Annotated in this window: 105 protein-coding genes, 1 tRNA gene and 1 pseudogene (1 of these 107 running past the window's edge); 77 read left to right on the forward strand and 30 right to left on the reverse strand. The window is 39.6% G+C overall.

Annotation, left to right across the window (positions count from 1 at the left end; all coding sequences use genetic code 11):
* A pseudogene (locus tag GR160_RS14945) lies at positions 1-1,008 on the reverse strand (hypothetical protein); the annotation flags it as partial.
* Positions 1,009-1,612: 604 nt separating this feature from the next.
* Between GR160_RS14945 and dusB the strand changes: the two are divergent.
* Entirely contained in the window at positions 1,613-2,614 is a 1,002-nt protein-coding gene (gene dusB, locus GR160_RS14950; RefSeq protein ID WP_160750879.1) for a tRNA dihydrouridine synthase DusB, read from the forward strand.
* 186 nt (positions 2,615-2,800) lie between these two features.
* Here the strand turns inward: dusB and GR160_RS14955 are convergent, their stop codons facing one another.
* Positions 2,801-6,583 carry an immunoglobulin domain-containing protein gene (locus GR160_RS14955; RefSeq protein ID WP_160750699.1) on the reverse strand — a complete coding sequence of 1,261 codons (3,783 nt, stop codon included), beginning with the start codon at positions 6,581-6,583 and terminating at the stop codon, positions 2,801-2,803.
* Positions 6,584-7,144: 561 nt separating this feature from the next.
* On the opposite strand from GR160_RS14955, the gene GR160_RS14960 reads away from it, so the two are divergent.
* Complete coding sequence (locus GR160_RS14960; protein WP_160750700.1) at positions 7,145-8,437, forward strand: aminopeptidase P family protein; 1,293 nt, start codon at positions 7,145-7,147, stop codon at positions 8,435-8,437.
* A gap of 123 nt (positions 8,438-8,560) precedes the next feature.
* On the opposite strand, the gene GR160_RS14965 is transcribed toward GR160_RS14960, so the two are convergent.
* From GR160_RS14965 to GR160_RS14990, 6 genes are all read right to left on the reverse strand, one after another.
* Positions 8,561-9,556 (reverse strand): aldo/keto reductase, encoded by a 996-nt coding sequence (locus GR160_RS14965; protein ID WP_160750701.1) that lies wholly within the window; start codon positions 9,554-9,556, stop codon positions 8,561-8,563.
* Between the two features lie 120 nt (positions 9,557-9,676).
* Positions 9,677-10,897, reverse strand: a complete 1,221-nt coding sequence (locus tag GR160_RS14970) for an MFS transporter (RefSeq protein ID WP_160750702.1) — start codon at positions 10,895-10,897, stop codon at positions 9,677-9,679.
* A 158-nt stretch (positions 10,898-11,055) separates the two neighbouring features.
* Positions 11,056-12,033: a D-glycerate dehydrogenase gene (locus tag GR160_RS14975; protein ID WP_160750703.1), complete on the reverse strand. Its 978-nt coding sequence runs from the start codon at positions 12,031-12,033 to the stop codon at positions 11,056-11,058.
* A gap of 98 nt (positions 12,034-12,131) precedes the next feature.
* The gene (locus GR160_RS14980) at positions 12,132-13,082 is read right to left on the reverse strand and encodes an aldo/keto reductase (RefSeq protein WP_160750704.1); all 951 of its coding nucleotides are present in this window, start codon (positions 13,080-13,082) and stop codon (positions 12,132-12,134) included.
* 16 nt (positions 13,083-13,098) lie between these two features.
* Positions 13,099-14,142: a Gfo/Idh/MocA family oxidoreductase gene (locus GR160_RS14985; RefSeq protein WP_160750705.1), complete on the reverse strand. Its 1,044-nt coding sequence runs from the start codon at positions 14,140-14,142 to the stop codon at positions 13,099-13,101.
* A gap of 167 nt (positions 14,143-14,309) precedes the next feature.
* Positions 14,310-15,386 carry an NADH:flavin oxidoreductase/NADH oxidase gene (locus GR160_RS14990; protein WP_160750706.1) on the reverse strand — a complete coding sequence of 359 codons (1,077 nt, stop codon included), beginning with the start codon at positions 15,384-15,386 and terminating at the stop codon, positions 14,310-14,312.
* A gap of 239 nt (positions 15,387-15,625) precedes the next feature.
* On the opposite strand from GR160_RS14990, the gene rseP reads away from it, so the two are divergent.
* The 5 genes from rseP to GR160_RS15015 all read left to right on the forward strand — a co-directional run bounded on the left by rseP (position 15,626) and on the right by GR160_RS15015 (position 18,803).
* On the forward strand, positions 15,626-16,951 hold the full coding sequence (gene rseP, locus GR160_RS14995; RefSeq protein WP_160750707.1) for an RIP metalloprotease RseP: 1,326 nt from the start codon (positions 15,626-15,628) through the stop codon (positions 16,949-16,951).
* 167 nt (positions 16,952-17,118) lie between these two features.
* A tRNA-Asn gene (locus GR160_RS15000) sits at positions 17,119-17,192 on the forward strand.
* 46 nt (positions 17,193-17,238) lie between these two features.
* Entirely contained in the window at positions 17,239-17,535 is a 297-nt protein-coding gene (locus GR160_RS15005; protein WP_160750708.1) for a GIY-YIG nuclease family protein, read from the forward strand.
* 109 nt (positions 17,536-17,644) lie between these two features.
* Positions 17,645-17,941 carry a GIY-YIG nuclease family protein gene (locus tag GR160_RS15010; protein WP_160750709.1) on the forward strand — a complete coding sequence of 99 codons (297 nt, stop codon included), beginning with the start codon at positions 17,645-17,647 and terminating at the stop codon, positions 17,939-17,941.
* Between the two features lie 223 nt (positions 17,942-18,164).
* On the forward strand, positions 18,165-18,803 hold the full coding sequence (locus GR160_RS15015) for a hypothetical protein (protein ID WP_160750710.1): 639 nt from the start codon (positions 18,165-18,167) through the stop codon (positions 18,801-18,803).
* 22 nt (positions 18,804-18,825) lie between these two features.
* Here the strand turns inward: GR160_RS15015 and GR160_RS15020 are convergent, their stop codons facing one another.
* From GR160_RS15020 to GR160_RS15035, 4 genes are all read right to left on the reverse strand, one after another.
* Positions 18,826-19,200, reverse strand: a complete 375-nt coding sequence (locus tag GR160_RS15020; protein ID WP_160750711.1) for a septal ring lytic transglycosylase RlpA family protein — start codon at positions 19,198-19,200, stop codon at positions 18,826-18,828.
* Positions 19,201-19,203: 3 nt separating this feature from the next.
* Positions 19,204-19,563, reverse strand: coding sequence for a septal ring lytic transglycosylase RlpA family protein (locus tag GR160_RS15025; protein ID WP_237421238.1), 360 nt, complete (start codon positions 19,561-19,563; stop codon positions 19,204-19,206).
* 166 nt (positions 19,564-19,729) lie between these two features.
* A complete protein-coding gene (locus tag GR160_RS15030; RefSeq protein WP_160750713.1) occupies positions 19,730-20,170 on the reverse strand; it encodes a hypothetical protein in 441 nt (146 codons plus the stop codon).
* Positions 20,171-20,392: 222 nt separating this feature from the next.
* On the reverse strand, positions 20,393-21,523 hold the full coding sequence (locus GR160_RS15035; RefSeq protein WP_370519227.1) for an endonuclease/exonuclease/phosphatase family protein: 1,131 nt from the start codon (positions 21,521-21,523) through the stop codon (positions 20,393-20,395).
* Between the two features lie 137 nt (positions 21,524-21,660).
* On the opposite strand from GR160_RS15035, the gene GR160_RS15040 reads away from it, so the two are divergent.
* The 11 genes from GR160_RS15040 (at position 21,661) to GR160_RS15085 (ending at position 35,111) form a co-directional block, all read left to right on the forward strand.
* Entirely contained in the window at positions 21,661-24,456 is a 2,796-nt protein-coding gene (locus tag GR160_RS15040; RefSeq protein ID WP_160750715.1) for a carboxypeptidase-like regulatory domain-containing protein, read from the forward strand.
* 9 nt (positions 24,457-24,465) lie between these two features.
* Positions 24,466-25,089 carry a choice-of-anchor J domain-containing protein gene (locus tag GR160_RS15045; protein ID WP_160750716.1) on the forward strand — a complete coding sequence of 208 codons (624 nt, stop codon included), beginning with the start codon at positions 24,466-24,468 and terminating at the stop codon, positions 25,087-25,089.
* Between the two features lie 17 nt (positions 25,090-25,106).
* Positions 25,107-26,510 carry a DUF5689 domain-containing protein gene (locus GR160_RS15050; RefSeq protein ID WP_160750717.1) on the forward strand — a complete coding sequence of 468 codons (1,404 nt, stop codon included), beginning with the start codon at positions 25,107-25,109 and terminating at the stop codon, positions 26,508-26,510.
* Positions 26,511-27,098: 588 nt separating this feature from the next.
* Positions 27,099-28,523 carry a PcfJ domain-containing protein gene (locus GR160_RS15055; RefSeq protein WP_160750718.1) on the forward strand — a complete coding sequence of 475 codons (1,425 nt, stop codon included), beginning with the start codon at positions 27,099-27,101 and terminating at the stop codon, positions 28,521-28,523.
* 41 nt (positions 28,524-28,564) lie between these two features.
* Positions 28,565-29,962 (forward strand): RtcB family protein, encoded by a 1,398-nt coding sequence (locus GR160_RS15060; RefSeq protein ID WP_160750719.1) that lies wholly within the window; start codon positions 28,565-28,567, stop codon positions 29,960-29,962.
* Between the two features lie 120 nt (positions 29,963-30,082).
* On the forward strand, positions 30,083-30,613 hold the full coding sequence (locus tag GR160_RS15065) for a hypothetical protein (RefSeq protein WP_160750720.1): 531 nt from the start codon (positions 30,083-30,085) through the stop codon (positions 30,611-30,613).
* A 146-nt stretch (positions 30,614-30,759) separates the two neighbouring features.
* A complete protein-coding gene (gene pheS / locus GR160_RS15070; protein ID WP_160750721.1) occupies positions 30,760-31,779 on the forward strand; it encodes a phenylalanine--tRNA ligase subunit alpha in 1,020 nt (339 codons plus the stop codon).
* A gap of 327 nt (positions 31,780-32,106) precedes the next feature.
* Entirely contained in the window at positions 32,107-33,102 is a 996-nt protein-coding gene (locus GR160_RS15075; protein WP_160750722.1) for an NAD(P)H-dependent glycerol-3-phosphate dehydrogenase, read from the forward strand.
* Positions 33,103-33,111: 9 nt separating this feature from the next.
* Entirely contained in the window at positions 33,112-34,095 is a 984-nt protein-coding gene (locus GR160_RS15080) for a TerC/Alx family metal homeostasis membrane protein (RefSeq protein WP_160750723.1), read from the forward strand.
* 38 nt (positions 34,096-34,133) lie between these two features.
* The gene (locus GR160_RS19510) at positions 34,134-34,262 is read left to right on the forward strand and encodes a hypothetical protein (protein ID WP_255478527.1); all 129 of its coding nucleotides are present in this window, start codon (positions 34,134-34,136) and stop codon (positions 34,260-34,262) included.
* Positions 34,263-34,289: 27 nt separating this feature from the next.
* Positions 34,290-35,111, forward strand: a complete 822-nt coding sequence (locus GR160_RS15085) for a phosphotransferase (RefSeq protein WP_370519228.1) — start codon at positions 34,290-34,292, stop codon at positions 35,109-35,111.
* A gap of 51 nt (positions 35,112-35,162) precedes the next feature.
* On the opposite strand, the gene GR160_RS15090 is transcribed toward GR160_RS15085, so the two are convergent.
* On the reverse strand, positions 35,163-35,519 hold the full coding sequence (locus tag GR160_RS15090; protein ID WP_160750724.1) for a hypothetical protein: 357 nt from the start codon (positions 35,517-35,519) through the stop codon (positions 35,163-35,165).
* Positions 35,520-35,581: 62 nt separating this feature from the next.
* Complete coding sequence (locus GR160_RS15095; protein ID WP_160750725.1) at positions 35,582-36,214, reverse strand: NAD(P)-dependent oxidoreductase; 633 nt, start codon at positions 36,212-36,214, stop codon at positions 35,582-35,584.
* A 185-nt stretch (positions 36,215-36,399) separates the two neighbouring features.
* Between GR160_RS15095 and GR160_RS15100 the strand changes: the two genes are divergently transcribed.
* Positions 36,400-36,921: a CvpA family protein gene (locus GR160_RS15100; RefSeq protein ID WP_160750726.1), complete on the forward strand. Its 522-nt coding sequence runs from the start codon at positions 36,400-36,402 to the stop codon at positions 36,919-36,921.
* Between the two features lie 39 nt (positions 36,922-36,960).
* Here GR160_RS15100 and GR160_RS15105 read toward each other — a convergent pair whose 3' ends face one another.
* Positions 36,961-37,146: a twin-arginine translocase TatA/TatE family subunit gene (locus GR160_RS15105; protein WP_160750727.1), complete on the reverse strand. Its 186-nt coding sequence runs from the start codon at positions 37,144-37,146 to the stop codon at positions 36,961-36,963.
* Positions 37,147-37,343: 197 nt separating this feature from the next.
* Between GR160_RS15105 and GR160_RS15110 the strand changes: the two genes are divergently transcribed.
* The 22 genes from GR160_RS15110 to purD all read left to right on the forward strand — a co-directional run bounded on the left by GR160_RS15110 (position 37,344) and on the right by purD (position 62,752).
* Positions 37,344-38,210: a M23 family metallopeptidase gene (locus GR160_RS15110; protein ID WP_160750728.1), complete on the forward strand. Its 867-nt coding sequence runs from the start codon at positions 37,344-37,346 to the stop codon at positions 38,208-38,210.
* Complete coding sequence (locus tag GR160_RS15115) at positions 38,210-38,563, forward strand: SdpI family protein (RefSeq protein ID WP_160750729.1); 354 nt, start codon at positions 38,210-38,212, stop codon at positions 38,561-38,563. The genes GR160_RS15110 and GR160_RS15115 overlap by 1 nt, the downstream gene beginning before the upstream one ends.
* A 9-nt stretch (positions 38,564-38,572) precedes the next feature.
* Positions 38,573-40,063, forward strand: a complete 1,491-nt coding sequence (locus GR160_RS15120) for a GH3 auxin-responsive promoter family protein (RefSeq protein ID WP_160750730.1) — start codon at positions 38,573-38,575, stop codon at positions 40,061-40,063.
* Positions 40,064-40,200: 137 nt separating this feature from the next.
* Positions 40,201-41,889: a hypothetical protein gene (locus GR160_RS15125; protein WP_160750731.1), complete on the forward strand. Its 1,689-nt coding sequence runs from the start codon at positions 40,201-40,203 to the stop codon at positions 41,887-41,889.
* A 6-nt stretch (positions 41,890-41,895) separates the two neighbouring features.
* On the forward strand, positions 41,896-42,876 hold the full coding sequence (locus GR160_RS15130; protein ID WP_160750732.1) for a hypothetical protein: 981 nt from the start codon (positions 41,896-41,898) through the stop codon (positions 42,874-42,876).
* Positions 42,877-42,883: 7 nt separating this feature from the next.
* Entirely contained in the window at positions 42,884-43,435 is a 552-nt protein-coding gene (gene rfbC / locus GR160_RS15135) for a dTDP-4-dehydrorhamnose 3,5-epimerase (protein WP_160750733.1), read from the forward strand.
* On the forward strand, positions 43,429-44,283 hold the full coding sequence (rfbD, locus tag GR160_RS15140; RefSeq protein ID WP_160750734.1) for a dTDP-4-dehydrorhamnose reductase: 855 nt from the start codon (positions 43,429-43,431) through the stop codon (positions 44,281-44,283). The genes rfbC and rfbD overlap by 7 nt, the downstream gene beginning before the upstream one ends.
* The gene (locus tag GR160_RS15145; protein ID WP_160750735.1) at positions 44,283-45,242 is read left to right on the forward strand and encodes a glycosyltransferase family 2 protein; all 960 of its coding nucleotides are present in this window, start codon (positions 44,283-44,285) and stop codon (positions 45,240-45,242) included. The genes rfbD and GR160_RS15145 overlap by 1 nt, the downstream gene beginning before the upstream one ends.
* Before the next feature lie 58 nt (positions 45,243-45,300).
* The gene (locus GR160_RS15150; protein ID WP_160750736.1) at positions 45,301-47,148 is read left to right on the forward strand and encodes a glycosyltransferase family 39 protein; all 1,848 of its coding nucleotides are present in this window, start codon (positions 45,301-45,303) and stop codon (positions 47,146-47,148) included.
* Positions 47,149-47,160: 12 nt separating this feature from the next.
* Entirely contained in the window at positions 47,161-47,685 is a 525-nt protein-coding gene (locus GR160_RS15155; protein WP_160750737.1) for a hypothetical protein, read from the forward strand.
* A gap of 194 nt (positions 47,686-47,879) precedes the next feature.
* On the forward strand, positions 47,880-48,611 hold the full coding sequence (locus GR160_RS15160; RefSeq protein ID WP_160750738.1) for a glycosyltransferase: 732 nt from the start codon (positions 47,880-47,882) through the stop codon (positions 48,609-48,611).
* 16 nt (positions 48,612-48,627) lie between these two features.
* Positions 48,628-50,475, forward strand: a complete 1,848-nt coding sequence (locus GR160_RS15165; protein WP_160750739.1) for a glycosyltransferase family 39 protein — start codon at positions 48,628-48,630, stop codon at positions 50,473-50,475.
* Between the two features lie 36 nt (positions 50,476-50,511).
* Positions 50,512-52,362: a glycosyltransferase family 39 protein gene (locus GR160_RS15170; protein WP_160750740.1), complete on the forward strand. Its 1,851-nt coding sequence runs from the start codon at positions 50,512-50,514 to the stop codon at positions 52,360-52,362.
* Positions 52,363-52,544: 182 nt separating this feature from the next.
* The gene (locus GR160_RS15175; protein ID WP_160750741.1) at positions 52,545-53,093 is read left to right on the forward strand and encodes a hypothetical protein; all 549 of its coding nucleotides are present in this window, start codon (positions 52,545-52,547) and stop codon (positions 53,091-53,093) included.
* Between the two features lie 92 nt (positions 53,094-53,185).
* The gene (locus tag GR160_RS15180; protein WP_160750742.1) at positions 53,186-54,457 is read left to right on the forward strand and encodes an oligosaccharide flippase family protein; all 1,272 of its coding nucleotides are present in this window, start codon (positions 53,186-53,188) and stop codon (positions 54,455-54,457) included.
* 38 nt (positions 54,458-54,495) lie between these two features.
* Positions 54,496-55,173 carry an acyltransferase gene (locus tag GR160_RS15185; protein ID WP_160750743.1) on the forward strand — a complete coding sequence of 226 codons (678 nt, stop codon included), beginning with the start codon at positions 54,496-54,498 and terminating at the stop codon, positions 55,171-55,173.
* On the forward strand, positions 55,173-56,423 hold the full coding sequence (locus GR160_RS15190) for a hypothetical protein (RefSeq protein ID WP_160750744.1): 1,251 nt from the start codon (positions 55,173-55,175) through the stop codon (positions 56,421-56,423). Before GR160_RS15185 ends, GR160_RS15190 begins: the two co-directional genes overlap by 1 nt.
* Positions 56,420-57,574: a glycosyltransferase family 4 protein gene (locus GR160_RS15195; protein WP_160750745.1), complete on the forward strand. Its 1,155-nt coding sequence runs from the start codon at positions 56,420-56,422 to the stop codon at positions 57,572-57,574. Before GR160_RS15190 ends, GR160_RS15195 begins: the two co-directional genes overlap by 4 nt.
* 38 nt (positions 57,575-57,612) lie before the next feature.
* On the forward strand, positions 57,613-58,725 hold the full coding sequence (locus GR160_RS15200) for a DUF1972 domain-containing protein (protein WP_160750746.1): 1,113 nt from the start codon (positions 57,613-57,615) through the stop codon (positions 58,723-58,725).
* Entirely contained in the window at positions 58,661-60,010 is a 1,350-nt protein-coding gene (locus tag GR160_RS15205; RefSeq protein ID WP_160750747.1) for an O-antigen ligase, read from the forward strand. Before GR160_RS15200 ends, GR160_RS15205 begins: the two co-directional genes overlap by 65 nt.
* Positions 60,011-60,077: 67 nt before the next feature.
* Positions 60,078-61,448 (forward strand): undecaprenyl-phosphate glucose phosphotransferase, encoded by a 1,371-nt coding sequence (locus tag GR160_RS15210; protein ID WP_237421235.1) that lies wholly within the window; start codon positions 60,078-60,080, stop codon positions 61,446-61,448.
* Between the two features lie 32 nt (positions 61,449-61,480).
* Positions 61,481-62,752 carry a phosphoribosylamine--glycine ligase gene (gene purD / locus GR160_RS15215; RefSeq protein ID WP_160750748.1) on the forward strand — a complete coding sequence of 424 codons (1,272 nt, stop codon included), beginning with the start codon at positions 61,481-61,483 and terminating at the stop codon, positions 62,750-62,752.
* Here purD and GR160_RS15220 read toward each other — a convergent pair.
* The gene (locus tag GR160_RS15220) at positions 62,747-62,977 is read right to left on the reverse strand and encodes a uracil phosphoribosyltransferase (protein ID WP_160750749.1); all 231 of its coding nucleotides are present in this window, start codon (positions 62,975-62,977) and stop codon (positions 62,747-62,749) included. The genes purD and GR160_RS15220 overlap by 6 nt on opposite strands.
* A 46-nt stretch (positions 62,978-63,023) precedes the next feature.
* Between GR160_RS15220 and GR160_RS15225 the strand changes: the two genes are divergently transcribed.
* Positions 63,024-63,953, forward strand: coding sequence for a DUF6427 family protein (locus GR160_RS15225; protein ID WP_160750750.1), 930 nt, complete (start codon positions 63,024-63,026; stop codon positions 63,951-63,953).
* On the opposite strand, the gene upp is transcribed toward GR160_RS15225, so the two are convergent.
* Positions 63,948-64,601, reverse strand: coding sequence for a uracil phosphoribosyltransferase (upp, locus tag GR160_RS15230; protein WP_160750751.1), 654 nt, complete (start codon positions 64,599-64,601; stop codon positions 63,948-63,950). The genes GR160_RS15225 and upp overlap by 6 nt on opposite strands.
* Before the next feature lie 66 nt (positions 64,602-64,667).
* On the opposite strand from upp, the gene GR160_RS15235 reads away from it, so the two are divergent.
* Genes GR160_RS15235 through GR160_RS15245 form a run of 3 tightly spaced genes read left to right on the forward strand, consistent with a single transcriptional unit; the run spans position 64,668 to position 66,788 of the window.
* Complete coding sequence (locus tag GR160_RS15235) at positions 64,668-65,273, forward strand: DUF4254 domain-containing protein (RefSeq protein ID WP_160750752.1); 606 nt, start codon at positions 64,668-64,670, stop codon at positions 65,271-65,273.
* A gap of 6 nt (positions 65,274-65,279) precedes the next feature.
* Positions 65,280-66,332, forward strand: a complete 1,053-nt coding sequence (locus GR160_RS15240) for a glycosyltransferase family 9 protein (RefSeq protein WP_160750753.1) — start codon at positions 65,280-65,282, stop codon at positions 66,330-66,332.
* Between the two features lie 18 nt (positions 66,333-66,350).
* A complete protein-coding gene (locus tag GR160_RS15245; RefSeq protein WP_160750754.1) occupies positions 66,351-66,788 on the forward strand; it encodes a hypothetical protein in 438 nt (145 codons plus the stop codon).
* 23 nt (positions 66,789-66,811) lie between these two features.
* Here the strand turns inward: GR160_RS15245 and GR160_RS15250 are convergent, their stop codons facing one another.
* The 4 genes from GR160_RS15250 to GR160_RS15265 form a co-directional block, all read right to left on the reverse strand.
* Positions 66,812-67,525, reverse strand: a complete 714-nt coding sequence (locus GR160_RS15250; protein ID WP_160750755.1) for a 3'-5' exonuclease — start codon at positions 67,523-67,525, stop codon at positions 66,812-66,814.
* A gap of 42 nt (positions 67,526-67,567) precedes the next feature.
* A complete protein-coding gene (locus GR160_RS15255; protein WP_160750756.1) occupies positions 67,568-68,776 on the reverse strand; it encodes a serine hydrolase in 1,209 nt (402 codons plus the stop codon).
* A 226-nt stretch (positions 68,777-69,002) separates the two neighbouring features.
* Positions 69,003-69,476, reverse strand: a complete 474-nt coding sequence (locus GR160_RS15260; RefSeq protein ID WP_160750757.1) for a methylated-DNA--[protein]-cysteine S-methyltransferase — start codon at positions 69,474-69,476, stop codon at positions 69,003-69,005.
* A gap of 139 nt (positions 69,477-69,615) precedes the next feature.
* The gene (locus tag GR160_RS15265) at positions 69,616-70,134 is read right to left on the reverse strand and encodes a DUF1573 domain-containing protein (protein ID WP_160750758.1); all 519 of its coding nucleotides are present in this window, start codon (positions 70,132-70,134) and stop codon (positions 69,616-69,618) included.
* Between the two features lie 197 nt (positions 70,135-70,331).
* Between GR160_RS15265 and GR160_RS15270 the strand changes: the two genes are divergently transcribed.
* Both GR160_RS15270 and GR160_RS15275 read left to right on the forward strand, forming a co-directional pair.
* Entirely contained in the window at positions 70,332-71,606 is a 1,275-nt protein-coding gene (locus tag GR160_RS15270) for a sensor histidine kinase KdpD (RefSeq protein WP_160750759.1), read from the forward strand.
* The gene (locus GR160_RS15275) at positions 71,603-72,286 is read left to right on the forward strand and encodes a response regulator transcription factor (protein ID WP_160750760.1); all 684 of its coding nucleotides are present in this window, start codon (positions 71,603-71,605) and stop codon (positions 72,284-72,286) included. The genes GR160_RS15270 and GR160_RS15275 overlap by 4 nt, the downstream gene beginning before the upstream one ends.
* 71 nt (positions 72,287-72,357) lie before the next feature.
* Here GR160_RS15275 and GR160_RS15280 read toward each other — a convergent pair whose 3' ends face one another.
* On the reverse strand, positions 72,358-73,410 hold the full coding sequence (locus GR160_RS15280) for a ferredoxin--NADP reductase (protein WP_160750761.1): 1,053 nt from the start codon (positions 73,408-73,410) through the stop codon (positions 72,358-72,360).
* Positions 73,411-73,539: 129 nt separating this feature from the next.
* Between GR160_RS15280 and GR160_RS15285 the strand changes: the two genes are divergently transcribed.
* The 18 genes from GR160_RS15285 (at position 73,540) to GR160_RS15370 (ending at position 92,171) form a co-directional block, all read left to right on the forward strand.
* Positions 73,540-73,884 carry a PadR family transcriptional regulator gene (locus tag GR160_RS15285; RefSeq protein WP_160750762.1) on the forward strand — a complete coding sequence of 115 codons (345 nt, stop codon included), beginning with the start codon at positions 73,540-73,542 and terminating at the stop codon, positions 73,882-73,884.
* Positions 73,885-73,889: 5 nt separating this feature from the next.
* Complete coding sequence (locus tag GR160_RS15290) at positions 73,890-74,498, forward strand: hypothetical protein (RefSeq protein ID WP_160750763.1); 609 nt, start codon at positions 73,890-73,892, stop codon at positions 74,496-74,498.
* Positions 74,488-75,183 carry a hypothetical protein gene (locus tag GR160_RS15295; RefSeq protein ID WP_160750764.1) on the forward strand — a complete coding sequence of 232 codons (696 nt, stop codon included), beginning with the start codon at positions 74,488-74,490 and terminating at the stop codon, positions 75,181-75,183. The genes GR160_RS15290 and GR160_RS15295 overlap by 11 nt, the downstream gene beginning before the upstream one ends.
* A 62-nt stretch (positions 75,184-75,245) precedes the next feature.
* The gene (locus tag GR160_RS15300) at positions 75,246-76,718 is read left to right on the forward strand and encodes a DUF5687 family protein (protein WP_160750765.1); all 1,473 of its coding nucleotides are present in this window, start codon (positions 75,246-75,248) and stop codon (positions 76,716-76,718) included.
* Between the two features lie 26 nt (positions 76,719-76,744).
* On the forward strand, positions 76,745-77,440 hold the full coding sequence (locus GR160_RS15305; RefSeq protein ID WP_160750766.1) for an ABC transporter ATP-binding protein: 696 nt from the start codon (positions 76,745-76,747) through the stop codon (positions 77,438-77,440).
* A gap of 260 nt (positions 77,441-77,700) precedes the next feature.
* Positions 77,701-80,712, forward strand: coding sequence for a TonB-dependent receptor (locus GR160_RS15310; RefSeq protein WP_160750767.1), 3,012 nt, complete (start codon positions 77,701-77,703; stop codon positions 80,710-80,712).
* Positions 80,713-80,727: 15 nt separating this feature from the next.
* A complete protein-coding gene (locus GR160_RS15315; protein ID WP_160750768.1) occupies positions 80,728-82,398 on the forward strand; it encodes a RagB/SusD family nutrient uptake outer membrane protein in 1,671 nt (556 codons plus the stop codon).
* Between the two features lie 252 nt (positions 82,399-82,650).
* The gene (locus GR160_RS15320) at positions 82,651-85,401 is read left to right on the forward strand and encodes a tetratricopeptide repeat protein (RefSeq protein ID WP_160750769.1); all 2,751 of its coding nucleotides are present in this window, start codon (positions 82,651-82,653) and stop codon (positions 85,399-85,401) included.
* Positions 85,402-85,406: 5 nt separating this feature from the next.
* On the forward strand, positions 85,407-85,805 hold the full coding sequence (locus GR160_RS15325) for a polymer-forming cytoskeletal protein (RefSeq protein WP_160750881.1): 399 nt from the start codon (positions 85,407-85,409) through the stop codon (positions 85,803-85,805).
* Positions 85,786-86,004 (forward strand): AtpZ/AtpI family protein, encoded by a 219-nt coding sequence (locus tag GR160_RS15330; protein WP_160750770.1) that lies wholly within the window; start codon positions 85,786-85,788, stop codon positions 86,002-86,004. The genes GR160_RS15325 and GR160_RS15330 overlap by 20 nt, the downstream gene beginning before the upstream one ends.
* Positions 86,005-86,400: a hypothetical protein gene (locus tag GR160_RS15335; protein WP_160750771.1), complete on the forward strand. Its 396-nt coding sequence runs from the start codon at positions 86,005-86,007 to the stop codon at positions 86,398-86,400.
* Positions 86,401-86,515: 115 nt separating this feature from the next.
* A complete protein-coding gene (gene atpB, locus GR160_RS15340; protein WP_160750772.1) occupies positions 86,516-87,724 on the forward strand; it encodes a F0F1 ATP synthase subunit A in 1,209 nt (402 codons plus the stop codon).
* 42 nt (positions 87,725-87,766) lie between these two features.
* A complete protein-coding gene (locus tag GR160_RS15345) occupies positions 87,767-87,961 on the forward strand; it encodes an ATP synthase F0 subunit C (protein WP_054408754.1) in 195 nt (64 codons plus the stop codon).
* An 81-nt stretch (positions 87,962-88,042) separates the two neighbouring features.
* On the forward strand, positions 88,043-88,543 hold the full coding sequence (locus tag GR160_RS15350; RefSeq protein WP_160750773.1) for a F0F1 ATP synthase subunit B: 501 nt from the start codon (positions 88,043-88,045) through the stop codon (positions 88,541-88,543).
* Positions 88,544-88,553: 10 nt separating this feature from the next.
* On the forward strand, positions 88,554-89,087 hold the full coding sequence (gene atpH / locus GR160_RS15355; RefSeq protein ID WP_160750774.1) for an ATP synthase F1 subunit delta: 534 nt from the start codon (positions 88,554-88,556) through the stop codon (positions 89,085-89,087).
* Positions 89,088-89,124: 37 nt separating this feature from the next.
* Entirely contained in the window at positions 89,125-90,699 is a 1,575-nt protein-coding gene (gene atpA, locus GR160_RS15360) for a F0F1 ATP synthase subunit alpha (protein ID WP_160750775.1), read from the forward strand.
* 141 nt (positions 90,700-90,840) lie between these two features.
* Positions 90,841-91,704 (forward strand): ATP synthase F1 subunit gamma, encoded by an 864-nt coding sequence (atpG, locus tag GR160_RS15365; protein ID WP_160750776.1) that lies wholly within the window; start codon positions 90,841-90,843, stop codon positions 91,702-91,704.
* 257 nt (positions 91,705-91,961) lie between these two features.
* Positions 91,962-92,171, forward strand: coding sequence for a hypothetical protein (locus GR160_RS15370; RefSeq protein WP_160750777.1), 210 nt, complete (start codon positions 91,962-91,964; stop codon positions 92,169-92,171).
* A 60-nt stretch (positions 92,172-92,231) separates the two neighbouring features.
* Here GR160_RS15370 and GR160_RS15375 read toward each other — a convergent pair whose 3' ends face one another.
* Positions 92,232-94,325: a prolyl oligopeptidase family serine peptidase gene (locus GR160_RS15375; protein WP_160750778.1), complete on the reverse strand. Its 2,094-nt coding sequence runs from the start codon at positions 94,323-94,325 to the stop codon at positions 92,232-92,234.
* A 138-nt stretch (positions 94,326-94,463) separates the two neighbouring features.
* Here GR160_RS15375 and GR160_RS15380 point away from each other — a divergent pair, with 138 nt between their 5' ends.
* The 6 genes from GR160_RS15380 to GR160_RS15405 are packed head-to-tail and all read left to right on the forward strand — an operon-like array spanning position 94,464 to position 100,819.
* Positions 94,464-95,918, forward strand: coding sequence for a lipopolysaccharide biosynthesis protein (locus GR160_RS15380; RefSeq protein WP_160750779.1), 1,455 nt, complete (start codon positions 94,464-94,466; stop codon positions 95,916-95,918).
* A gap of 17 nt (positions 95,919-95,935) precedes the next feature.
* Positions 95,936-96,370 carry a dUTP diphosphatase gene (gene dut / locus GR160_RS15385; RefSeq protein WP_160750780.1) on the forward strand — a complete coding sequence of 145 codons (435 nt, stop codon included), beginning with the start codon at positions 95,936-95,938 and terminating at the stop codon, positions 96,368-96,370.
* Between the two features lie 29 nt (positions 96,371-96,399).
* Positions 96,400-97,410, forward strand: a complete 1,011-nt coding sequence (locus GR160_RS15390; RefSeq protein WP_160750781.1) for a sugar phosphate nucleotidyltransferase — start codon at positions 96,400-96,402, stop codon at positions 97,408-97,410.
* A 7-nt stretch (positions 97,411-97,417) separates the two neighbouring features.
* Positions 97,418-98,776 carry a lipopolysaccharide assembly protein LapB gene (locus GR160_RS15395; protein ID WP_160750782.1) on the forward strand — a complete coding sequence of 453 codons (1,359 nt, stop codon included), beginning with the start codon at positions 97,418-97,420 and terminating at the stop codon, positions 98,774-98,776.
* Positions 98,777-99,550: a DUF4292 domain-containing protein gene (locus GR160_RS15400; RefSeq protein WP_160750783.1), complete on the forward strand. Its 774-nt coding sequence runs from the start codon at positions 98,777-98,779 to the stop codon at positions 99,548-99,550. It abuts the gene before it with no gap.
* 15 nt (positions 99,551-99,565) lie between these two features.
* Positions 99,566-100,819 (forward strand): murein hydrolase activator EnvC, encoded by a 1,254-nt coding sequence (locus GR160_RS15405; RefSeq protein WP_160750784.1) that lies wholly within the window; start codon positions 99,566-99,568, stop codon positions 100,817-100,819.
* Between the two features lie 59 nt (positions 100,820-100,878).
* On the opposite strand, the gene GR160_RS15410 is transcribed toward GR160_RS15405, so the two are convergent.
* The 4 genes from GR160_RS15410 to GR160_RS15425 form a co-directional block, all read right to left on the reverse strand.
* Entirely contained in the window at positions 100,879-102,765 is a 1,887-nt protein-coding gene (locus tag GR160_RS15410) for a T9SS type A sorting domain-containing protein (RefSeq protein WP_160750785.1), read from the reverse strand.
* A gap of 204 nt (positions 102,766-102,969) precedes the next feature.
* Positions 102,970-103,758 carry a T9SS type A sorting domain-containing protein gene (locus GR160_RS15415; protein ID WP_160750786.1) on the reverse strand — a complete coding sequence of 263 codons (789 nt, stop codon included), beginning with the start codon at positions 103,756-103,758 and terminating at the stop codon, positions 102,970-102,972.
* A 115-nt stretch (positions 103,759-103,873) separates the two neighbouring features.
* Positions 103,874-104,383 carry an acyl-CoA thioesterase gene (locus tag GR160_RS15420; RefSeq protein WP_160750787.1) on the reverse strand — a complete coding sequence of 170 codons (510 nt, stop codon included), beginning with the start codon at positions 104,381-104,383 and terminating at the stop codon, positions 103,874-103,876.
* Between the two features lie 154 nt (positions 104,384-104,537).
* The gene (locus tag GR160_RS15425) at positions 104,538-105,485 is read right to left on the reverse strand and encodes an SPOR domain-containing protein (RefSeq protein ID WP_202390800.1); all 948 of its coding nucleotides are present in this window, start codon (positions 105,483-105,485) and stop codon (positions 104,538-104,540) included.
* Between the two features lie 97 nt (positions 105,486-105,582).
* On the opposite strand from GR160_RS15425, the gene dprA reads away from it, so the two are divergent.
* Complete coding sequence (gene dprA, locus GR160_RS15430; protein ID WP_160750788.1) at positions 105,583-106,686, forward strand: DNA-processing protein DprA; 1,104 nt, start codon at positions 105,583-105,585, stop codon at positions 106,684-106,686.
* Positions 106,687-106,723: 37 nt separating this feature from the next.
* Positions 106,724-107,110 (forward strand): hypothetical protein, encoded by a 387-nt coding sequence (locus GR160_RS15435; protein ID WP_160750789.1) that lies wholly within the window; start codon positions 106,724-106,726, stop codon positions 107,108-107,110.
* A gap of 381 nt (positions 107,111-107,491) precedes the next feature.
* Here GR160_RS15435 and GR160_RS15440 read toward each other — a convergent pair whose 3' ends face one another.
* Positions 107,492-109,615, reverse strand: coding sequence for a Tex family protein (locus GR160_RS15440; RefSeq protein ID WP_160750790.1), 2,124 nt, complete (start codon positions 109,613-109,615; stop codon positions 107,492-107,494).
* A 180-nt stretch (positions 109,616-109,795) separates the two neighbouring features.
* Here GR160_RS15440 and GR160_RS15445 point away from each other — a divergent pair, with 180 nt between their 5' ends.
* The 3 genes from GR160_RS15445 to GR160_RS15450 all read left to right on the forward strand — a co-directional run bounded on the left by GR160_RS15445 (position 109,796) and on the right by GR160_RS15450 (position 112,460).
* Positions 109,796-110,701 carry a hypothetical protein gene (locus GR160_RS15445; RefSeq protein ID WP_160750791.1) on the forward strand — a complete coding sequence of 302 codons (906 nt, stop codon included), beginning with the start codon at positions 109,796-109,798 and terminating at the stop codon, positions 110,699-110,701.
* An 81-nt stretch (positions 110,702-110,782) separates the two neighbouring features.
* Positions 110,783-110,911 carry a hypothetical protein gene (locus GR160_RS19515; RefSeq protein ID WP_255478533.1) on the forward strand — a complete coding sequence of 43 codons (129 nt, stop codon included), beginning with the start codon at positions 110,783-110,785 and terminating at the stop codon, positions 110,909-110,911.
* Between the two features lie 142 nt (positions 110,912-111,053).
* Complete coding sequence (locus GR160_RS15450; RefSeq protein ID WP_160750792.1) at positions 111,054-112,460, forward strand: serine hydrolase; 1,407 nt, start codon at positions 111,054-111,056, stop codon at positions 112,458-112,460.
* Positions 112,461-112,571: 111 nt separating this feature from the next.
* On the opposite strand, the gene rpiB is transcribed toward GR160_RS15450, so the two are convergent.
* Positions 112,572-113,003 carry a ribose 5-phosphate isomerase B gene (gene rpiB, locus GR160_RS15455; protein ID WP_160750793.1) on the reverse strand — a complete coding sequence of 144 codons (432 nt, stop codon included), beginning with the start codon at positions 113,001-113,003 and terminating at the stop codon, positions 112,572-112,574.
* Between the two features lie 621 nt (positions 113,004-113,624).
* Positions 113,625-113,864 carry a DUF2007 domain-containing protein gene (locus GR160_RS15460; protein ID WP_160750794.1) on the reverse strand — a complete coding sequence of 80 codons (240 nt, stop codon included), beginning with the start codon at positions 113,862-113,864 and terminating at the stop codon, positions 113,625-113,627.
* A gap of 119 nt (positions 113,865-113,983) precedes the next feature.
* Between GR160_RS15460 and rnr the strand changes: the two genes are divergently transcribed.
* Positions 113,984-115,343: the 5' portion of a ribonuclease R gene (gene rnr / locus GR160_RS15465; protein WP_160750795.1), read on the forward strand. 827 nt of this gene lie beyond the right edge of the window; the window shows 1,360 of its 2,187 coding nt (coding positions 1-1,360); the start codon lies at positions 113,984-113,986; its stop codon lies beyond the right edge, outside the window.

The raw sequence follows: 115,343 nt of genomic DNA on the forward strand, positions 1-115,343 counted from the left end.
AAGGTTACTACCTGTAGCATTCAGATCTGAAACTTGTGCCGGAGAACATAAAGCCTGAGAAGACGAAACTGGAGCATTTGGCGCAGTAGTTACCGTTACTGTTACCGGAGCCGAAGTCGTAGTACAGCTATATCCATTGTATCCGTTTATAAATAGTGTAAATGTACCCGACTCTGTTACAGTTATACTGGCATTATCAGGTAAAACATTCGCATAAAACTGACCGTTGCGAAGCCACGTGCTGTTTGCATCGATTTGACCGCCAGACTGAAGCACTACGCTTCCGCCTTCGCAAAATGCTGTAGCTCCCTGTGGTGCTATAGAAGCCGTTGGCGCAGCTACAGATGTTAAAATATATGGACTACTCGTTACACTAGTCTGTGTAGTACAGGCACCCGGTGTTACAGTAACCCTGCAACGCACATTAGTAAGGTTTGTAATAGTACGTGTAAAAGTACTGCCTGTTTCGCCCGGCTGTACTGTATTAGCAATAAGCCACTCATAAGTAGGGTTTGCACCTGCATTGCTTACCGTAGCAGTAAAAGTTACGCTACTTCCTGCACACACATAATTATTATTGTTGATGTTATTATGCTGTACATCGGTACTGCTTACCGTTACTGTTGGTGCAACAGCAGTATTTACCGTTACACTTACCGCAGTTCTTGGACCTTCGCAGCCATCAAGGGTTTGTGAAACATAATAAGTTCCCGTAGCCAAAGCCGTCTCAGGGCTAAGAGCCGTGCCGCCTGTTTCTGCGCTATACCATTGCAGGGATGTACCTGTAGCAGTTAAATTTGCTACAGTACCAGCACCACAAAATGTTTGTGCCGAAGCTGTTGGGGCCGGGGTTGTACACTGCACCCATACAACGGGTGCAAATGAACCACTTGGGGGCTTGTATGCCTTAACTTTAGTGGCAGACATGCCCGGTGTAATCGCATGTACCGTTATGCAAAGCAGCATGCAAAGCCATAACAGGGCGTGTTGTGTTTTCGTAGTTTTCACTCTCATACTTTTTGTGTTATTTTATTATCTGGTATTAAAAGCGTTATAAACTTAAAAGTTTACAGTATGGGGTTCATTAATTTGTAGCCGGGCACATTTTACAATCTCACGTCAAAACCGTAAGACCGTAACAGTATGTTTAAACTATCCGGCGATAATATTTCTGCGAAGGCAAAAAACAGGTTCTCTCCTACCGGTTTTTTATTTTCAGCCTTTGAGTCTGCCGGATGAGTAAGACCGACAGCCTCAACGCGTCGCGATGAGTAATGTAGTATTTGTTCCATATAGTATGTAGTTGATTTTAAATGGTAAAAATATTACTAATAAAATCAAAAAAAAATACCTGTAATCAGGTATTTTAGTAAGAACTAATGTTTATGCACAATTATTTGTAGTTGCCTTAAATATGTTGGTTATAAACTGTTAATTGTTCTATGTTTTAACATCAACAAGGTTAATTATTAACATTTTGATAAGCAAAAAATAACAAGTCTTTACTTCCTAAATAGCACTTACAGAGTAAAATAAGTAAGCTTTTGCCTACTAATATATAAATGAAAATATTATTGCAGTAAAAACCGTAATTTTGCACAAAATGAAGAAGATGGTTAAGATAGGCAATATTGAGCTTCCGGAGTTTCCGTTACTGCTCGCCCCGATGGAAGATGTTAGCGACCCGCCATTCAGGAGGCTTTGCAAAACCCATGGTGCCGACCTGATGTTTAGCGAATTTATATCGAGCGAAGGCCTTATACGTGATGCTATGAAAAGCCGCATGAAACTTGATATTTTTGATTATGAACGCCCTGTAGGCATTCAAATCTTTGGAGGAGATGAAGAGGCTATGGCACTATCGGCAAAAATTGTTGAGGCAGTAAACCCCGACCTTGTAGATATAAATTTTGGCTGCCCCGTAAAAAAAGTGGTTTGTAAAGGTGCCGGTGCCGCAGTACTTAAAGATATAGACCTTATGGTGCGCCTTACCAAAGCAGTGGTAGACAGTACCCATTTGCCTGTTACAGTAAAAACCCGTTTGGGTTGGGATGAAAACTCTATAAATATATATGAAGTGGCCGAGCGGCTACAGGATGTTGGCATTAAGGCCCTGAGCATTCATGGAAGGACGCGTGCGCAAATGTATAAAGGTGAAGCGGACTGGACAGAAATTGCACGTGTTAAAAATAATCCGCGCATTACTATTCCTATTTTTGGAAATGGCGATATAGACAGCCCCGAAAAAGCACTTGATTATAAAAACAGGTATGATGTAGACGGTGTAATGATTGGACGCGCTGCCATTGGGTATCCCTGGATATTTAATGAAATAAAACATTTTGTTGCTACCGGAGAGCACAAAGCACTCCCAACTCTTGCCGACCGTGTAGAAGCCGCCAGGAATCATCTTACCTGGGCTATAGAATGGAAAGGAGAACGCGTAGGCGTTTTTGAAACCCGCAGGCATTATACAAATTACTTTAAAGGCATTGCTAATTTTAAAGAATACAGGCAAAAACTGGTTACCGGAGATGGAGCACAGGATGTGTACAACACCCTCGATGATATCCTTCAGCATTTTGGGGAAGGGCTTCCGTTAATGCAGGGTTGATCTAATCCTACAGAACAGGAAATATAAAGACACTAATTTCTCAAATTCGTATTTATCTATTGATGATAGTTTGAGAAATTAGTGTCTGTTTTTTTATAGTTAATATGCGAAAAAAAAACGTGTAAAACTTAAAAATCCCTGCCGCATTACGCTGACAGGGATTCAAGTAAATCGGGGACCTGATTTTTAGAACACTATTTTTTTGCTTACTTTGCCTTTAACAGTGTCAATTTCTACAATAAGCACCTGTTGCTGAACCTGTAGTCCATTAACAACTGTTTCTGTAGCATTAATGCCATTTTTAGTATAAAGTTCTCTTCCATGTATGTCAAGAACCCTTACACCATTCATTAAAGCTGTACCTGAGTTTATATTTATAGCCGTACCTTCTTTGAAAACTATTATACTGTTAGCGTTTAGCTCAGGGTTGTTATTACCAAGAACTTCGCGTGCATATACAATTTCAAACCTGTCTTCAATCGTACCAGCATTTGTTGTAAAGCTGTATGCGTTTGCAAGAGATGTAACAGTGCCCAAAAGATTATCTTTTATAAACACTTCCTGGCCTTCTTCAAAAACACCGTCTTTATGATCTATACTTATAGTGTATGTACCTGCATCGGTAGCAGAGTATCCCATTGGCACAATATCACCTGAAGTAAAGGCAGGCCTTGCCTGTATGCCGAGTTTTTTATCTGCTGCAAGAGAATATAAAGAAACTAATCCGCCACTGTTTATCGCTGCTGCATCATAACCATAATCAACACCTGTAGTAGCCCCTTCAACATAACCTATAGCCGTTTGGCTGAAACTGTTGTTAACACCACTAAGGTTTAACCAAACTCGCGACATAGGGTTTTGTGCTGTCCTGAAAAAGCCCTGATTTCCGCTGGCAGGAGCTTCTTTACGCATAGCATTATTATACGTTATAACCGGATTGGATTGGTTTTCAGCAGTTCTCACTAAGAAGCCCTGACCCTGAGCTAACCTCCAGTTTGCATTACTGCCCTGATAGTAAACTGCCTGGTCCTGGCCGCCTGCTGTGTAGTTTGCTGGAGGGTTTCCTCCACCAAACGGAGTAGCAGTGTTTGCTATCAAACCTAATAATGTTAACGTAGCATAAGAAGATACCTGATAGTCGTTTCTTTTTCTCCAAAGGTAAATACCAGAATCAGCATCTATAACACCGCTATTGGCCGCGAAGAACTCTACCAGACCAATCGGCGACGGGTAAGGATTACCGGTAGCTGTATAACGGCTGCCCTGTGTAGAAAGCGGATAAGTTATTGTTCCGTTATGAGGCACACCTGTAAATGTACCAGGATATCTTATTGAAGCACTGCCTGCATTATATCCGGTAGTACTGTTGCTGTTTGGCATACGGATAAGGTAACCTTTAGCTGTTTCAAAATTTGTTGTCGATGGATTTACAAGGAAATATTGCTCTACATTGGCCTGTATTGAACTTTCATAAGCATACTTATATTCGTAAAAACGACCTGTGTTAGTTAGCGGAGAGAATGCCAATAGCTGCTGCCCACTTACCGGAGAAGACCACATAGTATAATCCAGTCTGTATAATGGGTTGGTATTTTTTATAACAGTAATATTACCTGTATTGCCAACAGCATTGTCCTGTATTAACGATCCGTTATTATTTACAGTAAACGAACCGCCTGTTACAACATTTACTTCGTTAACAACCTGTAAAGATCCTGATGTAGCCACAATAAGACTTGCACCGTTTGATATGGTTATGCTTTTAGCATGGCCTGTTAAACCTACAACCGTAGGCTGGTTTACCGGAGCCGAAGGAATACTTACAATTGTATACTGTGTTGGGATACTACCGCAAGCCCAGTTGGCAGAATTGTTCCAGTAAATATCGCTTGCACCCGTCCAAACGTTAGTGTCGTTAACAGTAACAGTAACCGGATCTGATGCCGATGTACACACTACAGATGTTCCGCTGCTTGTTACAGCCCTATAACGTGTAGTAGTTGTTAAAATACCTGTTGTGTATGATGCAGTTGTTGCGCCTGTTCCGGTGGTAACATTTGTCCAAGTTGATCCGTCTGTAGATTGTTGCCATTGTATAGAACCGGCAGAACCTGATATAGATACAACTGCATTATTACCGGCACAAACAGTTTGGTTTCCTGTAATTGTACCAGCATTGGCATAGTTAACCGTAAAGGCAACCGCACTGCTTCGTGTAGCAGCACAAGCAAAACCCTGTGGATATACCTCAGCATAGTAGTATGTTGTTCCTGCTGTAGTTACAGAAGGCGAATAAGTTCTTGACGTTGCCCCACCTATAAGAGTACCGCCAGTGTTACTGTTAGTAGTATTGCTGTACCATTGATATTGCGGAGTGTTGCCTTGTGCACCTACCTCAACAAAAGCAGGAGTTCCCTGGCAAGTCTCTGCGCCTGTAGCAGAAAGTACTACAGTATTTAAATAAGCCGGATTAGAAAAAGCGGCACCTGATGGATTGGTTACCAAACACCTGTAAACCGCAGCACTGCTTGCCAGTACGGGGTTGATGGTTAGGGTTGCAGTTGTAGCACCACTAACACCATTGCCGTTAGTTAACGCCACGCCGTTTCTTTCCCACTGATACGATATCTCTGTACCTGTAGCAGTAACCGAAACCGAAAACTGGGCCGATCCGTTAGGACATACAGCCTGAGAAACCGGATGTGCAGAAATTTCCGGAGCAGGTATTTGAAATGAATTCCTGTTGTAAGCCATAAAAGCAGGGTCGCTGGTGCCGCTTGGCATTACTTTAAAGCCAACCGCCTGAGTTCTGTTAGTACTTGTTATACCAAAGTCTGACAGTTTATAACCAACAAGTCTTATATCTCGTGTATTGGCTCCAATTGTTCTTGTACCGTTAATTACGGCAGTATTTAAAGGCTCATTTACAGGGAGCGTAAAGAAATCTGTTTTATAAGTTCCAACCGGAGTTACAGCACTAAGGTCTATCTGTACAGGGTTTCCAACAATATTGCCATTAACATCTACAAAACAGTACACTGAGAAAGAATCACTACTTGGTTGAGCTACCTGAGAAACAAGTATATCCGGAATGGCATCATCGATTACCGTATTATTAAAAATAGTACCCGACTGGAAATTTAATACTGATGTAGACGGAAGGTTTGTTACTCCCGAACCAAGGTTAAGACCACGAATACCATCAATAAGGACATCACGTACAGAAAGACCTGCAACACTTGGTGCGGTTGGCACTCCACGGGTGCTGCTTCCATCTACCATACTTCCTAAAACAATAAGGTTAGGGTTATCTGTAGCCGATGGAACAGTTCCACTTATGTTGTTAACAGGCAATGCCCTAAAGTTACTTTGAGTATAAGCACCTGTTGTAGCAGAGTTACTGTTTAAGACATCTACTACAGCCGCCTCAGTACCTGTACTGTATAGTACACCGTTATACCTGAAAGCCATAAGACTATGACCTGTATCAGGCTGATTGGCAGCAACACCACTTGCGGCCGAAGAGCTCCAATAGCCGTTCCAGTTTGTAATTACACGGGTAATTCCTGAACCTGCCGGTGTGGCAGCAGGTGCAATGTAAGCAAGCGTGGTTGCTCCGTTAACAACAGTACTACCCCTAACAACAGTTACAGTAAGCTGAGCTTCCGTTCCTGAAGTTACACCTGTAACAAGCGGTAAAATAGCCGTAATTGTTGTGTTGTTTACAACCTGAAAAGATGTAGCTGCAGTTGCAGTACCTCCCGGCCTTGTAAACCTTACAGCGGTAATGTTAGTTGGGTTGGTAAAGTTTGTACCTGTAATAGTTACAGTAGTTCTTTGAGTAACCCTCGTGGGGCTATAACTTGTAATGGTAGGCGTTGTTGTTTGCGCAAAAGCCCCTACCCCGATTAAAAGCAGCCATAGCAGTAGCTGCCTTTTTACAAAGGAAGTAATTTTTCGAACCCTCATGTTAGTCAAATTTTAAATTTATTACAAAGAAAAAAAAATATTAATATTTAATAAGTTTAACAATAGTTAAAGTATCGTTAGAGAAATAGTATTGTAAGAAATTTTAACCTTTCTGTAAATAGATCTTAACCCTAATTTAACCTCCTTAAAAGTATTGCGCATTCCAGCATACAAAAGCTTTTTAGGCAAATACAATTATTTATTAATCAGTATCTTGAACACAAAACTAATACCTGGTTCTTCTATTTCCAAACAATTTTAACCGCAACTAAAAAAATGTGTATTTCACACTAATTTACAAATAGTATTACAAAATCGACATTATTAGAATCGACAAAGTATCAATTTAATCGATTAACAACGCAATTCCAACCACCTAAATTCATAATCCATATTTTCAAAGTATTCAAAATATAGATGCCAGCAATAAAAATATTCTTACAATGCCATCTGCCCCCTGTTTTAAATTATTAAAATATTCATTTCGTTGTCATTTCTTAAATTATAGTATGGTTTAGAATATTCTCACTAATTTTGATGTTCTCATTAAAATCACTTATAATGAAATACCATCAGATAGACAGCAGCCTCTTTGTAAAAAACCGCGCAAAGTTTGCCGCGCAGATGAAACCTAAAAGTGTTGCCGTATTTAACTCTAACGACATATACCCCGTAAGTGCAGACAGCACCCTGCCTTTCGCCCAGCACCGAGACATTTTTTACCTAAGTGGTGCCGATCAGGAAGAATCGATACTTCTGCTTTGCCCAGACGCTCCTTATGAACACTTGCGCGAAATATTATTTCTTCGCGAGACCAACGAGCATATTGCCGTTTGGGAAGGCGAAAAACTAACTAAAGAGCGTGCAACTGCCGTTAGCGGCATTAAAAATATTGTGTGGCTTAAAGATTTCGAAAAAACACTTTTTGAGATCATGACCTACTGCGATACTATTTATGTAAACACGAACGAACATTATCGCAGCAGCGTGGAGACAGAAACCCGCGAAGCTCGTTTTATAAAATGGTGGAAAGACAAATATCCGGCACATCAGGTGGCTAAAAGCAACCCTATACTGCAACGCCTTCGCTCGGTTAAAGAACAGGAAGAGTTAGACCTTATGCAGCATGCCTGCAACATTACCGAGAAGGGTTTTAGGCGTGTGCTTGGTTTTACAAAACCGGGCGTATGGGAATATGAGCTTGAGGCCGAATTTATTCACGAATTTTTGCGCAACCGTTCTAAAGGGTTTGCCTATACTCCTATTATAGCATCGGGCAATAATGCCAACGTACTTCACTACATAGAAAACAACCAGCAATGCAAAGACGGCGACCTTATTTTATTTGACGTTGCTGCCGAATATGCCAATTACAGCAGCGACCTTAGCCGAACCATTCCGGTAAACGGTCGTTTTACCGAAAGGCAAAAAGCAGTCTACAATGCAGTGCTCAATGTAAAGAACGAAGCAACAAAAATGCTTGTCCCAGGCACATTATGGAAACAGTATCATATTGAAGTAGGTAAACTAATGACATCTGAACTTCTTGGGCTTGGGCTTTTAGATAAAGCCGATGTACAGAACGAAAACCCGGACTGGCCTGCCTACAAAAAATATTTTATGCACGGCACGTCTCACCATCTGGGTCTGGACACACACGATTATGGCTTGCTTTATGAGCCAATGCAGGCAAATATGGTGTTTACCGTAGAACCGGGCATTTATATTCCTGCCGAAGGTTTTGGTGTTCGTCTTGAAGACAATGTGGTTATCCAACCAAGTGGCGAACCTTTTAACCTTATGAAGAACATTCCTATCGAAGCTGAAGAGATAGAAGAAATTATGAATGCGTAATTAGTTATAACGTTGAAAGTTGTAAAGTCGTTTTGAGGTTTCTTCCGATTTACTTACATACATATAAAATAAAAGCAGGCCTCAAACGAGTAGCCTGCTTTTTGTTTTTCAATATATTCTCTACTATTTTACAAGTACAAGTTCATTAAGCAAAGTGGTTATAAAACCAACCTCTTCTTTGTTTAACTTTACATTTATTGCTTTGGCATTTTGCACTGATTGCTCTGCATTACGCGCACCTGCAAGAGCAACAGTAATAGCCGGCTGTTCAATAGTCCAGCGCAGTACCAGTTGAGACAGTGTTGCATTTTTCTCGGCAGCAAGCGGTCGAAGCTTATCCAAAAACCCGTTAACCCTCTTTAGGTTTTCGTCTTTATAAAAATAAACATTTGCACGATGGTCTCCGGTTTCAAAAGTGTATCCCGGTTTCATTTTTCCGGTTAACAAACCGCGCTCCAACGGACTGTATGCAATAATAGATTTTACGTTCTCTAAAGCATAAGGCACAAGCTCTGTTTCAATATCCCTCTTCACCATACTGTAGGGCACCTGATCGCTAATAATATTTACATATTTATCGGCTTCTGCAACCTGTTCGGCAGTATAGTTACACACACCCGCATAGCGCACTTTGCCTTGTTTTATAAGTTCGGCAACCGTTTCCATAGTTTCCTGTATAGGTGTGGTTACATCATGCCAGTGAATTTGGTAAAGGTCTATATAATCTGTTTTCAGCCTGCGCAGGCTGTCTTCGCACTCCTTAATAATGCTCTCGCGGCCTGAATATTTATAAATATCAATATCCTTACCGCTGTTGTCCTGGCTTTTCATAGCAAGGGTTCCTTTCGCCAAATCCCAGCGCATGCCATATTTTGTAATGATCTGAACTTTATCGCGCGATATGCCTTCTAAAGCTTCAGCTACAATTTCCTCGCTATCGCCCTGCCCGTAAATGGGTGCAGTATCTATAGAGGTTACACCCTCATCATACGATTTGCGGATAGCCTCTATAGAGCCGTTACGCTCTGTACCTCCCCACATCCAGCCTCCGGCAGCCCAGGCACCAAAGGTTATTGCTGATAGTTCAAGATCTGAATTTCCTATTTTTCTGTATTCCATATTTTTTAGTTTAAAGTCTCAATCAGCGTTAGCAATAGCTACCCAAACTGAGACATTTATTTTTTATTTATTAATTTGAGTAAGACTACCGTAAACTGAGACTGGGACTGAAACTGTAAACTACTCAATAGCCTTAACCCTGTTTACCAGCAATGCAATGCCAACCCCAAATATACCTATTAAGGCAAAAGACATTTTTAAACCCACGGCATGAGCAATATATCCTATTACAGGCGGACCAATTAAAAAACCTAAAAAACTAATGCTCGATACTGCCGTTAGTGCTTTACTGGGTTCTATACCCGGCGTCTTTCCGGCAATGCTGTACACGCCCGGCACAACAGTACTTACGCCTAAGCCTACAAGCATAAAACCAATTGCCGCCGGAACTATATAAGGTAAAAACACCGCCAGGTACATACCGCCCGATATGAGGACACCGCTAACCTGCAATACTCTTTTACGGCCAAAACGTTGCGTAACTTTATCGCCTATAAAACGACCCGAAGCCATCATTACCATAAACGAAGTATAGCCCAAAACCACAAGAGATTCTGGTGCTCTTACTACATCTTTAAAATACACACCGCTCCAGTCGAACATTATACCCTCGCTCACCATACTGCAAAAACCTATAACACCCAACCATGTAAGTGCCGGGTTTAGCTTAGGCAACAGGCTTTTTTTCTTGTGTTTTTCTATTGCTTCCGGTTTAGCAGGCTTTGTTTTTACCAAATAACGATAGTTAAATGCAATAACAATATATAGCAATACTGCTACAACAGCAAAATGTATGCGGGGAGGCAGGCTAAAGTTCATCATTAGTAAACCTATAAGTGCCCCCGTAAAACCGGCAAGGCTCCATGCGCCATGAAAAGACGACATTATAGGCCTGCGGAAGATACCCTCTGTAAGCAGTCCCTGTGTGTTTACAGATATATTGGTAAAATTGCTCGAGATGCCAAAGCAGAATAATGACAGCATGAGATGCCAACGCTCTGTGCCCAACCCCAGTGTAACCATAGAAGCTATATACAGGATAATGCCTACTACCACGGTTTTACTGCTACCGTACTTGACTACAATTCGTGCCGAAAAAGGCATCATTAGCAATTGCCCACACGGAATAGAAAAGAGTACCGTACCCAGATCGGCCTCACTAAGATTAAGAGCCTGTTTAATATCGGGTATTCGGCTTGCCCACGTGGCAAAGGTTAACCCCATAGAAAAATAAAACAACGATACGGCAAGGCGCATGCGGTTCAGGTAACTTTGTTTGGCCTCTTTATACGCTTTAAGCGGTTTTCGGACCTTTCTCGAGAGGTTTATTTCGGTATCCATACCTACAAATATACAACACTATTCTTTCAAAAGATCTTTGGACTGTGCAATGAATTTTTATATGCTTCTATATGAGGCATAATAAAATAATTCGCTTTCCCTACTTCCATATATATTATCCGTTCATCCTCATAAACCCAATCCTGTAAATATGAAGTCTACAGGGTGTACACCTCAGGGTTTACACAGGCCTTAAGCTCTTCGCTCTTTAAACCTGCAATTATATTTTGAGCCACAAGTGTTGCCATAGCGTTGCGCGTTTCTTTTACCGTCGAGCCTATGTGCGGCAGTACCGAAACATTTTCCATATCCAGTAGTGCATTGTTTCTATCCATTGGCTCGGGATTGGTAACGTCAAGACCTGCACCCCAAATTGTTCCGTTCTCTAAGGCTTCTTTAAGGTCGGCTTCGTTATGAACACCGCCACGGGCAGTATTTATAAAGAGTGCATTAGGTTTCATTTTAGCAAAGGCCTCTTTATTAAAAATACCTTTAAGCTGCTCGCTCAAATTAGCATGGACTGATATTACATCGCTTTGCGCCAGCAGTTCATCAAATGATACTTTCTTTGCATCAAGTTCTTGCTCAGCCTGCTCGTTGTTGCTTCTGTTATGGTAAATAATGTTCATGCCATAAGCACCTTTGCTCATCTTAGCCATCTCGAAACCAATATTGCCCAAGCCTAATATGCCAAGGGTTTTACCAAACAGGTTTATTCCCAGACCGGCAGTAGGTTCAAAAAAATTCCATTCGCCTTTGGCAATCCTTTTATGGTGGTAAAATGCCTTGCGTGCTGTGGATATCATCAGTAAAAAAGCGGCCTCGGCTGTTGCCTGGCTCAGTACATCGGGTGTATTGCCAATGGGAATTTTGTATTTTGTAGCAGCCTTAACATCTACATTATCATAGCCCACCGAAAAAAGTGCTATTACCTTTAAGTGACTGCACTCTTTAAAAAATTCTTCGCCAATCTTTCTTCCGCCGGCAAGCACAAGAGCATCAGCCTTCTTGCAATTTTCAATAAACTCGGCATCAGTAAGTTCGCGTTTTTCCTGCCATTGGCTCAGTTCAAAACCTTCGCCTTCAATAAGATCTATAGCGGCTTGTGGCAGTATCCGTGTTGCAAATATTTTCATAATTTATAGTTCCTGCAAGGTTTTAAAAACCTTGTAGGTATTTATTAGAATGATTATTGTTTAAACCTACAAGGTCTCAAAGACCTTGCAGGTTAAGCTTACCACGCACTTGCCTGCGTTAGCAACTCTATGTCCTGGGCAGTAATGTCAAGGTTTGGAGCATCTATAAGACTTTGGAGCTGATTAAGACTTGTGGCACTAACAATAGGTGCCGTAACCGACGGGCGGTGTATGAGCCACGCCAATGCAACGGCAGCCTGGGTAGTATTCAGTTTTGCAGAAACTTCGTCTAATGCAGCAAGTATTTTAAATCCGCGGTCGTTAAAATTCTTGTCCATATCGCCACCACGGGCACTTTTGCCAAGATCGTCTTTAGTGCGGTATTTCCCGGTAAGGAATCCGCTGGCAAGCGAAAAATAAGTTATTACACCCAGATTGTTACCAAGACAAATAGGTTCAATGCCGTTTTCATATTTCTGCCTTTCTAAAAGACTATATTCCGGTTGAAATGTTTGATACAATGGGAGTCCGTGTTTCTGAGCAACTTGCAAAGATTCCTTGAGCCTTTCGGGCGAGAGGTTGCTTGCCCCAATATAGCGCACTTTACCCTCTTTTATAAGCTGGGCATAGGCATCAAGGGTTTCTTCTATAGGGGTTTCGGGGTCGTCCCAATGGCTTTGGTACAGGTCTATATAATCCGTTTGCAATCTTTTTAAAGAAGCATCTACTGCCTCTAAAATATACTTTTTAGACAGGCCTTTTTTACCATTTCCCATATCGCTGGCCACTTTGGTAGCAATAATAAGGTCGTTGCGTTTTTTACTCTTTTTAAGCCAGTTACCAATAATAGTTTCGCTCTCTCCGCCCTCATTGCCCGGTGCCCAGCGTGAATATACGTCGGCGGTATCTATAAAATTAAAACCTGCACCGGTAAAACCGTCCAGTATTTCAAATGATTTTTTTTCGTCAATTGTCCATCCAAAAACATTGCCTCCAAAACTTATCGGATACACTTGCAAATCAGAGTTCCCTAATTGTCTTTTTTCCATGGTAGTAAATCTTGTATTATAAATTGATTACGCATTTTTGTTCGCTGCTCGCGATTGCAGCATCTATAATTTTCATTATCCTAACACCATCTTCGGCAGTAACCGGCTCGGGCGCATCTTCGGTTATGGCTTTATACACCCCATCGAAAATGTCGTAATAATTGCCCTGTAGTGTAGGTATTGTTTTCCTGACAACTTCGCCATTTATTTCGGTATGCAATAGTCCTGACAAACTTTCGGGCTCAGTACCCCAATCGGCCAGGTTAGGCTTAGCCCCAGTTTTAAGCGTATCTTCCTGTAAATCTCCGCGAAGTTTAAAGAAGCTACCCTTGCGTCCCTGAATAATATAAGCGGGCAGCTGCTCGCGGTTAAAGAAGCCCGCATGGAGTTTTACTCTTTTATCAGCATAAAATAAAATAATGTCTATGTTGTCGTCTACAAGCGAATTCTCCCTTATAGTACGAACATCTGCCGAAACAGCTTCAGGATAACCAAACAAATAAAGCGCCTGATCTATAATGTGAGGCCCAAGGTCTTTAAGCACTCCGGCGCCTGCATTAGCACTTTCTTTCCACGCCTTGGGGCTAAGTATTGGGTTGTATCGGTCAAAACGAATTTCGGCCTCCACAATTTCTCCCAGCAGGCTTTTATCAAGTACATCTTTTACTGTTTTAAGGTCGCTGTCCCACCTGCGGTTTTGGTAAACGGTAAGCTTGAGTCCTTTACTTTTTGCAAGATCTCTAAGCTCTTCTGCCTCGGCAGCGGTGGTGGTAAAGGCTTTCTCTACCAACGCATGTTTACCTGCCCCTAATACTTTTTTGGTAAACTCATAATGGGTGTCTACCGGGGTGTTTACTATTACAAGATCGGCATCACTAGCCAAAACCTCTTCTAAAGACGCGTAGCTCTTTACCTGCGGATAGTCCTGCTGTATAAGGTGTTTGCTGCGCTCCCAGCTGCCTAAAAGTTCGAAACCGGGGTGCAGTTCTAAAAATGGGGCATGAAATACTTTGCCCGACATGCCGTATGATAAAAGGGCTGTTTTGATTGTTTTTTGCATAATTTACTACCCAAAAGGGCATTGGAATTTCACAAAGCGCACAATACTTTATGAATTATTATTACTGATAATATAATTTGTACTGTTTAAAGATATAAGGCTAAGGTTTAACCTCAATAAATTAGAAACGAATAGGTACATCTGAAAACTGCGACTGAGACCTGCCACTAATGCTTCCTCAACTTAGCACGTTCATATTGTTTAGGCCACATTACTTCAGCATCAAGCTCATGGGCAAAGTTTAGGGCAAGGTTAGGGTTACGCAACGACTCCCGGGCAAACAACACCAGGTCGGCTTCACCGTTCTTAACAATGGCATCGGCCTGTTGGGCTGTTGTAATCAATCCCACGGCACCTGTACAAAGACCAGATTCTTTTTTAACCCTTGCAGCGATTGGCACCTGATAGTTAGGACCCACCGGTATTTTTTGATGCGCCACTGCCCCGCCCGACGAACAGTCTATCAAATCGACACCTTTATGTTTTAATATTTTAGCCAGTTCTACCGATTCTTCTTCATTCCAGCCCCCCTCTGCCCAGTCAGTACCGCTAATGCGCACTAAAATCGGCAAATTTACAGGCCATTCGCTTTGTACTGCTTCGAGTATTTCGAGCAATAACCTAATACGATTTTCAAAACTGCCTCCATACTCATCCGAACGATGATTTATAAGCGGCGAAAGAAACTGGTGTATAAGGTAGCCATGTGCAGCGTGTATCTCTACCACTTTATAACAGGCCTCATGGGCGCGTTTGGCTGCAGACTTAAAATCGGCAACAACTTTGGCTATGCCTTCTTTATCCAGCTCTAAAGGAGGTAGCTCCTCTTCCTCGCTAAAGCGCACAGGGCTTGGGGCTACAGTGCGCCAGCCGTTTTCTTCCAATGTAAGCTTGCGGTTGCCCTGCCACGGTGCCGATGTGCTTGCTTTGCGCCCGGCATGTGCAAGCTGTATGCCCGGCACAGCATTTTGCGCCTGTATAAAAGCGGTTATCTGTTTATATTTTTCAATATGCGCATCGCTCCAAATACCTAAATCCTCAGGAGATATACGTCCTTCGGGCGAAACGGCTGTAGCCTCCTGTATAATAAGTCCGGCACCGCCAATGGCCCGCGCTCCAAGGTGCACCAAATGCCAGTCGTTTGCAAAACCGTCTTCAGCACTATACTGGCACATGGGCGATATGGCTATGCGGTTTTTTAAAATAATACTTTTGAGTTGCAATACAGAAAATAATGATGCCATAATGTGGTGATTGTGTTAGGTAGTGTCATCTTAACAGATAATACACACAATAATTATTGTCGAATTATCTTACGTAATAAAATTAAGAATTGTAAAGTTACCTTACAATGATTAATTATGAATTGCATTTGTCATTATTAACAAACATTTAAATGGACTGCCAAAAAATTAAATTTAAGTGCAGGTAAATCAGAAAACACTATTTTTGTACGTTTATTTGTAGATTTTAAAACATAAAAATGGATACACTCATTCAGGTTGCCCAATTGGTATTAATGCTCTCTATACTTGTAATACTGCACGAATTTGGGCACTACATAACTGCTAAAATGTTTAAGGTAAGAGTAGAAAAATTTTACCTTTTTATGGATGCAGGCTTCTCTTTACTTAAGAAAAAAATTGGTGAAACAGAATGGGGTATCGGGTGGTTACCATTAGGAGGTTATGTAAAGCTAAGCGGTATGATAGACGAAAGTATGGATACCGAAGCAATGAAAAGCGAACCACAACCGTGGGAGTTTCGCTCTAAACCGGCCTGGCAACGCCTTGTAATAATGATGGGCGGTATTATTGTAAACATACTTTTAGCCTGGGTTATATTTACTGCGGTGTACAGCACGTATGGCAAACGCTATGTGAGCACTGAGGTAACCCAGCAAAATGGACTTGCTTTTGGTGAGACCGGAAAAAAAGTGGGCTTTAAAGACGGCGATAAAATTCTTGAAGCCGATGGCAAATACCAGCCACGCTTCGACCGTATGGTACTTGACGTATTGCTTGGCGACGAAGTATTGCTACAACGCGATGGCAAGCCTTTTACACTAAAGCTTACTGATGCCGACAAAAAACTGATACTGGAAACCGAAGGCCGCAACTTTATGCACCCTATGGTTAGCAGCGTTACTTTAGATTCTGTAGTGCCAAACTCTAACGCTCAAAAAGCCGGGCTTAAAATTGGCGACCAAATTGTAGGCGTTAACGGCAAAGAGCATTTGTTTTTTGGACAGCTAAACGAGCAGGCATACAAGAACAGGAATAAGCAAATTGTACTTAATGTTGTGCGCAATGGTCAAAAGCTTGCAATCACAAGCGCTGTAGATAGCTTGGGGAGCATTGGTATTGTGCAGGAACCAACTGTAGAGAAAGATTATATTATACGCGAAAATTATAACTTCTTCTCTGCAATACCGGTTGCCATGAGAGAGTCATACGACCTGATTGTTTACAACATTAAACAGTTTAAGCTAATATTGCGCCCAAGCACCGGAGCCTACAAGCAGGTAACAAGCGTAGTGGGCATCGCTTCTAAACTGCCAACAACATGGAACTGGGAGTTCTTTTGGAATTTTACAGCGCTGTTTTCGATAGGCCTTGCCTTTATGAACATACTGCCAATACCGGGATTAGACGGCGGACATGCCATTTTTACCATTGCTGAGATGATTACCGGAAAAAAACTTAGCGATAAAGCGGCAGGTGTTGTACAAACAGTGGGTATGGTTATCTTACTAAGCCTTATGGCTTTAGTTTTCGGAAAAGACATTTATCAGCTAATTGTAAATTAGAGATTAAAAAAAAGTTCAATTTTTTTGACTTTTTTGTTTGCAGAAATTAAAAATCGTTCTATATTTGCACCGCAATAAAGGCAACACATCAGCCTTTAAGAATGAGAAAAACACCAGGTAATTTAAAGCTTTAAAAAAGCCGGAAGATTACGAAACAATATACAGTTTCCTCCTTAGCTCAGCTGGTTAGAGCATCTGACTGTTAATCAGAGGGTCCTTGGTTCGAGCCCAAGAGGGGGAGCAAAATCCTAATCAGAAATGGTTAGGATTTTTTGTTTTTACACCCTATGGAAAATAATATTGTTTATATACTATTCTCTAAAAAGCTCAATAGATATTACATTGGATATACTTCTAATATTGACATGAGAATAAGTTTTCACCAAAATGCCCAGCCTAATAAATTCACCGCAAAAGCCAACGATTGGGAATTAATCTTACAATTGGAATGTCAAAGTAAAACACAGGCTTTAGCGGTAGAGAAACATATCAAAACAATGAAAAGCAAGGTTTACATTCAAAACCTCATTAGATATCCTGAAATGCAGGAAAAACTATGCGCAAAATATTTCTCAGCTGATTAGAGCATCTGACTGTAATAAGAGCCCCGATAGCTATCGGGGTTGGTTCGAGCCCAAGAGGGGGAGCAAAATCCTAATCAGAAATGGTTAGGATTTTTTGTTTTTACACACTATGCAAAATAATATTGTTTATATACTATTCTCTAAAAAACTCAATAGATATTATATCGGATATACTTCCGATATGGATGTCCGAATAAGTTTCCACCAAAATGCCCAGCCTAATAAATTCACCGCAAAAGCCAACGATTGGGAATTGATCTTACAATTGGAATGTCAAAGTAAAGCACAGGCTTTAGCGGTAGAGAAACATATCAAAACAATGAAAAGCAAGGTTTACATTCAAAACCTCATTAAATATCCTGAAATGCAGGAAAAACTACGCACAAAATATTTCTCAGCTGGTTAGAGCATCTGACTGTAATCAGAGCCCCGATAGCTATCGGGGTTGGTTCGAGCCCAAGAGGGGGAGCAAAATCCTAATCAGAAATAGTTAGGTTTTTTTGTATTACAGAAAACAACATTAGGGTTCTTAATTTCACACTCCCCATCATTGTCAAAATAGTTCAGTGTTGCTTAGCATTCTATAGTTTATCTAACTACCTTAGGACAACTTAATCAATCACAAAACAATGATAAACCTGCTACTTCTATTATTGATTGTTATTGCCTACTGCTATTACTGGGGATTTATAATACGCAATGAGCAGCGCAGACTATCGCAAAGTGTAGCAAACAATATAAAGCAGCTTCATTATGCTCTTTTAGCCATTACGATAGCACTATGGATTGTTTACAGGAATTTTGACGTAGTATTGAGAGGTTCATGGACAAACAGGGTATTCATACTTCCTTTCTTCCTGTCAGGGCTTCTGCTGTATCTTTATGCACCTAAAAAGTGGAATAACCGCTTAGAAAAGCTTTATTTTAAAACATTCTGCTATTTACCGTTTGTTTTACTTTTAGCTTTATTTTATCCTTTTGCAGGTATTGTCCTGGTTGCCTCGGTTTTAGGAAAGATCTCTCCCGGAAAAGAAGTATATAGCGATAATATATTATTAATGCAAACGAACAGCAAAAGCTCATTAAATCAACCACATTTAGAAATATGGCAAAAAAAGCCCCTTATAAACATACTTAAAGAAGAAGCTTTTACAGAAGCAGATTCTGTCTCAACAAAATATGAGGGCAACAAAGCCCACGTAATATTTTATAATTTAATGGAAGATAAAACAGAAGTTAACGACAGCATTACTGTAAAACTTGATTGAGCAATGCCTACTTGGAGTATATTTATTTAGATACCTCGATGGTAACCTTTAGCTCTCCGTGATTTTTGTTGTCGGTAATTTGCATAAAGGCTTTTTTTGAGAGGTCTATATCACGTCCACCTCCAAAAGGCCCACGGTCATTAACCACAACTACAACCGATTTTCCGTTGGCTTTATTGGTAACTTTTACTTTAGTGCCAAAAGGCAGTTTTTTGTGGGCAGCCGTAAGCTTGCTGTTGCTGAATTTTTCTCCGCTTGCGGTCTTCCTGCCGTTAAACTTATCGGCATAATAGCTTGCCACTGCCGATTTATCATAAGAATTATAAGCTCCTTTTTTACTTGAACATGCAACAAGCAATGTTGCAAACATTAAAAATACTGCTATACGTTTTGCCATGCCTTATTTTTTTTCCTCCAGAATTTCGATCTTTACCTTAAAATAACCACTGCTTTTTTTAGTGGCTATTTCCATAAAAGCTTTTTTAGTAAGGTCTATTTCCAGTTTTTTACTGTAGGGTCCGCGGTCGTTTACCTTTACATCTACAAACTTTCCGTTTGCTTCATTGGTCACCCTAACCATGGTGCCAAAAGGCAGTTTCATATGGGCAGCAGTATATTTTGCATTATTAAAACGTTCGCCGCTGCTCGTTTTCCTGCCATTAAACTTGTCGGCATAATAGGTGGCAAGAACATCTTTTTTATAGGGAGTAAGTGTTGGTTCTGCCGCAGTTGTAATGGTTGCCTTTATATCCTGGGGCATATATTTTACAGCCGGCGCAAAACCGTAGCTTATAAATAGTGCTAAAACTGTACTGAAAATAATAATACTATTCTTCATAATAATTATAATTTTTTTGTCCGTTCCTTTTTCCCAACAACTATGCCATTAAGAAAACAAAAGCCCTTAACAGGGCTTTAAAATTTGGTTAGTTTAACCATGCACTCCACGGTATCCTGCTCAATAACAGCACTAAACCTATAGAATATAATACAGCTATACTTTTAAATTTTTTGTCAGATTCTTCTGCTCTTTTATGCTTAGACCATCCTATCGTTATGAGAGTAAGCGCTATTATATTGATAAGCGGGTGTTCTACCACATACAGCCTAATAGTACTGTCTTTCATAGCACCACCCATACCAAGCTCCTTAACAGCTGCAAACCATGGCGATGTAAATAGTAGAATTAATCCTAAAACTAACTGCACATGGCTAAAAATAAGGGCTATCATAGCTATGCGCCTGTCCTGAAGATTAAAAGGCCTTTTCGCTTTAAGACCTACAAACGAGTTTAAAATGGCAATGAGCAGGAATACCAATACTCCGAAAGCCCAGTAAGAATGCAGATCTAATACAGATGAATACATAATTTTTTTGTAATGTTAGGAGGGCAAATATAAACAATACAGCAAAAAAAAGCCTTACTAAACTCTGTCTAAAATTGTTTTGAGGCGTTGTTTAGAACGGTTCTAAAAATAAACAATGTAGTTTTAGATATTACTATTGTACTGATTAACAACTTTAAAGACTAGGAATATAAAAAAAGGCCAACCTAATGGTTAGCCTTTACTATAATTTTTGAGCAATATCTACATCTGCTTTATCAGATACACGTAAACAGGAAAGTGGTCGCTGTAACCCACATTCCCATTACTGTTTCTTAGCGGATAGCCTTTAAATGCCCCAGATGGCTGCGTCATGAACGTTTTGTTGTAAACGCCTGCCTTCCAAAAACGGAAAGAAGTATAATCTTTTTGTATAAGTGGCTCGGTCATTATCATTTGATCAAATAAATCCCACGCATCCCTGTAAGCAAGTGTGCCTATACCTTTGTTAGACATCTCTTCCATTGGGTTATATAAACCTCCTTTTTTAGTGTCTTCTTTCTTGGCTTTGGCTCCAAGCACACCTTTAACACTGTTGTTGTAAGGACCATCGTTAAGGTCGCCCATGGTTATAACCTTTGCATTAGGATTTACTTTATACAAAGAGTCAATAATTTTTTTGTTCAGAGCAGCAGCAGCCTCCCTAAACGGAGCCGATACTTTTTCGCCACCTGAGCGCGAAGGCCAGTGGTTTATAATAAAACTCATTTCTTCACCATCAAGATAGCCCGTAACCAATAACTGGTCGCGCGTGTAACGTCTTCCTTCAAGGTCTACGTTTATCACTACTCCTTCTTCATCGTCATCAGTAGTTTTTCCGGCTGCCTTATCTTCCTCCAGCTTTTTCTTTAGCTTAAGTGCGTTCTTATCATATATAAGTAAAGGGAAATTTTTATAACTTGTAGGCTTAAAGTATTTCTTTTGGTAAAGAAAGCCCACATCGATACCCCTTTTATCAGGCGAGTCTATGTGCACTATGCCATAATCTTTACCTGCAAGCAATGGTTCTTTGATAAGATCTTCCAGTACACCACGGTTCTCTACTTCGGCTACACCTATAACTACAGGGGAGTTTCCGGGGTTCTCCGTAGTACCTATCTGAGAGATAACTTTGGCTAAATTAGACAGTTTCTTTTTATATTTTTCTTCTGTCCAGTGCTGGCGTCCGTCCGGCAACCACTCCTCATCATTAATTTTAGGGTCGTTGTGTGTATCAAACAGGTTTTCAACATTATAAAAAGCTACGGTATGTACTTTAAACTTTTTATCCTGAGCATTACACAACACACCAATCAACACAATAAACAGGAACGAACTAAATGATTTTATCATTATTTAACATATATTAATTTAACATCAAGTTTTATAACAAACTGGATGCCAAAAGTAAATAATATTTTTAAATGATGTACATTTGCGCCCGTTAAGAAATATTTAACTTAACAACGAACAGGAATAATTTAATTTTATCTATGAAAAAACTAATTCTCAGTCTTTTATTTGTAATGCAGGCTGTAGTTGCGTGGGCGCAGCAAACCGGCTCTGTACAGGGTAAGGTGGTTGAATCTAAATCGCAAAAACCCATGCAAAATGTTGTGGCAACGCTCGATGCTACCGGTAAAACAGCTTTGACCAATTCTGAAGGTGTTTTTGTATTTACCGATGTATTGGCAGGCAGCCACGTGGTGGTAGTTGCTACTACAGGCTTTACAAGTCAAACTTTTACTGTAGAGGTGGCAGCAGGCCAGCCGCTGGATCTTGGCGTAGTATCTTTAGAAGAAGATATAACATCTGAACAGCAATTGAGCCTTATTACTATTACAGATAATGACCTGGGCGATGATAACTCCGGATCTGAAAATACAGCCGGGCTTCTACAGGCTTCAAGAGATGTGTTCCAGCAGGCAGCAGCCTTTAACTGGGGTATGGCACGTTTCAGGATCCGTGGTCTTGATAACGAATATGGTATTACTATGATAAACGGTATTACTATGAACAAGCTTTATGACGGACGCCCGCAGTGGAGCAACTGGGGTGGCCTTAATGATGCTACACGTAATCAGGAATTTACAATGGGTTCTGCCCCTTCTGACTATACTTTTGGTAATATTCTTGGTACTCAGGAAATCAACACACGTGCATCTATATACAGACCGGGCGGAAGGATATCATTCTCCGGTACAAACACTAACTATAGCTGGAGGGCTATGGCTACTTATGCATCGGGTATGGATAAAGACGGCTGGGCTTATGTAATATCTGCTTCAAGAAGGTTTGCCCAGGAAGGCTACTTTGAAGGTACCGATTATAGTGCAAACTCATTCTTTGCAAGTGTAGAGAAAAAAATAAACGACAAACACAGCCTTAACCTTACCAGTATTTATGCTCAAAACAGCAGGGGTAAAAACTCTCCTAATACTGCGGAAGTTAACAATATTGCAGGCGAAAAATATAACTCTTACTGGGGATACCAGGATGGCGAAAAGCGCAACTCTCGCGATAAAGATGTAGAAGAGCCGGTTATAATGCTAACCCACTACTGGAACATGACCGAAAGGACATCGTTAACCACTACTGCGGCTTACCAGTTTGGACACATAGGAAACAGCAGGCTTGACTATCAAAACGCAAGCAACCCGGATCCAACATATTACAGAAACCTTCCAAGCTATTATAACAACCTTGGCGGAGATAATGCTGCAAACCAGAACACACTGGCTACTTTTAACACTAACAGGCAGCTAAACTGGGATTTTCTATACCAAACCAACCAAAATACACAAAACGGCCGTAGTGCTTATGTGTTGTATGAAGACAGGACAGACGACGATATTTTTACTGCAAACAGTATATTACGCTCTCAGTTGTCAGACAACATAGTGGTAAATGGTGGTGTAACTTTTAAAAATGTAAAATCGCACAACTTCCAAAACCTGCTAGACCTTTTAGGCGGTCAGTTCTTTGAAGATATAGACAACTACTATACAGGTGATTTTTCTCAAAGCGACCTTAACAACCCTAACAGGCGTGTTGTAGAAGGCGATACTTATGGCTACAACTACTACCTGCACGCAAACAATGTTGACGGTTTTGCACAGTTTAAATTTTCTTACAGCAAGGTAGATTTTTACCTTGCGGGTAACTACTCAAGATCAGACTATCAGCGCGAAGGTCTTTACAGAAACGGTCTTTATGCCAACAACTCTTATGGCAAAGGCGAGAAAATTACTTTTGACAACTACGGTGCTAAAGGTGGTATTACATACAAGCTTGACGGAAGAAACTCAATTGTATTTAACGGTGTACACATGACCAAAGCACCAACGCTTAGAAATACATTCCCTAACGCAAGGCTAAACAATAATGTTGTAAACGGCCTTACCAGCGAAACAATTAACAGTGGCGACATTAGCTATGTAATAAGAACTCCTAAGCTTAAAGGTCGTATTACAGGTTTCTACTCTACTATAGAAGATGCTACTGAAACTTCATTCTTTTATGGTGAAGGTATATTTGAAGGAGATGATGCAGATGCTTTTGTTGCCGAAACAGTTACAGGCGTAAACAAAAGAATGTTTGGCGGTGAGCTTGGTTTAGAATACAACCTTACCTCAACAATTAAAATAAATGCTGCTGCATCTTATGGCCAATACACTTACAGTAACAACCCTAATGTAAGCATTAATAACGATGCACTTGCAGCCGTAACAATTAACGACAGCGGTACAGGCACCGTAAACCTTAACCCAGCTACAAGCGTAGATTTTGGTAAATCGTCGCTTAAAAACTACAGGCTTGCAGGTATGCCACAACAGGCTTACTCTTTAGGTCTTGAATACAGAGACCCACACTACTGGTGGATTGGTGGTAACGCCAACTATCTTGCCGATAACTATATTGATGTTTCTGCATTGCTAAGAACCGAGAACTTCTTCCAGGATCCGGCACAGAGCGGAGGCTTGCCTTTCAGCCCAATAGACGATGCAAAGGCAAAACAACTTTTACGTCAGGAAAAATTTGATAACTTCTTCTTGTTTAACCTTCAGGGTGGTAAATCATGGAAAATAGGCAATCAAACATTTGGTTTCTTTGCAAGTGTAAACAACGTATTAGACAAGACCTACAAAACAGGCGGATTTGAACAATCTCGCGCGGCTAACTACCAAAATCTTCTTGTAGATAATAAAAACGGTACACCATCTTTTGGTTCTAAATATTTTTACGGTTACGGAAGGACTTACTTTGTAAACCTTTACTTAAACTTTTAATTAATTGCTATGAAAAATAATTTTAAACTGCTTTTAGTAACTGCCCTTACATCTGTACTGTTTACAGGATGTGTGGGAGATGATGATACAGTACTGCCACACTACGATGCTCTTCCGCTATCGCAAACTTTTAATACAACGCCGGATTTTACACCAATTTTAGATAATACTATCCTTGATATAGACGGATGGCAGAATATCGCTCAAACCGGTTCTGCTTTATGGAGGGTACAGGTTTACCAAAGTAATGGTTATGCCGAACTTAGCTGCTACCAAACCGGAGATCCGGTAAATGTTAGCTGGCTGGTATCTCCGGAATTTATTCCGACAGAGAAGCACAAAACTTTGTCTTTTGAGGTTGCCCAAAGTTATGTAACCAATGTTGCCAATAAACTTGAAGTGTTCGTTTCTGAAGATTTCAACGGCACTGATGTGGCTACAGCAACATGGGTACCTTTAACTGTTAATATTCCGGGAACATCTGCTGTTTATTTTGAATTTATGGACAGCGGCAATGTAGATCTTACACAATATGTAGATAAACAGCTGCACCTTGCATTTAAGGTTACTGGGTCTGGTACAAATACCAACCTTGACGGTTCGTACCAAATTGATAACGTGAATGTAAAATAACCGTTTAAAGAATTATTATGAAAAATTATATAAAAACTATAGCAATTACTGCACTTGTATCTGCAGCTATTGCAGGTTGTAACAACAACGACGATTATGGTATACCAAACAAGGTTACTACATGTACAGAGCCTGTTGTTACTGTAAATAAAACTGTTGCCGAAGTTATTGCAGCAACAAACTCTCAGGTTAGGCAATATCCTGATAATGATGATACAATGGAAGCCTATGTAACATCAAGCGATGAGCGTGGAAACTTCTTTAAAATTGTTTCTTTACAAACCCTTCCTACAGATGGATCTGCTCCGCTTGGATTTAGCGTTGCCATAGATGCTAATACTCTTTTTGGTCATGGTTTTTACCCGGGCAAAAAAGTATATATCAAACTTAAAGACCTTTACTATGCAACAGTAGAAGGTTCTGCTATATATGGTGCTGCTTACCGTGGTTCATCGGGAACTGAGGCAATTACAGTAGGCAGGATCCCTGAGTCTGCTTTCAAAAAAAGTATCCTTCCTTCATGTTCTGAAATAAGCGAAGAGCAATTGGCAAGGCCATTAACTTTAACTCAGGCAATGACTAACCGTAACATCAATACTCTTATAGACCTTCAGGGTGTAGAGTTTGGCGATGAGTTTGTGGGTGGCACTTATTTTGATGCAAACGATGAGGCAAACACTGCCGGTGGTGCTACAAACAGAACGCTTGTAGACAGAACCGGAGCAAGCATTGTTTTCAGGACAAGCAGCTTTGCAAACTTTTCAGGTAATAAGATCAGTGGTAAGAGTGGTGTTGTAAGAGGTATTCTTACTAAATATGCCGGTGTTTTCCAGTTTGTTGCCCGCTATGAGTCAGACATCAGACTTACCGAAGACAGGTTTGATAACTCTCCGCCAATTACAGGTGCTAACATTACTTATGGCCTTTACAATGAAAATTTTACAAGCTATGCTGCAAATAACAGAATATTCCCTAACGCTATAAACGACCCTGCAATAGGCTCTAGATACTGGGATGTTAGAATCTTCAACAATAATAAGTACATCCAAATGACATCGTTTGGCGGTGTGGCAGAAACTAACAGAACATTATTTATTGTTCCTGTAGACATGACCTTAGCAACTACTTTTTCATTCAAGACAGCATCTGGATATGATAACGGCTCTGTATTAAAAGTTTATTACAGCCTTAACTATGTTCCGGGTGGCAACATTACAGATGCTACACTTGTAGACATTACCTCTAACTTTAATATACCTGCAGGCCCTCCTGCTGCTTATGCTTCAGGTTTTACACCAAGTGGCAACTACAGTATTCCGGCAGAGCTTACAGGTAATGGATACTTTATATTTGAGTATAGAGGTAAAGGCGGCTCTGGCCCAACAACAACTATGCAATTAGACGATATTGTGGTTAACTAATCATACCACGTTATACAATACTTAAAAGGGGCTTTATGCCCCTTTTGCTTTTAGTACCAATATAAGATCAATGCAGACTAATTATAAATAGCTGTAAATGTTTGGTTTATTAAGAATTTACTTTACATTTGCAGCACAATAATAAAAAACAAAAAGAACAATGCGTTTAACAGCACCTACATACAAGCTACAAAGTTCAGAGATTGATTTCTCTGTACAGGCGCCGGGGTATTGCTGCGCAGCGATTTTTAGATAGTAAATAATCTAACAATATATACAGCCCCACTGCCTTACCGCTTTGGGGCTTTTTTTATGCTTATGCAAAACCATAACATACATACAAACCTATGTGAACACTTCGGTAAGCCGATGTTGTACACCTATGGACATGAACCGCATATTCCCTTGTGAAAGGAGGAGTAATGCTCAGACGCGCTGCCTGAGCAACCAAGCCCGGTTCTGTAAAGAGCCGGGCTTTTTTATTATAGCTCAAAACACAGGACATTAAAAATAGAAACAAAAAGAATGATCAAAAGAACAACAACAGGCATCACTTAGCAACAGGTATTTGCCACAACACTAAAGGCAATGAAAACACTAAACACAGCAGCAACCTACCCTACAGGCTTTACAGCCATGGTAGAGCGTTTGTATAACAGCAGCCATCCTGCCACAATAATGGGCAACCGCGGCACTATAGAGAGTGTATTAGCAACTCATTTTGCACAAATGAGCACGCAAAACCACATTTGGAAACGGGATTCGTTCAAAACGCTTTTGCTTGTAATGCATGCAAAAAAATGCTATGCTGTGCTTAGAAATCCTGCTTTTATAGAAGTATTGGCAAACATGAGTGCCTTTGGCAATAAAACGGTTAGGCCAATAGATGGCTGGGTAAAAGACAGCCTTACGCCACATGGCCAACTGGCTTCTTTAATAAGGCATTGCTTTGCAGCTTATGATGTGCCGGAATTTTTAGAATATGCCTTTGCCGATGGTAATAAAATACACATGCTGTGGTACATTCAATTAGGACGGGGCGAAAGCATACAAAAGTTAAGTGCGTTTCCGGTGGTGTTTACAAAGGCAATGGCACACGCTTTTAGGCAAACGCCAAAGCATTTTACCGTAGCACAGGCCATAAGGAGGGCACAGGCTATAGGGTTAGGGGCAACAGCTCAAACTGCCGAGGTAGTGGCATGGTGCAACGCATTAGAAGACATTACTAATGTAGATTTCAGGACGGCTGTAATTCGGTTTGCTGCAAAGGCAAAAGAGCCTGTAACCCTTGATGTTTTACAAAAGGTAACAGAGTATTTTGCCGAAATGTACCGCCTTGACACTAACTACAGTCTTAAGGGCAGAACATGGGTATCGGTTACAAGGCAGGCTGAAGCCTATCATGCTGAACTTGCAAAAAGGCGTGCCGCTGAAGACTACAATGGCTGGGAAGCCTGTGGAATAGCCAACTTTGAAGTTGTTGTAAAACACGAAACGTTTAGGATAGTACAGCTTACAAACTCAGAAGAATTGTATGATGAGGGTTATGACATGTCCCACTGTGTGGCAGACTATGCAGATGATTGTGCTGAGGGCGGTTCGGCTATATTCTCTCTCAGAAAATTCGTTAGAGGAAAAGATGGATACCAAACGCTTGCTACACTTGAGGTTTTGTTGCCGGAGTGCAATATAGTACAGGCAAAAGCAAGGTTTAATGGCAATATAGATGCACAGGCACATAAAATAGTGGTACAATGGGCAGTTAAAGAAAAATTGGGTGTTGATTATGATTATTATGACGAGGCACAGCCTCCTGCAGCAATACAGCCTCCCCCAGCACCCAATCCTGTAGCACGGGTGCGACCTTTGGCCCGACCATTGGCAAACGCCGCATTACAAAGGCCAGCATACAGACCTGCCCAACATGCCAATGATGACATGGATGTGGCCACTATTGCAAGGATCGTATTTATAGTAATAAAAATACTGTTTATCCTTTCAAAATTGAGGTAAGGCAGTAAAGTGCTGCCTTACTATTTTTAAAATTTAAAATTATGGCAAAATTAAAATTAAGGGGCAACGACCTCACAGATATAGGGTTTCCGCAAAATAAATCGGTAAGCATTGCACTTGCTTCCATGCAAAAACATTACAAGCGTGAAACCAAAGAAAAAGTACTCCTGCTTTTAAAAGAAGTACTTAAAGACCCACAAAAATATATGGGCAATGGTGTGTTTGGCAAAATTGCCGAAGCTTTGGTTACCAACAAAAAAACCGAAGCGCAAAAGCTGTTAACTACGCGTGTGCCTTTTACAATTTTTGGTGAAAATGATATCGAGCCCACTGCCAAAGACCAGCTTTACACGGCACTTAAACTACCAGTTAGCCGGGCTGGTGCACTTATGCCTGACGGGCATAGCGGCTATGGTTTGCCCATAGGCGGTGTATTGGCTACGCAAAATGCTGTAATACCCTATGGCGTGGGTGTAGATATTGGCTGCCGCATGTGTCTTAGTGTATATGATATTAACCCATCTTTTATAGATGGGCATAAAGACAAATATACTGGCATACTACAAACGCATACCAAATTCGGGATGAGTGAAGTACACAAAAGCCCTAACGACCACGAGGTTTTAGACCGCAGTGTCTTTAACGAAATACCACTATTAAAACGCCTTAAAGATAAGGCTTATAAACAGTTTGGCAGTTCGGGAGGCGGTAACCACTTTGTAGAGTTTGGCATTGTGGAAATTACAGCAAAGGACGATGTTCTAAAACTACCACCCGGCAGGTATGTGGGGGTACTTTCGCACAGTGGATCCCGTGGTTTGGGAGCCAACATTGCCAAAGAATACACCTACCTGGCTACTAAACAAACACCCCTGCCTAAAGAAGCAAGGCATTTGGCGTGGCTGGACCTTGACACTCACGACGGACAAGAATACTGGATAGCCATGAACCTTGCCGGAGATTATGCATCGGCATGCCATCATGATATTCATAAACGCATAGCAAAGGCATTGGGCGAACGCCCTCTTGCAATGGTAGAGAACCATCACAATTTTGCATGGAAAGAAATGGTAAATGGCGAAGAGCTTATTGTGCACCGCAAAGGGGCCACACCTGCTCAAACCAATGTGTTGGGCATTATACCGGGCAGCATGACCGCGCCAGGCTATATTGTAAAAGGAAAAGGCAATCCTTTATCGTTAAGTTCGGCATCGCATGGTGCCGGCAGAGTAATGTCGAGGTCGGCAGCAAAACAGCAAATTACGCAGAGCGAACTCAAAAAAGTGCTAAAAGACCATGGTGTAATACTACTGGGCGCAGGGATTGACGAAGCTCCTATGGCTTACAAAAACATCCATACAGTAATGTCCAATCAAACAGAACTTGTAGATGTTGTGGGTACATTTCTGCCCAAAATAGTCCGAATGGATAGGGGTTAGAATAAAATTCCGCGTAGCTTCGGGTCATATGCCTCCTTTGGAGGTGAGCGTGAACGGGAATGGTTGATTGATCATTCTTAAAAACAATTAAATGCCCTAAAGGGCTTAAATAACAAAACAATGGGAATTAATACATATGAAGTGATGTACATCCAGGCTATAGATAACTATCCTTATAATGTGGAAGAGTGTATAGAAAAACTGCAGTATGTTATTGCTGCAGACGATGAGCATGCCGGAGCGCATTTTTTGATGGGACGTATTTATGAAGAGCAGCTGGAAGATTATAAGCAGGCCGAATATTATTACAGGATGACGCTGTACTTAAACCGCGAGCACCTGCCGGTATATTACCAGTATGCCGCTATGCTGATAAACAGAAACAGGCTTGATGAGGCACTGACCATAATTAATGCAGGCCTTAAAGCACCCGGCATTGACGTGGCAAGAATAACGTATTTGCATGGATTGCTTTATGAGCGTTATGAAATGCTTAACACCGCTATAGAGTACTATACCAATGCGAAGAAATATTGCTTAAACTCCGGTTTTATGAGCACTATGGACGATCATATAAAAAGGGTAAAGGAAAAAATCAGCCTGAATAAAAAATCGAAGAAAAAGGAGGAAAAAAAACAAAAGACCTCCTGACACACTGAAAGCCGCTATGATGCGGCTTTCTTTAGTTTATTCTCCCGGCAGCAAACTTGCCACATTACTCCGTATAACTTTACAATTTAAAAAATGGCATGTCAATTTTAAAATACCTAAATTTGCATCACTTTGATTAATGAGCAATGATAGACAAGATTAAAGAATACATAGCCGAAGCTCAGGCTTTTTCTGCACAGAATAAAGAAGAGCTTGAGGCATTCAGGATAAAATTCTTAGGAAAAAAAGGAATCTTAAACGACTTTTTTGCCGAGTTTAAAACCGTGCCAAACGAGCAGAAAAAAGAGTTTGGACAGGTTGTTAACACGCTAAAGAAAACGGCTGAAGAAAAAGTTGCAACAATTACCGAAGCCCTTGAAAATAATGAAGAGGCTAAAGGTATTTATGGCGACCTTACACGCCCCGGCGAACCTTTTGCCGTAGGATCGCGCCACCCTATATCTATTGTAAAAAACCAAATAATAGACATCTTTAATACCATAGGCTTCAATGTATCTGAAGGGCCGGAAATTGAAGATGACTGGCATAACTTTACTGCACTTAACCTGCCGGAATATCATCCGGCGCGCGATATGCAGGACACGTTTTTTATACAAACCAATCCTGATGTATTGCTTCGCACGCACACATCATCGGTACAGGTTAGGTATATGGAAGAGAACAAACCGCCTATCCGTACTATTTCTCCGGGAAGGGTTTTCCGTAACGAAGCAATATCGTCTCGTTCACATTGTATCTTCCACCAAATTGAAGGTTTGTATGTAGACAAAGACGTATCGTTTGCCGATCTTAAACAAACGTTATTATACTTTACAAAAGAAATGTTTGGCAAAAGCAAAATACGCCTTCGCCCGTCATACTTTCCGTTTACAGAACCAAGTGCCGAGATCGATATTTACTGGGGACTTAAAACCGAAACCGACTATCGTATTACAAAAGGTACAGGATGGCTAGAAATTGGCGGCTGCGGTATGGTAGACCCTAACGTACTTAAAAATTGTGGTATAGATCCTGCAAAATATAATGGCTTTGCCTTTGGTATGGGTGTAGAGCGCATTGCCATGCTGCTGTATGGCATTGGCGACATACGTATGTTCTATGAAAACGACGTTCGCTTCCTTGAGCAATTTAAAGCAAGTATATAATATAGAAAATGGTCCGTTATTAACGGACCATTTTTTTACTGTTGCAATAAGTCTTTGGATACCTCTATTAACTATAAAAGGCATACCTGCTATAACAGGAATGCCTTTTAAAAAACACCAAAAACAAAAAATTTACTAACCTTGTTGCTAATCTCTCACTGATCCTGAACAAAATTCTCATATAATAACGCGCTACAGGATGCATAATTGCATTTATTTTCATAATAAAATGTTAATGTTTAAAAAGGTAAAACAGGGGTAATATAACAGTTTGCGACAGTTATATTAAATTTAAGTACTTTTGACCTTTATAACAAGACCTTAAAAATGAGTAACACTCCTAAGTTCGCAGTAATAGGCGGCGGCAGCTGGGCAACGGCAATAGCCAAAATGCTGTGTTCTAATGTAGATAAAATTGCGTGGTATATGCGCAATACATCGGCAATAGAGCATATTAAGCTGCAAAAACACAACCCAAATTACCTGAGTTCTGTAGAATTTGACACCAACAAGCTGCTGCTTACCAACGATATTAATGAAGCTGTGGCCTATGCCGATTATGTAATATTTGCTATACCATCGGCATTTTTGAGTGGAGAACTGGAAAAACTTACCGTGAGCCTTCAGGATAAAATTATATTTAGTGCCATAAAAGGTATAGTGCCGGAAACAAGCCTTATTGTTGGCGAGCATTTTCATGACACTTACAATCTTGATTACGATAATATTGGTGTTATAACCGGACCATGCCATGCCGAGGAAGTGGCTTTGGAAAGACTATCATATCTTACTATTGCCTGTGGGAGCGAAAAGAAGGCAAAAACAATGGCTACAAACCTCAACAGCCATTATATTAAAACTAAAATATCTGACGATATTATAGGTACAGAATATGCTGCCATGCTAAAAAACATTTATGCCATTGCAGCCGGTATTGCACACGGGCTTGGTTATGGCGATAACTTTCAGGCACTGTTAATGAGCAATGCCGTGAGGGAGATGAAAAAGTTTATCCGTAAGGTTCATAAAATGAAGCGAAATATTAACGATTCGGCCTATTTGGGAGACCTTTTGGTAACAGGATATTCTGTATTTTCGCGAAACCGTATGTTTGGGAATATGATAGGTAAAGGCTATACCGTAAAAAGTGCCATGATGGAAATGAGTATGGTGGCCGAAGGTTATTATGCCGCTAAAAGTGCTTACAACCTTAATAAAGATTATAAGGCAAAAACCCCGATTATAGATGCTGTTTACAACATACTCTATGAAGGTAAAGATGCCAAACAGGTATTTAAAAAACTAACCGATAAACTGGATTAATACATTTTTATGAACGATCATCTTATAAATCACCCTGCAATTCTTGCTATTTTTGGGGTTACAATAGTTATTATGCTTTTGTTAGACCTTGGTGTTTTTAATAAAAACAGCCATACGGTTAGTAATAAAGAAGCCATTACATGGTCAGTAGTATGGATATCGCTATCCATGATATTCAGTGGCATCATTTATTATGTAATGGGTTTTGATGCCTTTACTAAGTTTCAGAGTGCCTACTGGATAGAAAAAGCCCTCTCTGTAGATAATCTTTTTGTGTTCATACTGGTCTTTGGCTTTTTTAATGTCCCGAAACATTTGCACCACAAAGTACTTTTTTGGGGTATTATTGGAGCACTGGTATTCAGGGCTATATTTATATTTACGGGTGTAGAACTTATAAACCTTACTTACTTGCCAGAAATGGAAATTTTTGGACACGTAACCCGCATCAATGTGCTGCTAACCATTTTTGGTATATTCCTTATTGTAGCAGGTATAAAGTCCTGGTCATCTCAGGAAGATGATGATGAGAACAAAGATTTTTCTAAAAGTGCCGGCGCACGCGTAGTACACCGTTTTTTTAAAGTAACCGATAATTTTGAAGGCGATCGTTTTTTTGTAATAAAAAACGGCATACGCATGGCTACTCCACTTCTTGTTGTGGTGGCGGTTATAGAGTTTACCGACCTTATTTTTGCAGTAGATTCTATCCCCGCTATATTTGCCATAGCACCAAACGACCCGCTTATTCTTTATACATCTAATATATTTGCTATATTGGGTTTACGCGCCCTTTACTTTTTGCTGGCTAACTTTATGCACATGTTTAGCAAACTGCACTACGGCCTTGCGCTTATACTTTCGTTTATAGGCATCAAGATGCTTATTGCACCGTTTATACACATATCGTCACCGCTCTCTTTGGCTGTGGTGGGCGGTATATTAATATGCGCTGTGGCGGCATCGTTTTTATTTCCGGCTAAGGAAGAATAGAATTGCCATTACTTCCTGTATCTAAAAATTTAAACCCGATGTCGACTTTTGCCGTTACAGCCTCCATTCTATCTGCCCAACAACTGGGGTTATTTGTAATAGAAAAATATGGGCTTAGCAAAAACAGTATATGTTCGCTCCTGAAAACCGGAATGAACCATACCTAGCTGGTATCTGACAATGAGACAAAAAACATACTCCGGGTTTACAGCCATAACTGGCGGTCTAAAGCAGAGGTTGAGGAAGAGATTAGGCTACTTACATTACTAAAGGATAACGGCATAAGTATATCTTATCCTGTGGCAGATATAAATGGCAACTACATTCAGGAGATAAACGCACCCGAAGGAATGCGTTATGCTGTAGTCTTCTCTTATGCTGAGGGTGGCAAAGTGCGTTTTATAGATCCTGATACCTGTGCAAAAATTGGTGCTATAATGGCCCAAATGCATAATGTTAATGAACATACTGCCATAAAGCGCATAAACTATAATGACACTACTCTTTTAGAATTGCCTTACCGCTATGCACAGCAATTTTTTAGCGATGACCTGCCCGAAATGCAGTTTGTAAAAACACTTAGTAACGATATTACAGGGGCTTTTGCAAATACAGATGCTAACGCAATTAAAACAGGTATTGTACATTTAGACATTTGGTATGACAACATGAGCATTACCGAAAACAGCGAAGTGACAATTTTTGATTTTGACTTTTGCGGCAATGGCCCATTCATTTTAGATGTGGCTTATTTTTGTAAACAGCTATTTCATATAGAGACCAACAAAGAGGAATATGAGCTAAAAAAAGATGCATTTTTAGCCGGATATCAAAGTATAAGAAAGCTGACCAAGCAAGAGATTGACCTTATTCCACTTGCAGGCGCAGCTGTTTATATTTTTTATCTTGGCGTGCAGTGCCGACGTTTTGACTGGTCTAATATTTTCCTTACAGAGAACTATTTAAAAATGTATGTCGGGAGAATTAAAAACTGGGTTGAGTACAACGACCAATAAAAAAGCCCGAAAACATTACGTTCCGGGCTTTAGATTTTTTAGACACTATAATTACTCAATAAGCCCTTTTTCCAGAAAGTAGCTTACAATAGCATCTTTCATCAGTATGCTTTGTTCTCCTGCCTTTAGTGAAGGCAATTGTTCCTTAACCGTATAGTGTGGCCATCCGGCATCATCAAAATAATCAAATTCGTAGTAACCATAAGGTTCTAAAAGTCGGCAAATGGCAATATGCATCAAATCCATTTTTTCGTCTTTTTTAAACTTCCGGTTAAATTTACCAAGCTCCTGTACGCCTATAAGGTAAATAATAGCATCAAGGTCTAACACGTCGCCATCGGCAAAACGGTCAGATAATATAGTTACAAGCTGTTGCCAGCGTTCTTTTAATTGTTCGTCTCTGGACATGTATATAATTTATACCTGCAAAGATAGTACTTACAACGTAAAGAATGTTGTTTGCGCAAATATCAGCTCCCAACAATAGGCATAGCCCGGACGTATTGGTTTTGTGTCATCTCGCTCATAATAAATTCAGCAATACGCTTTCTCGATATTTTAAACGATACGTTCTTATTATCCGGTATAACCTTAGCTGGTTTGGTATCTTTATCTGTTGCTGCCACAAATCGCACCACGGTCCAATCCAAATTGCTTTGCTCAACCACTTCTTCTATACTCCTTATTTCCTTATATGGTTTAGGATATGCAACCTTTGCCATTAAGGTTCCAAAGGCAGTAGCCACATACCAAGGGTCATTCTTAAGCCTTATTATCGGCGAACCTATCGTTATAAATCTTTTCAACCCATTCCATTTCATAAGGCTCATAATGGCTTTATGCGCCTCATAGACCGGTAAATATTCGTAGGTTCTTTTTCGGGGCGGGCCTAAAGTACTTACTACCACCTCGGCACTTTCTATAGCACTTTTAAGGCGGGGTATGTTACTTAACTCTCCTTCTACAATTGTGAGGTGTGGGTGTGTAGTTTTAATTTTTTTGCTGTCCCTAACATAAGCCACAACGTCGTGGTCATTTTGAAGGGCGAGCTCAAGCAGATGCGTTCCTATTTTTCCGCTTGCGCCCAATAGGGTAATCTTCATTAAAAGGCTAATTTTATAACTGCAAAGTTAATAGTTACAGTTTAAAAACTATTAACAAAGTTATAGAAAAAAACATGCTACGAGGCTATAAATGAGTATAGTACACATTAACATTAGAAATTTTAATGCAAATTATTGAAAATTAAGCTTTTGCAAAATGCTTATTAATCTTATCTTTGAGAGTAATGGAATTTATTGATATTATTTTAGGAGGGCTCCTGCTTTACGGACTTATAAAAGGGTTGTGGAACGGGCTTATTACAGAACTGGCATCGCTCGTTTCGTTATTTATAGGCATCTTTGTTGCTGTAAAATTTAGTGGCTATGTAGGCACTTTGCTGGCCAGCCATGTAGAAGATGTAAAATATATTAGCGTCATTGCTTTTGCCCTTACTTTTATAGCCGTTGTAGTGGGCATTATACTGTTGGCAAAAGTATTTACAAAACTTGCCGGACTAACCGGGCTGGGCATACCTAACCGCATTTTAGGGGCAATTTTTGGCCTTATGAAAATGGTTTTGATACTTAGTGTTTCTCTCAATTTTTTTATAAAAGTAAACGCGTCGGGCGCATTTGCAAAACAGGAAACATTAAAAGGGTCTATATTCTTTTATCCGGTACTCAGTGTTTCTAACTATATTTTTCCGGTGCTGGAAGAATGGTTTGCAGAATACAACCAAAACAATGCGCAACAAAAAACCCCTTAAGTGGTTGCTTAAAGGGTTTGGTTATAATAGTAAAAGCTATTACAGTTTATTTTCTTCCTGCGCTTTTTTAGAAGGTGCAGGTTCATCTCCATCTTTAGCGGCATTTTTAAATTCTTTAATACCGGTGCCAAGACCTTTCATTAGTTCGGGGATCTTTTTTCCGCCAAACAGCAGCACAACAATTACCAGTACTACAAGTATTTCTGTTAAACCAATTTTTCCCATGACAGCAAAAGTTTTAATTATCGACGCAAAGTTAACTATAAATTGAATTACAGGAGTTATTTACGACAAATATTTGATGATGGTTTGCGTTAAATAAAATAATTTTGACAAAAACTAAATACTCAGCCATACCTAAAATTGGCAACCGAACAGTAAAATGGGGCAGTATTAGTATATTTGTGAATTAAACTTTTACTATGACAGCAAAGAGGCTTAAAAAGCAGATCATTAAAAAAAGGCTGTTTACCAAAAACCGACTTGTTATTCTTAACGAAGATTCTTTTGAAGAGATTTTTTCGTTAAGGCTTAATGTTATGAACGTTTTTGTGGGTGTTACCTTAATAAGTATTGTAATGATAGCCCTTACTACCTATATAATTGCCGGAACACCATTAAGAGAATATATACCCGGATATGCTTCTACAAAACTAAAACGTGAGGCTACAGAAAATGCCGTAAAGTCAGATTCGCTCATAAAAGTTCTCGAGCAAAATACTATCTATCTGGCAAATATAAAAAAGGTACTTACGGGCGAGATAGAACACACCAAGCTTAGCCGCGATTCTATTGTAGCTACAGGTACTAAAGAGCTTGCACCACAAGAAATGAAACCCAGTGATGCCGACCTTAAACTGCGCGATCAGGTTGCCCTGGAAGACAAATACAATCTTTTTGAACAGGCACAGCCTCGCGTTAGCCAAGTACTTTTTGCTCCGGTAAAAGGGCATATAACCGAACCCTATAATGCCCGCAAAAAGCAGTTTTTTATAAATATTGCCGTAGCTAACAATACTCCGGTAAAAGCAATAGCATCGGGAACAGTATTGTTGGCCGACTGGTCTCCAACCAACGGGAATGTGATTATGCTTCGCCACAACGACGGCATTATATCGGTATATAAAAATGCGGGCAGTGTTACCAAACAACAGGGAGACGTAGTGCGCTCCGGCGAGGTTGTGGCCCTTGCAGGCGCTGGCGTACAGAAAAAAGATGCCCAACTGCATTTTGAACTCTGGAAAGACGGCTATCCTATAGACCCAACCCAATTTATAGATTTTGAATAATGGAAACTTTTTTTGAAAATACAATAGGCCAATGCTTACTTTGTGGTGCTATATTTATAATTGCCGCTACAGTTATGCATTTGTTTCCGCCAAAAAAAATAAACCATTTGTATGGATATCGCACCGCTTCGGCCATGCAGGATCAGGAACATTGGGATTTTGCACAAAAAAACGGAACAAAAAAAATGGCTATCAGCGGGCTGATGCTTATAGCAGTATCTTTTGCAGGCAAGCTATATCCAATAGATGATAAATATCAAACTTTTGTTAGCATTCCTATAACGTTGGGTGCTGCACTTTTTATTTTTCTGTCAACCGAAAGGGCCATACAAAAACAATTTCCAAAAAATTAAAATACAGCCATGTCTTTAAAAACATTTGGTGCAAAAATATTCGCTTCCCTCGTCCACGCTAAAACACAAAGGTGGGCAACAAATCCTGTAGATACGCAGCAAAAGGTATTTAAACAATTACTGGAACAGGCCAAAAACACTGAATTTGGCAAAGATCATGGTTTTGAGTCCATACAGTCTTATTCTGATTTTGCCGCTAAAGTGCCTGTGCGCGATTACGAAGGTTTAAAACCCTATGTAGACCGCGTGGTGCATGGCGAAGCAAACATACTTTGGCCGGGTAAACCGTTGTATTTTGCCAAAACATCGGGCACTACAAGCGGGGCTAAATATATACCGCTTACAAAAGAGAGTATGCCCTACCACATACAGGCCGCCCGCAACGCCATATTGTCTTACATACACGAAACAGGCAAAGCCGATTTTGTAGACGGCAAGATGATATTTTTACAGGGCAGCCCGGAGTTAACCGAAAAAAATGGTGTAAAACTGGGCAGGCTTAGCGGCATTGTAGCCCACTATGTGCCTGCCTATTTGCAAAAAAACCGTATGCCCAGTTGGGAAACCAACATTATAGACGACTGGGAAACCAAGGTAGACGCCATTGTTGAGGAAACATATAATGAGGATATGAGTATCATATCGGGGATACCTTCCTGGGTACAGATGTATTTTGAAAAACTACAGCAAAAGGAGGGCAAAAAGGTGGGCGACATCTTTAAAAACTTTAACCTGTTTATATACGGTGGGGTTAACTATGAGCCTTACCGAGCGAAATTTGAGAACCTTATAGGCCGCAGGGTAGACAGCATAGAGCTCTTCCCTGCATCGGAAGGTTTTTTTGCCTACCAAGACAGCCAAAAAGAAAAAGGCATGCTGCTGCTGCTCGATGCAGGTATTTTTTATGAATTTATAAAAGCTGATGAGTTTTTTACCGACAGCCCGCACCGCTACACCATTGGCGAAGTCGAACTGGGAGTTAACTACGTACTTATTATTTCTACCAATGCCGGGTTATGGGGCTACAACATAGGCGATACTGTACAATTTACCTCGCTTGCCCCCTACCGCGTTATTGTGAGCGGCAGGATAAAACACTATATATCGGCCTTTGGCGAGCATGTTATAGGCAAAGAGGTAGAAAGCGCGCTTAAAGAGGCCATGGTGGGGACAGATATTACCATTAACGAGTTTACCGTTGCACCGCAAATAAACCCGCAAAGCGGCCTGCCCTACCACGAATGGTTTATTGAGTTTGAAAAAGAACCGCAGGACCTCAACGCCTTTGCCCTTGCCATAGATGGTGCCATGCGAAAGCAAAATGTGTATTATGATGACCTTATTGCAGGCAACGTGCTACGCACCGTGGTTATTACAAAAGTGACAACCAACGGCTTTAGCGACTACATGAAATCGATAGGCAAACTGGGTGGGCAAAACAAACTGCCAAGACTGAGCAACGATAGGAAGATTGCGGATTATTTTATTGCAGATTTATGATTGTAGATTTATGATTGAAAATTGAAAGGATTTAAAGATTGGTAAAACATGTTAAGTAAAACGGCGTTTCATTAACACGTTATATTAACTTCACACACCACTAAAAATAAAATATTACATTTGCCACAAAATTTACTATGCAGGGATTAAAAAACATTACACGGTCGCGCGCGCAGGAATCTTCTGCCGCGGTAGAGCGCCTTTACATTACCATGAGGCACCTGTTTAACCGCGGGTTTTATAAGCCAATGGGAGTATCGGGCGAAACACTGAGGGAGGCTTTGCTGTCGCTAAGGCCTGAAATTTACGGGTCTATTGCCGAAGATAAAGCTGAGCTTAACGGGCTACTGTATGTTATTGAGCGCCTGCCTGTAGGAATTGAACAATGCCGTTTTATAAACCTAACGAGCGATGAAGGCTACTCAAAATCGCATTTTAAGGCAATTGTTCCGCCAAAGCGTAAACGCAACTGTTACCGTATAGACGATGAGCAGATGAACGTGGAGATTACCCGCGGTCGATCTGACATTTACGATATTTTAACCCACCTTACCTTTATTTTTATAGAGGCTGAGAAAATTAAGAACAGGGTTTTAGTAGACGACAACAGCGAAATGGGCCGCGACTGGGTTAAACTGGAGCAGGTTATTTCTAAAGAAGAACCTTTAGCCCTTGAAGAGCGCGAACAGGCTGTATCTCATGTTAGCAATATACTGGGCCGCACCTTTGCCGAACTGATAGATATTTATGATGCCTTTGCCACAAAGGCACAACCGGACAGATTTTTACATGTTATTTACTGGCTTGGAAAACTGGCCATAGAAGAAGCTATGGGCGGAGGCAAGCGTACCATTACTTTTAGCCCTATACTACAGGAACGTTTGGGGCACCACATTCATGGCGAAATATGGGCTAATAACATAAAAGCCGTGCTTAAACAAAACGGCCTTTTAGAACGCCCTATTCATATTATCAGTGCGAACATGCACAGTGTAATGAACTCGGTTTTTGCAAGAGAGGTATTAAAGTCTAAATTTAAAGACAAAGACGATTATGCTCTTTTTGAAGAACTGAGCAAAAGCGGCAACGACCCCGTGCGAAACAAAGTACAGGAATTTGCGCTTAAAAACGGCATGATCTATATGCCGGACACATCGGGCACAAATATTGACGTACAAATATTTGACACTGCACAAATAGACTTTAGCAAAACAGCTTTCCCTACGGCCAAACTTCGCGAAAACAAACCCGTTATTATTGTAATGGATTATGCCTTTGGAGAGCAGGCTTATGAAACTATTGATGAGTTGCTTAAACCTTATAAAGAAAACGACAACCGCACATTGCTTAATGTAGAGAGTGTTTCTATTATGGGCAAGGCCGGTATACTGGAAGGCAATAAAGGCGATATAATGATACCTTCGGCACATATAAATGAGGGCACAGGAGATAACTACCCTTTTGACAACGAGCTTACTGCCGAATTGCTGAGCGGACAGGGAATACCTGTTTACAGTGGGCCCATGGTTACTGTATTAGGTACATCTTTACAAAACCGCGATCTGCTGAAATTCTTTAACGAGAGTACCTGGGGCGTGATAGGCCTTGAAATGGAAGGTGCTTATTATCAGAAAGCAGTACAGTCGGCTTCTAAAATAAGAAAGAGCATAAATCCCGATGTTAAGGTGCGTTATGCTTACTATGCTTCAGACAACCCTCTGGAAACCGGAAGTACACTTGCCTCGGGCGGTTTAGGCACTACAGGAGTAAAACCAACCTATCTTATAACCATTAAAATATTAGACCAAATTTTTAACATCCAATAATTAATTATGGAAAACCAACAGATCAATTCTGACGAAATTAGCCTATCTCAGCTGGGCGATAAAATTAAAGGCTTTTTTGGCAGCATAAACGACGTTTTTTTTAACTCGCTACAGTTTGTGGTTCGCAATATAATTATCCTTATTATTTTACTGGTAGCCGGTATTGGCCTGGGTACTTATTTAGATGTAGAGCATAAAACATATAACCACAAGGTAATTGTAATGCCTAACTTTAACAGTGTAAATTACCTTTATCAGGAAGTAGAGCGTATTAATGCTAAAATCAAAGAAGACGACACTAATTTTCTTACTCAGATAGGGTTTAAAAATCCCGAAAATATTGAAAAAATTGAAATCGCTGCCATTGTAGATATCTATGAATTTATAGATAATGAAGGTCCGGCAGAAAACGACAGCAAGTTTCAGTTATTTAAATTAATATCTGAAAATGGTGACATGGAAAAAATGCTTGAGGATAATACCACCAGTAAATACTACAAAAACCATGTTATAACAATTACAACAAAAGACAAGGCCACACAGGAAGGTATCATAGATCCGTTACTAAAGCATTTTGAATCTAACACCTACTTTAAGAAAATACAGAATACAAGCCTAAGTAACTTGGATAAACTTATTGTGCAAAATGACTCTATCATTAAACAGATAGATGGTGTTGTAAAAGAATATTCATCGGGAGCTAAATCCAGCAATATGGTTTTCTTAACAGAAAACACCCAGGTAAACGAGCTTTTAAATATAAAACACAGCCTTGTAGAAGCTAACATTTACAGTAACATACAAAAAATAGACCTTAGCAAGATCGTTAAAGAAAATACTGTTCTCTTAAACATTAAGGTTTCTAAGCTGGCAAGTACAAACAAAGTAATACTACCTTTATTGTTCCTGTTCCTGTTTGTATGCATTTACAATTTCAGGAAATATTACAAAAAAGAAAAAGCAAAAAGAGCCGCTGCAATCGCATAATATAGCTATGACCTTTACCCCTACCCACCTTGACGGATGTTTTATAATTGAACCTAATGTTATTAAAGACAGCAGGGGCTATTTTATGGAAAGCTTTAATTTGGAGCGTTTTGAAAAAGGTACCGGCTTTAAAGTAAACTTTGTTCAGGACAACCAGTCATTCAGCACTAAAGGTGTATTGCGTGGGTTGCATTACCAAACGGGCACTTTTGCCCAAGCAAAACTCGTTAGGGTTTTAGAGGGTGAAGTGCTTGACGTAGCTGTAGATATAAGGCCGGAATCTAAAACTTACGGGCAATATGTCAGTGTGGTGCTAAGTGCCCAAAACCACAAACAGTTATTTATTCCGCGTGGGTTTGCCCATGGCTTTTTAGTGCTTAGCGATACTGCCACTTTTTTTTATAAGTGCGATAACTTGTACAATAAAGAATCTGAGGGAGGAATAATGTATAACGACCCTGCCATTGACATTAATTGGGAAATGGATGCCTCAAACCTTATCATATCAGACAAAGACCTTTTACTGCCTAACCTTGAAAACAGTAAAAAAATATGGTAGTATTAGTAACCGGGGCAGACGGACAATTGGGACAGGCATTAAAAGCTGCTGCCAAAACACATAAAGAAGTTGAATTTTATTTTGCCAATTCAACAGAAGCAGATATTACCGATCCGGACAGCCTCGATGCCGTTTTTAAAAAAGTAAAACCGCAATTTTGTATTAATGCTGCCGCTTATACTGCCGTAGACAAAGCAGAGAGCGAATCTGAAAAGGCTTTTGCAATAAACACTACCGGAGCAGGTAACCTTGCCAGGGTTTGTAAAGAGAACAAAACGGTATTGCTGCATGTATCTACCGATTTTGTTTTTGATGGCAACAGTCAAAAGCCCTATACAGAAAAAGACATAACGAACCCACAAAGCGTTTATGGCACTACTAAGCTACAGGGTGAGTTAGCAATACAAGACATTATTAGGGAATATTATATTATAAGAACATCGTGGGTATACTCGCAATATGGGCATAATTTTATGAAAACCATGCTGCGTCTTGCCGCTGAAAGAGACAGTTTAAATGTTGTAAACGATCAGACCGGTACACCCACTAATGCCAACGACCTTGCTGAAGCTTTAATAACCATTATAAACCATACAGCAAACAATACTGATAATGTTTGGTTTGGCGTTTACAATTATAGTAACGAAGGGCAATGCACGTGGTTTGAATTTGCAAAAAAAATATTTGAGGTTAACAAAATTACAATAGATTTGCAGCCAATACCAACAACTGCATACCCTACTCCGGCGAAAAGACCTGTGTACAGTGTACTTGATAAGACGAAAATTAAAGACCGTTTTCTTCTTTCGGTTCCGCATTGGGAAAGCAGTCTTGAAAAATTATCATAATGAACAATCACGATATCGACATATCTATTATAGCTCCTTTATATAATGAAGAGCAGGTATTTGACCTTTTAATTAAAAGGTTGCAAAGTGTTATGGATTCCTGCAGCTTTAAATGTGAGGCTATACTGATAAACGACGGCAGCAGCGATAATACCGCCCAACTGATAGAGGATATTTGTAAAAAAGACACCCGTTTTACCGGAGTACTACTCTCCAGAAACCACGGACACCAAATTGCCGTTAGCGCAGGCATGTCTTATGTTAGAGGGAAGAAAGGGGCTATGATAATTGATGGCGACCTACAGGATCCGCCGGAACTGGTAACTGAATTTTACAGACTGCTCAATGAGGGCTATGACGTAATTTATGCCATAAGAAAAAACCGTAAAGAAAGCTTTTTAAAAAAATTAGCTTACGCAGGTTACTACAGGCTACAAAAAAAGATATCAAAGTTTAAAATACCTATTGACAGCGGAGATTTTTCGATGTTGAGCCGACGCGTGGTAGACACAGTAGTTTCTATGCCTGAACAAAGCAGGTATTTGCGCGGAATGCGTGCTTGGGTTGGCTATAAACAAATAGGTTATGAATATGACCGCGACGAGCGCATGGCAGGAGAGACAAAATACAGCTGGCGCAAATTGTTCGAACTTGCTTTTAACGGTATTTTTAATTTCAGCGATTTTCCTGTAAGGCTAATTACAAGACTGGGTTTTATTACCGTTGTTTTTGCCATGATATATTTTATTTATAACGTTTACCGAAAGATTTTTTATAACGATGTTCCGCAGGGTTTTACAGCTACAATACTGGCTATAATTTTATTTAGCGGGGTACAGTTGATATCGTTGGGTATTATTGGAGAATATGTATTGCGCATTTACGATCAGGTAAGAAACAGGCCCCTGTATATTATAGATAAGGTTGTGCGTGACGGAAAAACAGATGATGCCTTATAAATTATGTACAACCATTAACTGTTTTAATACTGTTAGTTTATTGATAAAAAAATAACCAATGACCTTAACCAAATATCTAAAAAATCCGGCACTTATAGCAATCCTTGTTTTAGCTGCGGTGCTAAGGCTTTACAAATGCGACTACCAAAGTTTATGGTTAGACGAGGTTTTAACCATGAACAGTGCAAACCCTAAACTTTCTTTTAGGGAGTTTTATGACAGTATTATGTTTTGGGAATACATTCCACACCTGTACTATTATTTTAACCGCATTATTTTTAGTGTATTTGGCTACACCACTTTTGTGGCGCGTGTTTTTTCGGCACTCATGGGCATTGGGGGTGTGTATGCAATATATTTGTTAGGAAAATCGCTCCTTAATAAAAGAGCCGGTTTAATAGCTGCATTACTCCTGTCAGTAAACTATTTTCACATATCCTACTCACAGGAAATAAGGCCCTACGGTTTCTTATTCCTTTTCTCAATCCTGTCGTTTTACAGGCTTATCGAATTTTTTAAATCACCTACAGCAAAAAATGCTATTTATTATGGCTTGTTTACAGGGCTTATATTACACGCGCACTTTTTTGGTTTAATAACCATTTTTTCACAGTGTATATTATTTTTGGTTTTCCTGTTCCTAACACCAAAGCAGGATCGCCTAAACTTTTTTAAGTTTGCCCTATTGGGTGGTGTGGTTGCCATAATTGTATTTCTACCTGCCATAGAGCCTTTTTTAAGAGTATCGGACATCGATTCTTTTTGGTTCGAAAAACCGGGGCTGCTTGCATTTACAAATATGTTCAGCGAGTTTTTTGGCAAATCAGAAATGCTTTTGTTCCTGATACAGTTTGTGTTTATTTATTATGCAATAACACTGTTTAAAGAAAAAACCGAAGAACTTAACTACAGGAACATTATAAACAATAAGCTAATATTTGGGTTTATCATTTTATTTACATGGCTTTCAATATCGGTAGTTATACCTATGCTAAAGTCGTATCTTGATATACCCATGCTCCTTATAAGATATTTTATAAGCATTATTGGTATACTTGTACTTATATTGGCTACCGGAATAAGCCTCATCAATAACCGCCTTTTAAAGATTATTGTTTTAGGCAGCCTGGTTCTTTTTTCTTTAATAGACCTTCTTGCCGTAAAAAAATATTATACCACTGTAAGCAAAACACAATACAGGGAACTTAGTAAAGATATCATTAGAAGAAATCCTGACAATGCAAAAGTTGTAGCCTATTGGAGCTGGATATTTCCTTATTACTTTAAAGATACCCAAACTAAAATTGAAGGGAAATCGCTGGAAGACTATATAGCCCTTATGCGCAATGGAGCCATGTCTGCGACAGAGCCTTTTTGGTATGCTGATGCTAACGGACGCACATTCAGCCTTTCGGCAGAAAACCAGGCCTATCTTGATGAAAACTTTAAGCTTACCAAAAAATTAGAATATTTTGATGCCTGGGCAAATTATTATGTGCCTAAAAAAGAGAACATTGTAGACCTGGCAGCTAACAACAACATACTTTCGACATTTGCACAGGCTAATTTTGCAGCTAACGGCAGCATTCAGATGTTCGAGAACAGTACAGTAACATCAGGAAAAGTTAAACTGGCCCAGGGAAAATATAACATAATTATTGATGGTTTCAGTACGCCTGACAAACCTATTAATAGTGAAAATGCGCATATAATTGTAAAATTTGCAGGTAAAGAAATTGCCGGTATTTACTTAAACGAAAACACAGGAAAATCTGAAAACATAATCCCACTGGATTGCCCAACAGACGCTGAAGGTAAATTTGAGATCAGTTTTGATAACGATCTTTCGGTTAATGGGCAGGACAGGAATGTAACTATTAACTCAATAAAAATAGTTAAACAGTAACACTTTAAAACTATGCGATCATTTTTGTTTTTACTATCATTTCTTAGCCTGGTAACCGGCTGTAAGAATAAAAGCTCTTTACAAACTATACCTGCCGTAGATAATTTTAGGGTAGAGATGGACGTTAACGCTTCTAAAAAAGACGATTTTACCGTTTATTATAACGAAACCAACAATCTTGATTTTAGTGGTGATTATGCACAATGGAAAGGTATAGAAGGAGGAAAGGACGAGACCGTAACCATAGATATGCCCAAAGGTGTTATACCTACAGACATAAGGCTTGACTTTGGTGTTAATAAAGAGCAGCAATATGTTACTGTTAAAAATATTAAGTTTAGCTACAATACCTCTGCCTTTACTATAAAGGGATCTGACTTCTTTAAATTTTTTAATGAAGATAAAAACTTTAAAACAGAAACAGATACTGTACAAGGAACTTTAAAAATTATGGCTCAGGACGGTATTTATAAAACACCGTATTTTTATCCATCGCAACAGCTGCATGATGCCATAAAAGACTTGACAAAAGTATAAGGAGGTAACGAGCTATTGGTGCGCAGTATTAAAAATGTTTTAAATTACAAATGCATTATATATTGCCTTTGATTTTACAGCGTTAAGCACGGGGTTAATTTTAATGTTCATTTTTATATATTGCATTACTTTATTTTACCTCATGATGAATATGGGCGATAGAATAAGTATCTGCACATCATCATAATCATAAAATGCAAAAAATAGCTATAATAATTCCTTGCTACAATGAGGAAAAGAGAATAAAAAAAGAGTTAGTAATATCATTGCTGCAACAAAGTGCTGTAGATGTATACCTTGCTAACGATGGCAGTAAAGACAATACTTTAATGGTTCTTAAAGATATTGCTGCCGTTTTCAGCGATCGTTGCTTTATAATAAACTATGAGCAAAACCGTGGCAAGGCAGCCACCATTTATAATGCTGCAAACGAAATTATAGAAAAGAACGAGTATTCGCACATTGGCTATTTTGATGCAGATTTTAGTACCCCTGTCAGGGAAATGCTCAAGATGCTCAGACATTTGGACCGCAAACCAGATCTTTTTATAACAGGATGCAGGGTAAAGCTTTTAAACACCAATATAGACAGAAAACTTTACAGGCACATTATAGGACGCGTTATAGTTACTATAATGAATTTCAGGTTCAAATTAGGTGTTTATGATACCCAATGCGGTGCAAAAATATTTCCTGTAAGCATTGCCAAAACAGCTTTTAGCATGCCATTTTTAACTTCGTGGCTGTTTGACATGGAAATATTTATACGTCTAAAAAACAAGGGACTAATGCACAATGGGCAGGAGTTTCCGCTAAAAACCTGGACAGATGTTGAAGGATCTAAGCTGAGCTGGAAAACTGCCTTTAAAATTTTGAAAGAAATGTATTTGCTGGTAGCAAACTACAGTATAAAAACCCCTAAGTAAGTAAACCTTATTGTCGATGAAAGTTCTTAATTGGTTAAAAGATAATTACATCCTTGCCGCGCTTATAGCTTTAGCCTTTATAATGAGGTTATACAAACTCGACTTTCAAAGCCCCTGGGGAGATGAACTGTTTACATTACTAAGATCTGATCCTGATAAATCTATCTCAGAAGTTTTGGTTGCCTTAAAAGGCGATGCCCATCCTAAACTATATTATCTACTTGTTCATTTTTTCCAGCTCATATCCGGAAGCTCAGTTTACACAGTACGGTTTATTTCTGTATTATTTGGCGTAGGCGGCATTGTAGCATTGTATTATTTAGGCAAAGAGCTTTTTAATAAAAATACCGCATTGCTGGCCGTATTTTTTCTCACAATAAACCATTTCCATATCTCATATTCTCAGGAGGCAAGAATGTATAGCATGTTGTTATTTACTACAGCACTATCATTTTTGTTCTTGGTACGGTTTATAAAAAATGCAACTTTGAGGACGGCGTTATTATATTCATTAACTACTGCGCTACTGGTTAATACGCATTTATTTGGGCTGTTTGCACTGTTTGCCCAGTACCTTATTATTCTGTATTTTATATTTTTTCCATACAACACCACAGGAAAAAAATTATTTACCAATGCATTAATTTCGGCATTCATAACGTTCATTTGCTTTATCCCTTCCATTTTAACTTTACAGGATACAGGCAACATAAAATCGTTTTGGATACCCATTCCGGAGCCTGATGTTTTTTCTAAGTTATTCAGCCAGCTCCTAGGCCCGGAAACCTGTGTTGCTATCGCCCTGCTTGCAATAGCATATTTTTGTTTTACTGTTTTTAAACAAAAAGAGCAATATAAATATGCCATAAACCCTGAACAGGATAAAAACATATTTGCCTTTCAGGTTCTTGCAACATGGATTTTTATAGTTGTCTTTTTACCTTTCATACTGTCATATATACATTTACCTATGATGGTAGACCGGTATTTTATAAATATACTTCCACCTGTAATACTGTTCATAACAGCCGGGATTTTTTATATACAAAGCAACACGGTAAAAATAACATTAGTCGGTTGCTTCATACTTTTTTCTTTAAGCGATCTTTTACTTGTAAAAGATTATTATAATAAGGTCGAAAAAACGCAGTTCAGAGAAGCAGCTAACTATATAAAAGAAAATCATAATAATACTGAAAAAATATACTCTTATAACTCTACCTATTTTTCTTATTATTTAAAAGAAAACGAAGGCCACGCAGTGACACAGGAATCTATGAGCCATTATGTGAGTGGCCTTATTAACAACGGTCAAAAACCCGAGTCGTTTTGGTATACAGATGTTGTTAGGGGTAATGATGCCTTACCTTCCAAGAGTATAAGTACTTTTTTAGACAGTTTATATATTGTAGATAAAAGTTTGGAGCTGAACGATGTTTTTGTAAAACATTACAACAGCCGCAGCACATATAAAGCCCCTGCAAACTTTACAAAATTTAAGCCTTATAAAGACCGTAACGGAGATAACTTAAATTATTCGTTTGAAATTTATAATGATATGGGCGCAGTGATCGAATTATCGGGTTGGGCATTTTTTGACAAGCAATCTACAAAAAACTGCCGCATTGCAATAGTACTGATAGCAGATGAGAAAGAGGTGGTGCTGGATATAGAACCCGTTACCCGATATGATGTAACATCTTATTTTAAAAGCGAATACGACCTGTCTCAATCAGGCTTTAAATTAGAGATAAATAAAAAAGCTTTGAGAAGCGGCATTTATAAGGTGGCCATTTATGTTGCCGATGAAACGACAAAAAAAGATGCTCTAAATATTAGCGACAAGGTTATTACCATAAATTAAAATATACTTTTGTACTTTAAACATTAACAATAAGACATGAAAATCATTAATTGGTGTAAAGAAAATTACCTGCTAACAGCACTCATAGTTTTTAGTTTTGCAATTAGGCTTTTAAGGCTCGATTTTCAGAGCCCCTGGGCAGATGAGCTTTTTACCCTGACCAACTCGCATTCAAATAAATCACTGGGAGACATCTTTGCAGCACTTAAAGGAGATGTACACCCACCATTGTATTATTATTTAGTACATTTTTTCATGTCTGTATTTGGCAACACTGCCTATGCCGCCAGGTTTGTATCTGTATTGTTTGGAGTTGGCGGCCTCGTAGCATTATATTATCTGGCAAAAGAGCTGTTTAATAAAAATGTGGCGTTATTGGCAGTATTATTAATAAGTATAAACCATTTTCATATCTACTATTCTCAGGAGGCAAGAATGTACTCCATGATGTTTTTTAGCACAACTCTTTCTTTCTTATACTTAATAAGATTTGTAAGAATACCCACATTAAAAAATGCACTGTTTTTTGCACTAACAGGTGTACTGCTCATAAACACACACTTTTACTCGCTCTTTGCACTTTGTGCCCAATATACCATCCTGCTTTACTTTGTTATTAAGCCTTACAACACTACAGGCAAAAAAATGTTCTTATACTCGCTAATGGCAGGTATAATTACTTTAGTATCATTTATACCTTCTTTGGTAATCTTTTTAGGAACAAGCGGAAGAAATTCTTTTTGGATCACAGCCCCTGTATGGGGTGTATATACGGCAATGTTTGAAGAACTGTTAGGTTCTGAAATTGCGGTGGCTGTTGCTGTGATTGCCACACTATACTTTTTGTTCAGATTATTTAAAGAAGACGACACCCCACAATACAAAATAGACCCTGTTACAGACAGGCCTGTGTTTGCTTTCCATGTACTTTTTATATGGATATTTGTTACCATATTTTTCCCATATGCACTTTCTTACATTCATTTGCCAATGATAGTAAGCAGGTATTTTATAAACATACTTCCGCCAATCTTTATCCTTATTGCTGCCGGAATGAGCCTTATAAAAAACAATACTGTTAAGGCTACATTACTTTCGGTTTTTATGCTTTACACACTTAATGATCTTGTTTTTGTAAAAAAATACTATCATAATGTTTCTAAAACCCAGTACAGGGAGGCCAGCAATTATGTAAAAGAAAACCGTAAGAACAACGAAAAGATATATTCTACCTTTGGTATATTCTTCTCTTATTTTTTAACCCCTGAAGATAATAACGAGGTTACGGGCAGCTCATTGAATCAAATTGCAGACAGAATTATGAGTAATGCAGAAAAGCCACAGTCGTTTTGGTATATAGATATTCCGCTTTCAAATACTGCAAATCCAACTTCAGAGCAAACCCAAAAAGTTTTAGACAGCCTTTTTGTTGTAGATAAAAACGCCGAACTTTTTGACGCTTTTGCAAAGCACTACCATACAAAAGCAGATTACAAACCAAGCGGAGACTTTGCGAGGTTTAAGCCATATAAAGACAGAAATGGATCTGACGTTAATTTTTCTTATGAATTTGTAAACGATCTGGGAGATGCATTTGAAGTAGTTGGATGGGCTTATTTTAACGAACAGTCTGCCGAACATACAAAAATTACGGTGGTATTGATCAATGGTGAAGAAGAGATAGTATTGGCGCCTGAAAGTGTTGACAGACCCGATGTAACTTCTTATTTTAAAAGCCAGTTCGACATTAATAACTCCGGATTTAAAAAACAGATAAGCAAAAACAGCCTTAAACCGGGCACTTATAAACTGGCACTCTATGTTGCAGACCCTGTTACTAAAAAGGACGCCTTTGTAATTTCAGATAAGGTTATAACCAAACAATAATAAAATAACTAATGTGTTACATATAAGGATTTAATTTACAAGCTAAATTCAGACTCGCAAACAACACATTTACAGTTATATATAAAAAATAAAAAAATTACGCAAGACCCAAACAAAATTTATATAAGCTTTATTTGGTGTAATCTAAAATTATATACATTTGCAAAAAAAAATTTAACAAAATGAAGGCAAGATTTTTAATAGTTGCAGCTCTATTTTCTATTATTTTTAGCTCTTGTAAAAACGAAACAGAAGCAAAAAAAACCGAGGCTACTGAAGAGGTAAAAGCAAACTTTACCGCAGAATTTGATTTAACTTCTGATAAAGATGATGCTCTTGCATTATACTATACAGAAGACGGATCTATAGCCTTTACTCCTGAAAAAGTATTTTGGCTTCCTATAATAGCCAATAAAGGTTATCAAAAAGTAACAGTAAACGTTCCGGACGAGAAGCTGCCTAAAGCTTTAAGGGTAGACTTTGGTGCTAAAAAAGGTGCAGAACAGGGAAATATTACTCTTAAAAGCTTTAAAATAACATGCTATAATAAAAGCATAGAAGGCAACGGAAACAATTTCCTTGAATATTTTATTCAGGATAAATTAGTTGAAGTTTCTCATGACAGCGCAGCAGGAACAATTACATTTAAACAGGATCTTAAAAACAATGCAAACCATTTTTACTATCCTACACAGAAGCTTTTAGATGAGCTTAAAAAAATAGAGAACTAATATATTTTATATAGTAGAAAGATAAAAAGGGACTGGTACTAACCGTCCCTTTTGTTATATTGCACCGTTTTTGTTTTAGCAAAAGTAAAAAAATGATCAAAAAAATATTAAACAATAAGCCCCTGCTCAACCTCCTTATATATGGTGTTGGGCAGGGGTTTAATTTAATAACCCCTATACTGGTTGTTCCTTATTTAGTTAGCATTTGCGGTCAGGAACGCTTTGGCAAAATAAGTGTAGGCATGGCCATATCTTTCTTTTTGATAGTAGTTATAGACTATGGCAGCGATATAAACGGTGTAAAAGACGTTGCCGTAAACCGAAATAATAAACAGGCACTAACTGTTTTATTGAGCACCGCATATGCAGCCCGCATGCTGTTGCTCATAGCCATTATTGCAGTAACCTCGTTGCTCTTTATCAGCGTTCCTTATTTTAGTAACGAAAAGCAACTATTCTTTTTATGCCTGTCTATTGTTGCCGGGCAGTGTATTAGCCCCATTTGGGTATTTCAGGGTATAGAACATTTTAAATGGACAGCAATAATCAACATCCTGTGCAAAGTGTTGTATGCCCTTGGCGTTTTTATATTTATAAAGCAACCCCATCATTATATATATGTTTGCCTGCTGTGGGGCATGGGCATGATCGTTGCCTACGGAATAGGCTTTGCAGCACTATGCCGCACATATAAAATTTCGCTTAAAAGAACCTCTGTAAAACAGGTACAGGACTATTTAAAACAACACTTTTCAATATTTTCATCACAAATATTCCTTTCGCTGCAACTGTATGCCCCGGTAATGCTTATAAGTTTTTTTATTGGCGATGCCATGGCCGGCACCTACAAAATACTCGAGCATATAATTGTAATATTCCGCACCTACATTTTTCTGTTCTTTAATTATGCCTATCCACGTGTATGCTATTTATTAGAGCAAAGCACAAGCCAGGCGCTGCGTTTTTGGAAAACCTACAATCTTGCTAATTTTATATTTATAGCCCTTTGTATGGGAATGCTCTATATAATGGCGGTACCCGTTGCCTGTTATTTTACTCACACACCTTTTAACCAACCCGACGAACTTGCAAACAATATTGCTACAATGCTAAGGGTTGCTATATTTTTTCCGCTAACACTGGCAATATCTACGCCACTAAAGCAATTGCTGTTAGGCTATGGAAAACAAAAATATTATGTAAACCTTACTTTAGGCATAGTGTTTTTAAATATGGCAGCTATGGTAATACTTATTCCGCTATTTAAAATATATGGTGTATTGCTGTCGCTTATAGTTACAGAAATTGTAACTATAGTTTTATACCTTCCGGCCATTAAAAACAAACAGGCAGGTGCCAATTAAAAAAACTATTGTAATTTTGAGGCCATACCCTGCACTAAATGATCAAAAAACTATTTCAAAAACTGCTTAACAAATCGGGAAAAGACTACCAGATAGATCAGGATATACCCAACGGTTTTTTTATAAGGGTAATTTATAAAAGAATGATCATGCTTTTAAGAGGCCTTATCATAATGGGTAGAAAGGTTTACATTGGCAGCAACTGTTCTGTTAGCAACAAGCGAAATATTTTTTTTGGTAAAAATGTTACTATAGAACATCATACTATAATAGATGGCTATGCCTCTCAAAAAGTACACATAGGCCATGGCAGCCGCATTGGAGCATACTCCTGGGTAATGTGCACCAGCCATTTTTCTAAATACGGCAAAGGGCTTACAATGGGCAATAATTCTGCAGTAGGACAGTTTACAGAGTTTGGTGCCGCAGGCGGTATCGAAATTGGTAACGATGTTATAATGGGCTCTTATGTAAGCTTTCATTCCGAAAATCATAATTTTAGCGACACTACTAAGCTCATACGCGAGCAGGGAGTAACTTCTAAGGGCATAAAAATAGGCAACAATGTATGGGTGGGTGCCAAGGTTACTTTTTTAGACGGCTGTGTAGTGGGCAATCACTGTGTGGTAGCCGCCGGAGCAGTAGTAATAGGAGAATTTCCGGATTATAGTGTTATAGGCGGCATACCTGCCAAAATTTTAAAATCAATAAGCTAATGGGCTTAAAAGTTAAAAAAGAAGTAATATACGGCATATTGTTCTTTGCCTGTGTGGGCGTTCCTTACTTAGGCAGCTACGAACTTACATTTGGTGTATGGTCTTTAACTACCTTATTGACGGTAAGAAACAAATATTCGCTAACCATATTGCAACAGGTTGGTTGTTTTGCATCTATTTTTTTAATAGCCCTGTGCATTAGCTTTTTTCACGAAGTAAAAACCTACGAATATATTAGGGACATTACTTATATGGTTAAACCCATATTAGGATTGCTCATTGGTTACCAGCTGTGTAAAGACTACATGAAAAACCCTCTTGGCTTGGTAGTCAATACCGGTATTTTGATCGCTATAGCGCACTTACTGGTAATGGTATTTTCTATAATGATGTACAGAATTACCGACATGCATAAACTTAGGGAGTATTCTGGATATTTTAGCGACTATGAGGTATATGCACTTATAATACTATTATTTAGAAAAGAATTCAACCTCAATATTTCGGGCAAAAAATATCAGATCGGTGTCTTATTGTTAAGTGTTTCGATAGCATTGTATCTTGCCCGTACAAACTTCATTCAGCTCGGCATTTTTTACCTGGCCCTTAAAGGATATTTCCGTATCAACAAACGTTCGGTTATCATAATATCTACGCTTGTATTTGTGCTTGGGGCAAGCTATGCTGCCATATATTCCTATAACCCAAAACGCGGATCTAAAGGCTTCGAGGCATTTCTGTATAAAATAAAAATTGCCCCTACAGAACCTTTTAAGACCAAAGTTAGGGCCGATGACTGGAAAGATTTTCATGACAATTACCGCTCCTATGAAACCATCTTGACTTTAAGGCAGGTGCCACAGGGCGGTGTAAGTGCAGTATTGTTTGGCGAAGGCATGGGATCGTCTATAGACCTTAAAAGAAAAGTATGGCTTCAAACCAGCCTTATGCGCTATATTCCTTTTTTACATAATGGTTTCATGACAGTGTTTCTAAAATCAGGGCTTATTGGAGACATCATTCTTATAATATCTATATTGCTCTTCTTCAGACACAAAAAAACTGATGACAGCCGTGTAAAGCACTTAAATTATTTAATGACCGGTACAGGATTGTTCCTTGTAATGTCTTATTGGGTATTTATGGGGCTTTATTTTGTACCCGACTCTAAATCGGTAATAATTGGTTTTTTGATCCGCTATCGCGAAAATGTGATTGCTTCTTTAAAGAACCCTAAACTTATTTCATGAAAAACATTCTTGTAATACATCAGTCGGCAGAACTTTACGGATCAGACAAAACATTGCTTGTAGTACTTTCCCAACTTGATAAAAAAGATTTTTTTCCGGTTGTTGTATTGCCTTTTGAAGGACCGCTTAAAACAGAACTCGAAAAAGAGGGTATTAAAGTAGTAATAGCACCTGTTCTAAAATTATACCGCAAGATGTTTACCCCAAAAAACCTGCTTGCGCTTGCTAAAGGGGCAAATTCTGCCATTAAAACTTTAGATGAGTTACATGCCGTTTATAAGTTTGACATGGTGTACTCTAACACCCTTGCTGTACTTCTGGGCATGATATATGCACGCAAACGTAAGCTAAAGCACATATGGCATGTACACGAAATTATTACCACACCAAAAGTTATAGCCAATACATTTGCATGGCTGTTAGACCGTTATGCAACCCTTGTGGTGTGCAACTCTTACGCCACAAAAAACAACCTGACCAGCAGGCAAAAAACACTGGAAAGTAAAACGGTTGTAGTACACAACGGGCTCAATGCACTACCCCAAACACAACATCAGCCAAGCACTAAAACAAAATATGGCTTTGAAGAAACCGATGTTGTTATAACACTTCTTGGTCGTATTGGTTGGTTTAAAGGTCATAAATGGTTACTAAACACCTATATCGAAAACTTTAAAAACAGCAATGTAAAAATGTTGTTTGTAGGATCGCCTGTGCCTGGACAGGAACATTATCAGGACGAAGTTGAAGCTATAATTGCACAGCACAACCTGCAGGATAGTGTAAAGATAATAGCATTTACAACCAATGTACAGTCTATTTGGAATGCTACCGATATTACAGCTGTTCCGTCCACAGAGGCAGAACCCTTTGGACTTGTAGCATTGGAAGGTATGCTGGCAAAAAAACCTGTAGTAGCCTCTAACCATGGTGGCCTTACAGAAATTGTTGTTGATAAACAAACAGGCTTTTTAGTAGAACCCGGCAACAATGAAAGCCTTGCAAAAGCATTGAAAAATCTAATAGACAACCCACAACTGCGAAATGAGTTTGGAGCTAAAGGCTACGAAAGGGCAATATCGCAATTTAGCCAGGATCAATATGTAAAGGGAATGGTTGATATATTTGCAGGTAAAGTATCTAAAAGTTAGTATTAAAAGAATATATTTGCTCTTCTCAAAATTTTAAGATGAAAATAGCTATAGTAGGTACCAGGGGGATACCAAACCATTACAGCGGTTTTGAGCAATTTGCCGAATATTTTTGCGTATATCTTGCCGAAAAAGGACACGAGGTGTACTGCTACAATTCGCATAACCACAAGTATCAGGAAAAAACGTTTAAAGGAGTACACCTTATACACAAGTACGACCCCGAATATAAAGTGGGTACCTTTGGTCAGTTTATTTATGACTTTAACTGCATAATGGATTCGCGCAAAAGAAATTTTGACATAATCCTTCAACTGGGCTATACCAGCAACTCTATATGGCATTTTTTAATACCTAAAAAGGCGGTTAATATTACCAACATGGATGGCCTGGAGTGGAAACGCTCTAAATATTCGCCAAAAGTGCAAAAGTTTCTCATGTATGCAGAAAAACTTGCAGCAAACAGCAGCGACTATCTTGTAGCCGATTCTTTGGGAATACAATCGTTCCTGAAAAAGAAATATAATAAAGACTCCCAATACATACCTTATGGCGCGCATCCGTTTACAAACCCGGACGATGCCATTTTAAAAGATTTTGGCGTAGAAAAAGGAAACTACAACATGATCATTGCCCGCTTTGAGCCAGAAAATAATATAGATATGGTGCTACAGGGCGTGGCAGACAGTGGCGATAAAACCACCATTTTGGTAGTGGGAAACAATACCACAAAATATGGCGAATATTTAAAGAAAAAATATGCTGCTTATAACAATATTGTTTTTACGGGTGGTATTTTTAACATAACTTATTTAAACAATTTACGTTATTACTCAAAGCTTTACTTCCATGGCCACTCTGTGGGGGGCACAAACCCGTCTCTGTTAGAGGCTATGGCTTCGAGGGCATTTATAATTGCGCATAATAACGATTTTAACAAGGCGATTCTAAAAGAAAATGCCTACTATTTTTCTAACCCTGCTGAGGCAGCAACATTGCTTACTACCTTAAAAAGGGAAGAGAACACACAAAAAATTGAGAACAACTACAATGCCATAGTGCACGATTTTAACTGGGATAAGATAAATGGCGAATATTTACAATTTTTCGAGCAATGTTTTATTAAAAAGAATAGGCCTGTCGCCGGGTAAAAAGCTTTTAGTATTCTTAATATCGCTGGTAGCCATTACAATACCGTTAAGCAACATATACAATAGTATATCGTTAATATTTTTTGTGCTTATATGTGTGCTTTCAGCAAAAAAACAGGAAATATCGTTACGGTTTCCACTACTGCTGCCCATATTATTGTTTGGGATCATGGTGTTGTCGCTGTGCTGGTCGTTAGATTCAAAAATTTCGCTTAAAGCACTTGGCAAAGAAGCTTCACTTGTTTTTATCCCATTGGCATTTATACTTAACCGCCGCCTTAACCGCCGTGCTGTAGACGATATCCTCAAAAATTACAGCCTTGCCATGTGTCTGTTTTGCCTTTATTGCATTATCAGGGCAACGGTAAGATACAGTTCTTCAGGCAATATCGATGTGTTCTTTTATCACGAACTTTCAGGCCCTGATCTTAATGCCATATATTGTTCTGCATTGATTTCCCTCGCGTTGTTCGAGTTTATATCAAGAAAAAATAAAACCTTTTGGGGCTATATTGCAACATTGTTTTTGCTTATAATGGTGTTTTTACTCTCGTCTAAAAACATAATTATTATAGATGTTGCACTCATTATTGTATATTATATTTTCTTTTCCGGGTTAACAAAAAAAGCAATTACCATAACAGTGTGCCTTTTTTGTCTTTTTGCCTCTGCTTTGGGCTACTATGGAAAAATACATGAACGCATAGCACACGAAATGCGTCCTGTTGCTGTACCTACCGATATTACAGGGGTACATAATGTAACGGTTGGCGAAGCCTGGAAAACTGATAGATTTACAAATAACCATTATTTTAACGGCACAGCATTCAGAGCCTACCAAATAAGGATATTTACAGAAATGTTGCAGGAAGATCCTATATTTTTTAATGGCTATGGTTTAAATACATCCAGCATAAAAGTAGACCAAAAAGCAGCAGAACATAATATATTTCACGGTTCGGGAGAAGTTGTGGGTTACAACAAGTATAACTTTCATAACCAGTATGTAGAAACCTTTGCCGACCTTGGATTTTTTGGGTTTCTTATTGTTATAATTATTGTGTTGGTTAATCTTATAAACGGGCTAACCGCAAAATATTTTGTACATATTGCTTTTGCAGTTCTCATGATAAGCTTATTTTTGACCGAGTCTTTTTTATGGAGGCAAAGGGGGGTAGTATTCTTTACACTTTTTTATTGCCTGTTTAACGATTTGAGGCCATTATCTGCGCGCCTGCTCAATTTGTTGCGCCCAAACAAAGTAAAAGAGTTAGAGCAGGTATAAATGAACTTAAAATATTGAATAATAATTAAATAAGAAAGTATAAAACCTTTCAGCAGCAAACATTATAATGATCTTATCCTCAAGGAAAGGCTATTCTAAATATATAAGGCTAATCAATGTTCTATTTGATCTTGCCATGCTTACCATACTGTTCCCGTTATTTTATAACAACGAGTTTGGGCTAAACTACATTCATTTTGCTGCTTATCTGTTTGTTTCTTGGTCTTTAATAGCCTATTTTTCGGGATTTTACGAAATTTACCGCTATACGCTTCCACAACAAATAGCCACAAAAATTATTAAACAGGGCGCACTTTTTACCCTTGTTGTCATTGCATTCTTTCCGTTTGCAAAAAAAACAATATTCAGTGGTCAGGCAACATCACAGTTTTTAATAACCGGTTTTGCCATAATTACGGTATTTAAATTCCTGCTTTACTATTACTTAAAAAAATACCGAATATCTACCGGCAGTAATTATAGAAGTGCCATAATTGTAGGCTATACACCCGATGCCCTTGCCCTAAAAGACTTTTTTGAGACCAAAACAGAGTACGGATACCGCTTTATGGGATTTTTCTCGGATACCGTTGCCGGAGATAATATAAAAGGCGATGTGGAAGATATAAAAGTTTTTGTTAAGCAAAACAAAGTAGACGAAATTTACTGCTCTATAAACGAGCTTACCAACGACCAGCTAAAAGACCTTGTAAACTTTGCCGATGCAGCTAACAAAACAATAAAGTTTATACCCGACACTAAAGAAATTTTCTCTAAAAACCTGCGCATAGACTATTATGAGTTTTTCCCTGTGCTGTCGTTGCGCAAAACCGCCTTGCACGAACCTGCATCTCAAATCATTAAACGCGGTTTCGACATTGCTTTTTCTTTAATGGTAATTGTATTTGTTTTATCCTGGCTTGCCCCTATTTTGGCCTTGCTGATAAAACTCGAATCTAAAGGGCCTGTATTTTTTAAACAAAGTCGCCCCGGGCTGAACGAAAAAGAGTTTTTTTGCTATAAGTTCCGCTCCATGCAAATAAACGAAACCACCGAAAAATCGGTAACTAAAAATGACCCGCGCGTTACCCGCATAGGCAAATTTATACGCAAGACCAGTATAGATGAGCTTCCTCAGTTTTTAAATGTGCTGGAAGGCGATATGTCTATTGTAGGGCCACGCCCTCACCTGTGGACACAAAACAATGTGTATGGCAACACCATAAAAAAATACATGGTTCGACTTTATGTAAAACCCGGAATTACAGGGCTTGCACAGGTTAGGGGTTTTAGAGGAGAAATTACTAATGACGCCGATATGATAAACCGCATTAAATATGATGTGTTTTATATAGAGAATTGGTCGCTGCTTCTTGATTTCAAGATCATTATACAAACTGTAGTTAACATATTTATGGGCGAAGAGAAAGCCTATTAATATGTACCTTTGCATAAAATAAACAACACAACATGAATATTTTACTACTTGGCTCCGGAGGGAGGGAACACGCATTGGCACACAAAATGCTGCAAAGCCCACTATGCAATACACTTTTTGTGGCACCCGGCAATGCCGGAACAGCAGCTATTGCAAACAATGTAAACATTAGCCCAACTGATTTTGAAGCCGTAAAAAAACTTGCCCTGCAGGAAAACATCAATATGGTGGTAGTAGGCCCCGAAGACCCATTGGTTAAAGGTGTTTATGATTTCTTTAAAAACGATGCGCAAATTAGCAATATACCTGTTATTGGTCCATCGCAATATGGTGCACAACTGGAAGGTAGCAAGGAGTTTGCAAAAAAATTCCTTGTAAAGAATAACATCCCTACCGCGGCCTACGAAAGTTTTACTAAAGAAACCGTAGAGCAGGGATGCAAATTTTTAGAAACACTAAAAGCTCCTTATGTGCTTAAAGCCGATGGCCTTGCTGCCGGTAAAGGTGTGTTGATATTGCAGGACCTTGCCGAGGCTCAGCAGGAATTGCGCAACATGCTTGTAGACGAAAAGTTTGGTCAGGCAAGTACTAAAGTGGTTATAGAAGAGTTTTTAGATGGTATAGAACTTAGCTGTTTTGTGCTTACCGATGGTAAAAGTTATAAACTGCTGCCTACTGCAAAAGACTATAAGCGCATAGGGGAAGGCGATAAAGGTCTTAACACCGGCGGAATGGGTGCTGTATCTCCGGTACCGTTTGCCGATGCCGAGTTTATGCAAAAAATTGAGGAGCGTATTGTAAAACCTACTATTCAGGGCTTTGTAAACGACAATATAGATTATAAAGGCTTTGTATTTATCGGACTTATAAAAGTAGGTAACGACCCTTTTGTAATAGAATATAATGTGCGAATGGGCGACCCTGAAACCGAAGTGGTTATACCAAGGCTGAAAAGCGACCTTGTAGAGGTATTTAACGCCATGGCAAACCAAACGCTTGATACTGTTGATTTTGAAATAGATTCAAGGAGTGCTGCTACAGTAATGTTAGTATCCGGTGGCTATCCTGAAGATTATGAGAAAGGGAAAGTTATAACCGGGCTCGATGCTGTTGAAGGCTCTATTGTATTTCATGCCGGTACAACATTAAGTGGTACAGATGCAGTAACATCGGGTGGTCGTGTACTTGCTGTAACCTCATATGGGGAAGACTTTAAAGAGGCCATAAAAAAATCTTATCAAAACATAGATAAACTACATTTTGATAAGATGTATTATAGAAAAGATATTGGCTTTGACTTATGATAAGAAAGAGTGAGCCGTAGTATCCTGTTTGTCTTCGCCTGTAGCATCAAATATCCTGATCTGTTTTAGCCAGTAAACAAAAGCTGCACAGCAAATAATGATAAAAATCCAGGTAATAATGTTGGCAGTCCACCAGTTCTCTAATTCAAGATTCCTGAAAAAGTGCATTGGAATAAACAGGATGTCAGTAAAAAGATAATCTATGGCTTCAAAAAATGCTCTCATTTTTAGATAAGTATTTAGTTCAGTCACAAATGTATAAAATATTCACATGTTAGCAAGTATTTTTAGTAAAACAAGACCTATAAATTACGTTTTACTGGGCATTGCCCTGGTCTTGTTCTATTTTTTAAACTTGTTTAAAGAAACATCATGGCTGCAGGACTACACTCTTGCAGCCCAAAAAATAGGGTTATTGCTGTTATTGGCCGGTTCTTTACTTCTAACCGGCTTTATAACCCTGCGCAACACCCTAACAAAAGCAAACAGCTATGCCGTTGTACTGTTTTTGTTGTTTTTAATAATGTTTCCTACCACACTAACAAACAGCAATATAATTATTGCAAACTTTTTTTTATTGCTGGCATTACGCAGGCTGGTATCGTTGCAATCGCTCATAACCCCAAAAGAAAAAATATTCGACGCTTCTTTCTGGATATTTGCCGCAGCAGTATTTCATTTTTGGTGTATTATTTTTATTGTGCTGGTTTTTATATCGATAGTATTTCACGTAGCTCGCGACTATCGCAACTGGATCATACCATTTATAGCTTTTGTTGCGGTAACACTGCTGTACACTATGGCTGGCTTAATGATTAACCACAGCTTTTTTGACCATATACTTACACAAATTACCCCGGGTTTTGATTTTACTTATTTCGAAAATATTTATCAAAACATAGCCCTTGCCATCTATGCCTCTATTGTTGCATTGTTTGTTGCACCTTATGTAGTTAGCCTGAGCAGCAAGCCGCTTAACCTGCAATCATCACATAAAAAAATATTATATTCTTTTTTAATAGGAGTGGGCATCTATGTGCTTTCTGCCGAAAAGAACAATAGCTTTTTAACCTTTACTTTTGCACCTTTAGCCATTATAGGGGCTAATTATATCGAAAGTCAGGAAAACCAATGGGTGCGCGAAGCCGTTGTTTCGGGCATTTTAGCCATTGCCGTTTTTATATTTTTTATGCAACTATAGTTTATTGCCATAGGCAAGGTCTCCTGCATCGCCAAGGCCGGGCACTATATATTTCTTTTCGTTTAAATGGCTGTCTATAGAACCTATCCACAAATGGCAGCTATCGGGCAATTGCTTTTTTAAGTATTCAATACCCTCGGGCGCAGCAATTACAACGGCAATATGAATTTCTTTTGGAGTTTCATTTTCCATAAGCTTTTTAAATACCGCAACCAATGATAATCCTGTGGCCAGCATAGGGTCGGCCAAAATCATTACCTTATCTGTTAAAGATGGTACTGCCTTATACTCTACTAAAATATCAAAAGCATCATCCTTGTTTGGGTGATGGCGGTAGGCCGATACAAAACCATTTTCGGCTTCATCAAAATACGATAGGATCCCTTCATGCAATGCAAGTCCTGCACGCAGTATAGAACATATCACCACCTTATCTCTCAATAAGGAGGTATCTTTATTTCCAAGAGGTGTGGTTACCTCTGTAGGTGTATAACTCAGGTTTTTGCTTATTTCATAGCCCATAATCTCCCCTATCCGCTGGATGTTTTTCCTGAAACGCATACTGTCTTTTTGTATCGTTACATCACGAATCTGTGCCATAAAATGGTTCAGGATACTGTTGCCTTCCGAGAGATCATGCACTATCATTTTGCTAAAAATTTTGTGTTATGATGATAAAAGTATTAAAACTATATTTGTAAAAAAATAAAATATATGTTTTCTGCTATAGCATTTCCCATTTTTGAACAAAGCATTAAAGATTATCATTTATATGATGATATCAACCAGCCTATAAACAACCCTTTCCGTAAGGATAAAATAGAGCACCTGCTCTATGCCAAAAATTGGGTAGACACTGTACAATGGCATTATGAAGACATCATCCGTAACCCGGAAATTGATCCGGTTGAAGCTCTTACGCTTAAACGCAAAATAGATGCTTCTAACCAGGAGCGTACAGATATGGTAGAATATATTGACAGCTATTTTTTACAGCAATATGCCAATGTAACACCAAACGAAAACGCTACTATAAACTCTGAAAGCCCGGCATGGGCCATAGACAGGCTGTCTATACTTGCACTTAAAATATATCACATGAACGAGGAGGCTACCCGCGAAGATGCCACCCCGGAACACAGACAAAAATGCCAAGAAAAACTTGACGTGCTTTTAGAGCAGAAAAAAGACCTTAGTACTGCTATAGATACCCTGCTTGCCGATATAGAAAGCGGCAACAAGTTCATGAAAGTGTACAAGCAAATGAAAATGTACAACGATGATGAACTAAACCCTGTGCTTTATCAAAACAAAAAATAGGCTGAAATGCCCCACAGAAAACATAAACACCTGCTCCTGTTGCGTTTTTCGGCAATGGGCGATGTTGCCATTACTGTGCCTGTGGTACGTGCATTGGTACAACAACACCCCAATGTTAAAGTTACAGTAGCATCGCGTGCAGAGTATATGCCTTTTTTTGATGGCATACCTAACGTAAACTTTTATGAAGCCAATTTTAAAAAAGCCCATAAGGGCTTTTTTGGTTTGCTTAAATTATACAGGGCACTGCGCCACTTGCATATTTATGCCGTGGCCGACCTGCATAATGTAATGCGCTCTAAGGTAATTACCTTTTTGTTTTCGATCCGCGGCAAAAAAACAGCTACGACCAATAAAATGCGCAGCGAACGTGCTGCGCTAACTGCGCTAAAAGACAAACAGATAAACCCATTGCCACAGGTAACACAACTTCATGCTGATGTTTTAGCTCAACTGGGTTTCCCGATAGACTTAAGCAAAGTTGTTTTTCCTGAGCCTTTTACATTACCTGAAGATGTTACGAGAACAACTGGTACAAAAGAAGGCAACTGGATAGGCATAGCGCCATTTGCACAGCACAGCGGCAAAGTATATCCAAAAGACCTGATACAGCAGGTGATTAATACTCTTGCTGATAATCCTGAAAATAAACTCTTCCTTTTTGGCGGTGGCAGGCATGAAGCCAGGATACTGAAAGAATATGCCGGCAACAGGCCAAATATTGTAGTATTAGCGGGTGGTGTATTAATCCTAAAACAGGAACTGAAAGTTATAAGCAACCTCAACGTTATGCTAAGCATGGACAGCGCCAATGCACACATGGCAGCTATGCTGGGCATTAAGGCTATTACTCTTTGGGGAGCTACCCATCCCTATGCCGGGTTTGCACCTTTTAATCAACCCGCGGACTTTGCCCTTACTGCCAATAGAGACCAATATCCTATGTTGCCAACCTCTATATATGGCAATAAAAAAGTTGAAGGTTATGAAGATGCCATGCGCACCATTAGTCCTGAAAGCGTTGTAGCTAAAATAAATGAGGTATTAGAATTAGAATAGCCCTAAATCTATTGAATTATGAATAAAATTTTAAAAATATTCATCGGGTTAATAACGCTATTAATTCTGCAAGCCTGCAATGAAAAATCAAATTCTGATAAAATTACTTTATCTAAAAATACATTAGGGCAAAAAAAGGAATACACTTGTGAGGAATGTATTGTATTGATTGACAATCTTGTAAAAAAAAGTAGCTATGATAGCTATTTCAAATCAAATTACAAAAGCAGCTATTCAATTTTAGTTAATGAAGCTACTAAAGAAAAAATCACAATTCAAATCCTGTTAACAGATAACGAACATAATAATATACCTATAGGTTGGCTCGAATTAGATCTTCAAAATGATAAATTAAGAAACATCACTAACGATGACGAAAATCCAGAAGATTTGCAATCTGACGCCAGCTTAATCAACCAGTTTAAAGATCAGTGCATGCAATGCTGTACTGACTAAATTTAAATTAGTTTTTAGTAAATTCACACGTGTATTACCTCGTCATCTACTAAAAGTTCTTCTCGGCGCAGGCGCAGTAAAACCTGTGCAACGGCAACCACATCTTTTTCGCAGTAGGTAACAATACGGTCTATATCTTTTTCCACATAAAAAACGTGGCCCACCTGGCTGCCATCTATATCGCCTTTTGGCGATGGTATATTGAGTATCTTAGTGAGCAATTTTAGAGAAGTAAAACTTTTATAATCGCCAAATTTCCAGAGTTCCATGGTGTCGAGGTGTGGCACTTCCCAAGGCTTTTTACCAAATAGGTTTAACTTGGGCGGAATAGGAAGGCTGTTAATTATCATGCGGCGGGCAATGAACGGAAAATCGAACTCCTTTGCATTGTGCCCGCACATAATATGCTGCGGCTGGCTAAAATGGTTGTTAAGCAAATTACTGAAATCTTTTAAAATGCTTACTTCATCACCATGAAAAGACGTTACCCTAAAATGCCGTATGTCTCCCCTAAAAGTAAAATATCCGGCCGAGAGGCACACAATTTTGCCAAACTCTGCCCAAATTCCTGCGCGGTCATAAAACTCCTCTGCAGTAAAATCGTCTTTGCGCTGGTATTGGGTCTTTAGGGCATAAAGCTCTTGTGTTTCATCATCAAGAAGGCTGTAATGTTCCTGCTCCGGCACGGTTTCTATATCAAGAAAAAGTATATTTTCAAGTCTTATTTTTTCAATCATTACCTATTAGCCACAAAGGCATATTTTTCTTGCCAAACAAAATTAATTTACAGCCTCAGCCTTGGTTAACGGTTTATTGTTACCGGCTCCCTGGTCGGGTTCCATAAGCCCAAGCATTTTATAGGCTTCATCTACATATACATAAAAATCGTTGCTGTGCGGGTCGGTCTCTGTTTGCAGGCCTTTAATATGGCCCAGTCGGCAAATAATAAGTTTGTCCTCAGGTATTACAATTACAAACTGCCCAAGATGACCACGCATGTAATACATTTTCTTGTCGAGGTAATTGTTCAGCCACCATCCATAACCATACTGCGGCGAGGCTGCAAAACGTGGTGTTCTCATTTTAGCCACATCGGTACTGTCTATAATTTGTGTGCCGTTCCATTTGCCGTGATGCAGGAACAATTTTCCAAAGCGCGAAAAATCGCGGGCATTGCTGGCAATACAGCAATAGGCTTTTTCTATACCGTCTTTATGGTCGGTTTGCCATAGGGCATCATTATCAGCACCCATAGGCTGCCAAAATTTTTCAGAAACATAATCAGACAAATGCATTCCTGTAGCTTTTACAATAACCATCGCCAGCAATTCGGTAGCACCGCTCACATATTCAAATTCTTTACCCGGCTCTTTAATAACCCCTACGTTCAGCATCGTCTTTTCAAGTTCTTCACCAAAATAAGCACGGGTTGTAATTGAAAACGCACTGCTGTACTTCTCGTCCCAATCGAGACCGGTCGCCATCGACGATAAATCGCCTACGGTTAGCTTAGCCGCAAGGCCACTGCCAAACTCAGGAAAATAATCACTCACTTTTTGGTCGAGACTTTTGATTTTTCCTTCCTCAATGGCTTTAAACATAGCTATAGAAACCACACTTTTAGCCATGCTGAACGAATTAGATTTTGAATTCTTTCCATATCCGTCATAATAGCTTTCGTGCCAAATACTATCGTTCTTAATAATAAGATAAGCAACAGTACCCAGTTCTTTATGGGCTTCTTCGAGCCTCTTAGTAGCTTTTACCTTATTATAGTCTTTTGCTGTTGCCCAGGGCTGAGAAGTTCCTTTTTTAATAGTGCGGTTATCAAAATGCACATAGTCATCAAGGTAAGCCGTGGTTTTGCCGTGCAGGTAAACTACCCTAACAGCTTTCAGCAAATAATCGGCATTAAAAATATAAAGCAGGGCGACCACAATAGCCAGCAATGCTATGAGCCCGATGAAGAGTTTTTTAAGAAATTTCATAAAAGGTGGTTATGGATAGCTACGAATTTAAGCAAAATTTGTTTTAGATAGAACACGGATGACGCCAAGACAGTTTCAGGTTTAAAGTTTCAGGTTTGTTTTAAAGTTCTGTAGGCAGTCTTTATGTAAGAGTGTGGCTGCTCCATCCCCTTCGGGGAGGGTTGGGGAGGGGACAAAAAAGATTTGGATACACAGTAGCCCTCTTAGAGAAATTGGTATGAGGCACCTAAAACAAACTCCCCTGCGCTGGTGGGCATTCGTGTTCCAGGAGCCATTTTTTGCGCCAAAGTCCTCCTGCATATCCGGTTAAGGAACCGTCGCTGCCTATAACACGGTGGCAGGGTACTATTATCCATAAAGGGTTTTTGCCGTTTGCCGATGCTACTGCCCGTATGGCCTTGAAATCGCCCAATTGTTTAGAAAGTTCAAGATAGGATGTGGTGTTTCCAAACGGAATATTTAGCAACGCTTCCCATACTCTTTTCTGAAAAACAGTTCCCACTGGGTTTATCTTAAAATCAAAATTTTGGCGGCTGCCGTCAAAATATTCCTGCAATTGGGTTACTGCTATTTTAAGCTCCTCGGGGATAACAGCAGAGGTGCTTACCTCATCATCTAAAATAGATATTTTGCTTATACCAAAACTATCGCCTGTAATAACGGCAATGCCAAGAGGGGTTTTAATAAAAGCCTGCTGCATTTTGTTTATTTTTTTTAGGAGATATAAAGATACGCAACGAGGCTTAATTTTTGTAGAAAATTGTAGACGTGTGTAGAAAACCACAAAAAAAAGCCACCGGAAAAACCGATGGCTTTACTAACCTTTTAAGGGGTTTATATTATTGCTGAGTTGTAGCAGGTGCAGCAGCCGGACCTACAGCAGCAGGTGCAGGGTTTACTTTACCTTTTATTGTAAGTACTTTTGGACTCTCAGTATCGTTAGCAGTAACAGTAACAGTTTTTGTAAACGCACCTTCGTTAGCAGCGTTGTAAGTAGCTTTTACCATACCGCTCTCTCCTGGTTTGATAGGAGTTTTAGTATAGTCAGCAGCAGTACATCCGCAAGAAGCTTTTACATTAGTAATAAGGATAGTTTGCTTAGATGTGTTTTTAAAAGTAAACTCGTGAGTTACAGGTTTTCCTTTTTCGATATCGCCAAAAGAATGCGAATCGTTAGTAAATGTAAGACCTGTTGGTTTAGAAACAACAGGAGTTGCAGCAGCAGGAGCTGTAGCAGCTTTTACAGGCACACTTGCAGATTTAATATCTTTTTTTGCAGTTGCTTGTTGTGCATTTGCAGAAACAGAGAAAAATAACGCTCCAACGGCTGCAAATAAAGAAAGTTTAAGAGTTTTCATAATTACTTGTACTATTTAGTTAATAATGTTCTGATTATTGATATTACAAATATATTTACTTAATACCATAAAGTTGTTAACTGATTTCAAACTATTGTTAATAACATGTTAACGGGTTGTGGTGTGCAATTTTTTATAGTAATATCGGTTTCAAATTTACGTTTTCGTGTACACTTAAGCAAATTGCATTCCAAAGATTGAAATTTAATAAATTAAATATAATTGTTCTTATAGGCCTGCTTGCAATAGTGGGGGTACTTATTATGCAGCTTGTAATGCTGAACCAGGCATATTCGTTCGAAAAAAAGGAGGTAGCAGAAAAAATACATTTTGCTTTACAGGACGTAGTGGCAAAAATTTATCGCGATAATGAGAGCGAACAACCTGCCGAAAGTCCTATAAAAAAAATAAGCGAAGACTATTATGTGGTAAACGTTGACGACACTTTTGAGGCAGAAATACTCGAAATTTACCTGAAAAACGAATTCCAGAAAGTAAAGCTGGATATGGACTATGAGTATGCCATATACAACTGCGGGAGCGACGAAATGGTATATGGCGAATATATCAGCGTGCCCGGCAACACAAATAAGAAACAAAAGTGTGCCAACTGTTTTACAAAACGCCCCGGTTTGGTATATTATTTTGCTATACGCTTTCCGCAACTTCGTTACAGCTATATAACATCTTTACAGCAATATTGGATCTATACAGGAGTGCTATTGCTGGTTTTGGTTATCTATGTGTACTCGGTTTTGCTGCTCTTAAAACAAAAAAAATATACAGAACTGCAAAAAGATTTTATAAACAACATGACGCACGAGTTTAAAACCCCGCTGTCGTCTATACTTATTGCCTCTAACTATGCCGCCAAACAGGAAGCCATAGAAACCAACCCAAAGCTTAGCAAATACCTGAAAATAATTATAGAACAAAGCAACAAGCTCAACCAGCACATAGAACGAATATTATCGGTAGCTAAAACAGACAGCGGTATTGTAGCCCTCGAAAAAAGATCGTTCAATATTACAGAAGCACTTGAACTGGTTAGGGATAATGCTTCTTTAAAGTTTGAAAATGCCACTGTAACCGTTACTACTGCCAATAGCAATTACATGGTTAAGGCAGATGAGTTCCATTTTTATAATATTGCCTATAATATTGTAGAAAATGCTATTAAATATGGCCCTGTACAGCCTAATATAGATATTGCCATCAGTACTGTAAACCGGGGGATCGAGCTGCATTTTAAAGACAACGGACCCGGCATAGCAAAAGAACATATAGATTTTGTATTTGACCGTTTTTATCGTGTGCCACGCGAAAATAAAAAAGAGGTAGAAGGTTTTGGTATAGGGCTTTTTTATGTAAAAAAGATTTGTGAACTTCACGGATGGAAGATCTCTATACAAAACAATGCAGATAAGGGCATAACCATAACCATTCACATACCTAAAACCAGCCTGGAATGAAAAAAAGAATATTATATGCCGAAGACGACAGTACGCTTGCGTTTTTAACTGCCGACAACCTGGAGCAGTATTATGAGGTAGTGCATTTTACTAACGGACAGGATGCGTTTGATGCGTTTGTTAAGGAGGAATTTGACCTTTGCATTCTTGATGTAATGCTGCCGCTGATGGATGGCTTTGAACTGGCCGCCGCCATTAGGGAACGCAATATAGAGATACCTATTATTTTCCTGTCGGCCAAAACATTAAAAGAAGACCGTATTAAAGGGCTCAAACTTGGTGCCGATGACTATTTGGTAAAGCCCTACAGCATAGAAGAGCTTATACTTAAAATAGAAGTGTTTTTGCAGCGTAGCCAAAAACAGCCTGCCATAAAAAGCAACACTTTTGCTATTGGGCGCTTTACGTTTGACCCTGATAATTATGCTGTGCTTAAAAACGGCGAAACCACCCAGCTAACAGAGCGCGAAAGTGCTTTGCTCAAACTTTTTATTGACAATAAGAACACCATACTTAAACGCGAAAAAATACTGACAGAGTTATGGGGCACCGACGATTATTTTATGGGGCGCAGTATGGATGTGTTTATTTCAAGGTTAAGAAAGATCTTTAAAGAAGAAGAAAACATCAGGATAGAGAACATACCAAGAATAGGGTTTAAACTTGTAGTACCGGAGTAAGTTTAACCCACAAAAAAAGATGCCCTAAAGCATCTTTAAATATTTCAATTCTTCAATCTTTTAATCGAAGATCATACATCATCAAAATCTACATGTATCTCGGCAGACGTTGGATGTGCCTGGCAGGTAAGTATAAGGCCTTCGGCAATTTCACTGTCGGTAAGTATCGCATTCTTCTTCATTTCAGCAGTACCGCCGCTAATGCGCGCCATACAGCTGCTGCAAATACCACCCTGGCATGAATAGGGTGCATCTACCCCTTGTTTTAGGGCAGCGTCCAGTATAGTCATTTGCTGAGACATAACAAAAGTAGTTTCCTCATCGTCTACAAGTACCGTGATCTTTGTTTGACCATCAAGGTTTTGCTCTATTTTTTTCTCGGCAATAGGTGTAGAGAACAACTCAAACTTAATGCTCTTTTCTGGTATGTTCTTTTCCTTCAGGACTTCATTTACCGTAAGGATCATTTCTTCAGGACCGCAAAGGTAAAACTTGTGGAACTCTTTTTCTTTATGCTTGTTGGCAATAACATAGTTTACCACAGATCGGTCTACACGGCCAAAAAGTGCCCCTTCAGTATGGGTTTGGCTGTACACGAACTGTACAAAAAAGCGGCCTACATATTTTAATTGCAAGTCATGCAAAAAGTCGTGAAATATAGTTTCCTGCGGCGATTTATTGCCATAAACCAACACAAAAGTGCTCTCGTGCTCGCTTTGTAAAACCGACTGTATAATGGCCAGCACCGGTGTTATACCACTACCCGCTGCAAAGGCGGCATAGTTGCGCTGACGCTCAGGCTTGGGTTCAAAAACAAAGTTACCCTCAGGCACGCCCACCTCCATAGTGTCGCCAACGGCAAGTTTTTCGTTGGCAAATACAGAGAATCCTCCGTTCTTAACTGCCTTAATGGCGACGCGAATTTCTCCACTGCCCGGTGCAGAACATATAGAATATGCCTTGCGGATATCCTGCCCTTCAAAATTGGTTTTTACATTTATATACTGCCCTGCAGTAAAGTTATATTGGTCTGCCAGAAGCGCAGGTATTTCAAAAGCAATAGAAACCGCCGATGGTGTTTCTCTTTTTATATCTTTTATTTTAAGCGAATGAAATGTTGACATTAACTGAATATTTGGTGCAAAAGTACAATTTCCTTTTGCGTTAATAAAATGTATAGAACTAAATTAATACTTAAGAATGTTATGCATAAGAAATTTATGTATATATTTGTGGAGTAATAAATCTATAAAATGAAAAACTCCCAACTTTATAAAGGCAGCCTTAATACTATAATCATGAAACTGCTTGAAGAAAACGGCCGCATGTATGGCTACGAGATTACCCAAAAGGTAAAGCTGATAACTAAAGGAGAGCTCAATATTACCGAAGGTGCATTATATCCTGCCCTGCACAAGCTTGAAGCCGACGGCCTGCTCGATGTAGAGGTTGAAAAAGTAGATAACCGCCTGCGCAAATATTATAAGCTTACAGAAAATGGCGAAAAAGAAACTGTTAACCGCCTGGCTGAGCTGGAGGAATTTATTAAGAACATGCAAAATTTGGTAAGCCCCGCCAAACCTGACCTACAATTTTAAAGCAAATGAAAACACTTACACCTCAGCAAATACAGTTTATAAACAATTACCTGAAAGAATCGGGGGTGCGCTACGACGACATTCGCATTGAAATGGCCGACCACGTGGCCTCCGCCCTTGAAGGAATGGAAGGCGACTTTTATGACAACTTTAAAAATTATATGCTTGCCCATAAACAGGAACTGCTCGACAATAACAAAACCTCTGGCAAAGCATCTTTTTATCGTGCCTTGGGCGTGCTGCAAAACATTATCATTACCCCACTTTTTGTGGCAACGTGGTTGATTCTTCTTGTCCTATATTGGTTTATAAAATATTCTTATGGTCAGGAAATAACCAGTATCCTGAGCATTGCCCTGATTGCGGTATCGCTTATTACATATGGCTATTTTATATATTACAAGGTTATCAGCAATTATAACAACTCGGTTATAGATAAACTCATCAATACAGTGTACTTCGTCCTGATAATTGTTAGGGCAGACAGGATATTGTTTTTAGAAGAAAACCTTGGAGCAGCTTGCTTTTACTGTTTTAGCATAGCTTTTTTTGTAGTCCTGCTGCGAAGTGTTTTTAAAATTAACCGCAAATACAAACTGTATTATGGAACATAAAAAAATAAGCGCATCGCAAATAGAGCGGCTTTATGCCTTTACCCAATCACACTTTGTTGTCTACTACGACCTGCAAACCGAACTTACAGACCACCTTGCCAATGCCATAGAAGCGAGATGGGAACATGCCCCGGAAATATCTTTTGAAGATGCATTACAGGCAGAGTTCAAAAAGTTTGGGGTTTACGGTTTTAGCGATGTGGTAACAGAGCGGCAGGAAGTTTTAGGCAAACGTTACCGGAAATTTTTATGGCATTATATCAGGCAGTTCTTTACACTCCCAAAAATAATACTGACCGGTATATTAACAGTGGCAACCTTTAAACTCATTGCCTACAATAATCTTATTTACATGGGTATGATTGCAGCTTTAATGCTTATTACACTTTTTAGGATCGTTAGCTTAAAAAACAGTTACGAAAACAAAGTAAAAAATACCGGAAAACGTTGGCTACTGGAAGAAATCATTTATAAGTGCGGCAACATAGGCATATTTATGGGAATCCCTTTTCAGTTTTTTCATTTTATTGTAAAAGAACAAACAGGCAACACTGTACTTTGGACAATGAGTGCAGTTTTGGTAGTGGCATTTTTATCAGTGTATATTGTTATTTTTATTATGCCTGCGAAAGCTCAGGAGCACCTCGCCGATATTTACCCCGACTACAATTTAGAAAAAATATAGTAAATTGCTGTAACGTTTACTGCCACACAGGCACTAATAGCACAACCAACCAATTATAGCTTATGTTTAAAAAATTCCTTTGGCTCGAATGGAAATCTTTCGTTAGGGCATCATCTTTTGGCAACAACATGATCATGAAAATATTTATGGTCATTGGGGCACTTTATTTTAGCGCAATATTTCTATCCGGTGGTATATTGGCCTTTTACGGTCTTAAAAAGGCAACGAACCTCGATCCGCTTATTGTGGTAAGCCGATTTATGATATACTACACTTTTGCCGATTTGCTCATAAGGCTGTTTTTCCAAAAAATACCTGTAATAAACATTCGCCCGCTAATAATACTGCCCATAAAACGCAGTACTATTATAAACTTTGCCATTGGCAAGACCATGGTGTCGTTCTTTAACTTTATACATGCACTTTTCTTTATACCATTTTGTATTGTGCTTATTAAAGAAGGCTACGATCCGGTTAAATCAGTGCTCTGGCTGCTGTCTATATGGGCCCTGACCTATTGTGTAAACCTGCTCAACACATTGCTTACCAATAAAGACAATCTTTTTATAGGTTTTGTAGCCTTGGTAATCATACTTGGCGGTTTGCAGTACTATCATTGGTTCGATATTACAACCATAACACAGGGCTTTTACTATGGGCTGTACAATACTTACTATCTGTTTATTGTTCCTATATTGCTCCTTGCATTTTTATGGACGTTTACCTACAAATATTTTTACAAAAACCTGTATCTTGATACTGGCCTTAAAGGCAAGCACGAAGTTGCCAAAACAGAAAACTATACATGGCTCAACCAGTTTGGCACCATGGGTACGTTCCTTAAAAACGACATTAAAATGATTCGCCGCAATAAACGCTCTAAAACCGCAGTGTTAATGAGTTTTGCCTTTTTGTTTTACGGATTGCTTTTTTATACAGGAGGCATCGAGGCCTACCAAAGCCCGGCCATGCAAATATTTGCAGCCATATTTGTTTCGGGCGGATTTATGTTTACGTTTGGGCAGTTCGTTCCAAGCTGGGACAGTGCTTACTATCCGCTAATGATGAGCCAAAATATTCCGTACCGCGATTATATTGCCTCTAAATGGTGGCTAATAGTAATAGGCACTGTAATTAGCCTTTTACTCTCAGTTTTTTACCTGTATTTCGGGCTAAATATTTACATGTACATTGTTGCCGGGGCAATTTACAATCTGGGTGTTAACTCGCATCTTGTTTTAGTGGGTGGTGCGTTTACAAAAACACCTATAGACCTTGCAAGCAGCAAGCAGGCCTTTGGCGATAAAAAAGCGTTTAATATGAAAACCTTTTTACTTACCATACCTAAAATGATATTGCCCATGCTACTCTACTGCATTGGTTTTTATACCATTGGCTCTAATGCAGGGCTTGCTTTTGTTGCCGGTGCAGGTATATTAGGCTTTGCCTTTAGAAACAAAATGTTTACGGTTATAGAAAAGCTGTACAAAACCGAAAAATATAAAGCCATTAGTGCCTACAGCCAAAAAAATTAAACACAACCAACAATTACATTATAGTTATGATACAGGTAAATAATCTTAGAAAAACATACAACGGCGTAACCGTTCTTAATATACCAAACCTTGAAATTAAAAAAGGCGAAAGCTTTGGCCTTGTAGGCAACAACGGTGCAGGTAAAACTACATTTTTTAGCTTACTGCTCGATCTTATTGAGCCTTCTAACGGCAATATTGTGAGCAACGGAATCCAGGTTAATAAAAGCGAAGGATGGAAACCCTTTACTGCCGCCTTTTTAGACGAAACCTTTTTGATCGGATATCTTACGCCGGAAGAATACTTTTATTTTATTGGCGAACTGCGTGGGCAAAACAAGGCCGATGTAGATGCACTGCTAACAAAATATGAAGATTTTTTTAACGGAGAGATCCTTAACAAAAAGAAATACCTGAGAGACCTTTCTAAGGGTAACCAAAAAAAGGTGGGCATTATAGCAACCCTTATTGGCAGCCCCGAAATCATAATTCTCGACGAGCCATTTGCCAACCTGGACCCTACAACGCAGTTTAGGCTTAAAAAAATTATTAAAGACCTTGCCGACACCAAACAGTTCACCATACTCGTATCAAGCCACGACCTTGCGCACACTACAGAGGTGAGCAACCGCATAGTTGCCATGCACAAAGGAGAGGTGGTTAAAGACATACAAACTTCGGCCGAAACACTCGAAGAATTGGAAGCATTTTTTGCGGTGTAATACAGTTTATAGTAAAAAAACGAATTTTTTAAGCTGTTTTCTTACGGTTTTTCCCTGCCGATTATCCCTCAAAAAGGGTAGTCGGCAGAAAACTTACGAATACGTTGTAGATTTATAACTATCAGTAAAACAGATATTAAGATAGTACCAAAATCGACCAAATCACTCAAACGATATAGTAACAGGATAGTGCAGGACACCTAGGCATGCCTTATATCTAATTTTGTTTCATACGAATAAACAAATTAAATATAAAGCTGATGAAACAAGTAATTACATGCTTTTCTCTAAGAGCAGTTATGTTGTTTCTGTATCTCCTTCCTGCCATTTTATTTGCTCAGGGAAAAATTATACAGGGAACAATATCTGATGCTAACGGACTGACCGTTCCGGGTGCCAATGTTATAATAAAAGGCACTACAAAGGGCGTTCAGACTGACATGGACGGTAAATTTTCTATAGAGGCAGAAACAGGCCAAACGCTTGTTATTTCTTTTATAGGAATGCAAACTAAAGAGGTTACAGTAACGAACGAAGCTACTTACAACGTTACCCTTCCCGATGCTGCAAACGAGCTTGATGAGGTAATTTTGGTAGGCTACGGTACCCAAAAGAAATCTGACCTTACAGGTGCGGTATCGCGCGCTAACCTTGAACCGTTTAAAAATGCACCGAACGTTAGTGTCATGCAAAGCCTTCAGGGTACAGTGCCCGGTCTTAACATTGGGCAGGTAAACAGTGCCGGTTCTACTCCATCAATTACCATCAGGGGTACTAATACATTAAGCGGCGCTACTAATCCGCTTATTATTCTTGACGGAGCCATGTACACAGGGTCTATAACCGCTATAAACCCTACCGACATTGAATCGATAGACGTACTTAAAGACGCCAGCTCTACAGCGGTATATGGTGCACAGGCTGCTAACGGTGTTATACTTATTACCACTAAAAAAGGAGGTAAGAACAAAGCACCTACCATTACATACACTACCTCATATACTACACAGGACCCCACTGTAAACATGCGCCCTATGAACAGGGAACAGTACATAGATAAAATTCGCTACCTATACTATCAGGAAGCTTTTTTAGCTCCGGAGTACACTACTCCAAATCCTGCATTTAATCCTGCTTCGCGTTTAGATGCTGCCGTATTGGATCAAAATGGGAACATACTCCCTAACAATTTTGACTGGTGGGATGCTGCCACAAGAACGGGTGAAATTACAGAGCATAATGTAAACATTAATGGCGGTGGCGATAAGGTTACCTATGTAGTTGCAGCCGGTCATACCGACCAGAAAGGCTACATCATGAACGACAACTATAAACGTACCAGCATTAGGAGTAACATTGACATAGACCTAAGGGAAGGCTGGAAAGTGGGCATGCAGTCGTTTGCAACCTTTAGCGATTACAGCGGTGCAGAACCCACGTTAAACGGTATTGTAAGGCATTCACCATTGCTAAATCCGTTTACTGAAACAGGAGAGCTGGATCCTTTTCCTACAAGGACCGTGCTTGCCAACCCATTTACAACCTACTATGTAGACGATTATGACAAGCAAACGTACCTGTTTGCCAACTTTTATTCAGATCTTAAAATACCTTACATAAAAGGGCTAAGCTATCGCATAAACTTTGGTAACACCTACAGGGCAGAACGTCACTATTTTGCCAGCGAATATGGTGCAGGCCAAACAGGTAATGCCTATAAAAGCTACAACAACAGGTATGACTATACTTTTGATAACATACTTACCTACCAGCATACTTTTGCCAAAAAGCACGACTTAACGCTAACGGCGGTGTATGGTGTTACAGAGCGTTCTTATGAGAACAGCAGTGCCAGTGCCAATGGCTTTACCGATCTTTCGCTTAGCTACAATAACCTTAGTGGAGGCACCAACCAGTTTGCTTCTTCGGGAGGGTGGCAGGAAGCCCTTAGCTATCAAATGGGCAGGCTAAACTATAAGTACGACGACAAATATATACTTACAGGTACCATAAGAAGAGATGGTTTCTCGGGCTATGCTAAAAACGAAAAATGGGGTATTTTCCCATCGGTATCAGGAGCATGGGTTATCAGTAAAGAAAGTTTCCTTTCTAATGTTAGCTTCCTGGAATTCTTAAAGCTTAGGGCCGGCTACGGGTCAGTAGGTAACCTGGTAGACCGATACAAATCTATTTCTACGCTTGCAGGACCGGATCCTATGTATATTTTTGGCGACGGCAGTTCTACACAGTTCGGCCAGCAGTTGTCTACCCTTGGTAATGCCAACCTAAGGTGGGAGTCTACCAAAGGCATTAACCTTGGTGTCGATTTCAGGCTCTTTAAAGGCAGGCTTAGTGGTAATGTAGAATATTATAATACCGAAACACAAGACCTTATCTATCCGCGCACCATACCTACTGCAAACGGGGCATCAGAGATATTTGTAAACCTTGGCAATATTAATAACAGGGGTATCGAATTCTCGCTTACGTCTCAAAACATCGAGACTAAAGATTTTAGCTGGTCTACCACCCTTAACTTTTCAAGGAACGTAAACAAAATAGTAAGGCTTACGGGTACCGATGCAAATGGTGACGGCAGGGAAGACGACATTATTGCCGATAGCCGTTTTATGGGAGAGTCTATAGGAACCATATATGGTTACCTGCGCGGGCCAATGTATCAGATAGGCGATGATATACCTGCAGGCTACTACCCAGGCACATACAGTGTGGTAGACGTTAACGGCGATGGACAGATAACAGTAGACGACAGGGTAAAACAAGGCAGAAGCGAACCTGCTTATCGCGCAGGTTTACTTAACACCTTTAGATATAAAAACTTTACATTAAACGTATTCTTTAACACCGTACAGGGCGGAAAAGACGGTTATCGCCAGTCTAACACGCCAAACATTGGCAGCGTTACAGACCAAAATGCTATCTTGTTAAATTACTTTCAGGGTGTAGACTACTGGTCGCCATCAAATCCTGACGGCAGGTACCCAAGGTCTACCACTAACCCAGCAATACGCCCGTTAGAGCTACAGGACAGGAGCTTTATACGTCTTCAGGACATATCGCTTTCCTACACACTTCCAAGCGATATATTAAAAGGCTCATTTGTTAGCTCGGCAAGCCTTTTTGTTAGTGCCAAGAACATTCATACCTGGACCAAATGGGACGGCTGGGACCCGGAAACGGGTCAGGGCTTAACCGACAGCGGCCGCCCGGTTATGAAAGGCTATTCTGTAGGTTTAAACGTCTCATTCTAAAAAACTGCTATTATCATGAAATTTAAAAATATACTTTGTTTTGTTGCCCTGGGCCTTTGCCTTTCGTGTGGCGACGATTTTCTGGATGAAGTGCCTGTAGACTTCAGGTCGCCCGAAAATGCCTATAAAACCTATGGAGATTTTACCCTATCGGTAAACAACCTTTACAGGCTTGTAAGACGCGAGTTTTACAGCAGGGACGAAAACTACCCTATGGACTACACCTATGGAACCGACCTTGTTTTTGACGGTCAGGCAAGCCAAAGAAGATGGACTCCTTATATTAATGTAATGCGGCCTCAGGGTGGTGCCGAGGTACCTGCCACGCACTGGGCAGATCTTTATAAAATAATTACAGAAAGTAATACCATTATTGCAAGGCTGCAAACGGTAGAATTTTCTACAGCAGAAGAAACAAGGCTGGAGGCCGAAGCACGTTTTTTCCGTGCATTTGCCTACAGAACTTTGGTATACCTTTTTGGCGGTGTGCCTTTAGAACTTAACGAAGTAGAATCGCCACGATTTAACTATGTAAGGGCAACTAAAGAAGAAGTATTGGCTCAATGCATACTGGATGCAAAATTTGCGGCTGATAATCTTAGGGGTATTATGGCTGTAGAAAACGGACAGGTAAACAACCTTGCGGCTTCGCACCTGTTGTCTGAAATTTACCTGGCTAACAACCAGCCACAGCTTGCGGCAGAAGAAGCTACAAAAGTAATTAACGACCCCAACGTAAGGTTAATGACGGCACGTTTTGGAAGCCAGTCTACCGTAAATCCTGGCGATGTTTACTGGGATCTTTACAGGCGAAACAACCAAAACCGTGCTTCGGGCAATACAGAAGGTTTGTGGGTAATACAATTCGAGACCGACGTGCTTGGCGGTGGTGCAGTATCTACCGGCATGGGCGGTGCGGCACTTTATGAAAGGCACCATGCCCCAATGGTTAGGGATTACAGGCTGGGTGGTCGTGCTTTGTTTAAATGGCCAATGAGCGATTATACCGGTGGCCGTGGCATTGGATGGGCAATTTCTACACGCTACTTTAGCAATACCATTTGGGAAAGCGACTGGAATAATGATATAAGGAACGCTAACCACAACTTTGTAAGAGAGTTTGTTTACAACAACCCTGCTTTTCCTGAATATTATGGTACTGTGGTTTCTACCGAGAATCCGCCTGCGGGCATAACTGTTCCAAGCCGTTCTTTTTATGCATACCAGTCTAAAGTAACTACACCGGGAGATCACCCAACAGGCCTGTATGCCAACTTGCAAACAGGCGAACTTAAGGCAACAGCCGGAGGAACGTATACAGACCAGTACATGTTCAGGCTTGCAGAAACCTACCTGCTAAGAGCCGAGGCTTATTTTAAGGCTGGCAACAGTGCTGCTGCTGCTGCAGATATTAATGTGGTAAGGCAAAGGGCAAATGCCAACCCTGTTGCGGCAGCCGATGTTACTATAGATTATATTCTTGACGAAAGAATGCGCGAACTGGGCATAGAAGAAAAACGCAGGCTAACGCTTATGCGCATGGGCTTGCTGTATGACAGGGTGAGCAGGCTAAACCCTTATTACTCTGATATTTTGGAGATCAATAACCTTTGGCCTATTCCTTATAGTGAAATAGAGCGCAATACCGAGGCTCTTTTAGAGCAAAATCCGGGTTACACTAATTAAATCCAGATCATAATTTGTTTTAGTTTTAAATATCCTAATAAAGGCAGCCATGGGGCTGCCTTTATTTTTTTAACAACATGCATGCCTTATTATTAAGGTAGAAGATAATTGATTTAAAGATTTTACTCTACCTTAATTTTTTGGATGTCTCTTTTTTGACAAAATATATTTCACTTAACAAAAAGAAGCGTATTTTTACCCCTCCCTATACTAAAAAGTAATTTTAAAAGTTAAGGATAAAAATCTTTTACATTGAAAACCAGCGCATATAAATATATAGTTCTTTTTGGCGGCCTTGGTCTAACCATTGCATGCTCTACAAAAAAAGACAATTTTGTAAACCGCAATTATCATGCACTTACTACCAAATATAATGTAATGTATAATGGTAATAATGCGCTAACGGCAGGTGTTGCCGATCTTAAAACCACCCTTACTGATAACTACTGGGAGGTATTGCCGGTAGAACGTATGCAGCGCCCGGTAGAAGAAATGGAACCTACCGATAAGCGCAACGCAAATTTTGAACGTGCCGAAACTAAAGCCACCAAAGCCATACAAAAACACTCTATGTATATTGGGGGCAGTGAGCGCAATCCGCAAATGGATGAAGCCCACCTGTTATTGGGGCAGTCGCGCTATTATGACAACCGTTTTGTTCCTGCGCTTGAAGCATTTAATTATGTGCTTTACAAATATCCGGGAAGCAGCCGCATAGACGAAGTTAAAGTATGGCGCGAAAAGACCAACATAAGGCTGGATAACGACGGGGTTGCCATTAAAAACCTAAACCAGTTGCTTAAAGAAAAAGGCTCCTCTATGGATGAGCAGATATATTCTGATGCAAATGCCATACTTGCCCAGGCTTATATTAAAACAGCCGTTACAGACAGTGCAGTATATGTACTCAAAAAGGCAGCCCTTACCTCTAAAGATAACGAGAAAAAAGCACGATACAATTTTATACTCGGCCAGCTTTATACCCAACTAAAACAACCGGACAGCGCCTTTGCCTCATATCAAACGGTTATAGATATGAACAGGAAATCGCCACGTATATATGTTATTCAGTCGCATGCCATGCAGGCAGGGCAGTTTGACTATAAAAAAGGCGACACGCTTGCGTTTATGGAGAAATACCGCGACTTGCTAAAAGACCGCGAAAACAGGCCTTTTCTTGATGTAATCAACCATCAGGTGGGCTTATTTTATGACAAGCAGGAACTCAACGAAAAAGCTATAGAATATTATAATAAATCGTTGAGAAAAAAATCGGCCGACAAATATCTCACTGCCTCTAACTACAGGAACATTGCCGAGATAAAGTTTGAGGAAGCAAAATATGTTAACGCAGGTAAATATTATGACAGTACTATGGTGTACATGGACTTCAGAACCCGCGAATATAAGCGCATTAAAAAGAAAAAAGACAACCTTGCCGACGTTATTAAATATGAAGCTATTGCCCGTAACAACGACAGTATATTGCACATTATGTCGTTGCCGGAAGCAGCAAGGGTAACCTATTTTGAAGAATACATTGTAAAGCTTAAAGAGCAGGAAGAAATTTTGCGCAAAAAAATGGAGGCCGAAGCTAAAAAGCAGGCCGCTATTGCAGAGAATGCCGCAAAAGAGCAAAACTCTCTTGGCGGAGACGATGGCAACCTGTTTAAAAACGGCAGCGACCTTAGCGGTGTAAAACGCGGTGGTGGCGGTAGCAACGATTTTAGCAGTCTTTCAGGAGGAAGATCTAAAGGGGGCGACAGCGGATTTAAGGCTGGCGCTACAGGTAGTGCAGGAGCAGCCGGAGCAGTGGGCGGCGGCGGTGCGCCGGGCACATTCTATTTTTATAACCCAAGCACTTTGGCAGCAGGAAAACAAACTTTTAAAAGCCGCTGGGGCAGCAGGCAGTTGACCGACAACTGGCGCGTAGCATCTGAAATGCGCAATAATGCACCGGCAGCCGATGAAGATGCTGCATCAACAGATGATGTGGCCGATGGCGGAAAAAATGCAGACGGAAAAACTGCTGACAAAAAAGAGAAGACAATTGAGCCTAAATACACTACTGAGTTTTATTTAACACAGCTACCTAAAGACCAAAAAGTTTTAGACAGCCTTGCCAAAGACCGTAATTTTGCTTACTATCAGCTGGGAACCATCTATAAAGAAAAATTCAAAGAATATGAGCGTGCAGCCGATAAGCTTGAAAAATTGCTTCAAAACAATCCGGAAGAACGTTTGGTGCTGCCATCAATGTATAACCTTTATAAAATATATGAAATTATAGATCCGGCTAAAGCACAGGTTTATAAAGACAAAGTATTGTCGCAATATCCGGACAGCAGGTATGCGGAAATTATTAAAAATCCAACATCTGACGCTGTGGCACAGGGAAGCCCCGAAGCTATTTATGCTAGCTTGTTTAAACGCTATGAGGCAGGCGAAATCAGAGAACTTATTGAGCCTTTAGACCAGTATATTGAAACATATACAGGAGAAGAAATAGCCTCTAAATATGATTTTCTAAAAGCAAAAGTAACCGGAAGGCTTAAAGGTTTGGATGAATATAAAAAGGCTCTTAACTATGTAGCCCTAACCTACCCTAACAGCTATGAAGGCAAACAGGCTGATGAGATACTGAAAAAAGATGTGCCTGTACTGGAAAAACTTGTTTTTGGTGCTAAGCCTACCAGCTATAAAATAATGTTTAAACTTGATGCCAACGATCCTAAAATTAAACCGCTTACCGAAAAGATACTGCAGTTTATAAAAGACGGCAACAACAACAGCATTACTCTTAGCAACGACCTGTATAACGAAACCGAAAATATACTGGTAATACACGGGCTTATAAACCGCCTTGCAGCCGTAGACGCTGTAAGCATACTTAAAGATTACAAGAGCTATAAAGTGGCAGAGACCCCTGTTATAATTTCGACCGAAGACTATAAAGTAGTACAGATCAAGAAAAATTATGTACAATATTTAGCAATACAATAATGGCGATGTTTGAAAAACAAAAAAACCAAACCGACCTTTTAGGTAAAACAAACCGGATTGTAGAAGGAACAATTATTAAGGGAGACATTACCTCTCATGCCGATTTGAGGCTCGACGGACAGCTAACGGGCAATTTAATCTCTCACGGCCGTTTGGTAATAGGCCCAACAGGCAGTGTTATAGGCGATATTAAATGCAAAACAGCCGATATAGAAGGCCACTTTAATGGGCGTATAGAAGTAGAAGACCTTTTAAGCCTTAAAGCTAAAGCAAACATTACGGGCGATGTTATTACCGGCAAACTTGCAGTAGAACCGGGTGCCATATTTACGGCAACCTGCACCATGCGAAACCCCGGCGTAAAACCATTACTAAGTGCTGTAAGTGAAAAACAATCAGGATAAAAAACCAAACAAGTGGCTGGCGCTTATAAATATCCCGTTTCAAATGGGCATTATAATCGTGGGCTTTTCATGGCTGGGAAACTGGCTCGACGAAAAATATCCTAACCCCAACGGTATATACCGCATTATTTTTACTATGCTTGGCGTGGGCATTGCATTGTACAATGTTATTCGTCAGGTAAATCAACTTAACAAATAAATGAATAAAGACTTTTTTGCCGCATTGCTAAAAATGGCAGGCATTGCCGCAGTATGCCTGATAGTAAACCTGCTTGTATATTTAGTTCCGGATTTACAGCAACAGGCTGCAACATTTACTTATCCTGTAGCAATAGTGTATTTGTTGTTCTTCGGGTTTTCGGGCATTATACTTTTTGCATTGCATCAAATAGCCAAAACAAGTCCATCTCAGGTGGGCTATGTATTTCTCGGTTTAACCAGCCTTAAAGCAGTGGGCAGCTATTTTTTTATAAAACCCGTATTGGCGAAAACGGTTTCTTTTCCTACAGAAAAACTAAACTTCTTTGTTATTTTTATGTTATTTTTGTTTATTGAGGCCTATTTTACCGCTATTCTCTTAAACAAAAAACAATAATTTGTTATTAGACCTGCATATTCTCAAAAAAAGTTGGTTTGCACCATTGAGATATTAATTTAAAATGTACCTTTGCGCAAAATTTCAGGACTGTAAAATTAAGAAAGTTAGCAAGATGGTGTTTAACAAACGATTTTTAAAAAACTCATTAACAGCCCTTATTGTTGCTGTACCCCTTATTTCTTTTGCAAACGCATCTCAGGATACACTGCAGGAACGCCATGAGGTACGCAACACTGCCAAACTAAAAGTTCATGGTAAACACCATGAGGCTGCAGGTAAGGTTACTCCAAAAGATAAGATAAACGCTCACATTAGCCACCACTTACAGGATGCGCATGAGTTTGTTTTCTTTTCTGACGAAGAGGCAGGCACACACTACGGTTTTCCACTTCCGGTAATACTTATCGATAATGGAGTGAAAGTATTTTCATCATCTAAATTTGACCACGGCCACGCCGTAGCCGAAGCTGGTGGTGATTACTATACACTTCACCACGGTAAAATTTATAAGACTGATGCTCAGGGTTCGCTTAAGTTTGACGAACATGACCATCCAACGAACGTAAAGCCGCTTGATCTTTCGATCACTAAAAACGTGTTTTCGTTATTAATCACATCGTTACTAATATTCTTACTGTTTACAGGTTTAGCCAAAGGCTTTAAAAAAGGACCAAACACCCTGCCTTCGGGCTTTAATCGTGTGCTTGAGCCTCTTGTAATATATGTAAGGGACGAAATTGCAAGACCAAACATAGGCGAAGCAAAATATAAAAAATTCATGCCTTTCCTTTTAACGGTATTCTTCCTTATATGGTTACTTAACCTTATAGGATTAACACCACTGGGCATTAACGTTACAGGTAACATTGCAATAACACTTTGCCTTGCCTTGTTTACGTTTATCATTACACAGTTTAGCGCAAGCAAAGATTACTGGAAACACATTTTCTGGATGCCGGGCGTTCCTGTGCCAATGAAGATAGTTCTTGCACCAATTGAGGTGTTGGGTATGTTTACCAAACCTTTCTCGCTAATGATACGTTTGTTTGCAAACATTACTGCGGGCCACACTGTAGTAATGGGTCTTATAGCTATCGTGTTCTTAATGAAAGAGCAGCTTAGCGTAGGCGGAAGTATAGGTACATCTCTTGCACTAACATTGTTCATCTCTATTATAGAGTTGCTTGTAGCATTTCTTCAGGCGTTTATCTTTACTATGCTGTCATCGCTGTTTATCGGTATGGCGGTACAGGATCATGAGCACGACCATGAACATCATGATGATCATCATGTAAACGATCCTGAAATACCTGTAGTATAAGGTTTTATTGTATTAGAATTTTAATTTAATTATTTATATATCATGACAATTCCAAATTTAGTTGGTGCCGGTCTTATTGTAATCGGAGCCGGTGTAGGTCTAGGTAAAATCGGTGGTTCTGCAATGGACGCTATTGCCCGTCAGCCAGAGGCTGCAGGTAAAATCCAAACTGCAATGATCATCATCGGTGCACTTCTTGAGGGTCTTGCTTTTGGTGCCCTTATCCTTGGTGCATAATTAATAAAACATACATCTGCAACGGTTGGTTGCAGATGTTGTTTTTAAATTTAAAACAACAAACAGTCTAAATATAAAATAATGGATAAGTTAATTAATGATTTTTCTTTCGGTTTGTTCTTTTGGCAAGCCATTATATTAGTAATACTTATTATCCTTCTTGCAAAATTTGCATGGAAACCAATACTTGAGTCACTTTCTGCACGCGAAGAAGGCATTGCTAACGCTATTGCCGCTGCCGAACTTGCACGCCAGGAAATGCAAACCCTAAAAGCGCAAAATGAAGTTATCCTTAAAGAGGCCCGTGCCGAAAGGGATGCTATGATGAAAGAAGCGCGCGAAATAAAAGAAAATATTATTGCAGAAGCTAAAACTGAAGCACAGCTACAGGGTGACAAGCTTATAGAAGCTGCAAAAGCTACTATTGCAAGCGAAAAAAGCATTGCCGTTGCTGAGCTTAAAAGCCAGGTTACTGCCCTGTCTGTAGAAATTGCAGAGAAACTTTTAAAAGCAGAACTTGCTAACAAAGAGGCACAAAACAACCTTGTTGAAAAAATGCTTGCCGACGTTAAATTAAACTAATCCATTAGTAATGACAGGTACAAGAGCTGCATCAAGATATGCTAAAGCACTATTAGAAACGGCACAGCCTGCAGGCATTGCAGAGCAGGTAGGCCAGGACATGGAGCTTATTGCATCTACGTTAAAAAATAATACAGAGCTGCACGACTTTATAAACAGCCCAACCATTAAAGGCGAAGTTAAAGAAAATGCACTTAAAGAAATATTCAGCAACGCACAGGCTACTACTCAGGGGCTTTTTAAACTGTTGCTTGAAAACAAAAGGTTTGCCATTTTACAAGCCATTGCAGAGCAGTACCTGCTTTTGCACGATGCTGCCAACGGTATAGAAGAAGCTGTAGTTACTACCGCTTTTGAAATTACACCGGAGCTGGAGGCTAAAGTGCTTGCCAAAATAAAAGAATTCAGCGATAAAAAAATTACGCTGAAAAACATTGTAGACCCATCTATTATTGGCGGGTTTATAATAAGGGTTGGAGACAAACAGTACAACGCATCTGTTGCTAACAGCCTTAATACATTAAAAAGAGAATTAAGTAATTAGTATTTACCACACATAAGTGTTTAAATTATAACTAACTATGGCGGAGATCAACGCTGCTGAGATATCAGCAATATTAAAGAAACAATTATCGGGTTTCGAATCGGGTGCTACTCTTGAAGAGGTAGGTACGGTTCTTAACGTAGGTGACGGTATTGCCCGTGTTTACGGGTTATCTAACGCGCAATATGGCGAGTTGGTACAGTTTGAAAGCGGACTGGAAGGTATTGTACTAAACCTTGAAGAAGACAATGTGGGCGTGGTATTGCTGGGCCCATCTACAGGGGTTAGGGAAGGATCTACCGTAAAAAGAACACAGCGCATTGCATCACTTAAAGTGGGCGAAGAAATTGTTGGCCGTGTGGTTAACACTCTTGGTGCTCCTATAGACGGTAAAGGACCTATTGGCGGCGACCTTTATGAAATGCCACTTGAGCGTAAAGCTCCGGGTGTAATTTTCCGTCAACCGGTTACTGAGCCTATGCAAACAGGTATTAAAGCTATCGATGCCATGATACCGGTAGGCCGTGGCCAGCGTGAGCTTGTTATTGGCGACCGTCAGACTGGTAAAACTACAGTATGTATCGATACCATCCTGAACCAAAAAGAATTCTATGATGCCGGTAAACCGGTATACTGTATATATGTGGCTGTAGGGCAAAAAGCTTCTACTGTTGCAGGTATTGCCAAAACCCTTGAAGAAAAAGGAGCAATGGCCTATACTATCATTGTTGCTGCAAATGCATCAGACCCAGCTCCAATGCAGGTGTATGCTCCGTTTGCAGGTGCTGCAATTGGCGAGTATTTCCGTGATACAGGCCGTCCGGCGCTTATCATCTATGATGACCTTTCTAAGCAAGCTGTTGCATACCGTGAGGTATCGCTTCTACTTAAAAGGCCACCGGGACGTGAGGCTTACCCTGGAGACGTTTTCTTCCTTCACTCAAGGTTGTTAGAGCGTGCCGCTAAAGTAATTGCTGATGACAGTATTGCTAAAAACATGAACGACCTTCCTGAGTCGCTTAAACCAATCGTTAAAGGTGGTGGTTCGTTAACAGCCCTTCCTATTATCGAAACTCAGGCCGGAGACGTTTCTGCATACATCCCTACAAACGTAATTTCGATTACTGACGGACAGATATTCCTTGAGTCTGACCTATTCAACTCAGGTGTACGTCCGGCTATCAACGTAGGTATCTCTGTATCACGTGTGGGTGGTAATGCACAAATTAAATCGATGAAAAAAGTTGCCGGTACGCTTAAGCTTGACCAGGCACAGTTCCGCGAGCTTGAGGCTTTCTCTAAATTCGGATCAGACCTTGATGCCGCTACACTAAGCGTTATCGAAAAAGGCCGTCGTAACGTAGAGATACTTAAACAGGCGGTTAACGATCCTTATACTGTAGAAGACCAGGTAGCTATTATCTATGCAGGTTCTAAAAACCTACTTAGAAAAGTGCCTGTAAACAAGGTAAAAGAGTTTGAAAAAGACTATATTGAGTATCTTAAAGCTACTCATAAAGATACTTTACTAGCTCTTAAAGCCGGTAAATTTACAGATGAAATTACCGATGTGCTTGAAAAAGCAGCAGTAGAGGTTTCTTCTAAATATTAATTTTTAGATATTAGATTTTAGTATTGAGATGTGAGATTAAAAATCTTGATCCTCACATCTTAATACTTAATACTATACGAGGGGTGTTATGAGAGGTGGCTCTCAATACTAAATTCTCACTACTCAATACTAAATTATAAAATGGCAAACTTAAAGGAAATACGTAGCAGGATCGTTTCTGTTTCATCGACAATGCAAATTACAAGTGCGATGAAAATGGTTTCGGCTGCAAAGCTTAAAAAGGCACAGGATGCCATTACGGCTATGCGCCCTTATTCTGAAAAGCTTACCGAGTTATTACAAAACCTTAGTGCTACCCTTGACGGTGACACCGGAGGTGCTTTTGCCGAGCAACGCCCGGTAAACAAAGTGCTTATCGTAGCCATAACTTCTAACAGGGGTTTGTGCGGTGCGTTTAACTCTAACGTAATTAAGCAGGTTAAAGCTTTACAGGAAAGCTATGCCGGAAAACAGGTAGATGTGCTTGCCATTGGCAAAAAAGGTAACGACGTGCTGAAAAAAATAGCCAATGTTACCGATAATAAAAGCAGCCTGTTTGATGCCCTTACGTTTGAAAATGTTGCGGCAATTGCACAAACGCTTATGGATAAGTTTGCAGCAGGAGAGTATGACAAGATAGAGCTGGTGTACAACCACTTTAAAAATGCGGCTACCCAGGTTGTGCTTACAGAACAGTTTTTACCTTTAAAGCCTGTTGAAGCCAGCAAAGAAAGCACTGTTGCTACTGATTATATTTTTGAGCCGGGTAAAGAAGAAATTGTTCTTAGCCTTATACCACTGTCTTTAAAAACACAGTTGTATAAAGCGGTGCGTGATTCTTTTGCATCTGAGCACGGCGCGCGTATGACGGCTATGCACAAAGCTACCGATAATGCTACCGAGCTTAGAAACCAGCTTAAACTTACTTACAACAAAGCCCGTCAGGCTGCCATTACAGGTGAGATACTTGAAATTGTAGGTGGTGCTAATGCCCTTGCAGGATAAACAAAATATTGCAAAACAAACATAGTTGAAGAGGCTGCCTGAAAAGGTGGCCTTTTTTGATTTTTAGGTGGAAATGTTGATTGTAATATTATAAATCCTACCAAACTCCGCATCAGATTATTACAATATTGCTGCAATATTAAATCTCTGTAATGTGTGCTAAAATTTTATTAAGGGATATCTTCACAAAAAAAAACTTCGCTAATTTTAGTACAGAGAAAACAGTAAAAGATTTCTAACCCTAAAAAATTGAGACTATGCATATCACTATTTTCAGGACATTGTACAAACATGTAATAGACCACGATCTTCTTGAGCGCATTCTAAAAAGGAACAATCTTAATTTTGAAAGAACCGCGTATGAAAGCGGTAACCGCTACAAAATAGTTTCTGATAACGAAAGCTCGATACTTAAATTCAGAAAGATCTTAAAAGAAATATACCCGCAAATAGCCCTAAGTGCTTAATAAAACCCCACAAACAAACTAAAAACCCCTTACTATTTACTGGCAAGGGGTTTTGTATTTTTAACGGTTTATGTGGTATAGCAGGAATGCATAAAAATCAGATTCTTCTTTAAGTTTGTCTTCGCGGTTGGTGGTAACGCCATAGTGCCCGGAGTTTGACCGGGTTTTTAAATACACCGGATTAGTTTGCGCGGCCCTGTTTTGAAGCTTTGCCGCAAACTTAAATGAATGCACAGGAGGAACCCTATCGTCGTTATCAGATGTGATAATAAGTGTTGTTGGGTAATTTACATTATCTTTTATATTGTGATATGGCGAATACTCCATCATGGCAGCAAATTCTTTAGCATCTTCAGGGTTGCCGTACTCGTCAAAATGAAAACGACCAATAGTATAATCATGAAATTTAGCCATATCATATACGCCGACCTTTGGTATAGCCACCTTAAACAACTCAGGATGCTGTACCAATGCAGATCCTACAAGCAGTCCTCCCTGAGAGCCGCCCGTTATGGCAAGCCTGGCCGGAGATGTATAACCCTGTGCAATTAAATACTGTGCAGCATCTATAAAATCATTCAGGGTATTTATCTTTTTTAAACGCCTTCCCTGTCTGTGCCAGTCACGGCCCTTGTCGCCTCCACCCCTAACCTCAGCGTAGGCATATACACCGCCGTTGTTTAAAAAGTAAATCAGTCCATTATCATAACCTGGAAGGTTAACAACCCCAAAGCCACCATAAGCTTCCAATAGCGTTGGGTTGTTGCCGTTTAAAACAGTTCCTTTTTTGTAAACAATGGTAATGGGTACCTGTACACCATCGCGGCTGGTATAGGTTGTGCTCTTGCTCTCAAAATAGTCTACCGGAAATGGCGCTGTGGTCTTAGTAAATGTTTTGCTTACAAAACGATCGTTGGCTCCGGTTTCTAAGTTAAGCGTAAACAATATTGGCGGTATGGTGTAAGACGAGAGGTAAAAGAAAATATCCTTATCATAATAATCACTTCCGGCTACATCAATGTCCATTGCTTTGGGCGTTTGTATCTTTTTTATAAACTTCCCATTATAGTCAAAAAGCATTAGGTAGCTGCCGTCAAGATTTTTATACTTGCACAAAATTCGGTTTTCAAAAAAGTAGGCATGTATAAGCAGTTGATTTTGATATTGCGGTATCACTACTTTCTTCTCAGCAGGACTATCGGGGTCAAAACTTCTCACATCTCCCCAGTTAGATTCTTTGGAAGAATAATAAATACGTCCATTGGTGTAGCCCGACAGATCAAAATCAGGTGGTGATTTATCTATAAACTTTTTAAGCTCAAAATTATCTTTAGTAAGATCGGCATAATATACATCAACTTCTGATTCTCTTTTGTTAGCAACCGTAAGGAATAAGCGTGTACCATCGGCCGATGTAAAATAATGGGTCTGACCCTTAGCATCAGATGCATCAAAAACCATCTTATCTGTGGTAACATCAGTCCCCACTTTATGATAATACACCTGAAATGTAGAATCGACAGCAAACTGAGAGGTATTTATATTCTTATTGTAGAAAACACCTTCGTCTGCTTTCCAGGCCATACCACCAAATTTTGCATTCTTAATCACTTCAGGCAGCTTTTTACCGCCATCTACAGTAACAAAACGAATTTCGTGCTGGTCACTGCCATTAATCATAAGTTTATAAGCCAGCGTTTTAGAATTTACAGATGGTTCATAATCTATAATATTTACTGTTTTACCACTGTAAAAAAAGTTGGGGTTAACCAATGCAATAAAAGCACCGTCGAGCTTTTTCTTATAAGCCAAAGATGCGGTTTGCAATGCATCATCTGTATATCGCACAAGCGAATAGAAATACTTACGGTTTTTGTTAGGTATATTAAAATCGGTTTGATTGTCGTATTTTACAAGTGTTGGCAGCGGATATATTTTAGACATCAGCCCGCCTAAATGCTTATCAGTCAAATCGTTTTGTGCATGTACCCAATTTTCTGTTTCAGGGCTGCGCATGTTTTCGAGCCAGGTATAATCGTCTGTAAACGTAATGCCATGCCTTGTAATGGTTTGCGGAGTTTTTTTGGTGACAGGATAATTTTGTGCAAAAGCCAGTAGAGGCAGCGCACTAATAAGAATAAAAAGTCTTTTCATTTGGTTATATTGGTGGTGCAAATATAAAATAACCTCATCCAACTTACGTTTAAACCTAACAAATTGATAATATAGCCAGCCATTTTTTAATTCGTGCAAAATATGCCTACTTTTGCTTATAAAATATAAAGCCAAGCTTTGAGCCTGTACAAAAACCTGTTTAAACAAACCGCCATATATGGCATAGCTACCGTAGTGCCGCGCATGTTTAGCTTTTTGCTTACACCGCTGTACACAAGCCCGGGAGTTATGGATCTTGACCAGTATGGAAAAGTGTCCATTATATTTTCATGGATCATTTTTTTTAATGTACTGCTGGCTTATGGAATGGAAACTGCTTTTTTTAGGTTTTATAACTCAGAAGACAAAAAACAGGTAATCAGTACCAGCACCATATCTTTAATTTGGTCATCGGTTATTTTTTTATCCCTGGCACTTTTGGGCAGGAATTATTTAGCTGCAGTTCTTGGTATAGAACCCGAATATATTACTTACACCATTTGGGTATTGGTGCTCGATGCATTGGTTATTATTCCTTTTAGCCTTTTACGCGCACAGGGGAGGCCCATATTTTATGCCTTTATAAAAGTTGGCAATGTAGTTTTTAACCTGCTGCTCAATGTATTCTTTTTGCTTTGGCTGCCAAAAATGGCTCAGGATCCCGACAGCTTTTTTGCAACCATCTACACACCGGATTTTGAAGTAGGCTATGTTTTTATAGCCAATGTTTTGGCAAGTTTTGCCACACTGCTGGCACTTGCACCCCACTACCTGCGCCTTTCATGGCACTTTAATCGCGAATTATGGAAAAGAATGATGCACTATTCGTTACCGGTAATGGTGGCAGGTATTGCTTATGCCATAAACGAAAGTTTTTCCAGACCGTTAATGCAATACATGAACGTGCCCGAATCTGAAATTGGTACCTATTCGGCATGCTACAGGCTCACCTTGTTCATGACATTGTTTACAACTGCCTACAGGCTGGGCATAGAGCCGTTTTTCTTTAGCCAGGCAGGCAACGATAATGCAAAGCAAACCTACGCCACCGTAACACGCTATTTTGTAATATTTGGTTCGGTTATCTTTTTAGGAGTTGTGGCCTTTGCCGATGTTTTTAAATGGATACTTCTCCGCGATAAAGCCTTTTGGGAAGCCATGGATGTGGTTCCATTTGTAATACTTGGCAGCTTTTTCCTTGGCATATATACCAACCTGTCAGTATGGTATAAACTGAGCGACCAAACAAAAATGGGGGCCTACATATCATTGCTTGGAGCAGTTGTTACATTAGTGTTCAACATAGCGCTTATACCTATTTGGAGCTACATGGGGTCGGCTATAGGGTCTGTAATGGCCTATGGCACCATGATGGTTGTATCTTACAAACTTGGAGCAAAATACTATCCTATACCCTACAATGTGCGCCGCATGACGTTTTACACAGGCGTGGCCATACTACTTGCCTGTATGTCTTTTTACATACCTATACTTCGCAGCACCTATATTTTTGGTATTGCTGCGTTTGCAGGCTATATATGGCTTGTTTACAAACTGGAAAAAGATTCGCTGCTTAAATTCATAAAAAAATAATATCTTAGTATAATACCATGACCGTTAAAATAATAAACAGATCGCAGCATGCATTGCCTAACTATGAAACCATAGCCAGCGCAGGCATGGATTTGAGGGCTAACTTGACAGAACCTGTAGAGCTTGCCCCATTGGGCAGGGCCATAATAAAAACAGGACTGTTTATAGAGCTGCCAATAGGCTATGAAGCACAGGTGCGCCCAAGGAGCGGCCTTGCAGCTAAAAAAGGCGTTACGGTTCTAAACAGCCCGGGCACTGTAGATGCTGACTATCGTGGAGAGATTGGAGTGATCCTGGTAAATTTATCTAACGAGCCATTTATTGTCGAGAACGGCGAGCGCATTGCACAGCTTGTTATTGCCAAACACGAGCGTGCCGAATGGCTTGAAGCCGATGTGCTTACAGAAACCGTTCGTGGCGAAGGCGGCTTTGGCAGCACAGGGGTTAAGTAATTAAATACAACAAACAAGAATACGACTGAATGAAAATAATAGTTCCTATGGCAGGCAGGGGTTCACGCCTTCGCCCACACACATTAACAGTACCTAAACCACTTATACCTATTGCCGGCAAACCTATAGTGCACCGCCTTGTAGAAGATATTGCCAACGTTTTAAACAAAGACATTGAAGAAATTGCCTTTATTATTCATAAAGATTTTGGAGATAAAGTAGCCGATGAGCTTGTGGCAATTGCCGAAAAACTGGGCGCCAAAGGTTCTATATACTATCAGGAGCAGCCTTTGGGTACTGCACACGCCATTATGAGCGCTAAAGAAAGTATGAGTGGCCCTGTAGTTGTGGCGTATGCCGATACACTATTCCGTGCTGATTTTACGTTAGATACTACAGCCGACAGTGTTATATGGGTGCAGCAGGTAGACGACCCGAGTGCTTTTGGTGTGGTTAAGCTGAATGACAGGAACGAAATAACCGATTTTGTTGAAAAGCCTAAAGAATTTGTAACCGACCTTGCCATTATAGGCATCTATTATTTTAAAAGTGGCGAAACACTACGCGGGGAGCTGCAATACCTTCTGGACAACAACATTACAAAAGGCGGTGAGTATCAGCTAACTGATGCGCTTGAGAACATGAAACAAAAAGGCATGAAATTTGTGCCTGGTAAAGTAGACCACTGGATGGACTGTGGTAATAAGAATGTTACGGTAGACACCAACTCGCGCATGCTGAACTTTTTACACCAGGATGGTCAAAATCTGGTATCTCCGTCGGCAGTTTTAGAGAACAGTACTGTAATACAGCCATGTTTTATTGGCGAGGGTGTTAAATTGGTAAACAGCACTGTAGGTCCAAATGTATCGTTAGGCAATAATACCACCGTACAGGACAGCACTATAAAAAACAGTTTGGTGCAAACGCACACAACCATTGTAAACGCAAACCTGGATAACGCCATGATAGGCAACCATGCTGTGTTTAACGGCAAATTTACAGCCGTAAGCATTGGCGATTATTCGGTTTTAGAATAACATACGCATGAAGTTTAAAATTCTTTTTAGCGGCATTATACTAACAGGGGCATTAACAGCCCCTTTAGCCGTTTTTGCACAACAGGAACCCGAAGAAATTGCACTGGCCAACAGCGAATTTGAAGACAATTTTTATGAGGCTCTTAAACAAAAAGGAATTGAAAACTATGATAAGGCCGTTCAGGCACTTCAAAAGTGCCTTATTAAAGATGCCAACAATCCGGTTATATATCATGAATTGGGTAAAAATTTTCTTGCCCTGCGCAATATGCCCGAGGCAGAGAATGCTTTCTTAAAGGCCACACAGCTCGACCCTAAAAACCGTTGGTACTGGCAGGGACTGTATGATGTGTATTATGAGAATAAAGACTACAACAAGTCTATAGAAGTAGTACAAAAGCTCATGGAGTGGCAAAAAGAATACTATCAGGAAGATTTGGTATCGCTTTACATGTACACCAAACAGCATGACAAAGCTTTGGCGCTTATAAACGAAATGGAAGAAACCGTTGGCGTATCTGAAAAAAGAAAAATGTATAAAGCCCAAATACTTAACACCGGGAAATATGCCAAACCGCAAAAAGACCAGTTGGAAGAAGCTATACGCAAAAACCCAAAAGAAGAGTCTAACTATCTGGACCTGATTTACCTGTACAGCGAAAGTAACCAAGAGGCAAAGGCAGAAGAAGTTGCCAAAAGGCTTGAAAAAGAGATCCCTGGTTCAGACTGGGCACAGGTGGGGCTGTTTAAATTTCATATAAACAAAAATGAGGGCGATAAGGCTTCTGAGTCTATGTTCCGCATATTGCAAAGCCCAAAAATAGATCAAAAAATTAAACACCGTGTGCTAAACGAATTTCTTATCTATGCCAGCAATAACCCCAAATATACGGCAAACCTTGATAAAGCTTTGACCTATTTTGAGGATGACAAAAATGTAAATGCAGTTAAAGAAGTAGGCAAGTTTTATTTTAACAAAAAGAAATTTACTGAGGCTGCGAACTATTTTGCTAAAAGCCTTATTGGAACACCCGATGATATAGAAGCTATAGAACTGTTGCTGTACAGCTATGCCGAAAGTGCCCAAAACGACATACTCCTTCAAAAAGCGTCTGAATATATTGACTCCTACCCTACCCATGCACGATTGTATTATTATGCCGGATTGGGAGCCAACAGGCAAAAACAGTTTGCCAAAGCTAAAGACTGGCTTACTGACGGCCTCGATTTTGTGGTGGAAGACCCGGAACTCGAAGCAGCCTTAAACAAACAACTGGGCGAAGCCTATGGCGGCCTGGGCGATACTAAAAAGAAAGAAACCTACCTTGCAAAGGCAGACAAGCTTGCAAAAACAATAAAACGATAAATGAAGAAAACCATAACACTGCTGCTAACCCTAACGTTGCTGGCCTCGTGCAAAAGCAAACAGGCTGTTGTTGCAGAGCAGGCAGCAGAAGGCTCTAAGCAGGTTACAGAAATCGTAGAAGGACATTATAAAACGGCACGTAAATTTGAAACGCTGCTTATAAAATCTAATGCGCGCTATCAGGATAAGAATACGACGCAAAATGTAACGGCCGAGATTCGCATTAAAAAAGATGAAGCCATACTGGTTAGTATCCGTTTTCTTGGCATTACTATGGCAAAAGCCCTTATTACCCCTAAAGAAGTTAGCTATTACGAAAAACTGAACAGTACTTATTTTAAAGGCGATTATGCTGTTTTGAGCCGATGGCTGGGCACTGACCTTGACTATAAAAAAGTAGAGAACATGCTTGTGGGCGAGGCTTTAGACGACCTTAGCAAAGGAGTTTACAAAGCGTCTTTACAGGACGGAAAATATAAACTTACCGGCAAAGAAAGCGGCAGTACAATTAAAGAATATTTGTTTGAAGGAGCCAACTACCTCCTTAAAAAACAACTTATTACACAGGGTGGTGCACAAGCCCGAAGCCTCGATGTGCAGTATCCTTCGCACAACGAATACCAACAGGCCATACTGCCATCGGCCATAAAAATAGTAGCCGAACAAAAAGATACAGTAAACATTAACATAGAATATACTTCGGTTAAGTTCGACGAAAAATTAACTTTTCCTTATGAAGTGCCCGAAGGTTTTGAACAGATCTTTATAGAGTAAAATATATAAAAAAACATGACCAGATTTTTCCTTACTATTTTACTTATTGCTACCGGTTTTATAGCAAAGGCACAGGGAGGTGCCGAGCAAAAAAAACTGGAAGACCGCAAAGCCCAGATACAAAAAGAAATTTTAGAGCTTAACAACCGTATTAAGGATGAGAGCTCTAAGGAAAAATCGGTATTGGCTAAAATTGAAGACGGCAGGGCTAAAATAAAGCTCAATGAAAGGCTACTGTATACTACCAACAAGCAGGCTCTTTTGATTAATGATGAAATATATGTTAATCAGGTAAAGACTAATAAGCTCAAGGCCGAATTAAAAGTGCTTAAAGAAGATTATGCCAACATGCTGGTGCGTGCCTACAAAACCCGCAGCGACCAAAGCCGCATTATGTTCCTTTTATCGTCTCAGGGCTTTTTGCAGGCTTACAAGAGGCTGCAGTATATGAAGCAGTATGCAAGCTTCAGGAAAATACAGGGCGATGAAATTAAGAGCAAAATGGCCGAGCTTGACACACTGCTCAAAAAGCTTACTGTGCAAAAACAGGAAAAAGTGCGCCTGCTTACAGAGATAGACAATGCCAAAGATGTTCTTGAAAAAGAAAAAAGAGAACAGGAAGACCTGGTTAGAAGTATTCAAAAAGATAAGAAAAAGTTAGCCGCCGATATTACCCGCAAGAAAAAAGAATCGCGCGAAATACAACGCAAAATAGATGCAATGATACGTGCAGCCATTGCGGCAGCCAACAAAAAAACGGCCAAAAAAGCGAGCGAGTCTAAGGCAACAACGGCAGCAGCGGCAAAAGCTTCTACAACAAAAATTACGCTTACAAAAGAGGGCAAGATAGTATCTGACAACTTTAAAGCCAATAAGGGAAGATTGCCTTGGCCTGTTGAAAAAGGATATATTTCTACCGGATATGGCACACAGCCCCACCCTGTTATGAAAAACCTTGAAATTCATAACAGCGGTGTAGATATTACTACAGAGCCGGGCACTAACGTAAGAGCAGTTTTTGGTGGTGAGGTAATGAGTGTACAGGTAATACAAGGCACACGCAATAAAATTGTTTATTTACAGCATGGTGACTTTATAACGGTTTATTATAACCTTGCCACGGTAAATGTCAGTTCTGGCGATAAAGTGTCTTTAAAGCAATCTATAGGCACAGCAGCGGCTAACCCAACAACAGGCAACTCTGTTATAAAATTCCTTGTGCTGCAAAACACTACCTATTTAAATCCGTCTACCTGGATAACAAAATAAAAACCATAAAAAACGGCTGTCTTATTAAGACAGCCGTTTTTACATAATGGTAGAAATTATTATTGTTTAATAACTTTTACAGATGCTACTCCATGTTGTGTATAAGCCTGTAAAATATAGCTTCCATTTGGCAGATGCGCTACGTTTAACGTTACATCAGATGCGTTTGCCAATTGGCTCATAACTTTTTGACCCAGCATATTTATTATCGTTATTTTAGAAATAACTGTACTGCTGTTAACCGTAACTACATCTGTAACTGGATTAGGATAAACCTTTGTAGATTTTAATAAATTGTTATCTCTGCCCATAGCATTTGTAGCAGTAATAGCATGTAGTGGGCTCAGACATCCGTCTATAAAACTTTGCCCAACATAATAGGTATGCTCATGCTCTAAAAAAGTATCCTCAGGTATCGGCTCATACACTCCTGCGTCATTCAATATAAACCAGCTAACAGTAGCATTATATTCAACATCAATATCAAGAGTAGAAACCGTTTCGCCTACATAAAAACTCTGCAAAGCATCGCCTCCCGGTTCAGTCGGTGCATCTACCAGGGTAATCCTTACATAAGTTGGGTTACTGGTACAGCCATTTAAAGATTGTCTTACACTGTAAAGCCCACTGTTAAGATTATCTGTCAATTCAACAGGCTGCGTAATAAAACCTATAAAAGACCAGTTAACCGTAGAACCGCTAACCGTTTGTGCAATAATATCTCCTACTAAGGAACCAGAACATAATGTTTGTTCGGCTTCTGCTTCCGGAGCCCTTGGAACACCCACTGTTACCGTAACTTCTTTAGGAATACTTGTACAAGTACCAATGGTTTGGGTAACCACATAAAGCCCCGAATCTATTGGCACGCCTAATGGTATTTCCTGATCGTTATACGTCCATGTCACCGTTCCTCCTTCTACCCCTGTTCCAATAAGGTCGCTGAGGGTAGAGTTAGGACAAACATATTGTTCCGTAGGACCTTCAGGTTGTGGTGTAATATTTACAATAACGTCTGCCGCAGTTCTTGTGCTCTCACAAACACCGTCTACCTGTGCCACATAATAAGTGCCGGATGCTACCTCGGCTGTTGGAGCAAGTGCTGTTCCTCCTGTCAATGCTGTATACCACCTAAATGTTCCGTTAGTAACAGTTCCTGCTGCCGTTAACTGCGATACAGTGGTTACTCCGCAATATGACTGAGCCTCGGATGTTGGAGCAGCAGGGGTTACACATGGCACGGCAGCCGCCGATACCCCAAATACATTAAGCACACCTTCTGCTGTAGAAGTTTTGGTAAACTGTATACTGCTAACCCTTTTAGACTGGTTGGCAGTAGTTATGTTTATAGTGTACATGTAGATCCTTGGATTGCTAACATCGTTCTGAATGCCGTTATCGTTGCGACTTACACGCCCCATACCCGATATTACAACAGGCAATGAAGTACTGTAATACCAATCGGGCACAACGGTACCGGTTGCGGTTTGTGTAGTACCATCGTCAAAATTTACAACGCTTGTGGTAGTCACCTGGCCGCTGCCCCCGGTAGCCATTACATACACTCTGACTGCCATTATAGGGTTACTGAAAGTGAGTGTACCTGTATCATTAGTTTCCTGCAACCTCAGCGAGTTATTTTCATTAAAAGGTGCAAACTGAAACCGTATGGCACTGTTTGCTGATGCTGTGACCAATCCGCTTGCAGGAATAGCATTGGAATAGGTAGATGAGTTTGGGGTAGACCTGTAATCCGTGGTCATAAAGGCATAATTGGCATTATCAACACCAATGGTGCTGGAAGATGATGCCGCCCCGGTTCCATCGGCAATTACATCAGCATTAAAACCTGATGATACGGTAAGAATTTGATTTGTTTGTGCTGTTGCTGCCCAACCGCAAATAAAAAGCCCCCCAATAAACAATTTGTGTAGTTTTATTTTCATACGCTAATAATTTGGTGATTTAACTTTATTGATGAAAACTATTTGATGTTCAATAAATTTAACAATAAAATATTCACCATATCAGCCTATTGATTGAAATTACAGCATCATAACAATCTTGTTTCGGGTTGTTATATTTTTCTTAAAAAATATGGCTGCCCAAACATAGGCAGCCATATAAAGTGAACCGAAAATATTTTTAATTTACTGTTTTACTACTTTTAAAGATGTACTTCCTGTTGCAGTAGTGGCCTGTAAGATATAGGTTCCGGCAGTAAGTCCGGAAATATTTACCTCAGCATTATTGGCGTTTACAGACTTTCCTAAAACCTTTTGCCCTAAAACATTTGTTATTGTAACCTGAGTAATTGCCTCACTGTTACTTAGGTTAATTAGCTGATTAGCAGGATTAGGATACAATTTAAAATTGCGGAATGCAGAGTTGCCCGTTCCCATTATTTGGTTTACAGTAATGGCATGAAAAGGACTCTCGCAAAAACCGTTAGATTGGGTAACATAATATGTTTGGCCGTCTACTAAAGCTTCTTCCCTGTTAGTAATACGTATCATTTCAGAATTGCCATCCATAACATACCAACGCACTTCGTACCCGTCAATAACAGATATTTCGAGGTTAGCAATAGTTTCGCCAGCACTAAATTGTTGTGGAGATGTGCCACCTGCTTCGGCAGGGGTTTCAGTAAGATTTACACGCACATGGGCAATACCGCTTGTACAGCCATTTACGGTTTGGGTTACGCCATACCAGCCACCGTCAATAATATCTACTTCCGGCTCTACGGGTTGGGTAATAAATCCAATAAACATGTAGTTTAGCGTAGCTCCCTCTTCTGCAGAGGCAACTATATCGCCTACTTTAGCCCCAAAACAAAGTGTCTGAATTTCGTCAGCGCGGGGTATTGGACATTGGGCAAAAGCCCCTGTGGCTGTAAGGAAACTCCCTACAACCAAATTAAATAAATTCTTTTTCATAGCAATAATTTTTCGGTATAACAGGCATTCGCCTTTTTACCCTACCAAAAATTAATACTATTTTACTTGTTATGAAGAAGGGTAAACAGTATATCGATTTTAAAAAAAGTACTCTTTATACAAAGAGTGCCTTAAGCTCTGTAGCATCGTGTGGGTTCATTTTACCCGCCAGTACCAAACTAAGTTGCCTGCGTCGCAAAGCGGCTTCATAGCGTTGGATTTCGAGTTCTGTTTGCGGAATTAACGGCAATACTTTTACAGGGTTTCCTGCTTCGTCTACAGCTACAAAGGTATAGATTGCTTCATTGGCTTTGGTTCGTTCGCCCGATGTACGGTCTTCGATCCATACATCAATAAACGTTTCCATACTTGAGTTAAACGTGCGCGAAACTTTTGCCTCTATAGTAACAACACTACCCAACGGTATAGACCTGTTAAACGCCACGTGATTTACCGATGCCGTAACTACAATATACCCGCTGTGGCGGCGCGCCGCAATACTTGCAGCCCTATCCATACGGGCAAGAAGCTCGCCTCCAAAAAGATTGTTCAGTGGGTTAGTTTCGCCAGGCAAAACAATATCAGTCATAATACAAACGGAGTCGGCAGGGTGTTTTCCGGTCATGTGTTTTTTTTTGCAAAGATACTCTTCTTTTGCCCTGAAACAAAAGACAGGTAAAATTCAGGATTTAACTTTGCGAATCTCTATGGCTTCTCCGGACATCTTTGTGATATAAGTTAATCGCAAAAAAAATCCCCCTTAAAAGGAGGACTCTGTATTATAATTCCTGAACCAGTATCCAGGCTTCTTTATCGCCGTTCTTGTGTATTTCCCTCATGCTTTGTTTTGCATCGGTATGATTAGCAAAACTGCCGTACAATACAGGATAAAGACCATATTTGTTAGCTTGTAATTTCCTCGCTTTGTAGCCTTTTGCCGTAAGCTGATCAACCGCTTTTTGTGCATTGGCCTCGCTTTGGTAGGCACCTGCCACTACATGATAAGATAATTTTTCTTTTACAGCCTCCTTAAGCGGAAGTGTTACTGCTGCCGGAAGCGGATTATCTATAAAAAAAGTTGCCTCCTGTATTTGCTGTTGCACCCGTTGCTGCACTTTTTGTTGTACTGCAAGGGTTTGCTGTGCTACCCTGTTATCATTATAGGTTTTAAAACCTGTTAATCCAAACCCAATTGCTGCTACAAAAATAGCGGCATATTTAAGGTATGAGTAACTGCGCCTGCGTTCGGGTGTAAAAATTATAGGGGCTTTTTCCTCAAGGGCTTCAACCTCCGCTTTATACACCTCACGCTTTACCGCCGGAGATACCACCATACTAAGCCCAAAAGACTGTGTAAGATAGTTTACAGGAACATCAGGTGTAAATACCATGTTGCCCTCTGCATTCAATAATATCTCGCCTAAGTTTTTTAAATAAATGGTATTGGCACCGTTTAGCGCGTGTTTCCAAATGTCAGTTGTAGCTGCAATAGCATTCACCGCTTCGGCGTAGGAAATTTTTTCCTGCGATGCGATATGATTAGCTAAAAGCCCGTCATTATTTTTTACATTCGCATTAAAAGAAACCAGTTTTTTTGGAGGATAGAAGGTGTGCGATGCCGCATCAAGATATGAGGGCTGGATCTCGGTTAAAAAAGCGCCAAAACCAGGAACGGTAACGCATTGGTAACGGTATAATAAGGCCGATATGTGTTTCTCTATCATCATAACAACAAATTTAACTATTAGGCACCGATTTCAAAATTTTATCCACAAATGTTATTAACAATACTAACCCATTAATTAACCGCCACTTACACTTTTGATGACCGATACTGATTTATTTAATACACTGGCGCTGATGCGTATAGAAGGTGTGGGCGATATTGTTGCCAAAAAGCTGATAAACCACCTTGGCAGCGCGCAGGCAGTTTTTGCTGCAAAAAAATCGCAGCTTTTGGCCATTGAGGGCGTGGGCGAAGTACTCTACAATAACCTTAAAAATACAGACGTTTTTAAGCATGCCGAAAGCGAGGTAAACTTTGTGCGCCAGCAGGGCATTACACCCCTGTATTTTTTAGATAACAACTATCCGGAACGGTTAAAGCATTGCATAGACGGGCCTGTGGTTTTGTTCAGTTCGGGCAACATAAATATGGCCGGGCGCAAAACAATAAGCATTGTAGGCACCCGCCAGATGACCGCCTATGGTGCCGATTTTATCAGGAAGCTGCTGGAAGACCTTACACCGCTAAACCCTGTTATTATTAGCGGTTTTGCCTATGGGGTTGATATCTACGCACATCAGGTGGCTATGGACATCAACCTGCAAACCATTGGTGTGGTGGCGCACGGGCTTAACCAGGTGTACCCAAAAGTGCATAAAAAGTATGTGGCGAAAATGGAAGAAAACGGTGGTTTTATGACCGAGTTTTGGAGCACCTCTAACCCCGACAGGGAAAATTTTGTAAAGCGCAACCGCATTGTGGCAGGCATTAGCGAGGCAACTATTATTGTAGAAAGTGCCGAAAAAGGTGGGTCGCTTATTACTGCCAACCTTGCCAACGATTATAACCGCGATGTGTTTGCCGTGCCCGGCCGCATTACCGATAAATACAGCATGGGCTGCAACAACCTTATTAAAAGCCAGCGTGCAAACTTGCTTACCAACGCCGCCGACCTTATTTACATGCTGAACTGGGAGCTGGAAGAAAAGAAACATGCCCCCGTGCAAAAGCAGCTGTTTGTTACCCTTGAGCCGGAAGAGCAAAAGGTATATGACTACCTGCTAAAAAATGGCAAAGAACTGCTGGACATTATTGCCCTGCAATGCGAAATGCCTGTTTTCAGGCTGTCATCACTCCTCCTCACTATGGAGCTTAAAGGGGTTATAAGGCCGCTGCCGGGTAAGTTGTTTGAGGCGGTGTGATATAAATCAGAATATACTAATCTTTTAATTAATATATATGAACCACAAAGTTATTCTTGGCAGAAACTTTACAATCAGGATTTTTGCCAGCGTACTCCTTATTTCAATATATACTATTGTAACATATCAGCTTCTTTTAGAACATACAGATACAAAAAAATTAGTTCAGCAAATTATACGTTTTGGACTAACTATCTTATTGATGTATTTTGTATTTAAAGGGAAAAAATGGGCTGTAAATGTAATAACAGTACTCTTTTCATTAAGTATTTTTATATCTGCTATCTCTATTTTCAGCGTAGCATGGCCGGGACATATACCCTTACTAGTAATGATAGCAATTTATAGTATTGCAGTATATCATCTTAATTATTCAGAAAACTTTAAAACTTACTTTACTTATTTACAAGATAAAAATGGATAACTGGATATTCATATTTCTATCATTATGTGTTACCGTTACTATAGCGATAAGTATCTATGAAAAACGTAATAAATAAAAGTTCCAGACAATGAATATGGAGATTTCTCCTATTGTCGAAATGGAAAACCGCTGTTCCATTCCGAATGCAGCGCAGCGGAATTGAGGAATCTCTTTATAGATCGCTTCGTGCCTCGCGATGACGGCATCTGAAAAAATTATAAAAATTTGTGTAATTGCTTCGCCAGTTCGCTTGCGCTCGGGTAATGTCTAAAAAAATCCGTGAAAATCCGCGATTGCGAAGCATCCGTGTCATCCGCGTTCCATTTTCTTCAAGTAAACAAATCACCGAATAACCGCATCCACGCATAAACAAATAAACCCTTAAAGAATCATCGTCAGCTGTATGCGTTTACGGGATTCGTCTACCTCAACCACTTTTACCTGTACGTGTTGGTGCAGTTTAACCACTTCGTTTACGTCGCTTACAAAGCCTTCTTTAAGCTGGGAAATGTGTACCAGGCCGCTTTCTTTAATGCCTATGTCTACAAAGCAACCAAAGTTGGTAATGTTGTTTACAATACCCGGCAGTACCATTCCGGTGCGCAAATCGGTTATTGATTTTACGTTAGGGTCAAACTCAAAAACTTTGGCGGCTTTACGTGGGTCTAAGCCCGGTTTAACCAGTTCTTTTAAAATATCCGTAAGGCCAAGCTGGCCGATTTCGGGCGTTACATAACTGGCCACATTAACTTTTGCAATAGCTTCTTTATTGGCAATCAGGTCGGCTGTTTTAAGCTTCAGGTCTTTAGCCATTTTTTCTACAATAGAGTAGGCTTCAGGGTGTACCGCGCTGTTATCTAACGGGTTTTTAGCATTAGGGATGCGCACGAAAGCAGCTGCCTGCTGGTAGGCCTTCTCACCCAGCCTGGGCACTTTTTTAAGCTGCTTACGGTCTTCAAACGGGCCGTTCTCGCTACGATAATTTACAATATTCTCGGCAAGCTTCTCCCCTATTCCGGACACGTATCCTAACAGCGACTTACTGGCGGTATTGATATTTACCCCCACAGAATTTACGCAGCGCATCACCACGGTATCAAGCTCGTCTTTAAGCTGCGACTGGTCTACATCGTGCTGGTACTGCCCTACGCCTATGGCTTTTGGGTCAATCTTTACAAGCTCGGCAAGCGGGTCGCTTAACCTGCGCCCTATAGATACCGCTCCCCTAACCGTTACATCATATTTTGGGAATTCGTCACGCGCAATTTTTGATGCCGAGTATACCGAAGCACCCGCCTCGCTTACCACAAACACCTGTACGGGCTTGTCGAACGCGATTTTTTTAATGAAGAATTCCGTTTCGCGGCTTGCCGTTCCGTTGCCTATAGATATAGCATCAATTTTATAGGCATTTACCATAGAACGGACTTTTTTAATGGCCATAGCCGTCTCGTTTTGTGGCGCATGGGGGAATATGGTTTCGTTATACAGCAGGTCGCCTTTTTCGTCCAGGCACACCACTTTACAGCCGCTGCGGTAACCGGGGTCTATGGCAAGTATGCGCTTTTCGCCAAGCGGCGGCGCAAGCAACAGCTGACCCAGATTGCCTGCAAAAACCTGAATGGCGGTAGCATCGGCCTTTGCCTTTGCTTCCTGCAACACCTCGTTAGAAAGGGCAGGGGCAAGCAGCCTTTTGTAGCTGTCGTCTATGGCCTTTTTGAGCTGGATGGCGGTTTCTTTTTTGTTCTTTATAACGCTTTGCTCCATAAGCTGCAGGGCTTCGTCGCTGTCGTCTATATCTACCTTAAATTTTATGACACCCTCGTTTTCAGCGCGAAGCATGGCAAGCAGGCGGTGGGAGGGAGCCTTGGCTACGTTTTCTGACCAGTCTAAATACTGCTCAAATTTTTTGACTTTCTCCGGGTCTGCATCTTTGGCGACTTTTGTGGTAATGGCTGCTTTGCGGCCAAAAATGCGGCGCAGGCTCTTGCGTATGTACACGTTCTCGTTAATCCATTCAGCAATGATATCGCGGGCACCCTGCAGGGCTTCGTCTTCGTTAGCCACCCTGTCGTTAAGGTACTTGGCGGCAATAAAATCCATGTCGTCGGCATTCTGTGCCATGATAATCTTGGCCAACGGTTCCAGCCCTTTTTCGCGGGCGGCATCGGCACGGGTTTTCTTTTTCTTTTTAAACGGCAGGTATAAATCTTCCAGCTCGGTAAGGTCGAAACTGGCGTTTATTTTAGTGCTCAGTTCCGGCGTAAGGGCATTTTGTTCGGCAATGCTTTTTACTATGGCCTCCTTACGTTTTACGATAGCCTCAAAAGCCTGGTTCAGCTTTGCAATCTGTTCTATAACCACCTCATCGAGGTTGCCGGTCATGTCTTTTCGGTAACGGGAAATAAAGGGTATGGTGCAGTCTTCGGCCAGTAGTTGTAACGTATTTTCTATGCTTTTTTGCGGGGCGTTTACCTGCGCTGATATGTATTGTAGGTTTGTCATTGTAGTGTAATAAGGGATGCAAATATGGAGATTTAATCGGAGGAATTAAATTATTTTTTGAGGGAGGAATTTTGTAGGTTAACTTTTTGTAAGTTAGTATCTTCAATAAAATTTAACTTAAACCTTTAGTTGTTGAATATTTTAGAATTACATTATTATCTCGAAAACAAGAGTCATTCGATGAATGCCATTGTCAAAAATAAATCAGAAGCTGAATTATTAAAACTTTTTACTGAGATTTCAAATCTATTAGATTTGGAATTGGAGTTTGAATTCGAAGGATTAAAAGAAGGCGGTATAAAAGAAATTATTAAATATTTCAAAAAGAAGAAAACCAAGCGAAAATTATCTCAAATAATTATATTTTTTGGAGCAATTTTATCCGGAGTTTTAATTAATGTAGTAAGTGACTATGTAAATAAAGATTCTGATTTGGATGAACTTAATAAAGAAGAAAAACGATTAAATATTCTAAAATTAAAAAATGACTTAGAGAAGGATTCTTTGTCTGAATTAGAAAAAAAGCAAATAGTTGATAGCATAATTTTTCTGCTAGCAGATGTTCACAAAGTTAAAGTTTTCAAATCACGATACTATAAAAATATAAAGAATGAACCTAAGGTACGTCAAATTTCTACAACTGAGTTAGATGAAAATTATGTTCCAATATCCAAAGAACATATTATTGAAAGAAAACAATTTAAAGATCAAATTTTAGAAAATGAAAATCTTGAACCTAAAACAATATATGATGCTAATATTGAAATAATCTCACCCGTATTAAAACAAGGAAGTATTAAATGGAAAGGTATTTATGATGGTAAACACATAAATTTTACTTTGGTTGATACAGAGTTCAAAAATGCAGTACTAAACAAGTTATACAGCTTTTCAAATGGTACAAGTATTAGATGTAGATTAGAGATAATATTGACAATAGATGAAGATGGGCAAGAAATAATTAGGGAAGCAAAGGTTTACGATGTTTTAGAAGTTTATGATGGCATTCAAACACATACTACTAAAAAAGCAAAGAATATTAAAGAAATTGAAAATCAAGTAAGATTAAATTTTGACGATAACTAAAAATATAACCCCCTAAATACATTGCCCTTTTGTAAGAGCATTATAGTTTTTTAAATAAACAGCCAACGAAAAAAACTTGTTATGAATAATTTTGAACCAATGAGCGTTGCGGAACTCAATCTCAGGATAGATAAATCAGAGGAAGACTTTAAAAACGGCAGGTATAAAACCAGCAAAGAACTTCTGGAAAGATTTAAGGATAAGGAGTAAGTGAGATTTCTCGACTACGCTGCGCTGCGCTCGAAATGGAAGAAACTCACTTAACAGAAAATCAAACCAGTCACGCCCCTTAGCGTGATTTTTTTGTCACAAAATCCCCACTCCTGCTACTAATGGTTAAACCATAACCACCATGAAAAAATACATATCTCTCTTTTTAGTATTGGTAACCGTGCTATCTGCAAAAGCGCAGGATACAACAACCTATAAAACCGTTCTTGAAAAAATAACCACAGGTTTTAATTCAGGAGATTATACGGGTATTTACAACCTGCTTTCGGCTGAATTTAAAGCGCAGGTACCCCAGCAAAGCTTTACCGGATTTTTAGGTTCGCAGGCTGCTTTGGGCAAAATAACCGCGACCGATTACATAGAGAGTAAAGACGGTTTCAGGGTCTATAAAACCACGTTTGAAAATGGTGTTATGAGCCTGCTACTGGCGTGCAATGACAAAGCAGAAATTTCGGGCCTTGCCCTTAGGCCGTATGTAGCTAAAGCAATGCGAACCACACCCGTTGCAACCGATAATAAAAAAACCACGCCTTTAGATAAGGAAGTAGACAAAGCCGTTACAGAATTTTTTGACGACCTCAACAACGTAGGTGCTGTTGTAGCCGTGGTTAAAGACGGTGCCACGTTTTACTACCATTACGGCGAAACCAAAAAAAATTCAGGTACAATGCCTGCAAATACTACTATTTTTGAAATAGGCTCTATATCTAAAACCTTTACTGGCATACTACTGGCACAGGCGGTATTGGATAAAAAACTGTCGTTGGATGATGACATCCGCAAATACCTTCCGGCAGAGTGTAAAGGGTTGGAACTTGATGGTAAACCTGTTTTAATAAAACACTTAGCTAACCATACATCGGGGTTGCCAAGGCTAACGGATGATTACACTACCACTGCCGATTACAACGAACAGGACCCTTACAAACATTACACCGCAGCCATGTACTATAATTATCTGGCTAGGGTAAAATTAGAATCGGTTCCCGGTACAAAGCAGGAATACAGCAATACGGGCGTGGCAGTGTTGGGTATTATATTGGAGAAAATATATGGTAAAAGCTATGAGCAGCTGTTAGCAACGTATATAACTAATCCGTTAAAAATGAACAGTACGTTTGTAACTGTGCCTGCCAAACACGAAACTAATTTTGCCTCGGGCTATGCCGACGGAGATGAAGCACCACACTGGAACCTTGCCCAAACAAGCGCGGCAGGGGGAATACGGTCTAACATTACAGATATGGTACTGTACTTAAAAGCAAATATGGCTGAGGCAACTCCTGCCATGGCACTATCGCATAAAGAAACTTTTAATGATGGGAGCGATGCCATTGGCCTGGGGTGGTTTTTATACCCTGTTAAAGGCGATAGCCTGATATGGCACAACGGTGGCACGGGAGGCTTTACAAGCTACACAGGCTACTTAAAAGATAAAAAGGTGGGTGTAGTGGTACTAACAAATTCATCATCGCAGGGTGGTCCGGATAGGATAGGTACTGCTATATTAAGACACTTACAACAATAATTATCTATATAAAATACAAATTCCGTCAGCTTACTGACGGAATTTGGCTAAATTGAGTCAATGCATTGACGGAATTAATGTAAATTCCAACAATAGCATTGTGGATTTTTATTACATACAAGGCATTTTATCTATCCTTGTCTGGTGGCGGCCACCTTCAAACTCTGTATTTAAAAACGTATTTACCATTTCTATAGCCTGCTCCATAGAAGTATAGCGAGCCGGAATGCTAAGAATGTTAGCGTTGTTGTGCTGGCGTGCCAGGGCGGTAATTTCTTTATTCCAGGCCAGGGCTGCGCGAATTTTTTGGTGTTTGTTTGCTGTCATGGCAGCACCGTTGCCGCTACCGCAAATAATGATACCAAAATCTACCGTACCGTTTTCAACATCGGTTGCCACAGGATGTACAAAATCGGCATAGTCAACACTGTCAAAAGTATCGGTACCGTGGTTTATAACCTCAATTCCTTTCCCTTCAAGAAATTTTACAACGGCTTTTTTATACTCGGGTCCGGCATGGTCGTTGCCTATAGAAATTTTCATTTTAATGTGTGTTGTTATTATTACAATACAAAGGTAGTAAACAGTTGGCACAGCGGCAATAAGCACGTTATAATAATGTATATAGTGCAATAGATGGGTTCTATAATATACTAAAAATTCAATACGAAAAGCATATTGTTAGTAAATTTTTAAAGTATCTGAAAATAAAGCAAATAAAAAATGAACAACTTTGTTAATAACTAAACAACCAAAAATTAAAGATTTTTGAGAACTGTAAACAAATTTTTATACTGCAAATCTTACAGGAAATTTCCAAATTTATTTTTTGAAAATTGTTTGAGAGTTATTAGCACTTTAACCATAATTATTAACAACAATTAACAGGTAAAGTTATCAGCATTAAAATAGCAAAACCAATAATTAACCATTGTTAATAACCTTTTCGGTAAAATAGCAAACTATCTCATTTTTAAAAATTTACATTTACTTAACACTGTTGAAACATTTGTATAACTATCAATAACTCTAAAAACAACGCTTATTTCAAAAAGTTTTAGGCATTATCAACACGCAATAATAAACATCATAAAAAATTTAAATTTTAAAAAAGTCTTTTTTTATTTTTAATAAGTGTTAATAACTGTTGGGTTCAATTGTAGTCTAAACTATTTTTAAATGGTTGTTTGCTGTAAGCTCTTGTAGTATTTGTAGTACTGTGTCAAGATCGTTAGTGTGAACTTTAAGTTTTATTCCGCCCAGGGCATGTGTGTAAAAGGGTACAACCCCTGCCATGGTTTCGTTCTCAAAATAAAAAGAAATGCCTTGCTGCTGTAACAGGTGTTTTAGTATAGTGATTTCGTGAGGATAGCTAAAAACCGCCGCCGTTATAAAGTTTTCCATTTGCCCGCTTTTATTAAGAATAGCACTATAAAATTAAGCAGTAAAAAGTTATTATTTCTTTAACTACTGTTATAAATCTAATAGTTATTTGTAATTTTCAGCATTATTTAAAAGATTATATGAGTAAGAGAAACGGAAAACCGTCTAAGAAAAAGGAAAAAGACTTTTCTAAGAAAATTTATAAGATACTCGCTAAAGACCCTAATAAGTCATTTAATTATAAGCAGATAGCAGCAGCACTTGAACTTAATGACACCCAAAGCCGTAACGAAATTATTAAAGAACTTAAGTATCTGGCCTCTAAAGAAAAGATAGAGGAGGTAGAAAGGGGTAAATACAGGCTTTCTGACAGGGTAGATTATATTGAAGGAACTATTGATATGACCAGCAGGAAAACGGCCTACTTTGTATCGCCGGAGCTGGAAGAGGATGTATTTATACCTACCAACAACCTTAACAAAGCGCTTGATAAAGATAAGGTTAAGGTATATATCTATAACCGTCGCAAGGGAAGAAGACCCGAAGGTGAAGTGGTAGAAATTATTGAGCGTTTTAAAACTGAATTTGTTGGCGTTATTGATATACAAAAGAATTTTGCTTTTGTTAGTACTGCTAATGCCAAAATGTACACTGATATTTTTATACCGAAAGATAAGCTTGGCAACGCAGAGAACGGCGATGTAGTACTGGTAAAAATGGAAGATTGGCCTGCCAAGGCTGATAGTCCTTTTGGCGAAGTGATTCGCGTATTAGGTAGACCCGGCGAACATAACACCGAGATACATGCTATACTTGCCGAATATGGTTTGCCTTATGATTTTCCTATTAATGTAGAGGTATTTGCACAAAAACTGAATACCGAAATAGAGGAGGAGGAAATAGCCCGAAGGAGGGATATGCGCAAGGTACTTACCTTTACCATAGATCCTAAGGATGCTAAGGATTTTGACGATGCATTGTCATTCCAAAAGCTGGAAAACGGTAATTATGAAGTGGGTATCCATATTGCAGATGTATCGCATTATTTGAAGGAAGGAACCATACTTGATGCCGAGGCTTACAACCGTGCTACATCTGTTTATCTGGTAGACAGGGTAGTGCCCATGTTGCCGGAGGTGTTAAGTAACTTTGCCTGTTCGCTCAGGCCGCATGAAGAAAAATATACCTTTTCGGCCATATTTGAAATAAATGAAAAGGCAGAGGTAAAAAACCAATGGTTTGGGCGTACTGTTATTTATAGTGATCAACGTTTTGCCTATGAGGAAGCCCAACATATTATAGAAACCAAAGGTAATGTAATAGCCAAGGAAATATCGTTAACCGGAAGTGAATATACGGTTAGTGAAGATATACAGTTTGCTACCCTTAAGTTAGATGAGCTGGCTAAGATACTGCGTCGTAAACGTATGGCTAATGGAGCCATATCGTTTGATAAGGTGGAGGTAAAATTTAACCTTAACGAAGAAGCAGAACCGATAG

Source organism: Flavobacterium sp. Sd200, assembly GCF_009826935.1.
Taxonomy (GTDB): domain Bacteria; phylum Bacteroidota; class Bacteroidia; order Flavobacteriales; family Flavobacteriaceae; genus Flavobacterium.

Bases quoted from the DNA above. Each gene is read 5' to 3' on its own strand.
- dusB (WP_160750879.1), top strand. From the start codon at position 1,613: ATGGTTAAGATAGGCAATATTGAGCTTCCGGAGTTTCCGTTACTGCTC.
- GR160_RS14955 (WP_160750699.1), bottom strand. From the start codon at position 6,583: ATGAGGGTTCGAAAAATTACTTCCTTTGTAAAAAGGCAGCTACTGCTA.
- GR160_RS14960 (WP_160750700.1), top strand. From the start codon at position 7,145: ATGAAATACCATCAGATAGACAGCAGCCTCTTTGTAAAAAACCGCGCA.
- GR160_RS14965 (WP_160750701.1), bottom strand. From the start codon at position 9,556: ATGGAATACAGAAAAATAGGAAATTCAGATCTTGAACTATCAGCAATA.
- GR160_RS14970 (WP_160750702.1), bottom strand. From the start codon at position 10,897: ATGGATACCGAAATAAACCTCTCGAGAAAGGTCCGAAAACCGCTTAAA.
- GR160_RS14975 (WP_160750703.1), bottom strand. From the start codon at position 12,033: ATGAAAATATTTGCAACACGGATACTGCCACAAGCCGCTATAGATCTT.
- GR160_RS14980 (WP_160750704.1), bottom strand. From the start codon at position 13,082: ATGGAAAAAAGACAATTAGGGAACTCTGATTTGCAAGTGTATCCGATA.
- GR160_RS14985 (WP_160750705.1), bottom strand. From the start codon at position 14,142: ATGCAAAAAACAATCAAAACAGCCCTTTTATCATACGGCATGTCGGGC.
- GR160_RS14990 (WP_160750706.1), bottom strand. From the start codon at position 15,386: ATGGCATCATTATTTTCTGTATTGCAACTCAAAAGTATTATTTTAAAA.
- rseP (WP_160750707.1), top strand. From the start codon at position 15,626: ATGGATACACTCATTCAGGTTGCCCAATTGGTATTAATGCTCTCTATA.
- GR160_RS15005 (WP_160750708.1), top strand. From the start codon at position 17,239: ATGGAAAATAATATTGTTTATATACTATTCTCTAAAAAGCTCAATAGA.
- GR160_RS15010 (WP_160750709.1), top strand. From the start codon at position 17,645: ATGCAAAATAATATTGTTTATATACTATTCTCTAAAAAACTCAATAGA.
- GR160_RS15015 (WP_160750710.1), top strand. From the start codon at position 18,165: ATGATAAACCTGCTACTTCTATTATTGATTGTTATTGCCTACTGCTAT.
- GR160_RS15020 (WP_160750711.1), bottom strand. From the start codon at position 19,200: ATGGCAAAACGTATAGCAGTATTTTTAATGTTTGCAACATTGCTTGTT.
- GR160_RS15025 (WP_237421238.1), bottom strand. From the start codon at position 19,563: ATGCCCCAGGATATAAAGGCAACCATTACAACTGCGGCAGAACCAACA.
- GR160_RS15030 (WP_160750713.1), bottom strand. From the start codon at position 20,170: ATGTATTCATCTGTATTAGATCTGCATTCTTACTGGGCTTTCGGAGTA.
- GR160_RS15040 (WP_160750715.1), top strand. From the start codon at position 21,661: ATGAAAAAACTAATTCTCAGTCTTTTATTTGTAATGCAGGCTGTAGTT.
- GR160_RS15045 (WP_160750716.1), top strand. From the start codon at position 24,466: ATGAAAAATAATTTTAAACTGCTTTTAGTAACTGCCCTTACATCTGTA.
- GR160_RS15050 (WP_160750717.1), top strand. From the start codon at position 25,107: ATGAAAAATTATATAAAAACTATAGCAATTACTGCACTTGTATCTGCA.
- GR160_RS15055 (WP_160750718.1), top strand. From the start codon at position 27,099: ATGAAAACACTAAACACAGCAGCAACCTACCCTACAGGCTTTACAGCC.
- GR160_RS15060 (WP_160750719.1), top strand. From the start codon at position 28,565: ATGGCAAAATTAAAATTAAGGGGCAACGACCTCACAGATATAGGGTTT.
- GR160_RS15065 (WP_160750720.1), top strand. From the start codon at position 30,083: ATGGGAATTAATACATATGAAGTGATGTACATCCAGGCTATAGATAAC.
- pheS (WP_160750721.1), top strand. From the start codon at position 30,760: ATGATAGACAAGATTAAAGAATACATAGCCGAAGCTCAGGCTTTTTCT.
- GR160_RS15075 (WP_160750722.1), top strand. From the start codon at position 32,107: ATGAGTAACACTCCTAAGTTCGCAGTAATAGGCGGCGGCAGCTGGGCA.
- GR160_RS15080 (WP_160750723.1), top strand. From the start codon at position 33,112: ATGAACGATCATCTTATAAATCACCCTGCAATTCTTGCTATTTTTGGG.
- GR160_RS19510 (WP_255478527.1), top strand. From the start codon at position 34,134: ATGTCGACTTTTGCCGTTACAGCCTCCATTCTATCTGCCCAACAACTG.
- GR160_RS15090 (WP_160750724.1), bottom strand. From the start codon at position 35,519: ATGTCCAGAGACGAACAATTAAAAGAACGCTGGCAACAGCTTGTAACT.
- GR160_RS15095 (WP_160750725.1), bottom strand. From the start codon at position 36,214: ATGAAGATTACCCTATTGGGCGCAAGCGGAAAAATAGGAACGCATCTG.
- GR160_RS15100 (WP_160750726.1), top strand. From the start codon at position 36,400: ATGGAATTTATTGATATTATTTTAGGAGGGCTCCTGCTTTACGGACTT.
- GR160_RS15105 (WP_160750727.1), bottom strand. From the start codon at position 37,146: ATGGGAAAAATTGGTTTAACAGAAATACTTGTAGTACTGGTAATTGTT.
- GR160_RS15110 (WP_160750728.1), top strand. From the start codon at position 37,344: ATGACAGCAAAGAGGCTTAAAAAGCAGATCATTAAAAAAAGGCTGTTT.
- GR160_RS15115 (WP_160750729.1), top strand. From the start codon at position 38,210: ATGGAAACTTTTTTTGAAAATACAATAGGCCAATGCTTACTTTGTGGT.
- GR160_RS15120 (WP_160750730.1), top strand. From the start codon at position 38,573: ATGTCTTTAAAAACATTTGGTGCAAAAATATTCGCTTCCCTCGTCCAC.
- GR160_RS15125 (WP_160750731.1), top strand. From the start codon at position 40,201: ATGCAGGGATTAAAAAACATTACACGGTCGCGCGCGCAGGAATCTTCT.
- GR160_RS15130 (WP_160750732.1), top strand. From the start codon at position 41,896: ATGGAAAACCAACAGATCAATTCTGACGAAATTAGCCTATCTCAGCTG.
- rfbC (WP_160750733.1), top strand. From the start codon at position 42,884: ATGACCTTTACCCCTACCCACCTTGACGGATGTTTTATAATTGAACCT.
- rfbD (WP_160750734.1), top strand. From the start codon at position 43,429: ATGGTAGTATTAGTAACCGGGGCAGACGGACAATTGGGACAGGCATTA.
- GR160_RS15145 (WP_160750735.1), top strand. From the start codon at position 44,283: ATGAACAATCACGATATCGACATATCTATTATAGCTCCTTTATATAAT.
- GR160_RS15150 (WP_160750736.1), top strand. From the start codon at position 45,301: ATGACCTTAACCAAATATCTAAAAAATCCGGCACTTATAGCAATCCTT.
- GR160_RS15155 (WP_160750737.1), top strand. From the start codon at position 47,161: ATGCGATCATTTTTGTTTTTACTATCATTTCTTAGCCTGGTAACCGGC.
- GR160_RS15160 (WP_160750738.1), top strand. From the start codon at position 47,880: ATGCAAAAAATAGCTATAATAATTCCTTGCTACAATGAGGAAAAGAGA.
- GR160_RS15165 (WP_160750739.1), top strand. From the start codon at position 48,628: ATGAAAGTTCTTAATTGGTTAAAAGATAATTACATCCTTGCCGCGCTT.
- GR160_RS15170 (WP_160750740.1), top strand. From the start codon at position 50,512: ATGAAAATCATTAATTGGTGTAAAGAAAATTACCTGCTAACAGCACTC.
- GR160_RS15175 (WP_160750741.1), top strand. From the start codon at position 52,545: ATGAAGGCAAGATTTTTAATAGTTGCAGCTCTATTTTCTATTATTTTT.
- GR160_RS15180 (WP_160750742.1), top strand. From the start codon at position 53,186: ATGATCAAAAAAATATTAAACAATAAGCCCCTGCTCAACCTCCTTATA.
- GR160_RS15185 (WP_160750743.1), top strand. From the start codon at position 54,496: ATGATCAAAAAACTATTTCAAAAACTGCTTAACAAATCGGGAAAAGAC.
- GR160_RS15190 (WP_160750744.1), top strand. From the start codon at position 55,173: ATGGGCTTAAAAGTTAAAAAAGAAGTAATATACGGCATATTGTTCTTT.
- GR160_RS15195 (WP_160750745.1), top strand. From the start codon at position 56,420: ATGAAAAACATTCTTGTAATACATCAGTCGGCAGAACTTTACGGATCA.
- GR160_RS15200 (WP_160750746.1), top strand. From the start codon at position 57,613: ATGAAAATAGCTATAGTAGGTACCAGGGGGATACCAAACCATTACAGC.
- GR160_RS15205 (WP_160750747.1), top strand. From the start codon at position 58,661: ATGGCGAATATTTACAATTTTTCGAGCAATGTTTTATTAAAAAGAATA.
- GR160_RS15210 (WP_237421235.1), top strand. From the start codon at position 60,078: ATGATCTTATCCTCAAGGAAAGGCTATTCTAAATATATAAGGCTAATC.
- purD (WP_160750748.1), top strand. From the start codon at position 61,481: ATGAATATTTTACTACTTGGCTCCGGAGGGAGGGAACACGCATTGGCA.
- GR160_RS15220 (WP_160750749.1), bottom strand. From the start codon at position 62,977: ATGAGAGCATTTTTTGAAGCCATAGATTATCTTTTTACTGACATCCTG.
- GR160_RS15225 (WP_160750750.1), top strand. From the start codon at position 63,024: ATGTTAGCAAGTATTTTTAGTAAAACAAGACCTATAAATTACGTTTTA.
- upp (WP_160750751.1), bottom strand. From the start codon at position 64,601: ATGATAGTGCATGATCTCTCGGAAGGCAACAGTATCCTGAACCATTTT.
- GR160_RS15235 (WP_160750752.1), top strand. From the start codon at position 64,668: ATGTTTTCTGCTATAGCATTTCCCATTTTTGAACAAAGCATTAAAGAT.
- GR160_RS15240 (WP_160750753.1), top strand. From the start codon at position 65,280: ATGCCCCACAGAAAACATAAACACCTGCTCCTGTTGCGTTTTTCGGCA.
- GR160_RS15245 (WP_160750754.1), top strand. From the start codon at position 66,351: ATGAATAAAATTTTAAAAATATTCATCGGGTTAATAACGCTATTAATT.
- GR160_RS15250 (WP_160750755.1), bottom strand. From the start codon at position 67,525: ATGATTGAAAAAATAAGACTTGAAAATATACTTTTTCTTGATATAGAA.
- GR160_RS15255 (WP_160750756.1), bottom strand. From the start codon at position 68,776: ATGAAATTTCTTAAAAAACTCTTCATCGGGCTCATAGCATTGCTGGCT.
- GR160_RS15260 (WP_160750757.1), bottom strand. From the start codon at position 69,476: ATGCAGCAGGCTTTTATTAAAACCCCTCTTGGCATTGCCGTTATTACA.
- GR160_RS15265 (WP_160750758.1), bottom strand. From the start codon at position 70,134: ATGAAAACTCTTAAACTTTCTTTATTTGCAGCCGTTGGAGCGTTATTT.
- GR160_RS15275 (WP_160750760.1), top strand. From the start codon at position 71,603: ATGAAAAAAAGAATATTATATGCCGAAGACGACAGTACGCTTGCGTTT.
- GR160_RS15280 (WP_160750761.1), bottom strand. From the start codon at position 73,410: ATGTCAACATTTCATTCGCTTAAAATAAAAGATATAAAAAGAGAAACA.
- GR160_RS15285 (WP_160750762.1), top strand. From the start codon at position 73,540: ATGAAAAACTCCCAACTTTATAAAGGCAGCCTTAATACTATAATCATG.
- GR160_RS15290 (WP_160750763.1), top strand. From the start codon at position 73,890: ATGAAAACACTTACACCTCAGCAAATACAGTTTATAAACAATTACCTG.
- GR160_RS15295 (WP_160750764.1), top strand. From the start codon at position 74,488: ATGGAACATAAAAAAATAAGCGCATCGCAAATAGAGCGGCTTTATGCC.
- GR160_RS15300 (WP_160750765.1), top strand. From the start codon at position 75,246: ATGTTTAAAAAATTCCTTTGGCTCGAATGGAAATCTTTCGTTAGGGCA.
- GR160_RS15305 (WP_160750766.1), top strand. From the start codon at position 76,745: ATGATACAGGTAAATAATCTTAGAAAAACATACAACGGCGTAACCGTT.
- GR160_RS15310 (WP_160750767.1), top strand. From the start codon at position 77,701: ATGAAACAAGTAATTACATGCTTTTCTCTAAGAGCAGTTATGTTGTTT.
- GR160_RS15315 (WP_160750768.1), top strand. From the start codon at position 80,728: ATGAAATTTAAAAATATACTTTGTTTTGTTGCCCTGGGCCTTTGCCTT.
- GR160_RS15325 (WP_160750881.1), top strand. From the start codon at position 85,407: ATGTTTGAAAAACAAAAAAACCAAACCGACCTTTTAGGTAAAACAAAC.
- GR160_RS15335 (WP_160750771.1), top strand. From the start codon at position 86,005: ATGAATAAAGACTTTTTTGCCGCATTGCTAAAAATGGCAGGCATTGCC.
- atpB (WP_160750772.1), top strand. From the start codon at position 86,516: ATGGTGTTTAACAAACGATTTTTAAAAAACTCATTAACAGCCCTTATT.
- GR160_RS15345 (WP_054408754.1), top strand. From the start codon at position 87,767: ATGACAATTCCAAATTTAGTTGGTGCCGGTCTTATTGTAATCGGAGCC.
- GR160_RS15350 (WP_160750773.1), top strand. From the start codon at position 88,043: ATGGATAAGTTAATTAATGATTTTTCTTTCGGTTTGTTCTTTTGGCAA.
- atpH (WP_160750774.1), top strand. From the start codon at position 88,554: ATGACAGGTACAAGAGCTGCATCAAGATATGCTAAAGCACTATTAGAA.
- atpA (WP_160750775.1), top strand. From the start codon at position 89,125: ATGGCGGAGATCAACGCTGCTGAGATATCAGCAATATTAAAGAAACAA.
- atpG (WP_160750776.1), top strand. From the start codon at position 90,841: ATGGCAAACTTAAAGGAAATACGTAGCAGGATCGTTTCTGTTTCATCG.
- GR160_RS15370 (WP_160750777.1), top strand. From the start codon at position 91,962: ATGCATATCACTATTTTCAGGACATTGTACAAACATGTAATAGACCAC.
- GR160_RS15375 (WP_160750778.1), bottom strand. From the start codon at position 94,325: ATGAAAAGACTTTTTATTCTTATTAGTGCGCTGCCTCTACTGGCTTTT.
- dut (WP_160750780.1), top strand. From the start codon at position 95,936: ATGACCGTTAAAATAATAAACAGATCGCAGCATGCATTGCCTAACTAT.
- GR160_RS15390 (WP_160750781.1), top strand. From the start codon at position 96,400: ATGAAAATAATAGTTCCTATGGCAGGCAGGGGTTCACGCCTTCGCCCA.
- GR160_RS15395 (WP_160750782.1), top strand. From the start codon at position 97,418: ATGAAGTTTAAAATTCTTTTTAGCGGCATTATACTAACAGGGGCATTA.
- GR160_RS15400 (WP_160750783.1), top strand. From the start codon at position 98,777: ATGAAGAAAACCATAACACTGCTGCTAACCCTAACGTTGCTGGCCTCG.
- GR160_RS15405 (WP_160750784.1), top strand. From the start codon at position 99,566: ATGACCAGATTTTTCCTTACTATTTTACTTATTGCTACCGGTTTTATA.
- GR160_RS15410 (WP_160750785.1), bottom strand. From the start codon at position 102,765: ATGAAAATAAAACTACACAAATTGTTTATTGGGGGGCTTTTTATTTGC.
- GR160_RS15415 (WP_160750786.1), bottom strand. From the start codon at position 103,758: ATGAAAAAGAATTTATTTAATTTGGTTGTAGGGAGTTTCCTTACAGCC.
- GR160_RS15420 (WP_160750787.1), bottom strand. From the start codon at position 104,383: ATGACCGGAAAACACCCTGCCGACTCCGTTTGTATTATGACTGATATT.
- GR160_RS15425 (WP_202390800.1), bottom strand. From the start codon at position 105,485: ATGATGATAGAGAAACACATATCGGCCTTATTATACCGTTACCAATGC.
- dprA (WP_160750788.1), top strand. From the start codon at position 105,583: ATGACCGATACTGATTTATTTAATACACTGGCGCTGATGCGTATAGAA.
- GR160_RS15435 (WP_160750789.1), top strand. From the start codon at position 106,724: ATGAACCACAAAGTTATTCTTGGCAGAAACTTTACAATCAGGATTTTT.
- GR160_RS15440 (WP_160750790.1), bottom strand. From the start codon at position 109,615: ATGACAAACCTACAATACATATCAGCGCAGGTAAACGCCCCGCAAAAA.
- GR160_RS15445 (WP_160750791.1), top strand. From the start codon at position 109,796: ATGAATGCCATTGTCAAAAATAAATCAGAAGCTGAATTATTAAAACTT.
- GR160_RS19515 (WP_255478533.1), top strand. From the start codon at position 110,783: ATGAATAATTTTGAACCAATGAGCGTTGCGGAACTCAATCTCAGGATA.
- GR160_RS15450 (WP_160750792.1), top strand. From the start codon at position 111,054: ATGAAAAAATACATATCTCTCTTTTTAGTATTGGTAACCGTGCTATCT.
- rpiB (WP_160750793.1), bottom strand. From the start codon at position 113,003: ATGAAAATTTCTATAGGCAACGACCATGCCGGACCCGAGTATAAAAAA.
- GR160_RS15460 (WP_160750794.1), bottom strand. From the start codon at position 113,864: ATGGAAAACTTTATAACGGCGGCGGTTTTTAGCTATCCTCACGAAATC.